This is a genomic window from Variovorax boronicumulans, from assembly GCF_029892485.1.
GTDB lineage: Bacteria > Pseudomonadota > Gammaproteobacteria > Burkholderiales > Burkholderiaceae_C > Variovorax > Variovorax boronicumulans_B.
In genome coordinates this window covers 221,344-333,791 of sequence record NZ_JARXVG010000004.1, presented here as the reverse complement: position 1 = coordinate 333,791, position 112,448 = coordinate 221,344, and the positions used below count along the sequence as shown (strand labels likewise).

Annotated in this window: 104 protein-coding genes and 2 pseudogenes (2 of these 106 only partly in view); 46 read left to right on the top strand and 60 right to left on the bottom strand. The window is 66.7% G+C overall.

Features of this window, described 5'->3' with window-relative positions; all coding sequences use genetic code 11:
• The 3 genes in view from M2282_RS12025 to M2282_RS12015 are tightly spaced (at most 19 nt apart) and all read left to right on the top strand, a layout consistent with a single transcriptional unit that may run on beyond the window.
• A protein-coding gene (locus tag M2282_RS12025) for a pilus assembly PilX family protein (RefSeq protein ID WP_280809013.1) crosses the window boundary here: on the top strand, positions 1–396 show its 3' portion. The gene continues 174 nt to the left of window position 1, outside the view; 396 of the gene's 570 nt are visible here — the last part of the coding sequence; its start codon lies beyond the left edge, outside the window; it ends in the stop codon at positions 394–396.
• Complete coding sequence (locus tag M2282_RS12020; protein WP_280809012.1) at positions 393–5,066, top strand: pilus assembly protein; 4,674 nt, start codon at positions 393–395, stop codon at positions 5,064–5,066. Before M2282_RS12025 ends, M2282_RS12020 begins: the two co-directional genes overlap by 4 nt.
• A 19-nt stretch (positions 5,067–5,085) precedes the next feature.
• Positions 5,086–5,517, top strand: coding sequence for a type IV pilin protein (locus tag M2282_RS12015; RefSeq protein ID WP_280809011.1), 432 nt, complete (start codon positions 5,086–5,088; stop codon positions 5,515–5,517).
• Positions 5,518–6,989: 1,472 nt separating this feature from the next.
• Here the strand turns inward: M2282_RS12015 and M2282_RS12010 are convergent.
• From M2282_RS12010 to sucC, 8 genes and pseudogenes are all read right to left on the bottom strand, one after another.
• Positions 6,990–7,122, bottom strand: a pseudogene (locus M2282_RS12010) (pilin); the annotation flags it as partial.
• 207 nt (positions 7,123–7,329) lie between these two features.
• Positions 7,330–8,133, bottom strand: coding sequence for a 3',5'-cyclic-nucleotide phosphodiesterase (locus M2282_RS12005; protein ID WP_280809010.1), 804 nt, complete (start codon positions 8,131–8,133; stop codon positions 7,330–7,332).
• A 29-nt stretch (positions 8,134–8,162) separates the two neighbouring features.
• Positions 8,163–10,412: a CHASE2 domain-containing protein gene (locus M2282_RS12000; RefSeq protein ID WP_280809009.1), complete on the bottom strand. Its 2,250-nt coding sequence runs from the start codon at positions 10,410–10,412 to the stop codon at positions 8,163–8,165.
• Positions 10,413–10,460: 48 nt separating this feature from the next.
• Positions 10,461–11,129 (bottom strand): FHA domain-containing protein, encoded by a 669-nt coding sequence (locus M2282_RS11995; protein ID WP_280809008.1) that lies wholly within the window; start codon positions 11,127–11,129, stop codon positions 10,461–10,463.
• 66 nt (positions 11,130–11,195) lie between these two features.
• Entirely contained in the window at positions 11,196–12,008 is an 813-nt protein-coding gene (locus M2282_RS11990; protein ID WP_280809007.1) for a Stp1/IreP family PP2C-type Ser/Thr phosphatase, read from the bottom strand.
• A 28-nt stretch (positions 12,009–12,036) separates the two neighbouring features.
• On the bottom strand, positions 12,037–12,720 hold the full coding sequence (locus tag M2282_RS11985) for a TerC family protein (RefSeq protein ID WP_280809006.1): 684 nt from the start codon (positions 12,718–12,720) through the stop codon (positions 12,037–12,039).
• A 120-nt stretch (positions 12,721–12,840) separates the two neighbouring features.
• Positions 12,841–13,734, bottom strand: coding sequence for a succinate--CoA ligase subunit alpha (gene sucD, locus M2282_RS11980; protein ID WP_013544258.1), 894 nt, complete (start codon positions 13,732–13,734; stop codon positions 12,841–12,843).
• 10 nt (positions 13,735–13,744) lie between these two features.
• The gene (sucC, locus tag M2282_RS11975; protein ID WP_280809005.1) at positions 13,745–14,911 is read right to left on the bottom strand and encodes an ADP-forming succinate--CoA ligase subunit beta; all 1,167 of its coding nucleotides are present in this window, start codon (positions 14,909–14,911) and stop codon (positions 13,745–13,747) included.
• 206 nt (positions 14,912–15,117) lie between these two features.
• Between sucC and argC the strand changes: the two genes are divergently transcribed.
• A complete protein-coding gene (gene argC / locus M2282_RS11970; RefSeq protein WP_280809004.1) occupies positions 15,118–16,041 on the top strand; it encodes an N-acetyl-gamma-glutamyl-phosphate reductase in 924 nt (307 codons plus the stop codon).
• Between the two features lie 21 nt (positions 16,042–16,062).
• Here argC and M2282_RS11965 read toward each other — a convergent pair whose 3' ends face one another.
• Positions 16,063–16,791: a hypothetical protein gene (locus M2282_RS11965; protein ID WP_280809003.1), complete on the bottom strand. Its 729-nt coding sequence runs from the start codon at positions 16,789–16,791 to the stop codon at positions 16,063–16,065.
• Between the two features lie 111 nt (positions 16,792–16,902).
• On the opposite strand from M2282_RS11965, the gene yiaA reads away from it, so the two are divergent.
• A complete protein-coding gene (gene yiaA, locus M2282_RS11960) occupies positions 16,903–17,343 on the top strand; it encodes an inner membrane protein YiaA (protein ID WP_280809002.1) in 441 nt (146 codons plus the stop codon).
• 10 nt (positions 17,344–17,353) lie between these two features.
• Here yiaA and M2282_RS11955 read toward each other — a convergent pair whose 3' ends face one another.
• The 3 genes from M2282_RS11955 to recA are packed head-to-tail and all read right to left on the bottom strand — an operon-like array spanning position 17,354 to position 19,370.
• Positions 17,354–17,773 carry an SRPBCC family protein gene (locus M2282_RS11955; protein ID WP_280809001.1) on the bottom strand — a complete coding sequence of 140 codons (420 nt, stop codon included), beginning with the start codon at positions 17,771–17,773 and terminating at the stop codon, positions 17,354–17,356.
• Positions 17,754–18,215: a recombination regulator RecX gene (gene recX, locus M2282_RS11950; protein ID WP_280809000.1), complete on the bottom strand. Its 462-nt coding sequence runs from the start codon at positions 18,213–18,215 to the stop codon at positions 17,754–17,756. Before recX ends, M2282_RS11955 begins: the two co-directional genes overlap by 20 nt.
• 45 nt (positions 18,216–18,260) lie before the next feature.
• Positions 18,261–19,370 carry a recombinase RecA gene (gene recA / locus M2282_RS11945; protein WP_042577340.1) on the bottom strand — a complete coding sequence of 370 codons (1,110 nt, stop codon included), beginning with the start codon at positions 19,368–19,370 and terminating at the stop codon, positions 18,261–18,263.
• 147 nt (positions 19,371–19,517) lie between these two features.
• Here recA and M2282_RS11940 point away from each other — a divergent pair, with 147 nt between their 5' ends.
• Positions 19,518–20,003 carry a MarR family winged helix-turn-helix transcriptional regulator gene (locus M2282_RS11940; protein ID WP_280808999.1) on the top strand — a complete coding sequence of 162 codons (486 nt, stop codon included), beginning with the start codon at positions 19,518–19,520 and terminating at the stop codon, positions 20,001–20,003.
• A gap of 64 nt (positions 20,004–20,067) precedes the next feature.
• Positions 20,068–20,742 carry a response regulator transcription factor gene (locus M2282_RS11935; RefSeq protein WP_013544267.1) on the top strand — a complete coding sequence of 225 codons (675 nt, stop codon included), beginning with the start codon at positions 20,068–20,070 and terminating at the stop codon, positions 20,740–20,742.
• Positions 20,743–20,765: 23 nt separating this feature from the next.
• Here the strand turns inward: M2282_RS11935 and M2282_RS11930 are convergent, their stop codons facing one another.
• Positions 20,766–21,722 (bottom strand): hypothetical protein, encoded by a 957-nt coding sequence (locus M2282_RS11930; RefSeq protein ID WP_280808998.1) that lies wholly within the window; start codon positions 21,720–21,722, stop codon positions 20,766–20,768.
• Positions 21,723–21,870: 148 nt separating this feature from the next.
• Here M2282_RS11930 and M2282_RS11925 point away from each other — a divergent pair, with 148 nt between their 5' ends.
• Positions 21,871–23,313 (top strand): sensor histidine kinase, encoded by a 1,443-nt coding sequence (locus tag M2282_RS11925; RefSeq protein WP_280808997.1) that lies wholly within the window; start codon positions 21,871–21,873, stop codon positions 23,311–23,313.
• Positions 23,314–23,328: 15 nt separating this feature from the next.
• Here the strand turns inward: M2282_RS11925 and M2282_RS11920 are convergent, their stop codons facing one another.
• Genes M2282_RS11920 through M2282_RS11910 form a run of 3 tightly spaced genes read right to left on the bottom strand, consistent with a single transcriptional unit; the run spans position 23,329 to position 24,979 of the window.
• Positions 23,329–23,526, bottom strand: coding sequence for a sporulation protein (locus tag M2282_RS11920; protein WP_280808996.1), 198 nt, complete (start codon positions 23,524–23,526; stop codon positions 23,329–23,331).
• 8 nt (positions 23,527–23,534) lie between these two features.
• Entirely contained in the window at positions 23,535–24,350 is an 816-nt protein-coding gene (locus M2282_RS11915) for a biotin--[acetyl-CoA-carboxylase] ligase (protein ID WP_280808995.1), read from the bottom strand.
• A gap of 2 nt (positions 24,351–24,352) precedes the next feature.
• Positions 24,353–24,979 (bottom strand): SET domain-containing protein, encoded by a 627-nt coding sequence (locus M2282_RS11910; RefSeq protein WP_280808994.1) that lies wholly within the window; start codon positions 24,977–24,979, stop codon positions 24,353–24,355.
• A gap of 181 nt (positions 24,980–25,160) precedes the next feature.
• Between M2282_RS11910 and M2282_RS11905 the strand changes: the two genes are divergently transcribed.
• From M2282_RS11905 to M2282_RS11895, 3 genes are all read left to right on the top strand, one after another.
• The gene (locus M2282_RS11905) at positions 25,161–28,127 is read left to right on the top strand and encodes a DNA topoisomerase III (protein WP_280808993.1); all 2,967 of its coding nucleotides are present in this window, start codon (positions 25,161–25,163) and stop codon (positions 28,125–28,127) included.
• A gap of 5 nt (positions 28,128–28,132) precedes the next feature.
• A complete protein-coding gene (locus M2282_RS11900; RefSeq protein WP_432422898.1) occupies positions 28,133–29,113 on the top strand; it encodes a tripartite tricarboxylate transporter substrate binding protein in 981 nt (326 codons plus the stop codon).
• Between the two features lie 87 nt (positions 29,114–29,200).
• Positions 29,201–29,383: a hypothetical protein gene (locus M2282_RS11895; protein WP_280808992.1), complete on the top strand. Its 183-nt coding sequence runs from the start codon at positions 29,201–29,203 to the stop codon at positions 29,381–29,383.
• Between the two features lie 4 nt (positions 29,384–29,387).
• Here the strand turns inward: M2282_RS11895 and M2282_RS11890 are convergent, their stop codons facing one another.
• Positions 29,388–30,269, bottom strand: a complete 882-nt coding sequence (locus M2282_RS11890) for a gamma-glutamyl-gamma-aminobutyrate hydrolase family protein (RefSeq protein WP_280808991.1) — start codon at positions 30,267–30,269, stop codon at positions 29,388–29,390.
• Between the two features lie 136 nt (positions 30,270–30,405).
• On the opposite strand from M2282_RS11890, the gene M2282_RS11885 reads away from it, so the two are divergent.
• Entirely contained in the window at positions 30,406–31,461 is a 1,056-nt protein-coding gene (locus tag M2282_RS11885) for a sugar phosphate isomerase/epimerase family protein (RefSeq protein WP_280808990.1), read from the top strand.
• A gap of 7 nt (positions 31,462–31,468) precedes the next feature.
• Here the strand turns inward: M2282_RS11885 and M2282_RS11880 are convergent, their stop codons facing one another.
• Together M2282_RS11880 and M2282_RS11875 are read right to left on the bottom strand one after the other, a co-directional pair.
• Complete coding sequence (locus M2282_RS11880; protein ID WP_280808989.1) at positions 31,469–32,551, bottom strand: catalase family protein; 1,083 nt, start codon at positions 32,549–32,551, stop codon at positions 31,469–31,471.
• Positions 32,552–32,654: 103 nt separating this feature from the next.
• Positions 32,655–34,112, bottom strand: coding sequence for a PLP-dependent aminotransferase family protein (locus M2282_RS11875; protein ID WP_280808988.1), 1,458 nt, complete (start codon positions 34,110–34,112; stop codon positions 32,655–32,657).
• 82 nt (positions 34,113–34,194) lie between these two features.
• Here M2282_RS11875 and M2282_RS11870 point away from each other — a divergent pair, with 82 nt between their 5' ends.
• The 4 genes from M2282_RS11870 to dbpA all read left to right on the top strand — a co-directional run bounded on the left by M2282_RS11870 (position 34,195) and on the right by dbpA (position 37,947).
• A complete protein-coding gene (locus M2282_RS11870) occupies positions 34,195–35,442 on the top strand; it encodes an MFS transporter (protein ID WP_280808987.1) in 1,248 nt (415 codons plus the stop codon).
• A 389-nt stretch (positions 35,443–35,831) separates the two neighbouring features.
• Positions 35,832–36,083, top strand: a complete 252-nt coding sequence (locus tag M2282_RS11865; RefSeq protein ID WP_280809184.1) for a hypothetical protein — start codon at positions 35,832–35,834, stop codon at positions 36,081–36,083.
• A 60-nt stretch (positions 36,084–36,143) separates the two neighbouring features.
• Positions 36,144–36,410: a translation initiation factor IF-1 gene (infA, locus tag M2282_RS11860; RefSeq protein ID WP_093128941.1), complete on the top strand. Its 267-nt coding sequence runs from the start codon at positions 36,144–36,146 to the stop codon at positions 36,408–36,410.
• 85 nt (positions 36,411–36,495) lie between these two features.
• Positions 36,496–37,947, top strand: coding sequence for an ATP-dependent RNA helicase DbpA (dbpA, locus tag M2282_RS11855; protein WP_280808986.1), 1,452 nt, complete (start codon positions 36,496–36,498; stop codon positions 37,945–37,947).
• On the opposite strand, the gene M2282_RS11850 is transcribed toward dbpA, so the two are convergent.
• The gene (locus M2282_RS11850; RefSeq protein ID WP_280808985.1) at positions 37,913–39,397 is read right to left on the bottom strand and encodes an MATE family efflux transporter; all 1,485 of its coding nucleotides are present in this window, start codon (positions 39,395–39,397) and stop codon (positions 37,913–37,915) included. The two genes, dbpA and M2282_RS11850, sit on opposite strands and share 35 nt — an antisense overlap.
• A 59-nt stretch (positions 39,398–39,456) precedes the next feature.
• Between M2282_RS11850 and M2282_RS11845 the strand changes: the two genes are divergently transcribed.
• The 4 genes and pseudogenes from M2282_RS11845 to M2282_RS11830 form a co-directional block, all read left to right on the top strand.
• Positions 39,457–39,627 carry a hypothetical protein gene (locus M2282_RS11845; RefSeq protein ID WP_280808984.1) on the top strand — a complete coding sequence of 57 codons (171 nt, stop codon included), beginning with the start codon at positions 39,457–39,459 and terminating at the stop codon, positions 39,625–39,627.
• 93 nt (positions 39,628–39,720) lie between these two features.
• A complete protein-coding gene (locus M2282_RS11840) occupies positions 39,721–40,041 on the top strand; it encodes a hypothetical protein (RefSeq protein WP_280808983.1) in 321 nt (106 codons plus the stop codon).
• Positions 40,042–40,058: 17 nt separating this feature from the next.
• Positions 40,059–41,093 (top strand): MerR family transcriptional regulator, encoded by a 1,035-nt coding sequence (locus M2282_RS11835; RefSeq protein WP_280808982.1) that lies wholly within the window; start codon positions 40,059–40,061, stop codon positions 41,091–41,093.
• A gap of 35 nt (positions 41,094–41,128) precedes the next feature.
• Positions 41,129–42,163, top strand: a pseudogene (locus M2282_RS11830) (acyltransferase family protein); the annotation flags it as partial.
• A 124-nt stretch (positions 42,164–42,287) separates the two neighbouring features.
• Here M2282_RS11830 and M2282_RS11825 read toward each other — a convergent pair.
• The 13 genes from M2282_RS11825 to M2282_RS11765 form a co-directional block, all read right to left on the bottom strand.
• Complete coding sequence (locus M2282_RS11825; protein WP_280808981.1) at positions 42,288–43,220, bottom strand: fatty acid desaturase family protein; 933 nt, start codon at positions 43,218–43,220, stop codon at positions 42,288–42,290.
• 71 nt (positions 43,221–43,291) lie between these two features.
• Positions 43,292–43,960, bottom strand: coding sequence for a GntR family transcriptional regulator (locus tag M2282_RS11820; RefSeq protein WP_280808980.1), 669 nt, complete (start codon positions 43,958–43,960; stop codon positions 43,292–43,294).
• A gap of 20 nt (positions 43,961–43,980) precedes the next feature.
• Positions 43,981–45,249, bottom strand: coding sequence for an FAD/NAD(P)-binding oxidoreductase (locus tag M2282_RS11815; protein ID WP_280808979.1), 1,269 nt, complete (start codon positions 45,247–45,249; stop codon positions 43,981–43,983).
• Entirely contained in the window at positions 45,246–45,494 is a 249-nt protein-coding gene (locus tag M2282_RS11810) for a (2Fe-2S)-binding protein (RefSeq protein WP_280808978.1), read from the bottom strand. Before M2282_RS11810 ends, M2282_RS11815 begins: the two co-directional genes overlap by 4 nt.
• Before the next feature lie 73 nt (positions 45,495–45,567).
• Positions 45,568–46,671: an NAD(P)/FAD-dependent oxidoreductase gene (locus M2282_RS11805; RefSeq protein ID WP_280808977.1), complete on the bottom strand. Its 1,104-nt coding sequence runs from the start codon at positions 46,669–46,671 to the stop codon at positions 45,568–45,570.
• 8 nt (positions 46,672–46,679) lie between these two features.
• Entirely contained in the window at positions 46,680–47,615 is a 936-nt protein-coding gene (locus M2282_RS11800; protein ID WP_280808976.1) for a 4-hydroxyproline epimerase, read from the bottom strand.
• 11 nt (positions 47,616–47,626) lie between these two features.
• Entirely contained in the window at positions 47,627–48,769 is a 1,143-nt protein-coding gene (locus tag M2282_RS11795) for a branched-chain amino acid ABC transporter substrate-binding protein (RefSeq protein ID WP_280808975.1), read from the bottom strand.
• Between the two features lie 39 nt (positions 48,770–48,808).
• Positions 48,809–49,723 (bottom strand): dihydrodipicolinate synthase family protein, encoded by a 915-nt coding sequence (locus M2282_RS11790; RefSeq protein WP_280808974.1) that lies wholly within the window; start codon positions 49,721–49,723, stop codon positions 48,809–48,811.
• A 172-nt stretch (positions 49,724–49,895) separates the two neighbouring features.
• Positions 49,896–50,870, bottom strand: a complete 975-nt coding sequence (locus tag M2282_RS11785; protein ID WP_280808973.1) for a tripartite tricarboxylate transporter substrate-binding protein — start codon at positions 50,868–50,870, stop codon at positions 49,896–49,898.
• Between the two features lie 38 nt (positions 50,871–50,908).
• Positions 50,909–52,114: a M20 aminoacylase family protein gene (locus M2282_RS11780; RefSeq protein WP_280808972.1), complete on the bottom strand. Its 1,206-nt coding sequence runs from the start codon at positions 52,112–52,114 to the stop codon at positions 50,909–50,911.
• Positions 52,115–52,208: 94 nt separating this feature from the next.
• Positions 52,209–53,069: a pirin family protein gene (locus M2282_RS11775; RefSeq protein ID WP_280808971.1), complete on the bottom strand. Its 861-nt coding sequence runs from the start codon at positions 53,067–53,069 to the stop codon at positions 52,209–52,211.
• The gene (locus M2282_RS11770; RefSeq protein WP_280808970.1) at positions 53,066–53,653 is read right to left on the bottom strand and encodes an NADPH-dependent FMN reductase; all 588 of its coding nucleotides are present in this window, start codon (positions 53,651–53,653) and stop codon (positions 53,066–53,068) included. The genes M2282_RS11775 and M2282_RS11770 overlap by 4 nt, the downstream gene beginning before the upstream one ends.
• A 36-nt stretch (positions 53,654–53,689) precedes the next feature.
• On the bottom strand, positions 53,690–54,076 hold the full coding sequence (locus M2282_RS11765) for a DoxX family protein (RefSeq protein WP_280808969.1): 387 nt from the start codon (positions 54,074–54,076) through the stop codon (positions 53,690–53,692).
• 84 nt (positions 54,077–54,160) lie between these two features.
• Here M2282_RS11765 and M2282_RS11760 point away from each other — a divergent pair, with 84 nt between their 5' ends.
• The 3 genes from M2282_RS11760 to M2282_RS11750 are packed head-to-tail and all read left to right on the top strand — an operon-like array spanning position 54,161 to position 56,456.
• Positions 54,161–55,090: a LysR family transcriptional regulator gene (locus tag M2282_RS11760; protein WP_280808968.1), complete on the top strand. Its 930-nt coding sequence runs from the start codon at positions 54,161–54,163 to the stop codon at positions 55,088–55,090.
• Positions 55,091–55,127: 37 nt separating this feature from the next.
• Positions 55,128–55,604 carry an FKBP-type peptidyl-prolyl cis-trans isomerase gene (locus M2282_RS11755; protein WP_280808967.1) on the top strand — a complete coding sequence of 159 codons (477 nt, stop codon included), beginning with the start codon at positions 55,128–55,130 and terminating at the stop codon, positions 55,602–55,604.
• 15 nt (positions 55,605–55,619) lie between these two features.
• Positions 55,620–56,456: a DUF6216 family protein gene (locus M2282_RS11750; RefSeq protein WP_280808966.1), complete on the top strand. Its 837-nt coding sequence runs from the start codon at positions 55,620–55,622 to the stop codon at positions 56,454–56,456.
• Here the strand turns inward: M2282_RS11750 and M2282_RS11745 are convergent.
• Positions 56,453–58,063, bottom strand: a complete 1,611-nt coding sequence (locus M2282_RS11745) for a CYTH and CHAD domain-containing protein (RefSeq protein WP_280808965.1) — start codon at positions 58,061–58,063, stop codon at positions 56,453–56,455. The two genes, M2282_RS11750 and M2282_RS11745, sit on opposite strands and share 4 nt — an antisense overlap.
• A 173-nt stretch (positions 58,064–58,236) precedes the next feature.
• Between M2282_RS11745 and M2282_RS11740 the strand changes: the two genes are divergently transcribed.
• Entirely contained in the window at positions 58,237–58,659 is a 423-nt protein-coding gene (locus tag M2282_RS11740) for a VOC family protein (protein ID WP_280808964.1), read from the top strand.
• 154 nt (positions 58,660–58,813) lie between these two features.
• Positions 58,814–59,878: a pirin family protein gene (locus M2282_RS11735; protein WP_280808963.1), complete on the top strand. Its 1,065-nt coding sequence runs from the start codon at positions 58,814–58,816 to the stop codon at positions 59,876–59,878.
• A 114-nt stretch (positions 59,879–59,992) separates the two neighbouring features.
• Here the strand turns inward: M2282_RS11735 and M2282_RS11730 are convergent, their stop codons facing one another.
• The 3 genes from M2282_RS11730 to M2282_RS11720 all read right to left on the bottom strand — a co-directional run bounded on the left by M2282_RS11730 (position 59,993) and on the right by M2282_RS11720 (position 62,560).
• Positions 59,993–60,283 carry a YciI family protein gene (locus M2282_RS11730; RefSeq protein WP_280808962.1) on the bottom strand — a complete coding sequence of 97 codons (291 nt, stop codon included), beginning with the start codon at positions 60,281–60,283 and terminating at the stop codon, positions 59,993–59,995.
• Between the two features lie 102 nt (positions 60,284–60,385).
• Complete coding sequence (locus M2282_RS11725) at positions 60,386–61,396, bottom strand: tripartite tricarboxylate transporter substrate binding protein (protein WP_280808961.1); 1,011 nt, start codon at positions 61,394–61,396, stop codon at positions 60,386–60,388.
• 72 nt (positions 61,397–61,468) lie between these two features.
• A complete protein-coding gene (locus tag M2282_RS11720) occupies positions 61,469–62,560 on the bottom strand; it encodes a tartrate dehydrogenase (RefSeq protein WP_280808960.1) in 1,092 nt (363 codons plus the stop codon).
• 114 nt (positions 62,561–62,674) lie between these two features.
• Here M2282_RS11720 and M2282_RS11715 point away from each other — a divergent pair, with 114 nt between their 5' ends.
• The 3 genes from M2282_RS11715 (at position 62,675) to M2282_RS11705 (ending at position 65,087) form a co-directional block, all read left to right on the top strand.
• A complete protein-coding gene (locus M2282_RS11715) occupies positions 62,675–63,595 on the top strand; it encodes a LysR family transcriptional regulator (protein ID WP_280808959.1) in 921 nt (306 codons plus the stop codon).
• Positions 63,596–63,681: 86 nt separating this feature from the next.
• Positions 63,682–64,749 (top strand): M4 family metallopeptidase, encoded by a 1,068-nt coding sequence (locus tag M2282_RS11710; RefSeq protein WP_280808958.1) that lies wholly within the window; start codon positions 63,682–63,684, stop codon positions 64,747–64,749.
• The gene (locus M2282_RS11705) at positions 64,746–65,087 is read left to right on the top strand and encodes a protealysin inhibitor emfourin (RefSeq protein ID WP_280808957.1); all 342 of its coding nucleotides are present in this window, start codon (positions 64,746–64,748) and stop codon (positions 65,085–65,087) included. Before M2282_RS11710 ends, M2282_RS11705 begins: the two co-directional genes overlap by 4 nt.
• Here the strand turns inward: M2282_RS11705 and M2282_RS11700 are convergent, their stop codons facing one another.
• Positions 65,088–66,413, bottom strand: a complete 1,326-nt coding sequence (locus M2282_RS11700; RefSeq protein WP_280808956.1) for an Nramp family divalent metal transporter — start codon at positions 66,411–66,413, stop codon at positions 65,088–65,090. It abuts the gene before it with no gap.
• 107 nt (positions 66,414–66,520) lie between these two features.
• Here M2282_RS11700 and M2282_RS11695 point away from each other — a divergent pair, with 107 nt between their 5' ends.
• From M2282_RS11695 to M2282_RS11680, 4 genes are all read left to right on the top strand, one after another.
• Complete coding sequence (locus M2282_RS11695; protein WP_280808955.1) at positions 66,521–66,829, top strand: putative quinol monooxygenase; 309 nt, start codon at positions 66,521–66,523, stop codon at positions 66,827–66,829.
• 87 nt (positions 66,830–66,916) lie between these two features.
• Complete coding sequence (locus tag M2282_RS11690) at positions 66,917–67,513, top strand: hypothetical protein (protein WP_280808954.1); 597 nt, start codon at positions 66,917–66,919, stop codon at positions 67,511–67,513.
• A 15-nt stretch (positions 67,514–67,528) separates the two neighbouring features.
• Positions 67,529–68,125, top strand: a complete 597-nt coding sequence (locus tag M2282_RS11685) for a hypothetical protein (RefSeq protein ID WP_280808953.1) — start codon at positions 67,529–67,531, stop codon at positions 68,123–68,125.
• Between the two features lie 33 nt (positions 68,126–68,158).
• Positions 68,159–68,761 (top strand): hypothetical protein, encoded by a 603-nt coding sequence (locus M2282_RS11680; protein ID WP_280808952.1) that lies wholly within the window; start codon positions 68,159–68,161, stop codon positions 68,759–68,761.
• Between the two features lie 44 nt (positions 68,762–68,805).
• Here the strand turns inward: M2282_RS11680 and gap are convergent, their stop codons facing one another.
• Both gap and M2282_RS11670 read right to left on the bottom strand, forming a co-directional pair.
• Entirely contained in the window at positions 68,806–69,807 is a 1,002-nt protein-coding gene (gap, locus tag M2282_RS11675; RefSeq protein WP_257863071.1) for a type I glyceraldehyde-3-phosphate dehydrogenase, read from the bottom strand.
• 60 nt (positions 69,808–69,867) lie between these two features.
• Positions 69,868–71,982, bottom strand: coding sequence for a transketolase family protein (locus M2282_RS11670; protein WP_280808951.1), 2,115 nt, complete (start codon positions 71,980–71,982; stop codon positions 69,868–69,870).
• A gap of 145 nt (positions 71,983–72,127) precedes the next feature.
• On the opposite strand from M2282_RS11670, the gene speD reads away from it, so the two are divergent.
• The 3 genes from speD to M2282_RS11655 are packed head-to-tail and all read left to right on the top strand — an operon-like array spanning position 72,128 to position 74,639.
• Entirely contained in the window at positions 72,128–72,508 is a 381-nt protein-coding gene (gene speD / locus M2282_RS11665) for an adenosylmethionine decarboxylase (protein ID WP_280808950.1), read from the top strand.
• Positions 72,509–72,531: 23 nt separating this feature from the next.
• On the top strand, positions 72,532–73,245 hold the full coding sequence (locus M2282_RS11660) for a nucleotidyltransferase family protein (protein WP_280809183.1): 714 nt from the start codon (positions 72,532–72,534) through the stop codon (positions 73,243–73,245).
• Positions 73,242–74,639: an aminopeptidase P N-terminal domain-containing protein gene (locus M2282_RS11655; RefSeq protein WP_280808949.1), complete on the top strand. Its 1,398-nt coding sequence runs from the start codon at positions 73,242–73,244 to the stop codon at positions 74,637–74,639. Before M2282_RS11660 ends, M2282_RS11655 begins: the two co-directional genes overlap by 4 nt.
• Positions 74,640–74,691: 52 nt before the next feature.
• On the opposite strand, the gene M2282_RS11650 is transcribed toward M2282_RS11655, so the two are convergent.
• The 14 genes from M2282_RS11650 to M2282_RS11585 form a co-directional block, all read right to left on the bottom strand.
• Complete coding sequence (locus M2282_RS11650; protein WP_280808948.1) at positions 74,692–75,276, bottom strand: zeta toxin family protein; 585 nt, start codon at positions 75,274–75,276, stop codon at positions 74,692–74,694.
• A 12-nt stretch (positions 75,277–75,288) separates the two neighbouring features.
• Positions 75,289–75,654: a TA system antitoxin ParD family protein gene (locus M2282_RS11645; RefSeq protein ID WP_280808947.1), complete on the bottom strand. Its 366-nt coding sequence runs from the start codon at positions 75,652–75,654 to the stop codon at positions 75,289–75,291.
• Positions 75,655–75,713: 59 nt separating this feature from the next.
• Entirely contained in the window at positions 75,714–77,075 is a 1,362-nt protein-coding gene (locus tag M2282_RS11640; RefSeq protein WP_280808946.1) for an esterase-like activity of phytase family protein, read from the bottom strand.
• Positions 77,076–77,150: 75 nt separating this feature from the next.
• Positions 77,151–79,526 (bottom strand): penicillin-binding protein 1C, encoded by a 2,376-nt coding sequence (gene pbpC, locus M2282_RS11635; RefSeq protein WP_432422893.1) that lies wholly within the window; start codon positions 79,524–79,526, stop codon positions 77,151–77,153.
• A gap of 70 nt (positions 79,527–79,596) precedes the next feature.
• Positions 79,597–85,608, bottom strand: a complete 6,012-nt coding sequence (locus M2282_RS11630) for an alpha-2-macroglobulin (RefSeq protein ID WP_280808944.1) — start codon at positions 85,606–85,608, stop codon at positions 79,597–79,599.
• A 120-nt stretch (positions 85,609–85,728) separates the two neighbouring features.
• The gene (locus tag M2282_RS11625) at positions 85,729–86,205 is read right to left on the bottom strand and encodes a DUF2269 family protein (RefSeq protein WP_280808943.1); all 477 of its coding nucleotides are present in this window, start codon (positions 86,203–86,205) and stop codon (positions 85,729–85,731) included.
• Positions 86,202–86,579, bottom strand: coding sequence for a DoxX-like family protein (locus M2282_RS11620; protein ID WP_280808942.1), 378 nt, complete (start codon positions 86,577–86,579; stop codon positions 86,202–86,204). The genes M2282_RS11625 and M2282_RS11620 overlap by 4 nt, the downstream gene beginning before the upstream one ends.
• Positions 86,576–87,082: a hypothetical protein gene (locus tag M2282_RS11615; RefSeq protein ID WP_280808941.1), complete on the bottom strand. Its 507-nt coding sequence runs from the start codon at positions 87,080–87,082 to the stop codon at positions 86,576–86,578. The genes M2282_RS11620 and M2282_RS11615 overlap by 4 nt, the downstream gene beginning before the upstream one ends.
• On the bottom strand, positions 87,063–88,202 hold the full coding sequence (locus tag M2282_RS11610) for a saccharopine dehydrogenase family protein (protein WP_280808940.1): 1,140 nt from the start codon (positions 88,200–88,202) through the stop codon (positions 87,063–87,065). The genes M2282_RS11615 and M2282_RS11610 overlap by 20 nt, the downstream gene beginning before the upstream one ends.
• Positions 88,199–89,830 carry an FAD-dependent oxidoreductase gene (locus M2282_RS11605; protein WP_280808939.1) on the bottom strand — a complete coding sequence of 544 codons (1,632 nt, stop codon included), beginning with the start codon at positions 89,828–89,830 and terminating at the stop codon, positions 88,199–88,201. The genes M2282_RS11610 and M2282_RS11605 overlap by 4 nt, the downstream gene beginning before the upstream one ends.
• Positions 89,831–89,840: 10 nt before the next feature.
• Positions 89,841–91,382: a polyamine aminopropyltransferase gene (locus tag M2282_RS11600; RefSeq protein ID WP_280808938.1), complete on the bottom strand. Its 1,542-nt coding sequence runs from the start codon at positions 91,380–91,382 to the stop codon at positions 89,841–89,843.
• A 14-nt stretch (positions 91,383–91,396) separates the two neighbouring features.
• A complete protein-coding gene (locus M2282_RS11595) occupies positions 91,397–91,615 on the bottom strand; it encodes a DUF350 domain-containing protein (protein WP_013544332.1) in 219 nt (72 codons plus the stop codon).
• Between the two features lie 45 nt (positions 91,616–91,660).
• Complete coding sequence (locus M2282_RS11590; protein WP_280808937.1) at positions 91,661–93,148, bottom strand: DUF4178 domain-containing protein; 1,488 nt, start codon at positions 93,146–93,148, stop codon at positions 91,661–91,663.
• 103 nt (positions 93,149–93,251) lie between these two features.
• Positions 93,252–94,310: an SPFH domain-containing protein gene (locus M2282_RS11585; protein ID WP_042577279.1), complete on the bottom strand. Its 1,059-nt coding sequence runs from the start codon at positions 94,308–94,310 to the stop codon at positions 93,252–93,254.
• Between the two features lie 171 nt (positions 94,311–94,481).
• Between M2282_RS11585 and M2282_RS11580 the strand changes: the two genes are divergently transcribed.
• From M2282_RS11580 to M2282_RS11565, 4 genes are all read left to right on the top strand, one after another.
• Positions 94,482–96,830 carry an NADP-dependent malic enzyme gene (locus tag M2282_RS11580; RefSeq protein WP_280808936.1) on the top strand — a complete coding sequence of 783 codons (2,349 nt, stop codon included), beginning with the start codon at positions 94,482–94,484 and terminating at the stop codon, positions 96,828–96,830.
• 182 nt (positions 96,831–97,012) lie between these two features.
• Positions 97,013–97,426, top strand: a complete 414-nt coding sequence (locus M2282_RS11575; RefSeq protein WP_176661157.1) for a ribonuclease domain-containing protein — start codon at positions 97,013–97,015, stop codon at positions 97,424–97,426.
• A gap of 50 nt (positions 97,427–97,476) precedes the next feature.
• Entirely contained in the window at positions 97,477–97,902 is a 426-nt protein-coding gene (locus M2282_RS11570; protein ID WP_086011111.1) for a barstar family protein, read from the top strand.
• A 77-nt stretch (positions 97,903–97,979) separates the two neighbouring features.
• Entirely contained in the window at positions 97,980–98,126 is a 147-nt protein-coding gene (locus M2282_RS11565; protein ID WP_280808935.1) for a hypothetical protein, read from the top strand.
• A gap of 49 nt (positions 98,127–98,175) precedes the next feature.
• Here M2282_RS11565 and rsmA read toward each other — a convergent pair whose 3' ends face one another.
• Genes rsmA through M2282_RS11550 form a run of 3 tightly spaced genes read right to left on the bottom strand, consistent with a single transcriptional unit; the run spans position 98,176 to position 102,950 of the window.
• Complete coding sequence (gene rsmA / locus M2282_RS11560) at positions 98,176–98,940, bottom strand: 16S rRNA (adenine(1518)-N(6)/adenine(1519)-N(6))-dimethyltransferase RsmA (protein ID WP_280808934.1); 765 nt, start codon at positions 98,938–98,940, stop codon at positions 98,176–98,178.
• On the bottom strand, positions 98,940–100,349 hold the full coding sequence (locus M2282_RS11555; protein WP_280808933.1) for a peptidylprolyl isomerase: 1,410 nt from the start codon (positions 100,347–100,349) through the stop codon (positions 98,940–98,942). The genes rsmA and M2282_RS11555 overlap by 1 nt, the downstream gene beginning before the upstream one ends.
• Positions 100,350–100,370: 21 nt before the next feature.
• Positions 100,371–102,950: an LPS-assembly protein LptD gene (locus tag M2282_RS11550; RefSeq protein WP_280808932.1), complete on the bottom strand. Its 2,580-nt coding sequence runs from the start codon at positions 102,948–102,950 to the stop codon at positions 100,371–100,373.
• Positions 102,951–103,186: 236 nt separating this feature from the next.
• Here M2282_RS11550 and M2282_RS11545 point away from each other — a divergent pair, with 236 nt between their 5' ends.
• The 5 genes from M2282_RS11545 to M2282_RS11525 all read left to right on the top strand — a co-directional run bounded on the left by M2282_RS11545 (position 103,187) and on the right by M2282_RS11525 (position 108,300).
• Entirely contained in the window at positions 103,187–104,284 is a 1,098-nt protein-coding gene (locus M2282_RS11545; RefSeq protein WP_280808931.1) for an aminoglycoside phosphotransferase family protein, read from the top strand.
• A 9-nt stretch (positions 104,285–104,293) separates the two neighbouring features.
• Complete coding sequence (locus tag M2282_RS11540) at positions 104,294–105,040, top strand: 16S rRNA (uracil(1498)-N(3))-methyltransferase (RefSeq protein WP_280808930.1); 747 nt, start codon at positions 104,294–104,296, stop codon at positions 105,038–105,040.
• A 92-nt stretch (positions 105,041–105,132) separates the two neighbouring features.
• Positions 105,133–106,479 carry a M20/M25/M40 family metallo-hydrolase gene (locus M2282_RS11535; RefSeq protein WP_280808929.1) on the top strand — a complete coding sequence of 449 codons (1,347 nt, stop codon included), beginning with the start codon at positions 105,133–105,135 and terminating at the stop codon, positions 106,477–106,479.
• Between the two features lie 99 nt (positions 106,480–106,578).
• Entirely contained in the window at positions 106,579–107,040 is a 462-nt protein-coding gene (locus tag M2282_RS11530) for a YidB family protein (RefSeq protein ID WP_280808927.1), read from the top strand.
• Between the two features lie 90 nt (positions 107,041–107,130).
• Positions 107,131–108,300 carry an MFS transporter gene (locus M2282_RS11525; RefSeq protein ID WP_280808926.1) on the top strand — a complete coding sequence of 390 codons (1,170 nt, stop codon included), beginning with the start codon at positions 107,131–107,133 and terminating at the stop codon, positions 108,298–108,300.
• 10 nt (positions 108,301–108,310) lie between these two features.
• Here the strand turns inward: M2282_RS11525 and M2282_RS11520 are convergent, their stop codons facing one another.
• Positions 108,311–109,165: an alpha/beta hydrolase gene (locus M2282_RS11520; RefSeq protein WP_280808925.1), complete on the bottom strand. Its 855-nt coding sequence runs from the start codon at positions 109,163–109,165 to the stop codon at positions 108,311–108,313.
• 73 nt (positions 109,166–109,238) lie between these two features.
• Positions 109,239–110,750 carry a M20 family metallopeptidase gene (locus M2282_RS11515; RefSeq protein WP_280808924.1) on the bottom strand — a complete coding sequence of 504 codons (1,512 nt, stop codon included), beginning with the start codon at positions 110,748–110,750 and terminating at the stop codon, positions 109,239–109,241.
• A 90-nt stretch (positions 110,751–110,840) separates the two neighbouring features.
• On the opposite strand from M2282_RS11515, the gene M2282_RS11510 reads away from it, so the two are divergent.
• On the top strand, positions 110,841–111,635 hold the full coding sequence (locus M2282_RS11510) for a DUF72 domain-containing protein (protein WP_280808923.1): 795 nt from the start codon (positions 110,841–110,843) through the stop codon (positions 111,633–111,635).
• Here the strand turns inward: M2282_RS11510 and M2282_RS11505 are convergent.
• A complete protein-coding gene (locus tag M2282_RS11505) occupies positions 111,632–112,153 on the bottom strand; it encodes a bactofilin family protein (RefSeq protein ID WP_280808922.1) in 522 nt (173 codons plus the stop codon). The two genes, M2282_RS11510 and M2282_RS11505, sit on opposite strands and share 4 nt — an antisense overlap.
• A gap of 133 nt (positions 112,154–112,286) precedes the next feature.
• Here M2282_RS11505 and M2282_RS11500 point away from each other — a divergent pair, with 133 nt between their 5' ends.
• Positions 112,287–112,448, top strand: partial view of an ion transporter gene (locus M2282_RS11500; protein WP_280808921.1) — the beginning only. Its footprint extends 765 nt past the window's final position; 162 of the gene's 927 nt are visible here — the first part of the coding sequence; its start codon is at positions 112,287–112,289; its stop codon lies beyond the right edge, outside the window.

Below are 112,448 nucleotides of genomic sequence, written 5' to 3'. Positions count from 1 at the left end.
TTGGCATTTCAAGCGGCCGAGTCTGCGCTGCGTGATGCCGAGAAAGACATCGCCGGCGCATGCGCAGCTGCCAATTGCCGCACGACGCCCATTTCGCCGGAAACCGCCGACATCTTCACGGCGGCTTGCAACGACGGCCTTTGCTTGCCCAACGATACGGCGCCCGTATGGGAACAAAAGACAAACTGGTTGACCACTGCCGGCAGCGGCAAGGCGGTGGTTTACGGCACCTACACGGGCGCGGCTGCTTTGCCTGTCGTCTCGCAACAACCCCGATATCTCATCGAGTATTTCAAGCTCGGCGAGGCCTTTGTGTTCCGCGTATCCGCTGTCGGATATGGCGCCAAAGACAGCACCCAAGTCATGCTCCAAACTTCTGTGAAAGCGTTGAAATGATCTATTGCCACATTCAACGGCTCCACCGCATTTTCGCGGCGATCCTTCTCCTGGCGATTGCCGTGTTCGCAATGCCGGCGGCCGCGGTCAATTTCACGCCGCTCCCGCCCTATCTGACAGAGACCAAAGGATCGCCGATGGTGATGCTCAATCTGTCTCGAGACCATCAGCTCTTCTATAAGGCTTACAACGAGTTCTCCGATCTCGATGGCGACGGCGTGGTCGAGACGCAGTACAAGCATTCGTACAACTACTACGGGTACTTCGACAACCAGCGCTGCTACCTGTACTCCACCGCCAACAACCGCTATGAGTCTGCACGCAAAGTCGGCACCGACAGGTATTGCGGGCAAGCTGGGGAGTGGAGCGGCAACTTCCTGAACTGGGCGACCATGACGCGCATGGACGTGGTCCGTCGAATTCTCTACGGCGGCTATCGCAGCACCGACGGCAATGCGACCACGGGCACGACCGTGCTGGAACGCGCGCACCTGCCGACCGACGCACACGCATTCGCCAAGTACTACGCCGGCTCCGACATCGCGAAGCTGACCCCCTTCAACGAAGCCGAAATCACTATCTGCAACGCAACCTTCAGAAACGGCACGAACCAGTATTCACACAATGCGCCCGGCTTGCCTCTCATGCAGGTCGCCAGGGGCAACTACTCGCTGTGGAATGCAAACGAGCGGTGGCAGTGCTATTGGTCAGGTCCGGCGAAGACCGACACGCTGAACAACGCCAAAGACGGCATCGCCAACGGCAATCAAGCGGCAGTGACCGGCATCAATGCACAAGGTGGCAACCCCAGTCGCAATAATCAAGGACTCGGGACCGGCATCGAAAAGGGCACCTATGTCGTGCGCGTCGAGGTCTGCAACCCCGGCACGGGCGGCGCCGCATCGTTAACCACCGACGAGTCGAGTCGGTGCAAGCTCTATCCCTCCGGAAAGTACAAGCCGATCGGGCTTCTCCAAAAATATGGCGAGCGCAACGAAGCTGCATTTGGGTTGCTGACCGGCAGCTTCGACAAGAACATTTCGGGTGGGGTTCTACGCAAGAACATCTCGACATTCAGCAACGAAGTCGATCCCCTTACGGGCCAGTTCGTCACCTCGGCCACGGGCAACGGCATCGTGAAGAACCTGAACGCCATGAGGATCTACGGTTACGACTACAGCGACGGGACTTATACGGGGCTCGATCAGTGCAATTTCGAGACCATTGGCTTGACGGAGGGAAAGTGCACGAGCTGGGGTAACCCGATTGGCGAGATGTATCTCGAATCTCTTCGGTATCTCGCGGGCAAGACAACGCCGACGACTGCTTTCGCAACGCCGGATGCCAAAGGCCTGGCGCTGGGCATGACCGTTGAAACATGGATCGACCCTTTTAACGACACGACAGTGGCCACCTTTGGCGAACGCACGTGCAGGCGCTCCAGCATCATCAACTTCAATGCCAGCGTGACGTCGTACGATTCCGACCAGTGGACCAACGACATTGCCGGAATGGACGTAACCGCTCTCACCGATCGCATCGGCAGCGCGGAAGGCCTCTATGCCACGGGAACCAAGTGGACGATCGGCCGCACGGCTACCGACACCAATAATTTCTGCAGCGACAAGACACTCACCGCCCTGTCCGGCGCGGCGGGCATATGCCCCGAAGCGCCTACGGGCTACGGCGGCTTCAAGATTGCGGGGGCGGCGCTCTATGCTCACACGAACAGGATCAGAACGGATATCGCCGCACCTGCCAACAACACACGGGCGTTCAGGGTCAACACCTACGGCGTGGCCCTGGCCACCTCAACGCCCCGTATCAGCATTCCGGTTCCCGGCGCGGCGGGCAAGTTTGTTGTCATCCAGCCCGCTATGCGGCTTTTCAAGGAGACGGGCGGCGGCGGCGCGTTGGTGGATTTCCGAGTCGTGAATCAAACCGCGACCAGCGGCAAGTTCGTGGTCCAGTGGGAAGACTCGGAACAAGGCGGCGACTATGACCAGGATTTGTGGGGCACCCTGGAGTACACCGTCGATACTGCGAACAAGAGAATCAGCGTCACTACATTTGCGGCATCGCAGTCCACCGGTGGGGCGATTGGCTTCGGGTACGCCATCACCGGAACCGCCGGCAAGGACGGCGTACACATTCACTCGGGTATCAATAACGCGACGTTCACAGACCCTGTAAGCATTGGTGGCATCGTCACGCCGGCGACCAAGGTCAATGCCAGTGGCGGCTGCAACGCCTGCACGGTCGGAGACCCAAAAACCACGGCCGTCTACACCATGAGCGGCGTGTCTGGCGCTCAGTTGCGCGATCCACTCTGGTATGCCGCAAAGTACGGTGGCTTCGACACGGCACAAGTGCCGTCGTACAGTCCCGGAGCGGTGTTGCCGGCCGCCGCCTGGGATTCGAAGAAGACCGACGGCTCCCTCGGCGCCGACGGCGTGCCCGACAACTTCTTCTACGCGGTCGATCCAGGCGAACTCGAGCAGTCGCTCAACGATATCTTCGCAGCCGTGCTGACGGCCGGCGGCGCGGCGCCAACGGCCTCGGCCGCTTCGCGAACGCAAGCGGGGGGCTACATCTACGCGAGTACCAACAGCATCAAGCCCAAGGCCGTCGGCAGCGCCGTCGATGCGGACGGCAGCGGGCAGCTGCTGCGCTACAGCTTCAACACGGATGGCAGCCTGAAGGGCAACGAGGATTGGAGAGCAGGTGACTTCCTGAACGCGGACAGCGCCGGCACCGGTTGGCGCGACACGCGCAAGATCCTGTCCCTGTCGGATACCGCTCCGATCGCCTTTGCCTGGGATTCTCTGTCGAACAGGCAAAAAAATGCGTTGATGCAAAACCCGGCCAACCCATCCATCGACACCGCGGCAATCGGTGCCAACCGGTTGGCCTGGCTGCGAGGGGACAACAGCAACGAAACAGTCACGGGTATCAATGCTTTGCGTATCCGGCCTGGCAGCAAGCTGGGGGCCATCATCAGCTCCACGCCGTGGTACATCAGTGCGCCGGCGGCGGGCTATACGAACGCGCAGTACGGCGGCGGATATGGGGCGTTTCGCACAGGCATCAAGGCAGCGAACGGTGGCACTGACCGCGCCACGCTTTTTGTCGGCGCCAATGACGGCATGCTGCATGCCTTCGACGGGAACACCGGACACGAACTGTTCGCCTACGTGCCGCGTGCGATGTACACGACGGCCGGCGCGCCGCCCTACTCCAAGCTTTCAGCCATCTCCGCCAAGGACTTCAACTTGGGAGACAGTGCGAACAAGCTCACGGTGGACGGCAGCGTGATGACAGCGGACGTCAAGGTCGGCGGCACATGGTCGACCTACCTCTTCGGCGCCTTCGGACGAGGCGCGCGTGGCATCTACGCGTTGAACGTGACCAAGCCGAACACGGTGTCCGAAGCGTCTCCGGCAGACGTGGTGAAGTGGGAATTCACCGAAGCGGCCGACACCGACATGGGCTACATCACCGGAAGGACCAACACCCGTTCCAACGGCCAGCCCTTCCAGACCGGGTACATGGCCAACGGCAAATGGGCTGCCATCTACGGCAACGGCTACAACAGCACCAGTGGCAGAGCTGCACTGTTCATCGTATTTGCGGATGGCCCGACATCGCCCAGCTCGACCACCTGGACTCCAAACACCCAGTACGTCAAGATCCTCACGCCCCTGGTGGCAGGCGATGGCGCGGACAACGGAATGGCCTCGCCGACGGCGGTCGACACCAACAACGACGGTGTCATCGATCGTATTTATGCCGGCGATTTGAAGGGCAACGTCTGGAAATTCGATGTTTCGAATCCAAACCCAGCCGAATGGAAGATTGCCAATACCCTGAACGGAACCGCGGTGCCTCTTTTCAAGGCGACGACGGTTGTTGCGTCGGGCACTACGTCGACCACGGTTCCGCAGCCGATTACCACACCCATCGTGCCGTTCGCGCACCCGCTGGGCGGCTATCAACTGTTCTTTGCCACGGGCAAAGCGCTGGAGAGCAACGATTACCCGATGTCGGTAGTGCGTACCAACACCATGTACGGCATCTACGACAAGCCCGGCACGACGTCGACGCTGACAACAGGCAAGACACATCTGGTCCAGCAGACCGTCACTTTCGCCGACGGCTACAGGTTCATCACGAACAATGCTGTCGACTACAACGGTGCCGATCTGGGTTGGTATGCCGATCTCCCAGTCAGTTCGGAAGGCGTCGTCTTCAATCCGTTTTTCGAGGATTCGGCTCGCGTGAACGTACGTTCTCTGGCACCTGCGGCGACCTCCGACGGCTGCCGTTTCGATGGAACTTCATTCGATATGACACTCAACCCCATAACGGGCACAGCCATCGTCGGTGCTTTCCCCAATTCCACCGTCGTGACCAATGGCGCGATCGGCGTGAGCAATCTGAACTACTTCGAAGGCACGGGTGGCGGCAAGCTCCCGGTGCCGGCATCCCAGGTACCCGCCGACCCCGGCAACGGCGGGACGGACCCTTCAGCAACGCCTTTGATGTGCCAAGGACAGTGCGTGTTCCGTACCAATATTGCGGGAGGCGACGGAAAACCGAAGATTCTGCAGACCTGCGGCGCTTGCAATAGCGGTCGTTTGACCTGGCGCGAAATCTTTAGAAACCGTTGAGATCGCCATGATTAAAAGTATGAAAAAACCCTCGGTGCGACCTCGCGGTTTTACGCTGATCGAATTGATGATCACGGTGGCTGTGATTGCCCTCCTCGCTGCAATCGCGCTGCCTTCTTACGGGGAATACGTTCGCCGATCACAGCGCGCGGAAGCTCGCGTTGAAATACTCAGGGCGGAAGGCTGGCTGGAGCGTTTTTATACCGAGAACAACCGCTATGCCAACAACGCTGCCAACAACGCGAACACGACGGCTGCCTCTATGTTCACGCAGGTGCCGAATACGGGTTCGGCGCGCTACAACATCGTGTTCACAGTGACGGCGACCACGTACCTCGTTGAGGCCGTACCGACGGGATCGTTAAGCGGAGACGTCTGCGGGACATATCAGAAAACCAATATCGCCGCATTGACATCCACAGCTAACAATCCCGCCAAGTGCATGAAGTAAACGTTGTTGCCAAACGCTGGATTGCTGCAATGATCACAGTGCAGAAAGTTTTTCTTTAACTGCATTTCTAAGTTGTTCGTCAAATATGAAGAAAAGATAGAGGCTGCCAAGCCGGTCAGCCTTCTTCGGAACTTTTTGAACGAATGCTCAGGAAGTTATCTTGAGTAGGTGCAAAGATTCGAGTGCATATGGTGCACCGAATCGAATTGGTGCCGGCAAACCGTGGCGACCATCACTCTCTTCGTGGAATTAGAGATTAACCATGAAGCTTGGGTGATTTGGCGAAGCTAGCTCTTCACGTCGCGCGATGACCGCATAAAGCACCGCGCGCCAATTGGCATGCCTTGTATACAGTGATCAATATCCACTTCTGCGTGGTTTACAAGGATGTTGGCCAGCGTAGCTCACCATGCCTATACTTTCCCGTTAACGGCGCTATGACAATACCTTTGACGCCCATGTTTAATAGGTGACGGCCGACGGCAATTCGATGCAGATCACACCCTCTTGCCATACTGCTGAGCTACGCGCACATTAAGCACGTCTGCACTGACCTGCAAGCTCAGAATTAACCAATGAGGTTGAACGGTACATTCAGACCTCGTGCGCGAGTGAGCGCCGTATTCATCCCCTCATTTCAAGGCATCGCACGCGCGCATACAGCCCTGAAGTCTATCGGCACGACCTCCATTAGCCACGTGCCACGCCTCCTCGCTGCTTAATACTTGTCTTGGCTGCTGTGTTGAGAAGTTTATAAGGGCTTGAAGCGCCGCTTCATCGGCACCGACTGAAGCAGTCGCGCACACCAAGGTGATCATCATTCGTCAATGAATCGATTTGTCTCGTGATGCCGTACGGTGCGTATTATTTCTGGAGATTGCTGGACCGAAAAATAGGTCAACTCGGCATTCTTTAATTCGAGGCCGTCGAAAATTTTCAAACTCTATCTATACTCTCCAGGTTTGGAGTCCGCACATATCTCGCGACACGACACGACACGACCCGTGCATAAATCCGGTATGGCGCAGCCAAGAAGTATCGCGGTAAATAACAAAAAAGCCGCCCGAAGGCGGCTTTACTAGTGCGCGTTTTAGGCGCAATCAATATTTATCGACCCGTCGTCTTCACGTAATTGCCCAGAGTGTCGGTAGCGGTTGCAATGCATTCAATATTGCCACTCGTGTTGATCTTGCAGTCGGCGTTATAGACCAACGACTTCGCTTCGGCTGTGCCAGTGAAAGCGATGTTCACCTTACCGGGAGTTGGAGTTGCGCCCGCAGTCGCAGCCGTCCCGACCAAAGCTACCCCAGCGGCAGTTGAATACTTGGGCTGCGGCAGCTGGGTACCAGCGAATCCATACTTCTGCAGTTCTGCCAACGAGTCGCAAAGAGTACCGTCGCCAGCCGAGTCGTCCATACATGCCTTGATGGCGGACTTGACGCCCTCAACTTCAGTGATGTTGACCGCCCACTTCGACTTCACGATGTAGTCCTGATAAGCAGGCAGAGCCACAGCAGCCAAGATACCAATGATCGCCACAACGATCATCAATTCGATAAGGGTAAAGCCGGCCTGTGCGCGGCGGGCGATCTTGCGAACGTTCATGATGAGAAAACTCCAGGTTGGTTAGTGAGCCCGGGAACCAGCCCGGAGCGCAGTACCTTCCGCAGCATCCGTGCCACCCGGTTTCCCCGCCCGTGGTGACCGAAAGCGTCAATTTTGTTCACGTTTGCGTTACACCATGTGACACAACTTGCTTCCAGACGCTACAAGCGGTGACAAATTTGTCATGCCGCCCTGCCTGACGCAGGGTCAGAAAGTCAGGATCCCATCTGCCTTCAGCCAGCGGATATCCCGCTGCGCCAACCCCGCCACCTGGCGCCCCGCCAGCGCCTCGATCTGGCTCATGATCTCTTCGGTTTCGGCCGGCTTGGTGTGGGTGATGTAGATCGGGTAGTGCTTGCCCGGATCGATGTGCGACAACTCATCGGCCAGCACCTCGGGAGACAGGTGCAGGCTGCGCTCCGCCAGGGCCTGCTCGCGGCTGCTGAATGCCGTTTCGATGACCAGCATGGCCACGTCGAGCGCGTTGACGCGGTCCCAGAAGGGCGCGTTGCGCTCGGTGTCGCCGCTGAAGACCCAGTGGGCGCCGCCGGTGGCGCGGCGCACGGCAAAGCCGCACGCCGGTACGGTGTGGACGGCCGGCAGCACCTCGATGAGCTTGGGCGCGCTGGTGCCCAGTTGCAGCATCTGCCCGACCGAGATGTCATGAAAGCTCACGAACGGCGCTTCGGGGCTGGGAATGCTCTCGAAATCGGGCCAGATGACGTTGTTGAACACATGCGCCCGCAGCGCCTCGATGGTGGCGCGCAGCGCATGCACGCGCAGCGGCCGGGTGCGGCGGCTGCCGACGGCGTCGAGCATCAAGGGGAGTGCGGCAATGTGGTCGAGATGGCTGTGCGTGAGCACGACATCGTCGATCTGCGCCATTTCGTCGAGCGTGAGGTCGCCGACACCGGTGCCCGCATCGACGAGCAGGTCCGTGTCGACCAGGAAAGAGGTCGTGCGGCAGTCTTTGGCAATGGCGCCTGAGCAACCCAGCACGCGAACCTGCATTGTGAGAGACCCCTCGTCTGTGTCTGTCGTCATTTGGTATCGAACCGGGTTGCGCCGTCCCAGCCCGGGTCTTGCGGCCGCAACGCCATCGAGGCTAATCGCTGGGCGTAGAGCTGGTAAAGGACTTTTTTCGCGTCGGCCGCGAGCAGGGGGGCGAGCAGGTTCCGGCCGGTGGCCCAGTCCTGGCGGCGGTAGGCCGCGAGCACCTGGGCCCAGCGCTGGAGCTGCCCGGTTCGCTGCGCCGCAATGGCGGCTTCGGTGCTGAGCGGCGTGAAGACGGCCACGGCCTGCGCCCTGCCCTTGACGAGCACGCTGTCGAGCTCCTGCCAGTTGCAGTCGGGCGCGAGGTCGCGCGTGGTGCCGCTGGCGACGATCTCGACGCCGTAGTGCGCGCTCAGGCCTTCGAGCCGCGATGCGAGATTGACCGCGTCGCCGACCACGGTATAGCTGCGCCGCGCGGCCGAGCCCATGTCGCCGACGCTCATCACGCCGCTGTTGATGCCGATGCCCACGCTGATCTCGGGGCGTCCGCTCGCGCGGTGGATGCGGTTGATGTCGCGCACGGCGTCGGCCATGTCGAGCGCCGCGCGCACGGCGAGCGCTGCGTGCTCGCGCGTGTCGATCGGCGCGCCCCAGAAGGCCATGACGCAATCGCCCATGTACTTGTCGACGGTCCCGCGGTGCGCGCTGATGACGTCGGTGAGCCGGCTGAAAACCGTGTTCAGGAAGGCCTGCAGTTCGGCCGGCGCCATCTGCTCGGACATGCGGGTGAAGTCGCGCATGTCGCAGAACAGGACGGTCATCTCCTTGCTCTCGGCGCGCATGCTGTAGCGGCCGGGGCGCACGAGCATTTCGTCGACGAGCTGCGGCGGCACGTAGGTGCCGAAGATGCGCACCAGCCCGCGCCGCGCGCGCGATTCGACGAAGTAGCCCCAGCTCATGTTGAGCACGAAGGCCAGCGCCGTCATGACGAGCGCCGAGGCGAGCGGCAGCACGAGGCTGTGGCTCGCGCAGAGCCAGATGTTCAGGCCGGTCAGCGCCGCGGCCGTTCCTACGCCCAGCAACACGGCGCGCGAAGCCGACAGCAGCGACAGCCCGATTGCCAGTGCGAGCCCGGCGACCAGCACCGTCAGCACCTCGTAGCCGGGCGCGTAGTCCGGCACGGCAATCAGGCGGTTGTCGAGGAGGCCCGAGACGATATTGGCGTGCAGCTCGACACCCGGAAACGCTGCGCCGGCGGGGGTCGCGCGCAGGTCCTGCAGGCCCGGTGCCGTGGCGCCCATGAGCACGATCTTGCCCTTGAGTTCGCCGGGCGCGAGCCGGCCGTCGAGCACGTCGGCGGCGGCCACATAGCGGAACGAGCCGCCATGGGGACCGCCGGGTCCGCGAAACGGGACCTGCATGCTGGCGGTCTGGTCGACCGGAACGCGCAGGCGCCCGACGGCCAGCGATTCGAGCCGCGGCGCGGCGCCGGCCGATGCGAAGACCGGCTGCACCGGCGGTGACCCATTGGCCAGCCGGTAGACGGCGAGGCCCAGCGATTCGTAGTAGCCGGGCCGGGCCTGTTCGCCCTCGTAGCGCGCGATGAGCGGCACGCTGCGGATGGCGCCGTCGACGGACTCGCCGACCAGCGTGTTCAGGAAACCCGCGACCGGCGCGGCCTGCGCCAGCACGGGCAGGCTGGCGCCGAAACCGTTCCATGCCGTGGCATAGGTACCGCCGGCAGGAAAGGCGTCGGCCGGCAGCAGCGGCACCGCCGGCAATTGCCCTTTGGTGCTCGGCGCCAGCGTCTGGGTGAAGTAGTAGCCGAGCGCGATCTGCCGGCCGCGCAGGGCCTCGGCGAGGGTCGCGTCGTGATCGAGCGTGGGCGCGAGCCGTTCGACTTCGGCAGCGAGTCCCGTCATGTAGCGCAACGGCCCGCTTGCGATCTGGCGCAGCCTCGCGAGTCCGGAACTCCGGTCGGGCTCGAGGAACATGACGTCGAATCCGAGCACGGCCACCTGCTGGCGGTTCAGGAGCTCGGTGGTGAGGCGGGCGATCGTGTCGCGCGGCCAGGGCCACTGTCCCTGGCGCGCGAGGCTCGCGTCGTCGACATCGACGATCACGACGCGAGTGTCCAACGTGCGCGGCATGGTGGCGCGCAGGCGGATGTCGTAGATCAGGCGGTCGAGGCGCTCGACGACCGACAGCTGCCAGATGCCGCTGGCATGCGCCAGTGCCAGCAGGACCGGCAGCAGCGTGATGGCAATGCGCGGCCAATGCTGCCGCAGCGCGTTCATGGCGTCTCGTTCAGCCGGCCTGCGCCGCGCCGGAAAAGGAGAAAAAGCTCAGACCCGGACGAACTGCATGCGCGTGGCGCCGCCCAGCTCGAGCACATCGCGCTCCTGCAGGGCGACGGCATCGGTGCCGAGCACCGCGCCGTTGAGCGTGACGTCGCCCACGACGCTTGCCGCCACATAGCCCTGCCGGCGGCGCGTGACCACCGCGACGGCCACACCGGGCTTGCCGATGGTGGTGACCACTTTCTGCAGCGGCACGTCCTGGAGGTCCTGGCCATCCTGGCCGTTGCGGCCACCGGAGAGCACGCGAAGCATCGGGATGCCGAGCTCGATGAGCGCGCCGGATTCGGTAGGCGCCGAAGACAGCGGAATGGAGGTGGAAAACTCGCCCGGCGCGCTGTGCGGCGAGGCCGGACCGGCAGGCAGGGTGCTGCGGGCGCGAAAGTGGATCCGGCAGCCGCCGACCTCGATGACGTCGTTGTCCTGGAGCATCTGCTTCTGGACGGCCAGCGCATTGACGTAGGTGCCGTTGGTGCTGTTGAGATCTTCAATTTGGACTTCGCCGCCGCTCATGTGCAGCACCGCATGCTCGCCGCTGACCGCCAGGTTGTCGATCACGATGTCGTTGTAGGCGCGCCGTCCGAGCGTCGTGCGGTCCTTGGCGATCGCCACTTGCCCGATGACGACGCCATCGACCGAAATGATCATTTTCGGCATTGCCGACTCCCCCAGTGCAGAACTGTATCGAGCGCAGGCGCGGCGGCGATGGGCCGTCCCAGCCTGCTACCTGGCCATGCGGGACGTGTCGCCAACGTCCGCTTTGGCCAGAACAACCGAAATGTTGTCCCGGCCGCCATTGTCGTTTGCAATTGCAACCAAAAGTTGCACTTTTTTCTGAAGGCCGACATCGTGTCCTAAAAGCGTGAAAAGCTGCGCATCGGTAATCATCTCGCTCAGCCCGTCGGAGCAAAGCATATAGAGATCGCCGGGTCTTGCGCTGTGTTCATGCATCTCCAGCAAGACTTGGGCCTCCACGCCGACCGCCCGGGTCACGAGGTTCCGGGTGGGCGAATTCAGGGCTTCTTCGGCGGTGATGGCGCCGGCGTCGAGCTGCTGCTGGCGCAGCGAATGGTCGCGCGTGAGCAGTTCCAGCTTGTTGTTGCGCACGCGGTAGCAGCGCGAGTCGCCGATGTGGCCGACCAGCACGCGCTGCGGCTGGAAAGCCGCCAGCACCAGCGTCGTTCCCATGCCCTGCAGTTCCTCGCGGGTCCTGCCGGCATGGAGGATCGACGCATTCGCCTCGTCCGCCGCGGCCTGCAGGGCCCGGCGCACCACGCGCGCCGGCGCCTGGTGCCCGGCCGCCTGGGCAAACCACCGGCCGAAACTGCCGTGCACCAGCGAGACGGCCATGGCGCTCGCCACCTCGCCGCCCTTGTAGCCGCCCATGCCGTCGGCCAGCACGGCCAGCCCGAGCGCGGGATCGACGTGCACGGCATCCTCGTTGTGGGCGCGCACGCGCCCGACATCCGTCAGCGCGGCGAACTCCCAGCACAGCGCCGGCCGGCTGGAGAAAAGGGAAGCGCCGACGCTCGCCATGGTCTGCAGGCGTCGACCGAGCGAACGCTCAGTGTGCGGCGGCGTGGGCGCGCCGCTGCATCAGGCGGCCCAAGGCCACGACGAGCACCGCGCCGGCTGCCGCCGCCGCGTAGTGCAACCAGGGGTTGGCCACCAGCACGTCGCGCAGCGCGACGTCGCTCACGATGGTCTCGCCGCCGACCCAGCCGATGAGCGCGGCACCCAGCATGACGATGATCGGGAAGCGCTCCATGAGCTTGATCATGAGCGTGCTGCCGAAAATGACCAGGGGAATGCTGATCGCCAGGCCCAGGATCAACAGGACCATGCTGCCCTGCGCGGCCGCGGCAACGGCGATCACGTTGTCCAGGCTCATCACCAGGTCGGCCAGGAGGATGGTGCGCACCGCGACCATCATGCTGCCGTATTCCTTGGATTCGCCGCCGCCGTCGTCTTCCTCGCTCAGCAGTTGCAGGCCGATCCAGAGCAGCAGCAGGCCGCCGACGATCTGCAGGTAAGGCAGCGCCAGCAGCTTGGCCGCCACCACCGTCAGCACGATCCGCAGCACCACGGCCGCGCCCGAGCCGAACAGCACGGCCTTTTTCTGCTGCGCGGGCGGCAACGAGCGCGCCGCCATGGCGATCACCACGGCGTTATCGCCCGAAAGAATGATGTTGATCCAGATGATCTTGACCAGACCGATCCAGAAATCTGTGCTTTGAAGGAGTTCCATGTCTCTGATCCCACTGTGTTTTATTTGAAAAGAGCGCCCGCAATCCGGTGCGGGCGCTCTTTTGCTTCTGCGTGGTCCTTGCGTGACCCAGCTCTTCGGCCGGTGTCGTAGCGCCGCCTCTTACAGCTTGGCCTTGAGCAGCTTGGCCAGTTCCGAGAAGTTGCGCGTCACGGTGAAGCCGCACTCTTCCATGATGGCGAGCTTGGCGTCGGCCGTGTCGGCACCGCCCGAGATCAGCGCGCCGGCGTGGCCCATGCGCTTGCCGGGAGGGGCGGTGACACCGGCGATGAAGCCGACGACCGGCTTCTTCATGTGTTCCTTGCACCAGCGGGCTGCGTCGGCTTCGTCGGGGCCGCCGATTTCGCCGATCATGATCACGGCGTCGGTGTCCGGATCGTCGTTGAAGGCCTTCATCACGTCGATGTGCTTCAGGCCGTTGATCGGGTCGCCGCCGATGCCGACCGCCGACGATTGGCCGAGGCCGATTTCCGTCAGTTGAGCCACGGCTTCGTACGTCAGGGTGCCCGAGCGCGAGACCACGCCGATGCGGCCCTTGCGGTGGATGTGGCCGGGCATGATGCCGATCTTGATTTCGTCGGGCGTGATGAGGCCGGGGCAGTTCGGGCCCAGCAGCAAGGTCTTCTTGCCGCCGGCCGCTTCCTTGGCCTTCATCTTGTTGCGCACTTCGAGCATGTCGCGAACGGGGATGCCTTCGGTGATGCAGATCGCCAGGTCCAGGTCGGCTTCGACGGCTTCCCAGATGGCGGCCGCGGCGCCTGCCGGCGGCACGTAGATCACCGACACGGTGGCGCCGGTTTGCGAAGCGGCTTCCTTCACCGAACCGAAGATCGGGATGTTGAAGATCGACTCGCCGGCCTTCTTCGGGTTCACGCCGGCCACGAAGGCGTTCTTGCCGTTCGCGTATTCCTGGCACTTCTCGGTGTGGAACTGACCGGTCTTGCCGGTGATGCCTTGCGTGATGACTTTGGTGTCTTTGTTGATATAGATCGACATGACTTTTTCCTTAGGCCTTCTTGACTGCTGCGACGACCTTCTGGGCCGCGTCCGCCATGGTGTCGGCGCTGATGATCGGCAGGCCCGAATCGGCCAGCAGCTTCTTGCCTTCGACTTCGTTGGTGCCCTTCATGCGAACGACCAGCGGCACTTGCAGGTTCACGGCCTTGCAGGCTGCGATCACGCCGGTGGCGATGGTGTCGCACTTCATGATGCCGCCGAAGATGTTCACGAGGATGGCTTCCACGTTCTTGTTCTTCAGCATGATCTTGAAGGCTTCGGTGACCTTCTCGGGGGTGGCGCCGCCGCCCACGTCCAGGAAGTTGGCCGGCTCGCCGCCGAACAGCTTGATGGTGTCCATGGTGGCCATGGCCAGGCCGGCACCGTTCACCAGGCAGCCGATGTTGCCGTCCAGCGAGATGTAGGCCAGGTCGAACTTGGAAGCCTCGACTTCGGCTGCGTCTTCTTCGTCGAGGTCGCGCAGGGCCACGATGTCGGGGTGGCGGAACAGCGCGTTGCTGTCGAAGTTGAACTTGGCGTCCAGCGCCATGACGTTGCCCTTGCTGTCACGGTTGAGCGGGTTGATCTCGACCAGCGAGGCGTCCGTCTCCATGTAGCAGGTGTAGAGCTTCTTGAGGATGTCGACGGTCTGGGCGACCGAGTCGGCCGGCATGCCGATGCCGTCGGCGATTTCCTTGGCTTGCGCGTCGGTCAGGCCGTCCTTGGGATCGGCGTAGACCGTGATGATCTTCTCGGGGGTGGAGTGGGCCACTTCCTCGATGTCCATGCCGCCTTCGCTCGAAGCGATGAAGGCCACCTTCTGGGTGGCGCGGTCGGTCACGGCGGAAACGTAGTATTCCTTGTTGATGTCGGCGCCATCTTCGATGTAGAGGCGGCGCACCTTCTGGCCTTCGGGGCCGGTCTGGTGGGTCTTGAGCTGCATGCCTAGGATTTCGCCGGCCAGCTTCTTGACGTCTTCGATCGACTTGGCGACCTTGACGCCGCCGCCCTTGCCGCGGCCACCCGCGTGGATCTGGGCCTTGACGACCCAGACCGGGCCTCCAAGTTTCTGGGCGGCCTCGACCGCCTCCTGGACCGTATAAGCCGGAATGCCGCGCGGCACCGGCACGCCGAACTTGGCAAGGATTTCCTTGCCTTGGTACTCGTGAATCTTCATGAGGGATGTCTCTCGGAAGGAGGAGGTTGAGAACGGGAGATCTGGGGTCTGAGGCTTCTTTGGCTCTGTTGCTCGCGGGCGACGGCAGCCTGACGGCTGGGGGCGGCGAACAACCGCGGACTGTATCATGGTGCGCCGCACCAATACTCGACGTGCGGTTGCGGTCAATACGTACTTTCTTCTAGTCCCTCTACGCACACTCCGATATGGCCAAGGTTTTCATCGACGGCGAAGCCGGCACCACCGGCCTTCAGATTCGCGAACGGCTGCAGACGATGCCGCAGATCGAGCTCGTGAGCATCGCGCCCGAGCTGCGAAAAGACGTGAACGCCAAGCGCGAGCTGATGGCCGGCGTCGATCTCGTGGTGCTCTGCCTGCACGACGACGCGGCCCGCGAATCGGTCGCGCTGATCGACCAACTCCCGGGCAAGAAACCCAAGATCATCGACGCCTCCACCGCGCACCGCGTGGCGCCGGGCTGGGTGTTCGGCTTTCCCGAACTGGTCGAAGGCCACTGGCAGGCCGTGGCCGCGGCCGACCGTGTCGGCAACCCCGGCTGCTACGCCACCGGCGCGATCGCCATCGTGCGTCCGCTGGTCGACGCTGGCATCCTGCCAGTCGATTTCCCGGTGTCGCTGCCCTCGGTGAGCGGCTATTCGGGCGGCGGCCGCGCCATGATCGAAGAGTACGAGAGCGGCAAGGCGCCGCTGTTCGAAACCTACGCGCTGGGCCTCAAGCACAAGCACATCCCCGAAATCATGGCGTACACCGGCCTCACGCGCCGGCCGGTCTTCATTCCTTCGGTGGGCAATTTCAAACAGGGCATGCTGGTTCAGTTGCCGCTGCATCTCGACCTCCTGCCCGGCAAGCCGAAGTCCAGCGACCTGCAGGACGCGCTCGCCGCGCACTACGCGCGCAGCAACACGCCCGAGCAGTTCGTGAAGGTGCTGCCGCCCACCGACGACGGCAAGCTCGACGCCCTGGCGCTCAACAACACCAACCAGCTCGAGATCCGCGTGTTCCCGAATGAAGATCACCGCCATGCCGTGGTGATCGCGCGCCTGGACAACCTCGGCAAGGGCGCCAGCGGCGCCGCGGTGCAGAACCTGAAGCTGATGCTGGCGCTCTGAGCGCCACGCACCTTTTCTTTCCTACCTGACGAGCCAGAGGCCCACGCCCAGCAGAACGGCGTGCGCGCCCAGCGCGATGTAGAGCGGCTTGCGCGACGGCGTCGACATCTCCTGCAGCGTCTCGTTGATCCGGCGCGTGAGCAGCGCGCGAAGTGCAGGGTCTTGCGCAACGCCCTCCCCGGCCACCGGCTCGCCATGCTCGGCGCGGCTTTGCTGCCACTCGGCCAGCATGTCGCTGAGCGGCAGGCGGTTCAGCACGAACGCCACCACCGACCGCACCGCCCTGCCCTCGCCCAGCACCGGCGCGAGCTGCTTGGTCAGCGCATCGACCGACAGCCAGTCGGCCGCGCGCTGCAGCGTGCCATGCGTGCGCGGCATCGCCTCGATGCGACCCGCGATCGCACCGGCCAACCGCTGCGACACGGCCTCGCCGCGCGCCGCCACCAGATGCTGCATCGCCTTGGCGCGCCCCTGGTGCACGCCAAGCATCGTGTAGACGACAACGAACAGGAGCAGCAGCACCGCGATCAGCACCGCTGGCGAAGTGACGAGCGCCACGATGGCGCCGGCGCCGCCCGCCCGTGCCGCCGGATTGCCCGGCCCGTTCAGCTGGCTCAGGTAGAAAAAGAAGACGCCCCCACCGAGCACGATGCCGAGCAGCCCGCCCTTGATGACCGAGCCGGCGAAGGAAAGCCCGGCCTTGGCACCGGTGCGGACGAGGGACGGTTGGCTGACGGGTTCAGATGACATGGAAAGCTCCTCCGGGTTTTTTTCACGCCGCCTCGTGCGAGGCCGGTCGCCGCAGATCATGCCATCGCCGTCCAACACCATAATCCCGCCACATCACAACGAGGAGGATCCATGGCAGCAGTCAAGTTTCAGAAACCGACCGGCGCATTCGTCGCCGCATCCTGGGCCGCGCTGATCATCGGCGCCATCGTCTACCTGATCGGGCTGTGGAACGCCTCGATGCAGCTCAACGAGAAGGGCTACTACTTCACGATCCTCATGTACGGCCTGTTCTCCGCCGTCTCGCTGCAGAAGACCGTGCGCGACCGCATCGAGGGCATGACCGTGACCGGCATCTACTACGGCCTGTGCTGGATCTCGCTGCTGCTGTCGGTCGCCCTGCTCTCGGTCGGCCTCTTCAACGCCACGCTGGCGGCCAGCGAAAAAGGCTTCTACGCCATGGCCTTCCTGCTGAGCCTGTTCGGCGCGGTGGCGGTGCAGAAGAACGTGCGCGACATCGCGGCGCACAAGAGCGAGACGCCGGCAGTCGACGAAACGCCCGAAGCCGGTTGATAGCGCCGGTTCAGTCCGCTTCGAGCAAGCGCTGCAACGACTGCAGGTCGCGCGCGATCCACGCGGCATCGCGCTCGAAGGCCGCATCGTCCATGTGCGGTTGGCGCAGCAGCGTGAACTGCAGTTCGCAGGCATCTGGCGCAACGCCGATCACGCGAAACGGCAGGTAGACCTCGGGAGCGACCCAGTGGTCGAGCACGCCGAAGTCGTTGACGGGCGCAAAGCGCATGCGGGCGTCACCGCTCTCGGGCGTGCGCACGATCCAGCGGTCGCCCTGAGGCACCAGCGCGCTCTTGGCGAGACCGCTGGCCCAGTCGGGCAGCCGCGCCGGATCGGCGGCAACCTTGTAGGCACGGCGCCAATCGCAGGCCACGCGTTGCGTGACGACGCGCGACTGCACGCCGTGCGCTTCATTCGTCTGTTGCTTCATCGAAATCGCTCCTGAGCACCTTGGACACGACGGCGCCCGAGAAACCGCGCGCCATCAGGAATCGCATCTGCTTCGCCCGCTCCTTCGCATCGGCGGGCGGTGCATCGAAGCGGCGGCGCCACAGCGCGGTGGCGCGCTCGACCTCGGTGTCCTGCAGGCTGGCCACCGCCTCGGCGATGGCTTCGGGCGCAATGCCCTTGGCCTGCAGTTCCTGCCGCACCCGCAGCGCGCCCGATCGTGCGGCGCGCTGGTTCAGCACCGAGGCCACGACGCGCGGCTCGCTGATGAAGTCCTTGGCGACGAGCTCGTCGAGCGCCTTCGCCAGCGTGCCGGGCTCTTCTTCATGCTTCGCCAGCTTGCGCTCCAGTTCCGCACGCGAATGCTCGCGCTGGCTCAGGAGCCGCAACGCGCGGCCTTTGAGGGAGGGGGCGCCGAAAGCCATCCGGAGGATCGCTCGCGCGGCCCGCGAAAGGCCGCGCTGTCGAACTTACTCTGCCGCCTTGTCGGCCTTGGGCGCCTTGGCGGGCTTCTCGGCCTTCTCGGGCTCCGAACCTGCATCGGCAGCCAGCAGCGGAATGCCCAGCGACTCGCGCACCTTGTTCTCGATCTCGCGCGACAGCTCGGGGTTCTCGCGCAGGAACTCTCGGGCGTTGTCGCGGCCCTGGCCGATCTTCTCGCCGTTGTAGGCGTACCAGGCGCCCGACTTGTCGACGATCTTGGCCGTGACCCCCATGTCGATGACCTCGCCTTCGCGGCTGATGCCCTCGCCGAACAGGATGTCGAACTCCGCCGTCTTGAACGGGGGCGAGACCTTGTTCTTCACCACCTTCACCTTGGTTTCGTTGCCGATGGCCTCGTCGCCCTTCTTGATGGTGCCGATGCGGCGGATGTCCAGGCGCACCGAGGCGTAGAACTTCAGCGCATTGCCGCCGGTGGTGGTTTCGGGCGAGCCGAACATCACGCCGATCTTCATGCGGATCTGGTTGATGAAGATGACCATGCAGTTGGTCTTCTTGATCGTGGCGGTGAGCTTGCGCAGCGCCTGGCTCATCAGGCGGGCCTGCAGGCCGGGCAGCGAGTCGCCCATTTCGCCTTCGATTTCGGCCTTGGGCGTGAGCGCGGCAACCGAGTCGATGACGATCAGGTCGACAGCGCCCGAGCGCACCAGCGAGTCGACGATTTCAAGCGCCTGTTCACCGGTGTCGGGCTGGCTGATCAGCAGGTCGGACAGGTTCACGCCGAGCTTCTGGGCGTATTGCACGTCGAGCGCATGCTCGGCGTCGACAAAAGCGCAGGTGCCGGCCTGCTTCTGCATGGCGGCGATGACCTGCAGCGTGAGCGTGGTCTTGCCCGACGATTCCGGGCCGTAGATCTCGATCACCCGGCCGCGCGGCAGGCCGCCGACGCCCAGGGCGATGTCGAGGCCGAGCGAACCGGTGGAGACCACCTGGATGTCTTCCAGCGCCTCGCCTTCGCCCAGCCGCATGATCGTGCCCTTGCCGAACTGCTTTTCGATCTGGGCCAGCGCGGCCTGGAGGGCCTTGGCCTTTTCACTGTTGGCGACCGAGATGCTTGCGCCCTTGACGACTGCGTCCATGTGGAAATCTCCTTGAAAATCAACGGTTTGTGTCTGGTTTAAATCCATCTGCTTTTAATCACAGGCTGGATGCTTGAACAGTAGTGTAGGGGCTCATGGATTTGAGTAAACCCATTTTTTGGTCAGTTTGCTTTACCATTTGGCGCCATGTCCGAAGCCGCTTTTCCGACCGATCCCGACGCCTGGCGGCAAACCCACCTGGGCCGCCTCCTGGGCCATGCGATGCGCCGCTTTGACGAGCGCGTGCTGGAGCTGATGGCGCATGACGTCGATGTGCCGCTGGCCCTGTCGAACCTCGCCGCGCGTGCCCAGGTGAGCGCCGCGCACATCCACATCACCCGGCATCTCGCACGCGAGGGTTCGCGCCTGACCGAACTGGCCGAGCGCGCCGGCATGACCAAGCAGGCGATGGGCGCGCTGGTGGACCAGTGCGAGGCCTGGGGGCTGGTCACGCGCGGCCCCGATCCGCTCGACGCGCGGGCGCGGCGCGTGCTCTTCACGGCCGACGGACTCGCGTGGCTGGACGCCTTCCGCAGCGCGGTGACGCAGGCCGAGCGCGAGTTCCGCAGCAGCGTCGGCAACGACATCGCCACCGTGGTAACCATCGGTCTCGAAGCCTACGCGGCCGCGTAGACTCCGCCGCAGAGACAAATGTGAACGGCGCCGGCGCGGCGCCCGAACCGGCCGGAGGTGGCTCATGCGAATACTGATTGCCGAAGACGACCAAGTGCTCGCCGATGCCCTGCTGCGCAGCCTGCGCACCTCGGGCGCGGCCGTCGACCATGTGGCCAACGGCTCGCAGGCCGACACCGCGCTCATGACCCACAGCGAGTTCGACCTGCTGATCCTCGACCTGGGCCTGCCCAGCCTGCACGGCATCGAGATCCTGAAGCGCCTGCGCGCCCGCGGCTCGCAGTTGCCCGTGCTGGTGCTCACCGCGGCCGACAGCGTGGAAGAACGCGTCAAGGGCCTGGACCACGGCGCCGACGACTACATGGCCAAGCCCTTCAGCCTGCAGGAGCTCGAAGCGCGCGTGCGCGCCCTCACCCGCCGCGGCATGGGCGCCACCAGCAACGCGATCCGCCACGGCCCGCTGGTCTACGACCAGGCCGGCCGGGTGGCGACCATCGACGGCAAGATGATCGAGCTCTCGGCGCGCGAACTCGGCCTGCTCGAGGTGCTGCTGCAACGCGCCGGTCGGCTGGTGAGCAAGGACCAGCTGGTCGACCGCCTGTGCGAATGGGGGGAAGAGGTGAGCCTGAACGCGATCGAGGTCTACATCCACCGCCTGCGCAAGAAGATCGAGAAGGGGCCGGTGCGCATCGCGACGGTTCGCGGACTGGGTTACTGCCTCGAGAAGATCCCCGGCTGAAACGCAGTCCTGCGGTTGCCGCTCTACGGCTGCTTGCGCAAACCGGCCGACAGGGTGGCGCCGTTGGTCGTCCTGACCAGGAAGAAGATGCTCCGGAAGTAGCCATTGCTGTCGAAGGTGCCCGCGGGCACCAGGACGATGGCGGCCGGCCCCAGGTAAGGCCGATCCGTCTTGAGCTTGCAGGCGTCCTTGCCATCGGTGCTGGCATCGGCCGCGCTCAGCTTGAAGCCGTACATGTTCTTGGACGTGCCGGGCTGCGCCTGCGCGAGAACGCCCGAGATGCTGCAGTTGCCGACTTGCACGCCGGCTGTCTTGCCCGTGAACGCCCCCGTGGCATCGACTTCGATCGACAGGCCAACGCCAAAGTTGCTGTCCGGGTTCGCCCACTTTCCGACCACGCTGTCCTGCGAAACCGCCAGCGCGTTCTCCGTCGCATAGGTCAGGGGGCCGAACGCCGAAGGTTCGCGCTTGCCGTAGACATAGGTCCCCTTCATCGTCTTCTTGGGCGTGAAGGTGCCCGAACCCGTCACGGGCGAGGCGTCGATGAAATAGTAGGCCGTGTCCGGATTGAAGGACCAGTCCAGGCCCGTGACCTTGATCGATCCCCACAGCGTGCCGATGTGGTCCTTGCTGGCGATCGCACCGTCGGCACCGACAAGGGCGAGATCGAGCAGCGAGACGTAGATGCCTTCGCTGTCGTTGCCCACGGCGGCGGTCGAACCGGCCTGCGGCGCGCTCAACGACGGCAGGGGCTCGCTGCCCGGCACCGGGTCGCGATTCGGCGGGGTCGATGGCGCGCTGGGTGGCGCAGGTGCGGGCGCGGTTGCCGCCGGTGCCGCCGGTGCGACCGGCGGCAAAGGAAACCCGACACCACCGCCACCGCCACCGCCACCGCATCCGGTGACTGCGACGCCCGCGGCCAGCACGGTCGCGGCGATCCACAATGGCTGCGCGCAGCCCTTCAATGACTTGGTCTTCATGACTCTCCCTGAGATGCTTTATGGAATTGCAGAAACTGCGCGCAGAGACTACAACCGGGCACCCATGCAACCGCCGCAGCGCGGCTTGCAACAGCCGCACTAAGTCACGCTCGCCAGCAATTTCTCGCGCCCATCAGGAACCTGTCCCTTGAAGCTTTTCCAGCGCGCCCAGCGCTCCCTGTTCGGCGAGATCCTCGACTGGATGCTCACGCCGCTCCTGCTGCTGGTGCCGGTGAGCATCGGCGTGACGTGGCTGGTGGCGCAGGGCATCGCCAACGCGCCCTTCGACCGCGCGCTCGAGCACAACGTGAAGGCGCTGGCCGAACTGGTGACTGTGAAGGACGGGCAGACGCAGTTCGTGCTCTCGCAGCCTGCGCGCGAGATTCTTCGCGCCGACAACGCCGGCCACGTGTACTACCAGCTGCTCGACGGGCACGGCACTCTGCTGAGCGGCGAACGCGAAATACAGCGCCCCAATGTGGACGACCCGCCCGGTCCCGGCACCGTGCTGCTGAGCAACAGCGAAGTGCACGGCAACCCGGTGCGCGTGGCCTCCATCTGGCTCGCGAGCGGCACCGACGAGGTTCCGCCCACGCTGCTGCAGCTGGCCGAGACGCGCGAGAAGCAGTCGGTGCTCGCGCTCGAGATCATCAAGGGCGTGTTGCTGCCGCAGTTCGCGATCCTGCCGCTCGCGGTGCTGCTGATCTGGCTAGCGCTGGTGCGCGGCATCAAGCCGCTGTCGGTGGTGGAGGCGCGCATCCGCGAACGGCGTCCCGGCGACCTGAGCCCGCTCGACGAATCGTCGGTGCCGCTCGAAGTGGTGCCGCTGGTGTCGTCGGTCAACGAGCTCCTGAACAAGCTCAACGACTCCATCGACACGCAGAAGCGCTTTCTCGCCGACGCTGCCCACCAGCTCAAGACGCCGCTCGCGGGCCTGCGCATGCAGGCTGACCTGGCGCAGCGCGAGGGCGCGAATGCCGACGAACTCAAGCAGTCGCTCAAGCAGATCGGCCGCGCCAGCGTGCGTGCCACGCACACGGTGAACCAGCTGCTGTCGCTCGCGCGCGCCGAGGGCAACAGCGCCAACACGCACCGCCAGCCCTGCGACCTGGCGCGGCTCACGATCGAGGTGGTGCGCGAAGCGGTGCCGCGCGCGATCGAGAAGCGCATCGACATCGGCTACGACGGCGCGGAGGCCGGCGCGCCCGGCGTGGTGTTCGATGGCAACCCGACGCTCCTGAAGGAGCTGGTGCGCAACCTGGTCGACAACGCGCTCAACTACACGCCCTCGACGCCCGAGCGCCCCGGCGTGATCACCGCGCGCGTACTGGCCGACCCGTTTGGCCATGTGCTGCTGCTGCAGGTGGAAGACAACGGCCCGGGCATCGCCGAGTCCGACCGCGAACTGGTGTTCGAGCCCTTCTACCGCGTGCTCGGCAACGAAGCCGATGGCTCGGGGCTGGGCCTCCCAATCGTGCGGGAGATTGCGAACCAGCACCTCGCGCTGGTGAAGCTCGAGGATGCGCATCCGGGCAAGCATCCGCCGGGGGCGCGCTTCACGGTGCGCTTCGAGAGCGGGGCGCTCGCGTGAACGCGGGCGGCCCGATCAAGGCGCGGGCGCGCCGGCCTTGGCTTCCTTGCGGATCTGCACCCACTCGGGCTTGATCTGCCGCGCCATGCGCTGCGGCTCGCGCTCGTTGAGGTTCGCCGGCGCGAGGCCGAAGCCCACCAGGTCGCCGCGCGCCCACAGGAAGTAGCCGGCGTTGGCCAGCAGCAGGACGATCAATGCCAGGCGCAGTTTCATGGTGATGTTCAGAAGGCCATGCCGCGAGGGCGCACGCTCACTTCGTCGCTCGTGATGGCCTGAAGGCCCGCAGCCGTGCGCACCTGCAGCTCGCCGCCCCAGGCCACGCCTTCGCAGACGCCCGCGGTGCCGTCGCTGAGCACCACCTCGCGGCCGCGCAGCACGTCGCGCGCGGCAAAACGTTCGGCGAATTGCGCGAAACCCTGCGCCTCGAAGGCGAGCACGCTGCGCACCAGCGGCTCGGCCAGTTCGCGCAGCACTTCGGGCGCGGTCGCGTCGGGGCGCCACTGGCGCAGCCAGGCCGGCGGCGTGCGCATGCCGTCGGCTTCGCGCGCACCGATGTTGATGCCGATGCCGATCACCACGTAGCGCTGCGCACCGGGTGCGCCGGCGTGCGGCAATGCGGTTTCGATGAGGATGCCGACCAGCTTGCTGTCGTTCACCCAGATGTCGTTGGGCCACTTGAGGCCGATCCTGTGCGCGCCCGAAGGGTCCAGGCTTTCGGCCACGCTGACACCGACGGCGAGCGACAGGCCCGACCAGTCGGCCGGTGCGAGCGGCAGTCCGAGCGAGAACGTGAGCGAGGCCTGCTGTTCTTCCTGTTGCTGCGCGCTCTGCCAGGGGCGGCCGAGACGGCCACGGCCTGCGGTCTGGCGCTCGGCCACCAGCAACACCGGCTCGGTGCGGCCGGCGCGCGCACGGCGCATCAGTTCGGTGTTGGTTGAATCGATTTCGGCCACGGCCTCGACCGCGAACCCCGGCAGCAGCGGCGCGACCGATGCGGCGATCCGGTCTTCGAACCAGGCGGCCGTGGTGTTGCTCATGCTCAGTCCTTCTTGGACTTCTTCTTGCCGGCTTTTTTCTCGGCCTTCTTTTCGGATTTCGCTTCCGATTTCCTGTCGGCCTTCTTCGCCTCTTTTTTCTCGGCCTTTTTCTTTTCGGCCTTCTTTTTCGCCTTCTTCTTCTTTTTCTTCTCTTCGTCCTCATCCTTGGGTGTCAGCAGCGTGCCGCGGCACTGCTCGGAGCCGCACCAGCAAGGAAATTCGGACAAAAGCTTCGGCGTGTACGGCTCGTCGATGATCAATCCGTAGTCGTAATTGAGCTCTTCTCCTGCAGCGATGTTGCGCAGCGCCTTGATATAAACGCGCCCATCGACTTCGTCGGCCTCGCAGTTCGGCTCGCACGAGTGGTTGATCCAGCGGGCGTCGTTGCCCTTGACGTTGCCGTCGATCACGCGGCCATCGTCGATGTGGAAATAGAAGGTGTGGTTCGGCTGGGCCGGGTCGTGCGGATGGCGGCGCAGCGCCTCTTTCCAGTTGATGACCTCGCCCTTGTATTCGATCAGCGTTTCGCCTTCGGCCAGGTCGTCCACCGCGAACACGCCGTTGCCATGGACATCCGAGCGCCGCATCTGGATGCGGCGGCCGGCAAGTTTTGGGGATTTGGAAGGCATCGCCGAAGTCTGTTAGTTTGAATATGCACACATGCGCGTGTGCGCGTGCGCACACGCGGGAAGCCGCAGATTGTATGTGGCCCCCACGCTCCCGCACTGCGTGTCGTCGCTGCCCCCCGAGGGGGCCGCAGGCCGCCTTGAGGCGGCTCGGCGCCGGCCTGAACTTTTTTAGGAATTGTTGATGAAGACGTTGGTAATCGCAGAAAAGCCGTCGGTGGCACAGGACATCGTCCGCGCCCTCACGCCGGTGGCCGGCAAATTCGACAAACATGACGAGCATTTCGAGAACGACACCTATGTCGTGACCAGCGCTGTCGGTCACCTGGTCGAAATCCAGGCGCCCGAGGAGTTCGACGTCAAGCGGGGCAAGTGGAGCTTTGCCAACCTCCCCGTGATCCCGCCGCACTTCGACCTGAAGCCAGTCGACAAGACGAAGACGCGCCTGAACGCCGTAGTCAAGCAGGCCAAGCGCAAGGACGTGACGCAGCTCATCAACGCCTGCGACGCGGGCCGCGAGGGCGAGCTGATCTTCCGCCTGATCGAGCAATACGCCGGCGGCAAGAGCCCGCTGGGCAAGCCGGTCAAGCGCCTGTGGCTGCAGTCGATGACGCCGCAGGCGATTCGCGACGGCTTCGATGCGCTGCGCACCGAAAAGCAGATGCAGGGCCTGGCCGACGCCGCGCGTTCGCGCTCCGAGGCCGACTGGCTGGTGGGCATCAACGGCACGCGCGCCATGACGGCATTCAATTCGCGCGACGGCGGCTTCTTCCTCACGACCGTGGGCCGCGTGCAGACGCCGACACTTTCCGTCGTCGTGGAGCGCGAGGAGCAGATCCGCAAGTTCGTCTCGCGCGACTACTGGGAAATCCACGGCAGCTTCGCGGCCGAGGCGGGCAACTATCCGGGCAAGTGGTTCAACCCCGACTGGAAGAAGGCGAACGCGCCGCTCCTGGCCAGCGGCGAGCCCGATGCCGAGCAGCGCGCCGACCGCGTCTGGAACGAGCAGGAGGCCGTTGCCATCGCCAACGCCGCGCGCGGCAAGCCCGCCACGGTGACCGAAGAGAGCAAGCCCACCACGCAGGCCTCGCCCGCGCTGTTCGACCTGACCTCGCTGCAGCGCGAGGCCAACGGCCGCTTCGGCTTCAGCGCCAAGACCACGCTCGCGCTGGCCCAGAGCCTGTACGAGCGCCACAAGGCGTTGACCTACCCGCGTACCGATTCGCGCGCGCTGCCCGAAGACTATCTGCCGGTCGTCAAGCAGACCATGGAGATGCTGGCCGACAGCGGCATGAAGCACCTGGCGCCGTTCGCCAAACAAGCGGTCGACGGCAACTACGTCAAGCCCAACAAGCGCATCTTCGACAACGCCAAGGTGTCGGATCACTTCGCGATCATCCCGACGCTGCAGGCCCCCAGCGGCCTGAGCGAGGCGGAGCAGAAGCTCTATGACTTCGTGGTGCGGCGTTTCCTCTCGGTGTTCTTCCCGAGCGCCGAGCACCAGGTGACCACGCGCATCAGCACGGTGGAGCAGGGCGGCAAGAAGTACCCGTTCCGCACCGACGGCAAGGTGCTGGTCAAGCCGGGCTGGCTCGCGATCTACGGCAAGGAAGCGCAGGACGACGAGAAGGAAGACGACAAGGACGGCAAGCGCCTCGTGCCGGTGAAGCCGGGCGAGATCGTCCACACCGAGTCGGCCGACACCAAGGGCCTCAAGACACGCCCGCCCGCGCGCTATTCCGAAGCCACGCTGCTGGGCGCCATGGAAGGCGCCGGCAAGACCATCGACGACGACGAGCTGCGCGAAGCGATGCAGGAGAAGGGCCTGGGCACGCCAGCCACGCGCGCGGCCACCATCGAAGGGCTGATCGCCGAGAAGTACATGCTGCGCGAAGGCCGCGAGCTGATTCCGACGGCCAAGGCCTTCCAGCTCATGACGCTGCTGCGCGGCCTGGGCGTGGAAGAGCTCTCCAAGGCCGAACTCACCGGCGAGTGGGAATACAAGCTCGCGCAGATGGAAAAGGGCGCGCTGAGCCGCGACGCCTTCATGCGCGAGATCGCCGCCATGACGGAGCACATCGTCAAGAAGGCCAAGGAGTACGACCGCGACACCGTGCCCGGCGACTACGCCACGCTCGCAACGCCGTGCCCCAACTGCGGCGGCGTGGTGAAGGAAAACTACCGCCGCTACGGCTGCGTCGGCAAGAGCGGCACGGGCGAGGACGCCTGCGGCTTCTCGTTCGGCAAGTCGCCGGCCGGACGCACCTTCGAGGTGGCCGAGGCCGAGGCGCTCTTGCGCGACAAGCACATCGGCCCGCTGGAAGGCTTCCGCTCCAAGGCGGGCTGGCCCTTCACCGCCGAGATCATCCTCAAGTACGACGAGGAAGAATCGAAAAACTGGAAGCTGGAGTTCGACTTCGGCGACGACAAGAATGGCGACACCGGCGAGATCGTCGACTTCAGCGAGCAGGACACCGTGGGCCCATGCCCGGTGTGCGGCGCGCCGGTGTTCGAGCACGGCAGCAACTACGTCTGCGAAAAGTCGGTGCCGACCAACGCGCAGCCCACGCCCAGCTGCACCTTCAAGACCGGCAAGATCATCCTGCAGCAGCCGGTGGAGCGGGCGCAGATGGAAAAGCTGCTCGCCACCGGCAAGACCGACCTGCTCGACAAGTTCGTGAGCATGCGCACGCGCCGTGCCTTCAAGGCCTTCCTCACCTGGAACGCCGAAGAAGGCAAGGTGACCTTCGAATTCGCGCCGCGCGAAGGCGGCAGCAAATTCCCGCCGCGCAAGACCTTCGGCAAGCCGGCGGCCAAGACCGCGGCAGCGAAGAAGGTGGCTGCGAAGAAGACGCCTGCTGCCAAGAAGGCACCGGCCGCGAAGAAGGCCGCCGCGCCGCGCAAGCCCGGCGCGGGCCTGAAGCCCAGCGACTCGCTGGCCGCGGTGATCGGTGCCGAGCCGGTGGCGCGCACCGAGGTCATCAAGAAGCTGTGGGACTACATCAAGGCCAACGGCCTGCAGGACGCGACCAACAAGCGCGCGATCAATGCCGATGCGAAGCTGAAGCCCGTGTTCGGCAAGGACCAGGTGACGATGTTCGAACTCGCGGGCATCGTGGGCAAGCACCTCTCGGCGCCCGACGCGGCGTGATGAAGATGCAGCGCCGCCGCCTGGCCGCCGCGCTGACTGCAGCGATGCTGCTGGGCGGTGCAGGCCTCGCCCAGGCCGCCGCGTGGCCCGACAGGCCCGTCAAGCTGGTCGTTCCTTTCCCCCCGGGGCAGGCCACCGACATCTTCGCCCGCGCGCTCGCCGAACAGCTCGGCAAGCGGCTGGGCCAGCCGGTGATCGTCGACAACAAGGCCGGCGCGGGCAGCAACATCGGCACCGAATTCGTGGTGCGCGCGCCGCCCGACGGCTACACGCTGGTGGTGGCGGGCAGCGCGATGGCGGTGAACCAGACGCTCTATGCCAAGCCGGGCTTCGATCCGCGCAAGGACCTGGTAGGCATCTCGCTGATCGCGAAGGTGCCGCTGGTGTTTCTTGCCACGCCCGAGAGCGGCATCCGCACGCTGGCCGACCTCACGGCGCGCGCCAAGGCCGAGCCCGGACGCCTGAGCTACGCGAGCGCCGGCATCGGCGGCACGCAGCATCTGTCGGGCGAGATGTACAAGTCGGCGGCGCATGTGTTCATCACGCACATCCCGTACCGCGGCAGCGGACCGGCGCAGTCGGATTTCCTGGGCAACCAGGTGCCGCTGATGGTCGATTCGGTGACGGCCGCGCTGCCGCACATCAAGGCGGGCAAGGCGGTTGCGCTGGCGGTGACGTCGGCCACGCGCTCGTCGCAATTGCCCGAGGTGCCCACCGTGCGCGAAAGCGGCGTGGCGGGCACGAAGAATTTCGAGGCCGTCGGCTGGCTCGGCCTGATGGCGCCACGCGGCACGCCGCCCGACATCGTGGAACGGCTGAACCACGAGGTGACCGACATCCTGAAGACGGAGCAGATGGCGCGCTTCATCCGCGAGCGCGGCTCCGAACCCGCGCCCACGAGCGGGGCCGAGTTCGACCGTTTCGTGGCGAGCGAGATCGGCCTCTGGGGTGCGGCCGTCAAGGCCTCGGGCGCGAAGCCCGAGTAAGGGCCGTCCGCCGGCAGTGTTGTTACACGGCCGGGCGGGATGCCGGCCTATAGTGGTCCGCAGTTCCACCCATCTCTGGAGTCTTACGTGAAGTCATTCATTGCAGCCGTTCTTGTCCTCGCCATGAGCGCCGTGGTGGCGGGCTGCGCCGGCACCGGGTCCGCAGGCTCGGGCGGCAGCGCCGGTGCGTCATCGGGCAGCGGCGTCACCGTGTTCGGCACCATCGACGCCAGCGTCAGCGGCAGCTCGAACCGTTCGGACCGCCGCTGATCCTTCAGCGCCGCAGCAGCGCCTGGCGCAGCACCCGCGCCGCGCGGTCGCGGATCTTGCCAGGGCCCGAGCGCGGCGGCGTCTTCGGCGCGACCTTGGCGGTCGCGCAGGCCCACAGGAAGTCATGCAGGATCGGCGTGTCGTCGACCGTCTCGGTGCTGCCGTACTTGTGGAATTCGGGGTGCCATTGCGTTGCAGCGATGTAGCTGCGGCCGCGGTCGGGCAGGCGGCGGATGGCCTCGGGCACGCGGTCGGGCAGGCTCCAGGCCTCGATCTCGAAACCCGGTGCGAGCCCCTTGATGCCCTGGTGGTGGATGCTGTTGACGCGCGCCGTCTGCACCTGCGGATAGAGCTTCGAGAGGCGCGTGCCCTTGACGATCTCGATCTCGTGGAAATTCTGGTCGTAGGTCACCGGGTCGCGGTGGCGCAGCCCGCCTTCGTGCTGTTCCTCGATGTCCTGGTAGAGCGTGCCACCGAAGGCCACGTTGATGAGCTGCAGCCCGCGGCACACGCCGAAGACGGGCTTGCCGGCCTGCTCGAAAGCCTCGACCAGCGCGAGATCGTAGAGATCGCGGATCTGATCGCCGATCCATGCGTCCTTCAGCGGCACTTCGCCGTAGCTGCCGGGCCAGACGTCGGCGCCGCCGTGCATCACCACGCCGTCGAGCCATTCCGCGTAGTGCGAGAGCTTGGTGTCGCCGCGCGCGGTTTCGCCGGTGGGGCAGGGCACCATCACGACCATCGCGCCTGCGGACATGAGCCAGTGCGCGATCGATTGCTCGACGTATTGCAGCGTCTTGTTGGTGAAGAGCGAGCGGGCCGGGTCGGCGTGCGAGAAGCAGGCGGACAGGCCGATCTTGAGCCGGGCGGAAACGGGTTGCGTCATCGCGGGACTGTCAGCGCGAACTGATCGGGAGGTGCGGAAAGGAAAGTCCATTGTGGCTCGTTGGCCTCTCGCACGGGGTCGGACGACACGCCAAGTATGCTTTCAACGCCGCCACGACGCATAAGGAAGACAAGCCATGAAAACGATCAAGGGTCCCGCCATATTCCTGGCGCAGTTCGCCGGAGACACCGCCCCCTTCAACACGCTCGACGGCATTGCCGGATGGGCCGCCGGCCTCGGCTACAAGGGCGTGCAGATCCCGAGCTGGGATGCGCGCCTCTTCGATCTTCAGCGTGCGGCCGAGAGCAAGACCTACTGCGAGGAAGTGAAGGGCACGCTCGCACAGCACGGGCTGGAGATCACCGAGCTCTCGACGCACCTGCAGGGCCAGTTGGTCGCGGTGCACCCGGCCTACGACGCGGGCTTCGACGGCTTCGCGGCGCCCGAGGTGCGCGGGGACCCGGTGCGGCGCCAGCAGTGGGCGGTGGAGCAGCTGCACTTCGCGGCCAAGGCTTCGGCCAACCTCGGGCTCACGGCGCACGCGACCTTCTCGGGCGCGCTGGCATGGCCGTACCTCTACTCGTGGCCGCCGCGCCCGCCGGGGCTCATCGAGGAAGCCTTCGACGAACTCGCGCGCCGCTGGCGCCCGATCCTCGATGCCTTCGACGCCGCGGGCGTGGACGTGGGCTACGAGATCCACCCCGGTGAAGACCTGCACGACGGCGTGAGCTACGAGATGTTCCTGGAGCGCGTGGGCAATCATCCGCGCGCCTGCCTGCTGTACGACCCGAGCCACTTCATGCTGCAGCAGCTGGACTACCTCGCGTACATCGACCACTACCACGAGCGCATCAAGATCTTTCACGTGAAGGACGCCGAGTTCAACCCGACCGGCAAGCAAGGCGTGTACGGCGGCTTCCAGAGCTGGATCAACCGGGCAGGGCGCTTCCGTTCACTGGGCGACGGGCAAGTGGACTTCAAGGCCATCTTCTCGAAGATGGCGCAGTACGACTTCCCCGGCTGGGCGGTGCTCGAGTGGGAGTGCTGCATCAAGCATCCGGAAGACGGCGCGCGCGAGGGCGCTGCCTTCATCGCCGATCACATCATTCGCGTGGCCGACCGGGCCTTCGACGACTTCGCGGCGGGCGGCGTGGATGTGACGGCGAACCGGAAGATGCTCGGGCTGGGCTGATGCCCGCTCAGCGGTCCAGCGGGCAGCCGTTGCGTTCGCTGCGGTAGTTCGACGACGCGGCATACGCGGCCTTGCGCGCACGCATCACATTGCCGAGCGGCCGGTGCGCGGCCAGCGTATGCCAGGGATTGAAGGACATGCCGTCGTCGATCTCGCGTGACAGCGCGTCGCTCCAGCCGGCCTGCGGGCCGGTGGCGATGCGCGCCACGGGCACGAACGGGCTCAGCTCCTGCGGCCATTCGACCGAGGCGTCTTCGACCGGCATGCGCTCCAGGTCCACGCACAGCTGCACGCGCAGTTCCCATTCGGCGGGTTGCTGGCGCACGACGGCCATGACCGCTTCGCGCGTGCCGTCGGGCTTGTCGTTCAGGTCGATGGGCTGCCCCTCCAGCGCCACCAGGTTGGGGGAGACCGGCGCCAGTTGCAGCTTCGCGATGTAGTTGCCGTAGCGGATCGGCACTTGCGTGAAGAAGGTGGAGCCCAGCGGATGGGTCTCGGGGTGGCCACCCAGTGCGATCAGCGTGCCGCTCTGGCCGCCGACCGCCTCGACGGCCTTTTCCACACCCTGCAGCACGCTCGAGAGCACGCGCTTGGCGTTGGGCGCCTTGTCAGTGGTGCCGGCGAGCAGCTTCAGGCTTTTCAGGAACCCCTTCGCGTCCGGCGCGGGGAACACCGGGCCGTCGACGAACAGGAAATCCTGCGTGGTGTGGGCCTCCGAGCCTTCCACGCGCTCACCCTCGACGTCCATCACCTTGAGCGCCATGCCGCGCGGCAACGAGACGCGGTCGTCCAGCATCTCGGCGGGCGGCGTGGAGATGCGCATCACGACCGCATGGCGACCGGGCTTGGCGAAAAGGCCCTGCGCCAGCGGCTCGGGCAGGCCGTCGAGCACGCGCAGTTCGCCGCGCAGCAGGCCGTGGCTCTTGGCGTGCACGCTGCGCATCGCATGGCCGGTGTGGTCGGCCATGGTTCTGGACATGGCGAGCAACGTGCCGACGAGTTCGGCCTGGGTCTGGCGCTCGTCGTCGGCCACGGTCTCCACGGACGGGTCGAAGCGCACGGGGGCGGTGGAAGGCGTGGCGGTGTTCATTGGGGGATCTTCTTTCTTCGACTTGGCGACAGCTTCACGATCCGGCGCACCTGACCAGCGCCTTGTAGGAGCGCAGCGCCAATGCGTGCGCGAAGGGCAGCGCTCAGAGCAGCGCGGCGAGGCGACGGATCGCGCCGTCGATCTGCGATTCGTCGATCAGCCCGTAGCCGAAGGCGAGGCCGTTCGGCGCATCGGGGGCCAGCGGGTCGAGCGCGAAGCGCGAGAGCGGCGGCAGCGCGATGCCGGCCGCGGCGGCGCGTTCGACCACGGCGTGGTCGCGCGTGCCGGTGCGCAGCCAGGCCGACAGGTGCAGGCCCGCATCGGAAGGAATCACCTCAAGCCGTTCCCCGGCGTGCTTTGCCAGCGCCTCGAGCAGCGCGGCGCGGCGCGCGCCGTAGATCTTGCGCATCTTGCGGATGTGGCGCGCGAGGTGCCCTTCGGCGATGAAGGCGGCGAGCGCCTCCTGCCCGAGCACCGGGCCGTGCCAATCGGCCAGCTCGCGCGCGCGCACCAGCGCGGCGCGCGCCCACGGCGGCGCGACCACAAAGCCCAGCCGCAACGCAGGAAACAGGCTCTTCGAAAAGGTGCCGACGTAGCAGACCGACTCGGCGCGGTCGAGCGTCTGCAGCGCATCGAGCGGGCGGCCCGCAAAGCGGAATTCGCTGTCGTAGTCGTCCTCGATGACGACCGCATTGCGCGCCCGCGCGAAGGCCAGCAATGCCGCGCGCCGCTGCGGCGACATCGCGACGCCGGTGGGGAACTGGTGCGAGGGTGTCACGCAGATCACGCGCACCTCGGGCGGCAGGCGGTCGACGCACAGGCCTTCCGCATCGGTCGGTACGGTGACCACCTTGGCGCCTGCAGCCGTCAGCGCTTCACGCAGCGACGGATAGAAAAGCTGCTCGACCGCGACCACCGTGCGCCCCGGCACGACGAGGATGCGCGCGAGCAGCCCGAAGGCCTGCTGCGCGCCGGCGGTGACGACGATGTCGTCGGCGGTGCAGCCGACTGCGCGGGTGAACGACACGTGCTTCGCGATCGCCTCGCGCAGCGCGGCCTGGCCTTGCGGCTCGGCATAGTCGGCCGGCTCGCGCGCAATGCGGCGCAGCGCGCGGTCGGACAGGCGGCGCCAGATGTCGAACGGGAAGGCGCCGGTGTCGGGCAGGCCGACGCGGAAATCGTCGCGCGCGCGCTGCGGCTGCAGCGTGGGCGCGAGGTCGGCGCCGGGCACGTTCAGTGGCACCAGCCGCGGATCGCGGCGGGCGGATGCGCCTTTGGAGGCACGGCCGCGGCGCGACTGCGGCAGCGTGTCGGCCACATAGGTGCCGGCGCCGGGGCGCGCCAGCAGGTAGCCCTCGCTCAACAGCAGGTCGTAGGCCGCGAGCATGGTGTTGCGCGAGACGCCCAGCCGCCCGGCGAGCGCGCGCGTGGCGGGCAGGCGTGCGCCGGGCTGCAGCCGGCCGTCGAGGATGGCGTCGCGCAGTTGCCGGTGCACCTCGCGCAGCAGCTCGCGCGAGCCGGTGCCCGGCAGGCGGATGGCGAGTTCGAAAAGTGGCTCCATGAAGTTCGCCGATTGTGGTTCTTTTGAAGAGCCAATCACAAGCCTATTCTGGAGGCCTCAGAACGCTCACCGGAGTCTCTTCATGAACACCGAACCTCTAGTCACCCCGCCCACACAGCCGACCGAACGCCTGCCCATCGGCCTCGCGTGGCTCGCGCTCGGCGCCTTCGCCATCGGCACCGAAAGCTTCATGGTTGCCGGCCTGCTGCCGGTGCTGGCGGCCGACCTGCAGGTGAGCGCCACCCGCGCCGGGCAGTTGGTGCTGCTGTTCGCGCTGAGCTATGCGATCGGCTCGCCGGTGATGGCCGCGCTGTTCGCACGCTTCGGACGGCGGCCGCTGCTGATCGCCAGCCTCGCGGCGTTCTCGGGCATCACGCTGGCCGCTTCGATGGCGCAGGGCTTCGCGCAGCTGGCGCTCGCGCGGGTCGCACTCGGGCTGGTGGCCGGCGTGTTCCTGCCGACGGCAAGCGCGGTGGCGGCGTCGATGGTGTCGCCCGCGCTGCGCGGCCGGGCGCTCGCCATCGTGACGGGCGGCGGCACGGTGGCGGTGGCACTCGGCGTGCCGCTGGGCGCGTGGATCGCCGGCTGGGGCGGCTGGCGCACGGCCTACCTGCTGATCGCCGCGGTGGCGGCGCTGGCCACCTGGGGCCTGGCCGTCGGCCTGCCGCGCGGGCTGGCCGCGGCGCCGGCCACCGTCGCACGCACACCGTCTTTCTCGGTGACCCGCGAGCCCGGCGTGCTGCCGGCGCTGCTGACCACCATGCTGTGGGCGACGGGCGGCTTCAGCTTCTATACCTACATCGCGCTGTTCCTCTCGGGCACGCTGGGTTTCGGCGCCGAGGGCGTGAGCGCGGTGTTCTTCGCCATCGGGATCGCGGCCGCCGTCGGCACCGCGGCCGGCGGCTGGGCGACCGACCGCTTCGGCGCCGACCGCATGGCACAGGGCTTCGCGCTGATGCTGGTCGTGATCCTGGGCGGGCTGTCGTTCTCGGCGCAGATGCTGTCGCGCGAACTGGCGCTGCCGCTCATCGTGGGGCTGTCGGCGCTCTGGGGTTTTGCAGGCTGGGGCTTCGGCCCGGCACAGGCGGTGCGGCTGATTCGCCTGGCACCGGACCGCGCGCCGATGACGCTGTCGCTCAACGCCTCGGCGGTCTATCTGGGCATCGCGGCGGGATCGGGGCTGGGCGGCGTGGTGATCGATCTGGTCGGAGTGAGCGCGGTGGGCTGGGCAGGCGCGGCTTGCCAGCTCGCTGGGCTGGGCCTGATGTTGCGTGCTGCCCACAGGTCGCGGACTGCGCTTTCGTCGCCGACATCACCGCTGGCTGCCTGATTGCGCCGGGCTTCGCTATATTTTCAATAGCAGATTTCGCAGGGAAGGCCATTCCTCGCGGGCCCATCCAGGGCCCGCTTGCTTTCATGGCGAGCAACTGTCATGCCCGTCAAGCTATAATGGCGGGTTCGTTTCGATACCACGACGAAGCCCTTCGTCATATTGCCGGCTGACCTGCACTGTCCCTTGGATTTTCCAGGCCCCCACACTTTCAGCCGGCTCCCCAGTGTGTTGGAGCGCCAGACCGGGCGCCCATGATTGCCACCACTGCCTTCGTTCTTGTTGAAGCGAATAGCGCGTCCGCCGCGCCGTTCCGGCCGGCCCACGCCCGTTTTCAATCATTTTTCAGGCACTTCGCGTCCAACATTCGCGCGCTGTGCCAAGGCTTCATGGACATCATTCAACACAGTATCGCGGTGGGCAAGTACCTTGTTTCCCCGCTCATTCGACATCAGGACGACGGCAACTTCGCCGCTTCCGTCTCGATCCGCTCCGGCCGCGGCAGCGGCATGCACGACCGCGTGATGCGTTTCACGCCGCGCTTTGCGAGCCACGCGGCCGCCGTCGGCTATGCCATCGACCAGGGCCTGGGCTGGGTGCGCGAGCGCAACGCGCCTCTCGCCATGCCGTGCGCAGGCTGAAACAATCACGCCCATCTTCACATCCAACACACATCGAACGAGATTCAGAGGTAACCAAGCATGCCCAAGGAAGAACTGATCGAAATGAACGGCGCAGTGACCGAAGTCCTGCCCGACTCGCGCTACCGCGTCACGCTGGACAACGGCCATCAACTGATCGCCTACAGCGGCGGCAAGATGCGCAAGCACCACATCCGCATCCTGGCGGGTGACAAGGTGTCGCTCGAACTCTCGCCCTACGACCTGACCAAGGGTCGCATCACCTTCCGCCACCTGGAACGTCGCGGCCCGCCGCCGACCGGCGGCAACAACTCTCCCCGCCGCTGATCCGCGACGGACAAGAGGCCTTGCGGCACCCCGCGAAGGGTGCCGGCAAGGCCTTTGTTTTTCCCGGGTCCCGGCTGCTGAAACGATGACCACGACCAATCCCACAGCCGAAGGCCCCCAGGCCCAGGTTTCGACCGAAAACGGCTTTGCCACCCTGGCGCTCTCGCCCCAGATGCTGGCCAACCTCACCCAGCTGGGCTACACGCAGATGACGGCCATCCAGGCCGCCGCCCTGCCGCCCGCTTTGCTCGGCAAGGACCTGATCGCCCAGGCCAAGACCGGCAGCGGCAAGACCGCCGCCTTCGCGCTCGCGCTGCTCGCCAACCTCAACGCACGCCGCTTCGCCATCCAGGCGATGGTGCTGTGCCCGACGCGCGAGCTGGCCGACCAGGTCACGACCGAGATCCGGCGCCTGGCGCGCGCGGAAGAAAACATCAAGGTGGTCACGCTCTGCGGCGGCGTCGCGCTGCGCGGACAAATTGCCAGCCTGGAGCACGGCGCGCACATCGTCGTGGGCACGCCGGGCCGCATCATGGACCACCTGGACCGCGGCAACCTCGACCTCTCGGCGCTCAACACGCTGGTGCTGGACGAAGCCGACCGCATGCTGGACATGGGCTTCTTCGAGGACATCGTGAAGGTCGCGCGCCAGTGCCCTTCGGCCCGCCAGACGCTGCTGTTCTCGGCCACGTACCCCGAAGGCATCGCCAAGCTCGCGCAGCAGTTCATGAAGAGCCCGCAGCAGATCACGGTGCAGGCGCAGCATGAAGGCAGCAAGATCCGCCAGCGCTGGTACCAGGTGAAGGACAGCGAGCGGCTGCACACCGTGAGCCTGCTGCTCGACCATTTCCGCCCCGTCAGCACGCTGGCCTTCTGCAACACCAAGCAGCAGTGCCGCGACCTCGTCGAGGTGCTGCAGGCGCAGGGCTTCAGCGCGCTGGCCCTGTTCGGCGAGCTGGAGCAGCGCGAGCGCGACCAGGTGCTGGTGCAGTTCGCCAACCGCAGCTGCTCGGTGCTGGTGGCAACCGACGTGGCGGCGCGCGGCCTCGATATTTCGCACCTCGAAGCGGTGATCAACGTCGATGTGACGCCCGATTCCGAAATCCACATCCACCGCGTCGGCCGCACCGGCCGCGTGGGCCAGTCGGGCGATGCCGAAGGCCTCGCGCTGAACCTGGCGAGCATGAACGAGATGGGCAGCGTCGGAAAGATCGAGCAGCTGCAGGGCCGCGAATCCGAATGGCACGAACTGGCCGAACTCACGCCCGGCAAGGGCGCGCCGCTGCAGCCGCCGATGGCCACGCTGCAGATCGTCGGCGGACGCAAGGAAAAGATCCGCGCCGGCGACGTGCTGGGCGCGCTCACCGGCGACTGCGGCTACACCAAGGACCAGGTCGGCAAGATCAACGTCAACGAGTTCTCGACGTACGTGGCTGTGGACCGCGCCATCGCTGCAGAGGCGGCGCACAAGCTCGGCAGCGGCCGGGTCAAGGGCAAGTCGGTCAAGGTGCGGCTGCTGACGCTGCAGGACCAGTAACGGCCACCGGCTGCGGCGTCGCGAGCGCCGCAGCGTCGCCATGCGCCGAGGTCGGCGCCACCGGTGCATCGAGCACCGGGGCAGGCGCCTTCATCGACGGCTCCTGCCGCGCCAGTTTGGCCGCCAGCCGGAACGCCACCACCACCGCAAGCAACCCGAAGATCGACGAGCCCACGGCCTGCCCGATCAGCACGCCGGCCGCGCCGTGGTGCGAGCCCCACCAGGCGAACGGAATCGTGCCCAGCGTGGCGCGTCCCCAGTTGAAAAAGGTCGACAGCAACGGATGCCCGAGGTTGTTGAACGACGCATTCGCCACGAACAACCCGCCCGAAAAGAAAAAGCTCGCCGCGAGCCAGGTGCAGAAGAGCGCGATGAGCTCGGCCGCCTGCCCCTCGGCCGAGAACGCGCGGATCAGCACGCCCTGTCCCAACGCCAGCACCAGCCAGGCGACGGCCACCGAGGCCACCATGAAGAGCAGGCTGTCGCGCAGTCCCTCCTGCACGCGGCGGTACTGGCCGGCGCCGAGGTTCTGCGCCAGGATCGGTCCGACCGCACCGCTCAACGCGTAGACGAGCCCGAAGGCCACCGGGCTCAGCCGGTCGATGGTCGCCGCGCCCGCAACAGCAGACGGACCGAACTGCGCGATCGCATGCGTGACGAAGGCAGCTCCTACGGGCGTCGCGAGGTTCGTCAACACCGCCGGCCCCGCAACGCTCGCGAGGGCACGCGCATCGCCCGCCAGTTGCGCTGCCTCGAAGCGCCCGAGCATCCGGTGCTTCACCATCACGCCATGCAGCCCGATGGCCGCGAGCACCATGCGCGAGACCACTGCGCTGATCGCCGCGCCGTCGAGTCCCAGACCGAAACCGAAGATCAATATCGGATCGAGCACCGCCGTCACGAAGGCCCCCGCGAGAGTGACCGTCATCGAGCGGCGCGCATCGCCGACGGAGCGCAGCAGCGCCGAGCACGCCATGCCGAGGCCCAGGAGCGGCAGCGTGTGCACTGTCACCGCGAGGTAGCGCTGCGCGAGCCGCGCCGTCTCGCCCTCGGCGCCGAGCGCATGCAGGGCAGGGTGCAGGAAGAAGGCCGTGCCGCTGCCCGCTACCACCGACACGGCCGCCATCAGCACGAGGCTCGAGGTGGCGATGCGCCGCGCATCGGCCGCGCGGCCGGCCCCCACCGTGCGCGACACCACCGCTGCGATGCCGATGGTCAACCCGATGCACAGCGACGCATGAAAGAACCCCACCACGCCCGCGAAACCGACCGCCGCCGCCGTCTCTTTCTCTCCGAGCAGCGAGATGTAGAAGAGGTTGATCAGGTCGACCGCGAACACCGCGATCAACCCGATGGCACCGGTGCCGGCCATCACGCAAACATGGCGCAGCAGCGAGCCCGAAACGAAGCGCGGACGCTCGACGGCACCCGCCGTTTCGGTTATTGGCATATGAAATCCTCGATGTGGCCTAATTGCGGGTTCGAACATTACTTTTACCCGAGCTTTTCATGCCCAAGACATTCCGTACCGAAGCCGAACGCGTTGCCACCCCGAAGCCGACGCCGCTGCCCGGCTACGCTCTGCCCAGGACCGGCGGTGGCCAGAAGGTCAGCCTGGAACGCGGCACCGCAACGCGCAGCAAGAAGAACCCTGGCAAGCGCGCCAAGAAGGGCGGCTGATCCCGCCACCGATGGCTCCCTGGAGCCACGACGAACGCGCCTCAGGGCGCGTTTTGTCATTGGGCCAGCTATAAAGCCGCGAACAAAGCTGCCATGTCCGACGACAACCAGATCTTCATCCCGCCCTCGTTCTTCGCGGTCTACAGCGATGCGCGCCAGCGCCTTCGCGAACCGATCGGCGTGGTGCGCGAGCGCTACGAGATCTGCGAGGACCTGGCCAGCCACCTCGTGAACCATGCGCAGATCCAGCACCACACCGAGGTGCCGGTCGAGAGCGAGATCCTGCGGCGCATCCACGCGGGGCTGGCGACGCCGGAATCCGGCGTGTCGGCCGCCGAGGCCGAATGGATCGTGCAGCGGCTGGCCGAGCTGCTGGGCTGGCAAGGCCCCGAGCCGGCGCCTGCCGACGACTGAAGCAGGGGGGGCGCACGGTGCTGCTCAAAGTCGGCGAACTCGCCAAACACACCGGCCTCACGGTGCGCACGCTGCACCACTACGACGCCATCGGGCTGCTCGCTCCCTCGGCCCGCTCGGACGCCGGCTACCGGCTCTACAACGCCGCCGACATCGGCCGGCTGCACGCCATCCAGGCGCTGCGGCTGCTGGGCCTGCCGCTGGCGGAAATCGGCGGGCTGCTCGGTGCCGAAAGCGGAGCGTTGCCCACGATCATCCAGCGCCAGATCGCGTCGCTCGACCAGCAGATCGCAGAGGCCTCGGTCCTGCGCGAGCGGCTCGCCCTGCTCGAAGAGCGCCTCGCCGAAGGCGCCCAGCCCGACATGAAAGACTGGCTCGCCACGCTCGAGCAGATGACCGCCTACGGCCGGTACTTCAGCCCCGCCGAAATCAAGTCGCTCATGGCCAACTGGAACGCCGTGGCCGACCAATGGCCACCGCTCGTCGCCGAGGTGGCCGCGCTGATGGCGCGCGGCGTGCCTTCCGATGCGCTCGAGGTGCAACCGCCCGCCTTCCGCTGGATGAACCTCATGGGCCAGTGGATGGACGGCAACTACGACCTCGTCACGCGCTGGGGCGAGATGTACCGCCGCGAGCCGGTGGCGCGGCGCGACGACGGGCCGCCGGCCGAACTGATCGACTACATCGGCGAAGCCATCGGCGTGCGCATGGCCGCGCTGCTGCGCCACCTGGACACCGAAGACTTCGCGCGCCTGGGCAAGCCACCCGAAGACGAATGGCGCCGCCTGGGCGAAGAGCTCGCCGCGCTTCAGGCCCGCAACGTGCCGCCCGAAGATGAGGCGGTGCAGGCCATCGCGCTCGCCTGGGTGCGGCTTTTCGATGCCTTCACCGACCACGACCCGGCATTGGCCGCGCGGCTGATGAAGGCCATGGCCACGGAGCCGGTGCTGCAGGCCGCCGCCGTGGTCGGCCCCGCGGTGCGCGACTACCTGCTGCAGGCCATCGCCGTGCTTCAGCAAAAAAATCCGAAGCCGGGCCCCGCCACCGCTTGACCCTGACGTTGCGTGAGGCCCAACAGTCGGCCCCCATGAACAACGCCCACACCCCCCAACGGCTCCACGCGCTCGACAACCTCCGCGCCCTGATGATGTGGCTCGGCATCGTGCTGCATGTGGCCATCAACCACCTCACCGTCGACTCGCCGCTGCCCTGGCGCGACCCGAAGACCTCGCCGGCGGCCGACCTGCTGCTGCTCTTCATCCACAGCTTCCGGATGCCGGTGTTTTTCGTGTTGGCCGGCTTCTTCGTCGCGCTACTGGTCGAGCGGCGCGGCGGGGGCGGCATGCTGAAGAACCGCAGCCTGCGGCTCGCGCTGCCCTTCGCAGTGTTCTGGCCGCCGCTTTTCGTGCTGACCACGGTGCTGGCGATGGTCTACATCCACCTGACCGTGCGCGGCGTGCCGGGCATCGATACCGCGCTCACGCCCGCGCGGCAGCCCGGCGGCTCGCCCTTCAACACGATGCACCTGTGGTTCCTCTACCAGCTGTTCTGGTTCAGCGTGCTGGCGTGGGCCGGCGTGCGGCTGCAGCGCTTCGTGCCGATGCGGCTGCGCGATGCCGTCGCCCGCGGCTTTGCGGTGCTGGCAGAACGCCGCTGGGGCTTCGTGGTGCTCGCGCTGCCGCTGGCGGTGACGGGCGCTTTTCATCCTTCCGGCATGGTGATGGAAAGCGGCTCGTTCCTGCCGCCGTTCTCCGAGTGGGTGCAGCGCGGCCTGTTCTTCGTGTTCGGCTGGTACCTGCATCGCGATCAGGATCGCTTGCTCTCGCGCTTCGCCGCACGCTGCAAGGGCCACGCGCTTGCGGGGTTGGCCTTTTTCATCGCGACGATCGTGCTGCTGGGCGCGCTGCACAATCCCGGCCCGCACCGCCTGCCGCACCCCGAGTTCTGGATCGCCTTCGCCTACAACGCGACCTCGTGGCTCTGGAGCCTGGCGCTGATCGGCGGTTTCGTGCGCTACCTGCCGCGGCAGAACGCGGTGCTGGCGTACCTCTCGCAAAGCTCGTACTGGGTGTACCTGGTGCACATGCTGGGCACCATCGGCTTCGGCATCCTGCTGTTCAACGCGCCCTTCGGCGCGATCGCGAAGATGGGGCTCAACATCGCAGCCACCTCGCTCGTGGCGCTTGCGAGCTATCAGCTGCTGGTGCGCTATACGCCCATCGGCACGTTGCTGAACGGCCGGCGAGTCACGCGGACGCAGCAGCAGTCGCCTGCCTCAGCAGGTGGAGGTAGCCAGGCTGCACTTCCATCCGATCGGCGATGCCCCGGCGCAGCAGCAGGCGGTGCGCCTTCGGCAGCGCCCAGCAGGGCAGGTTGGTGAACATGTGGTGTTCGCAGTGGTAGTTGACCCAGTAGGGCGCGATGAAGATGCGCTCGATCAGGTTGGCATGCGTGGTGCGCGCCTGGCGCAGCGGGTCGGCCTCGTTCTGCGCGACCAGCGCATGCTCGGCGATGTTGCGCACGCGGCTCACGAGCGGCAGCCAGGTCGCCATCGGCAGCAGCCACATCAGCACCCACGCCCACCAGTAACCGGCCAACGCAAAGGCCAGCAGGCCGAGGCCGTTGCCGATGAGGAAGCGCTTGTCTTTCGCGATCTCGCGGCCGAGCACCTTCAGCACCGATTCACCCGGCGCACGCCGGCGGATGCCCTCGGCGATGTGCCCGAAGCGCTGCTTGTAGAAGGTCTGCCCGCTCAGGTCGCGCACGACCTTGCGCCACATCGATTCGCGCGTGATCGGGAAGGGCGCCGACAGCACGAGGTCCGGGTCTTCGGTCTGCTGCACGAAACGGTGGTGCTGCAGGTGGTACGGCCGGTAGTCGCGCAGCGTGGACGAGCACAGCCAGTGGCCCACCAAGTCGTTGACCTTGCGATTGCGGTGCAGGCCCGCATGCGCCGCGTCGTGCATGAGGATGAAGAGCCCCAGCTGCCGCGCGCCGACGATGGGCACCATGAGCGGAATGGTCCACGGCCACACGATGCCCGCGAGCATCGCGGCGCCGATCACGCCCCAGCAATGCGCCACCAGCCACAGGCCCTTCCATGACGAACGGCTGGTGAGCGACTGCCACTCTTCGGGCGTGAAGAAGTCTTCGGGTTGGGCGCGGGGTGCGGCTGCCATCGGCCCAGTATGCGCTGGGGTCCGCGGCAAATCACGCGTAGTTCCCCGATGTGGGGATGCAGTCCTTCGACCTATTTGTCGATGATCTTGCGCGCGAAAAGCTCGAGGTAATCCATGAGGCGTTCGGCACCTGCGACCGCCGCGGCTTCGTCGCCCGTCGCGATGCCCTGCGCGAGTTCGAGGTGCGCGTTCGCGCCTTCGACGATCTCGCCCTCGTGCTGGTACGCGTACCAGAAGCGTCGGCACTGCACGATCGGCGGAATCACAGCCTTCACCGCCGAATCGTTGTGGCTCGCCTGGTGGTTGACGAGGTCGAGCGCGTGGTCGGCGCGCATGTAGTCGGTGAGGTCGCCGCGGCCCGCGGCCTCGACCATTTCCTCGGCGCAGCGCACGATCTCCTTGCGCTGCAGCGCGGTGGCTCGGCGCGCCGAGCAGGCTGCGATCACGCGTTCGAGCACGCGCCGGGTCTGGATCACGTCGAGGTGGTCGGCCAGGTCGATGGCCGACACCAGCAAACCGCGGCGCGGCTGCTGCACGATGAGGCCGATCGACACCATGCGCATCAGCGCCTCGCGCACCGGCGTGCGGCCCAGGCCGGTGCGCTCGGCGAGGTCGGCCTCGACGATCTGGCTGCCGGGCTGCAGCTGCATGGTGGACAGCAGCGTCTCGATGGCGTCGTAGGCCACGTCGGCGGCGCGGCGCTTGGGCGGGGGGCGGGGAGTGGTCTTCGGGGGGGCCATGGTGGTCTTGGGATGCGGCCTCATTGTCGGGTCTCACCCCCGCCGGCCAGCGTCGCGATGCGCACCGGCGACAGCGGCGGCCGCGGCGCGGGCGGCGTCCAGCCGAAGAGAAACTGCGCCGCATCGCCGCACACGCGGCCCTGGCAGGCGCCCATGCCGCAGCGGCGGTGGAGCTTGGCGTCGGTCCAGCCGGTGCAATTCGCGAGCGCGGAGAAGGGCACGTCTTCGCAGCGGCACACGAGGGTGTCGGGCTGGGGCATCTGCCGGATCTCCGGGGCCAGTGCGAAGCTGCGATGCAGTTGCGCGGCGAAGGCATCCCAGCGCGCGCGCTCGCTTTCATGTTGTTTCGCGGCGCGCTCGTTGCCGACGGCGGCGTAGCCGGCGATGGAACCTTGCGCGAGCGCGCGTTCGCTGCCGCCGAAGCCGGTGCATTCGCCGGCGGCGTAGATGTCGGGCAAGCTGGTGAGCTGCCGCGCGTCGACGGCCAGTGCCTGCGCACCTTCGGCCGCGAGGGCGCAGCCGAGCAGGCGCCCGAGCTGCACGTTGGGCGTGAGGCCGAAGCCGCAAGCTACGCGGTCGCAGGCGATTTCCACTTCGCGGCCGCCTTGAAGAAGCCGGACCGATTCGACCTGCATATCGCCTTGCACCGACACGATGCGCGACGAGGTGCGGTACTGCGGATCGGCCAACGTCACCGACTGCGCGGCCTTGCCCGGCCAGCGCCAGAGGTTCGCGGCAAAGCCCGCGACGGCGATGAGCGTGGCCTGCTCCGCGATGCGCACGACCTTCGCGCCCGCCGCGCGTGCAGTCGAAGCAGCGGCGAGCAACAGCGGGCCGCTGCCCGCGATCACGATGCGCTCGCCTTCGACGGGCAGGCCGGCCTTGATGAGGGCCTGCAGGCCGCCCGCGCCCGTCACGCCGGGCAGTGTCCAGCCCGGAAAGGGCAGCAGCAGCTCGCGCGCGCCCGTGCAAAGGATCAGCTTCTTCCACCGCATGCGCCAGCCGCGTTCGGCGTCTTCGAGCAGCAGTTCGTTGGGCGCGGGCGCGGCGATCACGCGCGTGCCGCTGCAGACGCGGATGTTGGCGTGGCGCGCGAGCGCATCGCGCCATTTGCGCGCAGTCGCGGGCAGCGATGCGCCGGGGCCGTCGCGCCAGATCTGCCCGCCGGGCATGGGGTTGTCGTCGATCACGACGATGGACGCGCCGCTCGGCGCGGCAGCGACTGCCGCCGCCATGCCGGCAGGGCCCGCGCCGACGATCAGCACATCGCAGTGTTCGAGCGCGGTCATTCCGAGGTCTCCACGCGCATGCCTTCGCCGCAGACTGTCTGGCAGGCGAGCCTGCGCCGACCGTCGATCAACACGCGGCATTCCTGGCACACGCCCATGCCGCAGAACGGCGCACGCGGCTGGCCCGCGACGGAGATGCGCGCAACGCCCATACCGCCGGCCACGTGCAATGCGGCGGCGACCGAGCTGCCCGCCTTCACGCGCACGAGGTTGCCGTCGATGTGCAGCAAGGTGTGACTGCTCATTGGGGCACCCTTGGCGCTGCGCGCCTTCCCGCCAGGCGGGAGCGAGCTTGCTTGGGGCGGCCCGGCGCGGCGCTCATGCCAACTCCAGCAGGCCACGCGGCGCATAAGGCGCCGCATCGAATTCAGGTTCGGTGCCGGTCATCAGCGCCGCGAGCAGATGCGCGCTGCCCGGCGCGGTGGTCACGCCCAGGCCTTCGTGGCCGACGGCGAGCCAGAGCTTCTCGCGCCACGGGTGCTTGCCCAGCAACGGCAGGCCATCGGGCGAAGCGGCGCGCATGCCGGTCCACGAGCGCACCGCATTGAGGTTCGCGAGCCCCGGCAGGTAGTCCAGGGTGCGCTGCAGCATGCGCGCGAGCATCGGCGCTTCGACTGCGGGGTCGGTGGTGTCGAACTGGCGCGAGGAGCCGATCAGCAATTGCCCCGTCGGACGCGGTTGCACGTTGAACGCCACCGAATCGCCGTCGCTGTGGTGCGCGCTGGTCACGTAGCCGAGCTCGACGAGCTGGTGATGCACCGTGCCCGGGTAGCGGTCGGTGATCAGCAGGTGGCCCTTCTTCGGGCGAATGGGGAGCTCGGGGCAAAGCGTCGTCGCCTCGATGCCGTTGGCCAGCACGATCTGCGGTGCGGTGCGGCGAGTGCCGTCTGCGAGGCGCAGCGTGCCGTCGTCTTCGATCGCCTCTACCTTCGCGTGCTCGATGCGGATTGCATCGCCGCCTTGTGCGAGCAGCCAGCGTGCGGCGTTCGGTGCATAGAGGATGCCGTCGCCCGGCACTTCGAGCGCACCCGCGAGGCCTGTGCGCAACGCGGGCTCTGCGCGTGCCAACGCGGCTGCGTCGAGCAGGCGGCTGTCGATGCCGTCCGCGCGCAGCCTTTGCTGCTTGCGTTCGGCCTCCGCCATTTCTTCTTCGTTCGCGGCGATCCAGAGCGTGCCGCAAGCGCTGTAGGCGCAGTCTTCGGACATGTGCGGCGCGAGGGCGCGCCATCGCGCCGTCGAATCGCGGCTCAAGGCGAGCTCGGCCGGGTTGTCGTCCATCACCACGAGGTGGCCCATGCCGGCGCCGGTGGCACCGCCAATGCGTGCATCGAGCACCAGCACCTTGCAGCCGGCCTGGGCCAGCGCATGCGCGCAGGCGGCACCGACGATGCCGGCGCCGATGACGATGACGTCTGCGTCCATGCCGGTTGCTAGAGCCGGATGCCCCATCCGAACGGATCGTTGTCGTCGACCAGCAGCGTGGCTTCTGCGCTGATGTGCGCGCGCCCGCGCAGGGTCGGGATGACCTTGTCGCCATCCATCGCGTAGCTGGCTTCGAAGCGGCTGCCGATCACGCTGGCCTGCGTCCACGTCTCGCCCGGCGCGAGCTTGCCGTCGGCAGCGAGGCAGGCGATCTTTGCGCTGGTTCCGGTGCCGCAGGGCGAGCGGTCGTAGGCGTTGCCGGGGCAGAGCACGAAGTTGCGGCTGTCCGCACCCTCATCGTCATTCGCGAAGAGCTCGATGTGATCGATCTCCGCCCCGTCCGCGCCCGTGATGCCCTGTGCTGCGAGCGCCTTACGCAAGGCGGCCGTGTAGTCGGTCAGCGCGGCAAGGTTGTCGCTCGCCACGCGCTGGCCGTGTTCGCTCACCAGGAAGAACCAGTTGCCGCCGTACGCCACGTCACCGCGCACGGTGCCATGACCCGGCAGCTCGACCGCCACCTGGTGCAGGTGCCGGTACGCCGGCACGTTGCGCACGCTCACCGCGCCGTCGGCATGCAGCGTCGTCGTGACCGTGCCCACGGGCGTCTCGATGCGGTGCTCGCCCACGCCGATGCGCCCCATGTGCGCCAGGCTCGCAACCAGCCCGATGGTGCCGTGGCCGCACATGCCCAGGTATCCGGCGTTGTTGAAGAAGATCACGCCCGCGGCGGCGTCGGGCGACACCGGCTCGCACAGCAGCGCGCCGACCACCACGTCGCTGCCGCGCGGCTCGAGCACGGTGGCCGCGCGCCATTTGTCGTGCTGATCGGCCAGCAGTGCACGGCGTTCGGCCATGCTGCCGCCACCCAGGTCGGGGAACCCGCCGATCACAAGGCGCGTGGGCTCGCCGCCCGTGTGCGAGTCGACGATCTGGATGCGTTGCATGGGCTGTCCGTTCAGTAGCTGGCGATAGGGACGGGGGCCGCGTTCTTGAAGGTGAACACCGTGATCGGCGCCTGTTTCATGTTGCCCTTGTCGTCATACGAATAGGTCGCAGCCACGCCCTTGTAGGTGTCCTTGTAGAGCTGTGCGCCCACCTTGTCGGGGTCGATCGAGTTGGCCTTCTTCATCGATTCGCCGATGAACAGCACCTGGTCGTAGTACGAGGCGGCGTAGGCATCGGCATCGGCGTTGAAGCGCTTCTTGAACTTCTCCTTGAACGCGGGGCCGCTCTGCGCCTTCTCGAGGATGGAGCCGCCCTGCGCGCAGTACACCAGGTCGTTGACCGCATCGCCGCCGAGCTTGCCGGTGGCGGGGCTGCAGACGGTGTCGCCGCCCAGCAGCTTGCCGGGCACGGCCAGCTGCTTCATCTGCCGTGCCATCGGCGCGGCTTGCGGTGCATAGCCGCCGAAGAAGATCGCCTCGGGCGCCTTGGCCTTCATGTTGGTGAGGATGGCGGTGAAGTCCACGGCCTTGTCGGTGGTGAATTCCTTGCCGACCACGGTGAGGCCCTGCTTCAGCGCTTCCTTGGTGAACTCTTCCGCGAGGCCCTGGCCGAAGGCGGTGCGGTCGTCGATCACGCCGACCTTCTTCACCTTCAGTTCCTTGGCTGCGTACACGGCCATGCTGGAGCCGATCTGGTTGTCGCTCGCGATGATGCGGTAGAGGTTCTTGTAGCCGCCTTGCGTGACCTTCGGGTTGGTGCCCACGGTCGAGACCATGGTGCCGCCGTCGCTGTAGACGCGCGAGGCTGGAATGGCCACGCCCGAGCAGTACGGGCCCATGACGAACTTGACGCCGTCGTCCACGAACTTCTGCGCCACGCTCACGCCGGTCTTGGCGTCGCACTGGTCGTCTTCGGAGACCAGCTCGAACTTCAGCGTCTTGCCGCCGACGCTGAGCTTCTTGGCGTTGAGCTCCTCGATGGCCAGGCGCACGCCGTTTTCATTGTCCTTGCCCGCGAACGCGTTGGGACCCGAAAGGGGACCGCTGTGGCCGATCTTGACGACCTGCTCCTGCGCACTGGCCTGGCCTGCGATGGCGAGTGCCACGAGCCCGACGCCGCCGATGAATGGAACCATGCTTGCTTTTGTCTTCATGCTTCTTCCTAGGTTGGGACAATGAAAAAAGGGCGGTTATTACACAACCGACTGGTACTGCGCCGGCCGCGTGGCAAGCGCCTTCTTCACGATGTTCTCGATGAAGGCGCGCTCCTCGCCGATGAGCGGCAGACGTGGGCGGCGCATGTGCTCGGTGCCCACGCCGACCAGCAGGTCGATGAGCTTGAGGTTCTGCACAAGCTTGGTCGACACGTCCAGGTGCAGCATCGGCGTCATCCACTGGTAGAGCTTCAGCGCTTCGGCGAACTTGCCGGCCTTCATCAGGTCATAGAGCGCCACGGTCTCGCGCGGGAAGGCGCAGCCCACGCCCGCCAGCAGGCCGTCGCAGCCGAGCGCCAGGCCTTCGTAGGCGAGGTCGTCCACGCCCAGGAACAGCTGGTAGCGGTCGCCCACCGTGTTGCGCAGGTCGGTGATGCGGCGGATGTTATCGGTGCTCTCCTTGATCGCGGCGATCCATTCGCAATCGGCCAGCTCGACCATGTGCTCGGGCTTCAAGTCCACGCGGTAGGCCACCGGGTTGTTGTAGACCATGATGGGTTTCAGCGCTGCGTTGGCGATGGTGCGCACGTTGAGCATCGCCTCGCGCGCGTCGGCCACGTAGATCACCGAAGGCATCACCATGAAGCCGGCCACGCCGAGCTTGTTGGCGCCGTCCACGTAGCGCAGCGCCTCGCGGGTGCTGGTCTCCGACACGTTGGCCAGCACCGGGATGCGGCCGTCGGCGGCTTCGAGGGCGATTTTGGCGACCTGGAGTTTTTCTTCCAGCGTCAGCGTGCTGGCTTCGCCGAGCGAGCCGCAGGTGACCAAGCCGTGGATGCCGTTGCGGATCTGGAAATCGATGTGGCGCGCAGTGCCCTCGGCATCGATGCTTTCGTCGGCGTGGAACTTGGTGGTGATGGCGGGGAAGATGCCTTGCCAGCGGGGATTGCTCACGGGTTGCTCCTAGGGAATGACGGTGGGAAAGATCCGCACTTTAAATATATTAAGGATATATCGTCAAGATACCTGCGATGAATTGACCCGCTTGTTTCATCGGTGTTTGCCCTGCCATCGAAAGGAATACCGGTGCGACAGACCGGCGTTCCGGCGCCGGCCCCGCCGAGGGTCAGTCGATCTTCGCGCCCGACGCCTTCACCACCGCCCCCATCGCATCCCAATCCGCGCGCAACAGCTTCTGGAACTCTTCGGCACTCTGGCTGCGCGGCTCCACGCCCAGGCGCTTGAAGCGCTCCTGGATCGCCGGGTCGGCCAGCACCTTGTTGGCCGCGGCATTGATGCGCTCGACCTCCGCCTTCGGTGTGCCGGCCGGCGCCAGCAGCCCGATCCACGAATCGAAGGCGTAACCTGGCAGGCCGCTCTCGGCCACGGTCGGCAGCTTCGGCAGGAAGGGGCTGCGCGTCTGTCCGGTGGAGGCGAGCAGCTTCATGCGCGCATCGTCCTGGAAGCCCATCACGCCGATGCTCGAGGAGATGACGGCCTGCACCCGGCCCGCGAGCACTTCGTTGACGGCTTCGCCGGTCGACTTGGTCGGGATGTGCGTCATCTGCAGGCCGGCCTTCGCGAGGAACGACGCCATCGCCAGGTGCGTGGCGCTGCCGTTGCCTGCCGAGGCGTAGTTGTACTTGCCCGGGTTGGCCTTGACCTCCTTGATGAAGTCGGCCGTGGTCGACACGTTCATGCCGCTCGCCACCGCCAGCACGTAGCCCGCGTTGCCCACGTTCGCCACGCCGACGAAATCCTTCAGCGGGTCGTAGGTCAGCTTGTTGTAGAGAAAGCCCGCGATGTTGTGGCTCGCGGCCGCCAGCACCAGCGTGTTGCCGTCGGCCGGCGCGCGCGCCACGATGGCCGCGCCCACGGTGCCGCCCGCGCCCGCTCGGTTCTCCACGATGGCGCTGCCGTTGAGCGCCGCGCCCAACTCGTTGTTGAAGGCGCGCGCCACCGTGTCCTGCACAGCGCCGGTGCCGAAGGGCACGATGATGTGGATCACGCGCTGCTGTGCATGGGCAGCGCCGAAGCTGCAGAGGGCCATGGCGGCGGCAGCTGCAGCCAGCGAACGGCGGGTGAACAGGGTGGAAGTCATCGGGGTGGCCGCTTTCGTCATCGACAGGGAAAGAAAACTCAGGTGCCCGACGGCAGCCAGCGCTGCACCAGCTTCACGAAGTAGCTGGCACCGATCGGGATGATCTCGTCGTTGAAATCGAACGAGGTGTTGTGAATGATGCAAGGGCCGGGCCCGTGGCCATCGAGCCGGTGGTCGCCGTCGCCATTGCCCAGGAACGCATAGCAGCCGGGCCGCGCGAGCAGCATGTGCGCGAAGTCCTCGGCGCCCATCACGGCGGGGAAGTCGTCGGTGACCATGTCGTCGCCCACCACCTCGCGCATCACGCCGGCGGCAAACCGCGCCTCGGCCGGATGGTTCACCGTCGGCGGCGAGGAGCGGTTGAAGTACACCTCGGCCGTGCAGCCATGCGCCGCCGCCACGCCCGCCGCCACTTCGCGCAGCCGCGCCTCGATCTTGTCGATGGCCTCGATGGAGAAGGTGCGGATCGTGCCGCCGACCGTCGCCACATCGGGAATCACGTTCGGCGCATCCGATCCCTGCAGCTGCGTGACCGCCAGCAGCGCGCGCTCGGTGCTCGGAATGGTGCGCGCCACGATGGTCTGCAGCTGCTGCGCGAGCGTGACCACCGCGGCCACCGGATCGATGCCGGTGTGCGGCATCGAGGCGTGCGTGCCGCGCCCGTGCACGGTGATCTTGTATGTATTGCTCGACGCCATCAGCGCGCCTTCGTTGAGCGCGAAGCGGCCCACGTCGCCGACCGGAAAGTTGTGCAGCCCGAAGACCGCGTCGCACGGAAAGCGCTCGAAGAGGCCCTCGTCGATCATCTTCTTGGCGCCGGCCTTGCCCATCTCCTCGGCGGGCTGGAAGATGAAATGCACGGTGCCGTCGAAATCACCGGGCCCCTGCTGCGACAGGTGCCAGGCGGCGGCCAGCAGCATCGTCGTGTGGCCGTCGTGGCCGCAGGCGTGCATGCGGCCGGGGTTGGTGGACTTGTGGGCGAAGTCGTTGGCCTCGTGGAGCGGGAGTGCGTCCATGTCGGCGCGCAGGCCGATAGTGCGCTTGCCGGTGCCCTTGCGCAGCACACCGACCAGGCCGGTGCCCGCAATGCCGCGGTGCACCTCGATGCCCCATTCGGTGAGCAGGTTGGCGACCTTCTCGGAGGTGCGGTGTTCTTCGAAGCCCAGTTCGGGATGGGCGTGGATGTCGCGTCGGATGTCGACGAAGCGGGCGGCGTTGCTGGCGAAGGCGTCAACGATGTTCATGGCGGGTGGGGGCTGCAGGGAGTCGTTCGAAGCGAACGATTCTGGCGCAGCCGCCCGCCGGGCGCACGCTGGTTTGCTCCGGGTGACCGGAGGATCAGCCCAGCCGGCCTTCCTGCCGCAGCTTGGCGCCGATGCGCCGGATCTCGGCCTCGCCCTGCTCCAGCGTCGTGCGGCTCGTGTGCACCGAGTAGTGGCCCATCACCAGGTCGTGCGGATGCTTCACCGCCGAGCCGAGCACGAACGACGTGTCGCCACGGGCCGTGAAATCGATGGCCTCGCCGGACTCCTCGAACACCGCGAGTTCGCCGGCAGCGATGGGGCCGCCGGTGCTGTCGCCCGCGTCGAGCCCGCCGCCATCGACCGCGACCCAGCCGACCGTGTGGCCGGCAGGCGGCGTGTAGCGCCAGTGCTCGCCGTCCTTCAGTTGCACGGCCAGATAGTTCATCGAGGCTGGCGCCGGGATGGCGCTCTGCGCCGCGCCATGGCGCCCGAGCAGCACGCGGGCCGGGCCCTCCTGCGGCACCTGCGAGGGCGTGAAGTAGGTGCTTTGCGCTGGCGCGTTTTCTTCCGAAGCCGGCAGGGCCACCCAGAGCTGGAACCCGCGCATGCGCTTGACGCCCGGCACGGGTCCGCCCGTGTGCCACACGCCGTTGCCGGCGCGCATCCACTCGACGCCACCGCCGTGCAGCACGCCCTGCTCGCCGGTCGAGTCTTCATACAGCGTGTCGCCTTCGATCAGCCAGGTCAGCGTGGCGATGCCCGAGTGCGGATGCATGCCGAAGCCCTTGTGGCCGCCATCGGTGTCGAGCTTGAACAGGTCCAGGAACACGAAGGGTTTCAGGAACTCGCCCAGGTCGCCCGGGCTCATGAGGCGCGTGATCGGCCCCTGTTGCGAGCCGCGCGTGCGGTAGACGATGGCGCGGGCCTTCGTCGCGACTTCAACTGCGGTGGTCATGCGGCCTCCCTTGCTGTCTTCAGCGCTTTGGTCCACCACGCGAGGTCGTCCAGCATGCCGTTGGCCGCCTGCGCGAGGTGCGGGAAGTCATCGAAGGTCTTGCCCTGCTGCCAGATGCCCAGGAACTCGACCATGCCGATGTGCACGGCGTTGCGCACCGGCGCCATCTGCATCTCGACCGCGACCAGTCGCAGCTGCTCCACCGCGCGCGCCGCGCCCACGCCGCCGTAGCCCACGAAGCCGATCGGCTTGCGGATGAACTCCTTGTAGGCCCAGTCGATCGCGTTCTTCAGTACCGCGCTCGGGCCGTGGTTGTATTCGGGCGTGACGATGACGAGGCCGTCGAAAGTGGCCAGCTTGGCCTGCCAGCGCTGCGCGGCTTCGTTCTTCACCGGACCCCAGGCGGGCGCACCGGCTTCGTTGAAGAAGGGCAGCGGATGGTCGCGCAGGTCGACCAGCTCGAAGGCGAGGTCGGTGCGCTGCTTCGCGAGCTCGTGGATCCACTGCGCGGGCTTCTCGCCGAAGCGGCCTTCGCGGGTCGAGCCGATGACGATGCCGATGAGCGGCTTTTGCTGTGAGGTCATGGGGTACTTGCTCCTGAATGGGGTGGAGAAGAGGGATCAGGCCGTCGCCGCAGACAGCCGCGACATGGGCCGCAGCCGCCACGCCACGAAGGCCGAGAGCAGCATGAGAACGATCGCCGGCACGGGGTTGCCGCCGATCAGCACGAGGTGGGTGGCCGCGCCGCAAGCCATGGTCACGGCCAGCAGCAGGGCGCCTAAGAAGCCTGTGGCCGGCACGAGCAGCAGCAGCGCGCCGCCAACCTCGACCACGCCGGTCACATAGCGGAACCACTGCCCGAAGCCGATGGCATCGAACACCTGGACCATTTGCGGCACGCCGGCCAGCTTGGCGGCGCCGGCCGCGCCGAAAGCCAGCGCCAGGAGGATGCGAACGCCCCAGACGATGCGGCGCTGGAGGGGAGAAAGAGAGGATGAAGTAGTCATGGGCACAAGGTTAGGGTCGCACCCATTGATCGACTAGACGGTAGAGTCGGATTGCACTCGTCCACGAATCGAAGGAATAACCCCATGCTCGACCTCAATCACATCGCCATGTTCGTGCAGGTGGTGCGCCACGGCAGCTTTGCCGAAGCCGGCCGCCGGCTCGGCCTGCCGCCCAACACGGTGAGCCGGCGCATCCAGGAGCTGGAGGCGCAACTGGGCACGCGGCTGATGCAGCGCTCGACCCGCAAGCTGACCCTCACGAGCGCCGGCCAGGCCTTTCACGAACGCTGCGCGGGGTCGGTGGACGGGCTGGTCGAGGCCGGACAGGCGCTGATCACCGGCAGCCAGGAACCGAGCGGGCTGGTGCGTGTGGCGGCGACGGCGGATTTCTTCGATTTCTTTCCGATGGCGTGGGTGGCGGACTTTCTGGCGGCGAATCCGCTGGTGCGCGTCGACTTCGTGCTGAGCGATGCGAAGGCCGACCTGATCGGCGATCAGATCGACGTGGCGTTCCGCGGCGGGGACCTGCCGGATTCAGGCTACGTCGGCCGCAAGTTGTTGGGGCCGCGCACGGACGGGATGGTGGCGAGCCCCGCGTACATCGCCGCGCGCGGAGCGCCGGCGACGCTGCAGGACTTGGCGGATCACGACTGCGTGACGGCGGCGCACCCCAGCGGGCGGGCGACATGGCGGGTGACCGGGCCGGAGGGGGTGGATGAGGAAGTGCAGGTCAGCGGGCGCTTCAGCGGAAATACGGCGCAGGCACTGCGCAAGGCTGCGATTGCTGGCCTGGGCATCGCACTGCTGCCGCCGTCGATGGGGCGGCTGGATGTGGAGGCGGGGCGGCTGGTGCCGGTGCTGCCGCAGTACCAGCGCACGGGGCACGGGTTGAGCGTGCTGTATCCGAGCCGGAAGCACCTGCCGCTGGCGGTTTCGGCGTTCATCGGGATGGTGTTGGAGAAACTGAGTGCGGTCGAGACGCTGCCGGATGCGTTTCGGGCGGGGAAAGCCTAGCTTCGACGGTGAATCGATTTCCACAGAAAATGCCCCGATGAAAATCGAAAAAGACACCGTCGTCACCATCAAGTACAAAGTCTCCGACGCCCAGGGCAAGCTGATCGAAGCCAGCCCCGAGCCGATGGCCTACCTGCATGGCGGCTACGAGAACACGCTGCCCAAGATCGAGGAAGCGCTCGACGGCAAGGAAAAGGGTTTTCAGACCGTGCTGAACCTCTCCCCAGAAGACGCCTTCGGCCAGCGCGACGAGGCGCTGGTGCGCACCATCCCCAAGACCGAATTTCCGCCGGGCGTGAAGGTGGGCGGACAGCTCCAGGGCCGGCTCGACGACGGCACCGAGCACGTCTTCACCGTGACCAAGATCAAGGGCCCAGTCGTGCTGCTCGACGGCAACCATCCCTGGGCCGGCAAGGCGCTGAAGTTCAGCCTCCAGGTGACGGACGTTCGCGCGGCGCTGCCGGTGGAGATCGAGCACCGGCATGTGCATGGTGCGCACGGGCACCATCACTGACCTGCAGCCCAGGTCATGGATTTCCCGAACGCCTCCAACATCTCCAGCGTTTTCGGCGTCGTCGCCCCGGTGCTTATCGGGGTGGCCTTCCTCTGGGTGGTGTTGAGAACGGAGTCGAGGCATGTACTGATCAGCCGCCTGTGGCAGCTGGTCCACGGGAAGCAGGAAATTTCAGACCCGCAGGTTCGCGCGTTCGTTGACGAACAAACAAGCCTGATTTCCTTCCGCATGTTTGCAGGCGTCCCTGTTGCCAGCCTGGAGGAAGCGCATCAGCTGATCGAATGGACGAAGCGGAACGGGGTGCAGATGCGCACGCTGAGCGTGTGTGGCGAACTCTTCGATACGGCGCTTCGCCAGGTCAAGGTTCACAAGCTGCCGTCCCGTTTTTCGCAGGGTTGGAGACTTTTCGGTTTTTTCACTTCCGTGCTGATCGGCTGCCTCAGCGTGATAGGTGTCTTCTCCTCTCAGTCGCTTCTTTCGCTCAAAAGCACGGAGCGGTACTTCTGGGCCAGTCCGACGGAGGTAAAGCCACTCTGGCCGCTCAGAGCAGCGGCGCTTGACATCACGCACTGCTCGCAAACTGTCAGCGCGAACGCCTCTCGAACGACGTTCAGCGAACAGGAAGTCGGCATTCTTTGCGATGTCCTGAAATCGGCGACCGCGCCTGAATTCATGAAGAAGACGCTGAGTGATCAACGCTGGTCGCTGATACTGCTGATCGCTTTCGCCCTGTGGTTCTCATGGCTCGGCCTGTTTGCATGGGCCGCCGGATTCGCCGCTCACAACCTGGCAAAGCGCCGCATCGATCCATCGCTCCCCGGATCTCAATTGAGCTTGGATCTGAGCAGCTAGCTGCCCTTCTTCCAGAACCGCGGCGCCTCTTCGATCCCGCCCAGCGTCTTGCGGCATGCCTTCGCATGGACCGCATGCCGCGCACTGAACCATCCCACTGCAAACCACGCGCGCCCATCGCGCGCCGTGGCTTCGCGGTAGAGCGCGAGCGCGACGGCTTCGTCGTTGAACTCGCCCAGTGCGTCCTGCGCGGGGCGCAGGTGCTTCAGGTAGCGCTCGGCGGCTGACGACGACTTCCCCTCCGCATCGAACAGCGGCGCGACGAACTCGGCGAGGTAGCGCAGGCGCTTGAGCCGCTTGCGCACGCGGTGCTGGTCTTCGGTGGGCAGGGATTCGAAGCGCTTTCCGTCGCGCACAGCCTGCTTGTGCAGATGCTGCAGGCGCTTGCGCAGGGTGCGGCGGGCGTCGCCGGCATTCATCATCGGCGCCGGGGCGGACGGGGTTGCGGCGGCGTCTTCGGCATCGGACTTCGGCGCGGGCGCTGCGGGCGTCGCCGCGGTGAATCCGATCAGCGAAACCAGCGCCGACTGGAACGCCGGCGCACGCACCACATCGCCGGGCGACCGCACATCGGCCGTCGCGTCGTCATCGCCCGCCAGCGGATCGAACACCGGCGCGCCGGCTTCACGCAGTTGCGGCTGCGCCAGCTTCACCACCTGTTCGCGGTCGCGCAGCTCGCCGAGCGCGCGGAAGGCCTCGATCAGCGGCGGCTCCCATCCGGCCGCGTCGAAAGGACCGGGACTCGCATCGAGCCCCGCCAGTTCCCGCAGCGCGGTGCGCAGGCGCCGGAGGCCGATGCGCAGTTGATGGATCTGTTCTTCGTCGGTGCTGCCCGCTGCGATCTCGCTGGCGTTGGGCAGCATCTGCGCGAGGCACGACGCGACCACGGCTTGCTGAATCGCGCGGCCGTCGAGCTTGTCCTGGCCTTCGGGAAAGCGCGGCGTTTCGGCCTTCACGGCCGGCACGACTTCGACCTTCGCCAGCAGCCGCGCGCCGCGCTCGGCCTTGGACACGGTGCTGAACCACAGCCCGTGCTGCTGCGACCACCGGCGCGCAAGCGACACGAGCCCCTGCACCTCGCCGCGCTTGAGTTCGAGTTCCAGCTCGCACACGGGCGATTCGCATTCGTCGGGCGTGCCCGCGTAAGCCACGACCTTGCCGACATCGAGCGCCATCTCCACGACCGCGCCGCCGGCCCCCGTGACACGCACATCGCGCGTGAGCCGCACGATGTCGGTGGACTGCCGCTCGACCAGCGGCGCGCCGCTCGCGGCCAGCACCTTCGCGAGCCGGTCGCCCACGGGCGTGCCCTGGTGGCGTTGCGGGTCGATGGCTGGCGATGCGCCGCCCGTGGCGCCGAGATCGACGTTGTGCTCCAGCCGGTGCAGCGCGTTGTCGCCCGTCGCCTTGACGGTCTGCACCCAGCGCCGTCCCTCCTTGCGCAGACGCAGCACGATGCCCTGGCCGGCGAGCGCCTGGTCGGCGGTGTCGAAATAGCGGGCCTGCAGGCGGGTGCGCACCACGGTGCCGCGCCGCAATGCGGCCTCGACGGCCTTCAGCCGGTCGCCGGGGATCTGAAACTTGAACTCGATTTCCATGGCGGCCATGATGCCCCGCCTTTTTTCAGCCCTGCGCAATAACCCGGTCCTGAAAGGCGATCAGACATGGTTCGCAAAATAATGTGGACGCCGTCCATTTTCTTTGTTATCTTTTGTGGACGGCGTACACAAGATGCCGGCAAACATCCGATTCACCTCCTTCACCGACACAGAAAGACACCATGGCCAACAAGCAGATCTTCGTGAACCTCCCCGTCAAGAACCTCGAGAAGACCAAGGCGTTCTTCGCCGCGCTGGGCTACACCTTCAACGAGAAGTTCACCGACGCCAATGCCGCATGCATGGTCATCCAGGAAGGCAGCATCCACGCGATGCTGCTGGTCGAGGACTTCTTCAAGACCTTCACGAGCAAGAGCATCACCGACACCGGCACGAGCACCGAGGTGCTGCTGTGCCTCTCGTGCGAGAGCCGCGCCGAGGTCGACGCGATGGTCGCCAAGGCCGTCGCCGCGGGCGGGACGGTGCCGCGCGAGCCGCAGGACTACGGCTTCATGTACGGCCACGGTTTCCAGGACATCGACGGCCACCTCTGGGAGCTGATGTACATGGACCCGAACGCCGAAGTGACGCACCAGAACCCCTGATGCCGCGGCGCTGAAGGCAAGAGCGATGCCCATCGTTCCATACGCGCTCTTCACTGTTGCGCCAAAGCCCCCTACGGGAAGGCGACGGCGCCCCGATATTCCTTCCACTGGCACGGCATCATCGGCCGAGCCCCCCATGGAAAGGAATATCGGCATGTCCGACAACAACGACAGCAAGAGCCCCATCGTCCAGGTCAACCCGCTCGGCTTCCCCTGGCAGACGATCGACCCGTTCCTCTTTTGCGTCTATCACGACGACGCCTACCCCAAGGCCAACGGCCGCATGGGCCCCGAGGCCTCGCTGGCCGGCCGCCAGATCGGCCAGGACTTCAGCCGCAAGGACGGCTGGAGCATGTACCACGGCGACACGGTGCCGGGCTTTCCCTCGCACCCGCACCGCGGCTTCGAGACGGTGACCATCGTGCGCAAGGGCCTGGTCGACCATTCCGATTCGCTGGGCGCCACCGCGCGCTTCGGCGGCGGCGACGTGCAGTGGCTCACGGCCGGCAAGGGCATCGTGCACTCCGAGATGTTCCCGCTGCTGGACGCGGGCGCGCCCAATCCGCTGGAGCTGTTCCAGATCTGGCTCAACCTGCCGGCGAAGAACAAGATGGCCGAGCCGCACTTCACGATGTTCTGGTCGGACGCGATTCCGCGCTTCGCTTCGGACGACGCGAAGGGCGGCCGCACCGAGGTGGCCGTCATCGCGGGCCGGCTCGGCGATACCGCCAACGGGCAGGACCCGATCCAGCCGCTCGCGCCGCCGCCCGCTTCGTGGGCCGCAGAGGACGACGCCGACGTGGCGATCTGGACGATCAAGATGACGCCAGGCGCGCAGTGGACGCTGCCGCCCGCCACGGGCGAAGGCACGCGGCGGATGCTCTATTTCTTCAAGGGCGCGGCCGCGCAGATCGGCGGCGAGCGCATCGAAGGGCCGGCCGCGGTCGAACTGCGCGCGGACGCGGCCGTCGAGCTGGTCAACGGCGACGAAGAGAGCGAGTTCCTCGTGCTGCAGGGCCGCCCGATCGCCGAGCCGGTGGCCCAATACGGCCCCTTCGTGATGAACACGCAGGCCGAGATCAGCCAGACCATGGCCGACTACCGGCGCACGCAGTTCGGCGGCTGGCCCTGGGGCGATTCGGCACCGGTGCACGCCGCTCATGCCGCGCGCTTTGCGCGGCATCCGGGTGGGCGCGAAGAAATGCCGGCAGCGAAATAAGAGCGGGTCTTTTCGCGAAACACCGAGGAACCGGCTTTGCCGGGCCTCAGGTGTTGCCCCCGGCAGGGGGTTGGAGAAGCGACACGAAGTGCGCGCAGCCTGGGGGCGAGCCGATCAGAACGTCTTGAGTGCCTCGATGCTGGGCGCGGTCATGCTGGGCACGAATTCCGTGATGTCCACGCGCGCCACGCCGCCCTGCACGAACGGGTCGCGCGCCAGCACCGCTTCCAGCGCCGCGCGGTCGCCCGAGCGCGTCAGGATCACCCCTCCCGTGCGCGGCACCTGCCGGCCCGAGGCCACGAACAGGCCGCTCTCGTAGTGCTTCTTGAGCCACACCATGTGCGGATCCATCAGCGCATCGACTTCTTCGAGAGGGCGGATGTAGGTGAGGGTAACGATGAACATGAGGCAGGAGGATCGCTGTGAATACGGAAGCTCCGATCCTATGGCCTCGGCAGGGTACCCAGCGCACCAGTGTGTGCGCGCGCGTAACGGCGCGACCTCGCCCTATTCGATGGCGACGCCGCCTTCCTTCACCAACTTCGCGAATCTGGCGGTTTCCTCCCGGATCTGCCGCGCCATGTCTTCCTGCGAGCCGCCCAGGGGCTCCGCGCCGATGGCCTGCATGCGCAGGGCGAAGTCGGGCGACTTGATGATCTTGACCATCTCGGCGTTGAGCCGCGCCACGATGTCCTTGGGCGTCGCGGCCGGCGCGAGCACGCCGAACCAGGTGCCGATATCGAAGCCCTTGAGGCCCGCCTCCTCCAGCGTGGGCACGTCGGGCAACACCGACGAGCGGCGCGCCGTGGTCACGGCCAGCGCCCGCAGCTTGCCGCCCTTGATGTGCTGCAGCACCGGCGTGATGGTGTCGAAGGACATCGCCACCTGCCCGCCAAGCAGGTCGGTGGTGAGCGGTCCGCTGCCCTTGTAGGGCACGTGCAGCAGCGTGGTGCCGGTGCTGGCCTGGAACTGCGTGCCGATCAGGTGCTGCGCGGTGCCGTTGCCGTTCGAGCCGTAGGCCAGCTTGTCGGGCGTGGCCTTGGCGAGCGCGATCAGCTCGGCCACGTTCTTCGCGGGCGTGTGGGCCGGGTTGATGACGAGCACGTTGGGCACCATCGCCACGACGGTGATGGGCGCCAGGTCTTTCTGGAAGTCGTAGGGCAGCTTCTTGTAGACGCTGGTGGCGATGGTGTGGTGCACCGCACCCATCAGCAGCGTGTAGCCATCGGGTTTGGCCTTCGCGACGTAGTCGGCGCCGAGCGTGGCACCGGCGCCGGGCTTGCTCTCCACCACCACCGGCTGGCCGAGCGACTGCGAGAGCTTGTCGGCCAGCGCACGTGCCAGCACGTCGGTGGTGCCACCGGCCGGGAACGGCACGACGAGGCTGATCGGCCGCGTGGGCCATGCGGCCGGTTGCGCGAAGGCCAGTGCGGCGACGCCGAGGCCGAGCGCCATCGCGCCAGCCTGAAGCATCGTGCGACGGCGACGCGCACGCTTGTTGAAAGTGAAAGCTGTCATGGTCTTGTCTCCGGCTCGTTGTGGTCGTGATGTCCGCGCGCATCGAGGCGCGCTGTGACTGCGGTGAAGGAATCAGGCCGCGAGGCGTTGCCGCGCGCCGGCGATGTGTTCGCACACGGCGCGCGTCACCTGCTCGGTGGTCGCGCTGCCGCCGAGGTCGCGCGTGTGCAGCGAAGCGTTGGCGGTCACGTGCTCGACCGCCTCCATCACCCGGCGCGCCGCCTCCGCTTCGCCGAGGTGCTCGAGCAGCATCACGACCGACCAGAAGGTGCCGACCGGGTTGGCCAGCCCCTTGCCCATGATGTCGAAGGCCGAACCGTGGATGGGTTCGAACATCGACGGGTAGCGGCGCTCCGGATCGATGTTGCCGGTGGGCGCGATGCCCAGGCTGCCGGCGAGCGCGGCGGCGAGGTCGCTGAGGATGTCGGCGTGCAGGTTGGTTGCGACGATGGTGTCGAGCGAGGCGGGCCGGTTGACCATGCGTGCGGTGCAGGCGTCGACCAGTTCCTTGTCCCAGGTCACGTCGGGAAATTCCTTGGAGATCTGCAGCGCGATCTCGTCCCACATCACCATCGCGTGGCGCTGCGCGTTGCTCTTGGTGACCACGGTGAGCAGCTTGCGCGGCCGCGAGCGGGCCAGCTTGAAGGCGAACCGCATGATGCGTTCGACGCCCGCGCGGGTCATCATGCTCACGTCGGTCGCGGCTTCGATCGGATGGCCCTGGTGCACGCGGCCGCCGACGCCGGCGTATTCGCCCTCGGAGTTCTCGCGCACGATCACCCAATCGAGCTGCCCCGGCGCACAGCGCTTGAGCGGACCGTCGATGCCCGGCAGGATGCGCGTGGGCCGCACGTTGGCGTACTGGTCGAAACCCTGGCAGATCTTCAGGCGCAGGCCCCAGAGCGTGATGTGGTCGGGAATGTGCGGATCGCCCGCGGAGCCGAAGAGGATGGCGTCCTTTCCGCGGAGGGCCTCGAGGCCGTCGGCCGGCATCATCTCGCCGTGCGCGCGGTACCAGTCGCCGCCCCAGCCGAAGTCTTCGAAGGCGAAGTGCAACGCGCCGCCGGAGGCCGCGGCCAGCGCCTCCATCACTTCGCGTCCGGCCGGGATCACTTCCTTGCCGATGCCGTCGCCGGGAATGGTGGCAATGGTGTAGCTGCTCATCGTCGTCTTTCAATGGAATGCTTCTGGAAGCCGCCACTGTAGGATTCGAAGCGCCGAACGATTCACGCCCGAAGTGAATCCATCCTTAACCTCAGATCAACAATCGGATCGCCCATGGTTTCTCCGATCCAACCGGCCGAACTCGGCTTCTTCTCGACCCTTGCGGCCTGCGGCAGCCTGAGCGCTGCGGCACGCGAACTGGGCATCAGCACGCCGGCCGTGAGCAAGCGGCTCGCGCAGATGGAGGCGCGCATCGGCGTCACGCTGGTGAACCGCACCACGCGGCGCATGAGCCTCACGCCCGAGGGCGAGCTCTATGTGGAACATGCGCGCGGCATCCTCGGCGCGATCGACGACATGGCGCAGCTGCTGGGCGAGGCGAAGGCCGAGCCGCGCGGCCTGTTGCGCGTGAACGCGACGCTGGGCTTCGGGCGCAGCCACGTCGCGGCGCTGATCTCGAAGTTCGCGCGCAAGCATCCGGAAGTCGAGGTTCAGCTGCAGTTGTCGGTGAATCCGCCACCGCTTACCGACGATGCCTTCGACGTCTGCATCCGCTTCGGCGCGCCGCCCGAATCGCGCGTGATCGCGCGGCGCATCGCGTCGAACCGGCGCCTGTTGTGCGCCTCGCCCGCGTACCTTGCGCGCGCCGGCCATCCCAAGGTGCCCAACGACCTCACGCGCCACCGCTGCATCGGCATCCGCCAGGGCGACGAGGCTTATGGCGTGTGGCGCCTGAGCTCGGGCCGCGGCGCCGCGCAGCACACCGAGGCTATCAAGACGCGCGGCGCGCTCAGCACCAACGACGGCGAGATCGCGGTCAACTGGGCGCTCGACGGCCACGGCATCCTGATGCGCGCCGAGTGGGACATCGCGCGGTACCTGCGCAGCGGCCGGCTGGTGCAGGTGCTGGCCAACTACCGCACGCCCGATGCCGACATCTACGCGGTGTACCCCCAACGTCATCAGCTGTCGGCGCGCGTGAGAGCTTTCGTTGACTTCATGGCGGCCGCGCTTGAAAACGGCAGCATCCGGTGACATCTGCAGAGAGACCGCCGCGACCCGAATCGGCGGCTTTCTGCTACCGTATTTTTCATCGCTGATTGCCCACCGGAGAACCGCTCATGCCGCTTCGCCCGCCACCGATCCTGCCGCCCGGCTTCGTACCGCCGTACCTGCTGGACCGGCTCGCGGCGCACGCCGATGCGCCGGTCAGCGCACGCGCGGCCAACACGCTGATGATCGATCGCGAGCACCGCGGGCTGCGCGAATTCCTCGCGCCCAAGGTGTCGTCGGCGCCTGCACCGCAGTACGCGAAGCACAGCTCGCCCGAACGCAAGATCCATGACGCCGGCAACACCACGCAACTGCCCGGCAAGCTGATCCGCGCAGAGGGCCAGCCCGCCAGCAAGGACGTGGCGGTCGACGAAGCCTACGACGCCCTGGGCGCGACCTGGCGCCTGTACCGCGACATCTACGAGCGCGACTCCATCGACGGAGCGGGCATGCCGCTCTCGGGCAGCGTGCACTACGGCAACGACTACGACAACGCTTTCTGGAACGGCACGCAGATGGTGTTCGGCGATGGCGACGGCGAGGTGTTCAACCGCTTCACCATCGCCGTGGACATCATCGGCCACGAACTCACGCACGGCGTGATCGACCACGAGTCGGGATTGGTCTACCAGGGCCAGTCGGGCGCGCTCAACGAATCGATCTGCGACGTGTTCGGCGCGCTCGTGAAGCAGCATGTGCTCAAGCAGACGGCGCAACAGGCCGACTGGCTGGTGGGCGCGGGACTCTTCAAGGACGCGGTGAAGGCGCGCGCCCTGCGCTCGATGGCCCAGCCCGGCACCGCGTACGACGACCCGGTGCTCGGCAAGGACCCGCAACCGGCGCACATGAATGACATCGTCGTCACGCGGCAGGACAATGGCGGTGTGCACATCAACTCCGGCATTCCCAATCGCGCCTTCCATCTCGCCGCCACCGCCATCGAAGGCCCGGCGTGGGAGACGGCCGGGCGCATCTGGTACGACACCGTGTGCGACCGCCGGTTGAAGCAGGACGCCGATTTCGCCGCCTTCGCCGAACTGACCGCGAGCGCCGCGGCCAAGCGCTTTGGCGCCGGCAGCGCGGCGCACAAGGCGGTCATTGCCGCATGGAACACCGTGGGAGTCACCGCATCATGATTCACCTGCCGCCCCTGAACGACGCCACCATCGTGCGCGTGACGCGCGAAGGCGGCATCGCCTACCTGCCGGGTCTCGCCCGGCCGCGCAGCTTCCAGCTGGGCGACTGCACCGATGAGCTGCGCCAGCAGATCGACGACGCACTGCAAAGCGCCGCGCCGCACGCCGAAGAAAGCAGTGCGGCCTCGCCGGGCGGCGACCAGCGCATCTACCGCGTGGAGGTGGTGATGGAGAGCACAGCCACTGCGAGTTCGGTCAGCTTCGACGTGCCCGAGACCGACGCGCCCGCGGCGCTGGTGCATCTCTGGAAAGATGCCGGGAAGCGCCGCAAGAGCTGATCAACCGCCGGCGATCACCGAACCGATCAGCCACACGTTGGCCGCGCTGATCACACCGAACAGACCCCAGGCCAGCAGCTTCACCACCGGACCGTTGGCGAAACCGCCCATCATGTCGCGGCTGCTCGTGAAGCGGATCAAGGGCCACATCGCAAACGGCAGCTGGAAGCTCAGCACCACCTGGCTCAGCACCAGCATCTTCCCCACGCCGCCATCGCCGAACCACCAGACGCCGAGGAACGCCGGGCCCAGCGCGAGTGCGCGTGTGAGCAGGCGGCGCTGCCAGCACGGGATCTTCAGGTCGAGAAAACCTTCCATGATGATCTGGCCCGCGATGGTGCCGGTGAAGGTCGAGCTCTGGCCCGAGGCGAGCAGCGCGATGCCGAACAGCGTGGCCGCGAACGCGCTGCCGACGATGGGCTCGATGAGCCGGTAGGCATCGTCGATCTCGGTCACGTCCTGGTGGCCGGTTGCGTGGAAGGCGCTGGCCGCGAGCACCATGATGGCCGCGTTGACCAGCAGCGCGAGCGACAGCGACACCACCGCATCGAGCGTGCAGAAGCGCACCGCCTCGCGCCGCGCCGCATCGGTGTCGGCGATGAGCCGCGTCTGCACGATGGATGAATGCAGGTACAGGTTGTGCGGCATCACGGTCGCGCCAACCACGCCGATGGCAAGGTACAGCGCGCCCGGCTGCTGCAGCCGCTCGAAGCTGGGCGCAAAGCCCATCGCCACGCCCAACCAGTTGGGCTGCGACATCGCGAGCTCGACGATGAAGCAGCCCGCGATGGTGCCGACCAGCCCGAGCACGATGGCCTCCACCCGCCGGAAGCCCGCGCCCTGCAAGCCCAGCACGAGCAGCGTGTCGAAGGCCGTGATGGCGATGCCGACCGGAATCGACACGCCGAACAGCAGGTGCAGTGCGAGCGCGCTGCCCAGCACCTCGGCGAGGTCGCAGGCCACGATCGCCAGCTCGGCACCGAGCCAGAGGAAGCGGTTCACGCGCGGCGAATAGTGTTCGCGGCAGGCGCGCGCCAGGTCCTTCTGCGCGACCAGCCCGAGCCGCACGCACAGCGTCTGCAAGAGCATCGCCGCCAGGCTCGCGAGCAGCACCACGAAGAGCAGGCCGTAGCCGAAGCGCGAGCCCGCCTCGATGTCGGTCGCCCAGTTGCCCGGGTCCATGTAGCCCACCGACACCAGGAGGCCCGGGCCCGCATAGCGCAGGAGCTTCTTGCCGAAGGGCAGGTCCTGCGGGACCGCCACGCTGCCCTTGACTTCGGAGGGGCAGAAGGGCGCGGTGGCCGTGCGGGGCAGGGGAAAGAACATGCGCGCGATGATAGGGTGGCGCGCGGGTCTCGTGCGAGACCCGCGCCGGGGCGGCGGACCTCTTAGATTCGACGCTTCCCAACCCAACAACACACCGGAGCATTCCAATGATTCACGTAGTCGCTGTCATCACCGCCAAGCCGGGCCAACGCGCCAAACTGCTCGAAGCCTTCGCCGCCAACCGCGAGGCCGTGCTGGCCGAAGAGGGCTGCATCGAGTACGGCGCCACGGTCGATGCGCAGGGCGTTCCCACCTCGAAGGCGAGCTTCGGCCCCGACACTTTCGTGGTGATCGAGAAGTGGGAAACGCTGGCGCACCTGCAGGCTCACGGCGTCGCACCGCACATGAAAGCCCATGGCGAGAAGACCAGGGAGCTGGTCGAGGCCAAGCTGATCCACGTGCTCGAACCGGTCTGAGGTTCTTCCCTTAGCGGCCTTCGCGCGGGGCGCGGGGCGTGCTACCTTCGCGCCGGGGAGCAGACAACTCGGACGAGGACTCAAGACATGGTGATCTTCACCGGACCGCATGGTTTGCGCTTGCACGCCGTCGCCGCAAGGCTAGGCGCATTCGCCGTGGTGCTGCTGGCCACAGGCTGCGCACAGCTGAGCGCGCCGCCCTATGCCGCCGACTATGAAGCGCTCGACCGGCTCGAGGCGAACAACCCCGGCAAGGTGGCGGTTGCCAAGGTGCAGCCGACCGACCCGAACGACAAGATCAACACGCTGAGCCTGCGCCGCGCGAAGCTGGTGTCGCCCAGCGGCACCTTTGCCCAGTACCTCGAAGACGCGCTGATGCGCGACCTGAGCGAGATCTCCGTCTACGACCCGAAGGCGCCGACACGCATCACAGCGCGGATCGTCGTCAATGAACTGGACCTCGGCGTGATCAATGGCACCGGCCGCATGGACGTGGAACTCACCGTCACGCGCGATGCGGCGCAGAAACTGCGCAAGACCTACCGCGGCGAGATCGCCTTCGATTCGAGCTACGCGAACATCGTGGCCGTGCCCGCCGGGCAGGCGGCGTATCCGCGGCTGGTGCGTGCGCTGCTGCGGCAGGTGTATGCGGACCCGCAATTCGTCGCGGCCATTGCGCCGTAGGTCTGGAGACGCACCATGGCATTTCTGTCTTTCCCGCATCCCCGGCTGGCCGCGGCGCTGGCCACGGCCATCGTGCTGGCCGGCTGCTCCCATCCGATCACGATGATCACCGAGACAGCGCCACCGCGCTCCGTCGCCCATCTGATCCCGAAGAAGGTCGCCTACGTGATGACCGATGCGCAGCGCGACCTGCAGGTGACCACTGCCGGCGGCAGCGGCGACCGGGTGAGCTACTACCCGTACCGCGACTTGGAGAAGTCGATTCGCGACGCACTGCGCGGGGTGTACCGCAACGTGATTGTCGTGCGCACCGCCGGCGATGCGAAGGCGAATGAAGTAGCGGGCGTGTCGCTGGTGTTCACGCCGCAGATCAAGACGGATTCGAGTTCGTCGTCATGGGTCACCTGGCCGCCGACCTCGTTCACGGCCGAGGTGCTGTGCGTGGTGAGCAACGCCGCCGGGGTCGAAGTGACCCGCGTGCGTGCAACCGGTAGCGGTGCGGCGGAGTTCGGCGAGTTCAATGGCGACTACGGGCTGGCAGCGCGGCGCGCGGCCAGGCAGCTGACTTCGCAGCTCAGCAGCGAGATTCGGAAGAACGAGAAGCTGCAGTGATCGGGCCGTTGCACTTGCCTGATCATTGCGGCCATGCATGAAATCGAAACCATCTGGGACGACGCCGAAACCCGCGCGCTGCCCTTGGCGCGCGCGTTGGCTCGCATGGAGCTGGCGTTCGGAAACTGGGACCTGACCAACACGCCCGGCGATGCGCTCGAAGCCGCGATTCATTCGGCCTGGTTCAGCGTTGTCGCATCGGCGCGCGAAGCCGAGGTGTCGCTCGATCCACCATTCATTGCATCGTTGCACGCGCTGATCGCCAGCCCCATCGGAGCGCCCGGCGAGGGGATCTTCCGCGAAGGGGTGTCGCCGTTGGACTGGGCGACGTTCAAGAGCGCACTCGACGACACCGCGCTGGAATACGGCTTGGCCGGCAACACGGAAGCCTGGGTGCTTGCCCAGTTGTACTGGGGCACGCATCTGGACTCGCTCATGCTGTCCGTGGCCTGGCTGCTCAGCGGTGGAATCCGCCTGCAAGCGGGAATGCGGATGCTCGTGCCGGACGCGAGGCACGATGCGGCATTGAAACAACGTTTGGCATGGGCCGGCCCCGGCTCCCATGACGCGGAGAGCCTGCGTGGGCTCTTCGGGTCTTACCAATCGGAGCAGGAACTGGACTCCTCAACGCCATGAAAAAACGCGCCCTCAGGCGCGTTTTTCGTTGAAGCCGCGAAGTCTTACTTCGACACGACCTTCACCATCTCCAGGCACTTGTTCGAGTAGCCCCATTCGTTGTCGTACCAGCTCACGAGCTTCACGAAGGTGCTGTCCAGGGCGATGCCGGCTTCGGCGTCGAAGATCGAGGTGCGCGGGTCGCCGCGGAAATCGGTGGCCACCACCTTGTCTTCGGTGTAGCCCAGCACGCCCTTGAGCGCGCCTTCGCTCTGTGCCTTCATTTCGGCGCAGATTTCCTTGTACGTGGCTTCCTTCTCGAGCTCGACGACGAGGTCGACCACCGACACGTCGGAGGTCGGCACGCGGAAGCTCATGCCGGTGAGCTTCTTGTTGAGCTCGGGGATCACCACGCCCACGGCCTTGGCTGCGCCAGTGCTCGAAGGAATGATGTTTTCCAGGATGCCGCGGCCGCCGCGCCAGTCCTTGTTGCTCGGGCCGTCCACGGTCTTCTGCGTGGCGGTGGCGGCGTGCACGGTGGTCATCAGGCCGCGCTTGATGCCCCACTTGTCGTGCAGCACCTTGGCCAGCGGGGCCAGGCAGTTGGTGGTGCAGCTGGCGTTGCTGATGATGGCTTCGCCGGCGTACTTCTTGTCGTTCACGCCGTAGACGAACATGGGGGTGTCGTCCTTCGACGGGGCCGAAAGAATGACCTTCTTGGCGCCCGCGTCGATGTGCTTCTGCGCCGTTTCCTTCGTGAGGAAGAGGCCGGTCGATTCGAGCACGATGTCGGCGCCGACTTCGTTCCACTTGAGCTGCGACGGGTCGCGCTCTTGCGTGAGGCGGATCTTCTTGCCGTTGACGATCAGCGTGTTGCCTTCGACCGTGACTTCACCCTTGAAGCGACCATGCACCGAGTCGTACTGGAGCATGTAGGCGAGGTAGTCGGGCTCGAGCAAGTCGTTGATGGCAACGATCTCGATGTCGTTCTTGAAGTTCTGCACCGCTGCGCGCAGCACGTTGCGACCGATGCGGCCGAAGCCGTTGATACCGAGTTTGATAGCCATCTGACTTGCTCCTAAGGTTGAAAAATTGGTGATCGGACGGGAAGAAGCGCCAAGGGACGATCAGTCCCGCAGCGCCGCTTCCACGGTGGCGGCGAGGTTTTCCGCCGTGAACCCGAAATGCTTGAACAGCTCCGGCGCCGGTGCCGATTCGCCGTACGTGTCGATGCCCACGACGGCCGCGCAGCCGTACTTCCACCAGCCGCCGGTGCAGCCCATCTCGACGGCGATGCGCGGAATCTTCTTGGGCAGCACGGCCTTCTTGTAGGCGACGTCCTGGCGGTCGAAGGTGGTGGTCGAAGGCATTGAGACCACGCGCACGGCGATCTTCTTGTCGGCCAGGAGCTTCTGGGCAGCCAGCGCGAGCGGCACCTCGGAGCCGGTGGCGATGATGACCGCCGCGGTCTTCTTGCTCTTGAGGCCCACGGTCTCGGGCTCGGACAGCACGTACGCACCGCGGCTGATGTCACCCAGTTCCTTCTTCGGCGCGTAGGCGATGTTCTGGCGGCTCAGCAGCAGCGCGGTCGGGCGCGACTGGTTCTGCAGCGCCACGGCCCAGGCCACGGCCGTTTCGGCGGTGTCGCCCGGACGCCAGACGTCCAGGTTCGGAATCAGGCGCAGCGAGGCGGCGTGCTCGATCGACTGGTGCGTCGGGCCGTCTTCGCCGAGGCCGATGGAGTCGTGCGTGAACACATGGATCACGCGGCGCTTCATCAGCGCAGCCATGCGGATGGCGTTGCGGCTGTAGTCGCTGAAGGTCAGGAAGGTGCCGCCATAGGGGATGTAGCCGCCATGCAGCGCCACGCCGTTCATGATGGCCGCCATGCCGAACTCGCGCACGCCGTAGTTGATGTGGCGGCCGATGGTGCCGTGCGGCACTTCGGCCGGGGCTTCGGGCTTGGCTTCGTCTTCGGCGCCTTGCTTGGCTTCTACAGCCGGCACGTTCATGACCACGGCACCGGTCTTCGCATCGAAGCGCAGCGCCGCGGTGCTCTTGGTGTTGGTGAGGTTCGAGCCGGTCAGGTCGGCGCTGCCGCCGAGCATTTCGGGCAGCGCGGCCGTGAAGGCTTCCAGCGCGAGCTGGCTGGCCTTGCGGCTGGCGACGGTCTCGCCCTTGGTGTGGGCGGCGACCACGGTGTCGAAGGCGACCTGGTGGAAGTTCTTGGGCAGCTCGCCCTTCATGCGGCGGGTGAACTCGGCGGCCAGGTCGGGGAAGGCCGCGGCATAGGCGGCGAACTTCTCGTTCCAGGCGGCTTCGGTCCTGGCGCCAGCGTCCTTGTGGTCCCAGTCGGCGTACACCTCGGCCGGAATCTCGAAGGGCGCGTAGTGCCAGTCGATCGCATCGCGGGTGAGCTTGATTTCTTCGGCGCCCAGCGCCTCGCCGTGCGCCTTGGCGGTGCCGGCGCGGTTCGGGCTGCCCTTGCCGATGGTCGTCTTGCAGATGATCAGCGTGGGCTTCGATTCTTCCTTCTTCGCCTTGGCGATGGCCTTGGACACGTCTTTCGCGTCGTTGCCGTCGATCGGGCCGATCACGTTCCAGCCGTAGGCCTTGAAGCGTTCTTCGGTGTTGTCGATGAACCAGGGCTTGACCTGGCCGTCGATGCTGATGCCGTTGTCGTCGTACAGCGCGATCAGCTTGTTCAGGTGCCAGGCGCCGGCGAGGGCGCAGGCTTCGTGGCTGATGCCTTCCATCATGCAACCGTCGCCGAGGAACGCGTAGGTGTGGTGGTCGACGATGTCGTGGTTCACCTTGCCGACCTGGCGGTTGAACTCCGCGGCGAGCAGCTTTTCGGCAAGCGCGAAGCCGACCGCGTTGGTGATGCCCTGGCCCAGCGGGCCGGTGGTGGTTTCCACGCCGGGGGTCACGTCGATCTCGGGGTGGCCGGCGGTCTTGCTGTGCAGCTGGCGGAAGTGCTTGAGCTCTTCCATCGGCAGGTTGTAGCCCGTGAGGTGCAGCACCGCGTACAGCAGCATCGAGGCGTGGCCGTTGGAGAGCACGAAGCGGTCGCGGTCGAACCAGTGCGGGTTGGCCGGGTTGTAGCGCAGGTGATCGCCCCAGAGCGCGACGGCCATGTCGGCCATGCCCATCGGTGCACCGGGATGCCCGGAATTTGCTTGTTGGACGGCATCCATAGCCAGAGCGCGGATTGCGTTGGCCATCAGGGCGTGGTTTGCCATGTGCGGTGGACTTTCTGGGGGAAAAGGGAAGGTTGGGGTCGGGAGAACCCGTGATTTTACCGGGCGAGCCCTGGCCGGCCTCGATACGGCCTGAACACCCTTGTGATGCTCTTGTGCGGCGGGCCGGCTGCTAGAGTTGCCACCCATGCAAGGGCTGCACCTCACCGCCGATCTCCACGACTGCCAATGCGGTCTCCAATGGCTCACCGACGGCCCTGCGCTGGGCGCGGTCTGCATCAAGGCGGTGACAGCCGCGGGGCTGCAGGCGGTGGGCAAGATCGTCCATTCCTTTCCGGCCACGCCGCAAGGGCCGGGCGGCGTGACGGCCACGGTGCTGCTGGCCGAATCGCACCTGTGCATCCACACCTGGCCCGAGCAGCGCGGCGTGACGCTCGACGTGTACGTCTGCAATTTCGGCGGCGACCATTCGGCCAAGGCGCATGCGCTGATGGCGTGCCTGGTGTCGCTGTTCCAGCCGGCCCACAGCGAACGCAACGAGCTGCAGCGCGGCCGCATAGCAGCGTGAGCAGGACGATTTCCGTCCGGGCGATGATCCTGGCCGCCGGCCGCGGCGAGCGCATGCGCCCGCTGACCGACGCCATGCCCAAGCCCCTGCTCGAAGTGCGCGGCAAGCCGCTCATGCAGTGGCCGATGGAAGCACTGGCCGACGGCGGCTTCGCCGATCTGGTGGTCAACACGGACTGGCTGGGCGCGCAGATTTCTTCCCGCTTCGGCGCAAGCCCCTTGCTGGACGGGCATGGCACGCTATCGATTTCATACTCCGACGAGGGCCGCGACTTCGGCGGCGCGCTGGAGACGGCCGGCGGCATCGTGCGCGCACTGCCTCTTCTGGGCGAGGTGTTCTGGGTCGCGGCTGGCGACGTCTTCGCGCCCGATTTCCGCTTCACGCAGGCTTCGGTAGACCGCTTCCTGGCCAGCGGCAAGCTCGCGCACCTGTGGCTGGTGCCGAACCCGGCGCACAACCTCAAGGGCGACTTCGGCCTCTCCGCCGAAGGCTTGGCGCTCAATACAGCCGCCCAGAAGCACACCTTCTCGACCATCGGCCTCTACCGCGCCGCCCTGTTCGCCCCGCCTTACTGCAACGTCCCGCCCGGCAACCCGTCCGGCGTCAAGGTCCCATTGGCCCCGATCCTGCGGGCCGCGATGGACAATGAACTGGTGAGCGCCGAGCTCTACACCCGCCCCTGGACCGATGTGGGAACCCCCGAACGGCTTGCCCAACTGAACACCACGCCAAGATGACCTCCGCAGACACCACCACGATCTACGCCGAGCGCCGCGCGCGCCTCGCCTCGCAACTGGGCAAGGACGGCATCGCCATCATCCCGACCGCTCCCGAGCGCCCGCGCAACCGCGACACCGACTTCCTCTACCGCCACGACAGCTACTTCTATTACCTGACCGGCTTCACCGAGCCGAACGCCTGGCTGGTGCTGGCCGGCGACGGCCGCGCCACGCTGTTCTGCGCGCCCAAGGACCTGGAACGCGAGATCTGGGACGGCTATCGCCTCGGCCCCGAGGCCGCGCCCGCGGCGCTCGGTGTCGACGAGGCCTTCTCGGCCGCCGACCTCGACGCGAAGCTCCCCAAGCTGCTGGAGAACCGCTCGACCGTGTGGTTTCCGTTCGCGATCCACAAGGGCCTGGAGACCCGCATCGACGGCTGGCTGCAATCGGTGCGCGCGCGCGTGCGCTATGGCGCGCTGTGCCCCGAGGAGCAGCGCGACCTGTGCGGCCCGCTCGACGAGATGCGCCTGATCAAAGACGCGCACGAGCAGGACATCATGCGGCGCGCCGCACAGATCAGCGCCCGCGCCCACGTGCGCGCGATGCAGCTGTCGTCCCGCATGCTGCGCGAAGGCAAGGACGTGCGCGAATACCACCTGGACGCCGAGCTGCTGCACGAATTCCGCTTCGGCGGCTCGCAGTACCCGGCGTACTACTCCATCGTCGCGGCCGGCGCCAACGCCTGCGTGCTGCATTACCGCGCCGACGCCGCGCCGCTGCGCAAAGGCGAGCTGGTACTGATCGACGCGGGCTGCGAGCTCGACGGCTACGCGAGCGACATCACCCGCACCTTCCCGGCCGACGGCAAGTTCACCGGCCCGCAGCGCGCGCTGTACGACCTCGTGCTCGCGAGCCAGGACGCATCGGCCGCCGCCACCAAGGCCGGCAACCGCTTCACCGACCCGCACGACGCCGCGGTGCGGGTGCTGGCGCAGGGCATGCTCGACTTCGGCCTGCTCGATGCCAACAAGGTCGGCAGCGTGGACGACGTGATCGACTCGCGCGCCTACTTCCAGTTCTACATGCACCGCACCGGCCACTGGCTGGGCATGGACGTGCACGACTGCGGCAGCTACGTGGAGCCCACCCAGGTGGGCGAAGTGAGCGAGCGAAAAGATCCGCTGTCGAACGAGGTCATCAAGAACCGCCCGAGCCGCATCCTGCAGCCCGGCATGGTGCTGACGCTGGAGCCCGGCATCTACGTGCGGCCGGCCGACGGCGTGCCTGAGCAGTTCCACAACATCGGCATCCGCATCGAGGACGATGCGATCGTCACGGCGACGGGTTGCGAGCTGATTTCGCGCGGCGTGCCGGTGAAGGCGGATGAGATCGAGGCGTTGATGCGCGGCTGATCGCCGTCCGCGGGCGGCGTACCAGGCCAGTGACGACCAGCTCAAGCGACCGCTAGGCGCCCAAGACCTTCAACACCCAGGCCGGCTGCCGCGCCGCGTGCCTCTGTACCTGCCCACCGATAACCGATGCAACCAGTTGCGGGCCGCCCAGTTCGACATCGGCGCCGTCGAACAACATCGCAAGCTGCACCTGCCGCACCGCCAGCCGCAAGTGCTCAACGGTGCGCGGGTAGCGCGCCAGGATCCTGTCCGCCGGAACGTTGTGGCCGCCTTCGCTCACGCGTTGCTGGACGCGCGTGAGCAGCCGGCGCGGCTCGTCGACGCACACCACGTACAGCACCACCTCGAAGCCGCGCGCCTGCGCATCGGCAATGAGCTGCAGCTTGGAGGGATGCGAGAACACCGTCTCGCTCACGAACGAGCGCTGTTCCTCAAGGCAGGCCTCGCGCGCGCCATCGGCCCAGGCACGGGCGGCCTCGGAGCGCTTGAGCGCATTGCGGATGTGGCCGAGATGCTCGCGCTCGTGGACATCGGCATTGATGAACGGCAGCTGCGGATAGCGCGGCTGGATCAGGTAGCGGTACAGCGTCGACTTGCCGGCCCCGTTGGGTCCGGCAATCAGATGAAACACCGGCATGCGAGATGAGGTTCAGGCCGCCTTGCGCGACCGGGGGGCCGGGGCGGCCCTGGCACGGTTCTCGGCCACGGCGGCCTGGGCACGCTGGGCCAGCACGCCCGACTGCGCCAGCGCGAGCACATGGTCATGCAGCGCCCCGAGCTCGGGCGACAGGGCGGTGGGCGCCGGCTCGGTCATGTAGAGAGGCGATTCCTCGCGCGCAATCAGCGCCTGGCTGTCCTGCACGGTCAGGCCTGCGCGTTCGAGCGCACGGCCCAGCGTTGCCCAGTATTCGATCTGGCTCGCGACAGAGCGGCGCATGGGCTGGGCCGCATCGCGCGCCTTGTCCACGAGCGATGCGGGCAGCTTGACGGAAGCGAAGGCAGTGGGTGTTGCCATGGAATTTCTCCTGATTGGCGCATTTTGCGCCAATCGGGAAAACCGGGCCACCCGTGCGCCTACTTCGCCTGCAGCAGCGCGGCGGCTTCGAGCAGCACCAGCTCGTTGTCGTCCGCCTTGTTCGGCTCGCGGCTGCTCGAGAAGGGCAGATTGTTGTCGTTGCCGACCACGATGTGCGTGGCATCGACCACGTCGACGTTCTCGATGGTGAAGAACGGGAATTTCAGGACGCCGTCGTTCAGCGGCTTGCGCGCGAGCTTGTCCGGGTCGGCGATGTTCAGCAGGTCGATGTAGCCGATCTTGCGCACCGCGCCGCCGACATTCGCATCGCTCAGCTCGACCTTGTAGACGCGCTTGAACTTCGCGATGTCGTGGAAGCAGTCGGTGCGCTTCTGGCCTTCGGGGCAGGCCTTGTCGCTCGTGCCTTCGCCGTTGTCGCGCTCGATGATCAAACCGGTGGTGCCGTCGATCATGTTGAAGTCGCCGATGGCGTTGCCGTTGACTTCGAGCAGGTACTTCCAGTGGCGGCCCGTCCATTTCTCGGTGACCACGTCGAACTCCAGCACGCGCAGGGCTTCCTTGCCGTCGACGCGTTCGTAGTCCTTGGCGTCGGCATTCCACACCGGGCCTTCGAGCAGCGCGTAGAGCTTGCTGCCGTCCTTCGACGAGGCCATGCCTTCGAATCCCTTGGAGCGCTTGATCTGGAAGTCGACCCCTCCGTTTGGCAAGCCCGGCACGCCCGGCGTGGTGACGGCTGGGTGATCGGGCGAGCGCACGGCCTTGCCGTCCACCTGCGTGTCGAACACCGCGAGCACCTTGCCCTTCAGGTCGGCCTTGATCAGGAAGGGGCCGAACTCCTCGCCGATCCACAGCGCGCCGCCAGCGAACTGGAAACTCTCGGGGTCGAAGTCCGAGCCCGTCAGGTAGCGCTGCTTCGTGCCTTCGTGAACGATGCGGAATGGCACCTTCTTGTCGGGATCGTGCAGGAAGATCGTGTTCAGGCGATGGAACTTGCCGCTCTTGAAGTCCACCTTGTAGTGGTTCAGGTAGAGCATGAAGTCGGGCGAGTTGGCCTTCGCGCCAGCGCCGTTGTCGGTGAGGATCCAGAACGAGCCGTCGTCCATCTTCTTGATGCCCGAGTGGCCCTGAAGCGGTTGGCCCTTGAAGGGCACCGAGACACCGGTGCCGCGGCCACCCGAAAGGCCTTCGACCGTGCCCAGCGCCTCGACGCGCTTGCCCGAGGTGAACTTGCCGCTGGTCTGCAGGTCGGCTGGCGCATCCTTGGGCGCGGCGACGAAGCTTTGCGCGGGCAGCACGGCGTGGCCGGCGAGCGTGGCGGGGAAGGCGGTCTGTGCGGCCGCGCTGCCGCAGGCGAGCGCGGTGGCGAGGGCGATGAAGGAGAGGGAGGCGAGACGCGTCATGGGCAGAAGAAAGGTTTCAGTCGAAACGCGAGACCATGCCGATTGCACGTGACGGCGCCGTGACATCCACCGGGCTCAAGGTGCGATGTCGACCGTCACTTCGCGCGACTCGGCGCGGCCTTGGTCATCGACCGCACGCAGCACGTAGCGCCGGCCCGAGTCCGCCATGTCGGGCATCCAGGTGATGCCTTCGCCGGGCGCGGCGCGGCCGATCAATGCGTCATCGGCAAACCAGTAGATCGTCTGCGTGCCCGCAGCCGCTTCGGCGCGCAGCACGAGAGGCTCGGGCTTCTTCACGCGCAGCGTGTGCCGCACGCCGCGCAGGGGCGAGGTGATGAGCGGCGCCGTTTCCGAGGCCTCGCCCTTCTCGCAGCCATCGGTCGGCAGGCTTGCGCGCGGCAAGCCGGCCTGGCGGAACAGCCGGCGCATGTCGCTGCCCCATTGCTCGACCACCTGCTGCCGCGCATTGGGCTGCGGCCCGCACACCACCTTGCCGGTCGTCTCGTCGACCCACACGGCGCGGTGCAGGTTGCTGACCTGGATCGGCGACTTGCCGGCGATGAACCATGTCGTGGTGCGCACCGGGCACAGCGCATCGGGCAGCCCGCCTGTCGCCGTGCACACCTCGACCTGCCGCAGGTCAGCCGGCTGCCGCGTCGCGATCTCGCCGAGGTCCAGCCGCTCGGCGCGCAGCGCATCGACCATGCGCAGGAACAACGGTGCGGCCGCATCCACGCCCACGAGCGCGGGGTTGCTCGTGCCGTCGAAATTGCCGACCCACACCACGAGCACATGGCGGCCGAATACGCCTGCAGTCCACGCATCGCGGAAGCCCCATGACGTACCCGTCTTCCATGCGATGGCGGGGCGCGCCGGCAGTGTGGTGTCGGGACGCGGCGTGTGGCGCAGCATGTCGAGCGTGATGAACGACGCCTCTTCGCTCAAGAGGCGCAGCGGCTGCACCGGTCGCTCGTCGGGCGCGGGCTGGGTGTAGCGCAGCGGCTGCGAGATGCCGCCGTTCGCCAGCGTGGCGTAGAGGCCCGCGAGTTCCTCGGGCGTGACCTCGCCGCCGCCCAGCACCAGCGCGAGGCCGTAGTGCGATTCGCTCTGCAGCTTCTGCACGCCCCCGAGCCGCATGAAGTCGTAGAGCCCGGGCTTGGAGAGCTTCGCGGCCACGGACACCGCCGGGATGTTGCGGCTGCGAATCAGCGCCTCCTGCGCGGAGAGCGGGCCGGCGAAGCGATGGTCGAAGTTCTCTGGCGTGTAGGGACCGAAGGACGTCGGCGCGTCCTTCAGCATCGTCTTCGGATGCAGCAGCCCCTGGTCGAGCGCGAGCGCATAGATGAAGGGCTTGAGCGTGGACCCCGGCGACCGCTTGGCCTGCGTGCCGTTGACCTGCCCCGCGATCGCGTCGTTGTGCCAGTCGGCCGAGCCGATCAGCGCGCGCACCTGCATGGTCGAGGCGTCGAGCAGCAGCGCGCTCGCGTTGGTCATGCCCACGTCGGCGTGCGTGCGCAGGTACTGGCCCATCACGCGTTCGAGCGTGGCCTGCATGCGCAGGTCGATGGTGGTGCGCACTTCCTGCACACCGCGCTCCTGCGCGAGCAGCATGTCGGTGGCGTGCGGCGCAAGAAAGGGGAGGCTGCCGCGCGACTGCGCCGAGAGCGCGAGCTGTGCATCGGGCGCATGCTGCTTCGCGGTGGGATCGCGCTCGGCCCACAGCGCCCACAGGCGTTCGCGCGCCGATTGCAGCTCGGCATTGCGGCCGCGCTCGGCAATGCGCTTGACGGGGTTCTGCGGAATCACCGCAAGCGTCAGCGCCTCGGGCAGGCTGAGCTTGGCGGCGTCCTTGCGGAAGTAGATGAGGCTCGCGGCCTGCACACCTTCGATGTTGCCGCCGTAGGGCGCGGTGTTGAGGTAGGCCTCGAGGATCTCGCGCTTGCCGAAGCGCGCTTCGAGCCAGAGCGCCGCGCCGATCTGCGCGATCTTGCCCATGGCGGTGCGGCTGTCGATGCCGTAGACGCGCCGCGCGAGCTGCATCGTGAGCGTCGAGCCGCCCTGCCTGCGCTCGCCGCTGGCGATGCGCCACGCGCTGCGTGCGAGCGCGGCGGGGTTGACGCCGGGATGCGCGTAGAAGCGGCGGTCTTCGTACAGCAGCACGGCATCGACCAGCGTTGGCGAGATGCGGTCGAGCGGCACCCAGAGGCGGTATTGCTCATCGCTTGCAAGCGTGAGGCGCAGCAGTTCACCGCTCTGCGCGTACACGGCGCGCGAGCTGCCGACGGTTTCGCTGAGCGGGGCGTGGGGCCAGAGGCGCAGCACGGCGAGCAGCAGCGCGATCAACGCGAAAGCCACAAGCGTTCGCCGCGCGCGCCCTCTCTTGCTCCCTCTCCCGCTTGCGGGAGAGGGTTGGGGTGAGGGCTGCGGCGATGGATCGAGCACAGTGGTCATGGAAGCGCTGCCCCCTCACCCTGGCCCTCTCCCGCAGGCGGGAGAGGGGACAAGGCAGAGGCCGCGTTGATCAATTGCCCACCACCTGGAAGCGCGCACCCGCCGAGCGCGAATACACACGCCGGTCGTACATCGCTTCGCCATACGCGGCCGGCACCACGAAGTCGCCCACGTTGGTCGCGCGCGCCTTGTAGGTCACTTCGAGCAGGTTCTTGTCGACCGCACCGTAGAACACCACGCGGTCTTCGCGGATGTCGGCGTACTGCACCTTCCACGAGCCACCGCCGCCCAAACGCTTCTTCCAGATCGGCGCATCGGCGTTGGCTTCCTCGTCGTCGCCCACGGCCTGCAGCACCGGCTCCAGGCCACCTGGCAGCAGGTCGACCAGCGCCACGTCGTTGAGCTGTGCGCGCTCCAGGCTGCGCACGCGCACCCGCACCGTGACCTCTTCGCCGAGCTTGGCCTTGGTGATCGGGTTGCCCTTGGCATCGAGCACTTCATGGAAGATCTCGAGGCCCTGGTTCACCGGCGTCGTGGGCACATTGCGCTCGAAGCCCTGTTCGGCCCAGCTGTAGTACAGGTTGAAGTCGCTGTCGTTCGACAGCTTGAGCTTCGCCGTACCGGCGGGCACCGCGGCGCGCGTGATCGGGTTCACCGAGCCCAGCGCGAGTGCCGCGGCCTGGCCTTGCGCGTTGACGGTCTGCGCCGTCAGCTTGCCCTCGGCGTTCTGCGCCACCGCTTCGAAATACGCATCGACCGCCAGCAGCATCGAAGCCGACGACAGGCTGTTGTACCAACCGTCGCGCACCATCGCGCCCATGCCTTCCCACACCTCGGGCTTCAGCGCCTTCAGGCGCGAAGGGAAGTGGCGGCCCACCAGGTGCAGCGTCATGCTGTCGTGCACCAGCGGGTCGTAATAAGCGCCCCACACGTTGCGGCGCTGCTTCTTCTCGGTACGCGCGAGCAGGTCGGACCACACGGGGTTGAGCAGCTCATTCGCCACCTGCTCCTGCTTCACGAGCTGGTAGCTCGCGGCGAGGTACACGGCGCCGAGGTCGTCGCTCCAGCCTTGCGTCTGCTTGCTGCGCCAGGCTTCGCGCAGGTTGGCCAGTGCGGCCGGCGCGATGATGCCCTGGCGCGTGAGCAGGTAGGCCGCCTGCGTGCGCTGGCGCCAGCCGTCCAGCGAGGTGTCGCCGCTGCCGAGCCAGCCCTGCAGATAGGTGTTGGCCTTCTGCAGCAGGTCCTGCGGCACGGGCAGCTTGTGGTCCTTGGCCTCGACCAGCAGGTGCACCGCATAGAGCGTGGCAAAGGCATCGGTGCCCGCGCCGGGCCACAGCGAGAAGCCGCCGTCGGCCGTCTGCCGTGCGCGCAGCTGCACCAGGTAGCGCTCGAAGGTCTTGCGCGCCTCGGGCATCGGGCCCTGCTCGGGCGTGCGGCCACGCGCCATTTCCTTCACCAGTTCGGGCCGGCCCGACAGCAGCACGGCCGGGAAGGTCTGGCTCGTGATCTGCTCGGTGCAGCCGTGCGGATAGACCTCCAGGTACTGCATGAGGCCAGTCGCGAAGGCCCATGGCGCGGCCGATACCGCCACCTCGCTCTTGCGGAGGTTCGGATACAGGTCGGCCTTGCTGCTCAGTTCGCCCGCGCGCTGGAAGCTGCCGGCCTGCACCAGCGTCACGAACGGCGATGCCGGCCGCACGCTCACTTCGGTCGACAGGCGCGCGCTGAAGGTCTTGTGCGTCGAGGTGAACACCAGCGCCGAAGAACCCAGCACCGCCTGCTCGCCCGGCTTGGCGCGCACGTTGAACTTGGTGCTCGCTTCGCCGCGCTCGTTGACCTTGAGCGTCTGCGTCGCATCGCCCACCACTTCCAGCCCACCCGAGGCGGTGAGCGTGAGCGCAATGGGCACGTCCTTGCCCGAACCCACGATGTTGTTCGCGAGACCCACGCCCACTTCGACGGTGTCGCCGGGCGCCATCGCGAGCGGCGCGTTCGGCAGGATCACCATGTCGCCGCGCACCACGGTGCGGGTGCTCTTGGCGGCGGTGGTCTCGTCGTTCACCGCGACAGCCATCACGCGCAGGCTGCCGTTGAAGCTCTCGGGCACGGTGTAGCTGAACTCGCGGCTGCCGTTCACATCGACAAGGCCTGACCAGTAGGCCACCGGCTTGTCGCGCTTGCGCTTGAACGGGTTCAGATGCTTGCCGAGTTCGCCCTCGCCGTCACCACCGGGCGCTGCGCCCTGCATGAGCTTCTTGAATTCCGGCAGGATCAGGTCGAGCGTCTGCAAGGTGCCCACTTCGAGCGCGCGCTTCTGGAAGAAGTGCTTGAGCGGATCGGGCGTCTTGTAGCGCGCCACCTGCAGGATGCCTTCGTCCACCGCGAACAGCACGGCGCGCGTGGGCTTGTCGCTGGTGAGCTTCATCTTCACCGTCTGGCCGGGCTTCACGAGCTCGCTGCTGGTGAGCTGCAGGTTCGCGGTGCGCTTGGCCAGGCTGGTGGCGAAGGGAATGACGCCGTACGACAGCGGGCTCATGTAGACCTCGTCCGAGGCCGGGTCGCGCACGAAGTGCACGTTGATGTAGCCAGTGCCCTCGAAGTCCTTGGGCAGCGTGATCTTCTGCACCGAGGCGGTCTTGTCGGTCTTGAACCACGCGTGGGCATACACCTTGTCGCGCTCGATGGTGATGAGGCCGGCGCCGACGTACGGCGCGCGGATGCTCACCTCGATCTCCTGGCCCGGCTCGTAGTCCTTGCGGTCGAGCGTGAGCTGCAGTTCGGCGTTGCGGTCCAGCGAGCGCGAGACGTTGGCGTTGCCCGCGACGCTGTACTCGACGCGGTTCAGTTCCAGCCCGCCGGCATTGCGCACCACGTAGGCAAAGTTGCCGGGCGTGGAAGTGTTCAGCGCGATGGCATTGCCGGCCGCGACGATGGCCAGCGGCTTCTCGTCGATCACGATTTCCTTCTTGCGCGATTCATAGCGGTAGAGGCCGTTGTCCTGCTTCACGAGCACCGACAGCACCTTGCGCTCCACGCGCTCGATCTTCAGATCGTCCACGGCCGTCTTCCTGGCCTGCGGGTCGATCGCGATCACGGTGGCGTTGCGCGCGGCGCCCTTGCTCACGTAGCTGGTGTCGCCATCGACCTTCACGCCCACGAGGTAGGGCATGTCGCTCACCAGCGTCTGGGCTTCGGCCGAGACGCTGCGCCCGCCCTCGGGCTCGAAGGCCTTGGCAAGCACATGCACCTGGTAGGTGGCGGCATCGAAGCGCGAGAGGCGCAAGTCGAACTCGGCCTTGCCTTCGGCGCTGGTCTGCACGCTGCCCAGGTCGTCGACCTGCTTTTCGGTGGCGCGCTGCGGATCGAAGAAGGCGTAGTCGGCGAACGCGCGGAACACCGGGAAGGCCGGGCTCAGCGTGAGCGTGCCTTCGACCTTGCGGTCGGGTGCTGGCGTGCCGAAGAGGTTCTGCACGTCGATGAGCGCCTTCAGGTCCTTGGGCTTGACCCAGCCCTCGGCCACTTCGCTGCTGAGCTTGGCGACGACCTTGGTGCGGTCGGGCAGGAACTCCTGCACCTTCACCGTGGTGCTGCCGATGAGCAGGCCCTGCACCTCCGGGTTGCCGGGCGAAGATTCGCGCGGCAGGTAAAGGTTGACGGTGTAGTTGCCGGTGGGCGAGGTGTCCTGCGTGGTGTGGGCGATTTCCGCCGCACCGCCGGGGCCGAGCTTGAGTTTTTCGCGGCGCACGCTGAGGCCGCGCGCATCGATGATCTCGGCTTCGAGCGGCAGGTCGCGCAGCGACGTGGCCCAGTTGCCGGCCTTGACCATCATCGCGATGTGCATGGTGTCGCCCGGGCGGTAGATGCCGCGGTCGCTGAACACATACGCCGTCATCTGGTTCGGCACGCCGGCCGCACGCAGGCCGCCGACGTCGAAGCGCGAGATGTCGAGCGTGCGGTCGGTGCGGTTGAAGGGCAGGAAGCTCAGGTCGCCGTCCTTGCGCACGACGAGCACCACGGGTGCCTTCTCGCGCTGGTAGCCGGCGAGGTTCGGCAGCTTGGCGGCGCCCGTCGCATCGGTGGATTGCGACGCGACGATCATGCCGTTGCGGCCCCACACCTCGACCAATGCGCCGGCGACCGGCTGGCCGTTGGCGATGCTCTGCACGAACACATCGCGCGTGCCGTCGAGCGACTTCTTGGCAACGATGCCCAGGTCGGTAACGAGCACCAGGCGCTGGTCCTTCTGGTCTTCGGGGTTGCCGCTCTCGGGGTCGCCCTCGGACTGCTGCTCTTCCTGCTGTTCTTCTTCGGGCTGCGCCTGTGCGGCCTCACCCTCGGCCGCCTCCGGCTTCTTCTTGGCCTTGGGATCGAAGCCCTGTACCTTGAGCAGGAACACGCCGCGGCGGTCCGCCACGTCGCTGCGCAGGTACTCGGCGAAGTCGACGGTTTCGTAGTGCGCCTTGCCGGCGGGGATGCTCAGCGGAATCTCCTTCTGGAAGCGGTCCACGAGGTTGTCCGACTGCAGGCCGCTGTTGAACTGCGGATGCGCGAAGTCGCCGTTGGTCTGCGTCACCAGGTGCTGCAGCTGCTGCGGCAGCAGGCGACCGATTTCCAGGCGGATGCCGGGCAGGTCGCGCACCAGGATCGGCAGCTTGCGTTCGCCCGAAAGCGCGAGCAGCGAGCCCTGGCTCATGATGGTGAGCTCGGGGGCGAAGGTCTTGAGCAGGCGCACGTCTTGCCGCGCTGCGCCGAGCTGGTAGCCGCCCGGTGTCTTCAGGCCCTTGGCCACGCGCACCAGCAGGTAGCGGCCGCCCTCGGCTTGCGGCAGACGGAAGCTGACCATCTCGGTCACTTCGCGCTCGCTGGCGATGGGCTGCAGGGTGATCTTCTTCGCGCGGCGCAGCACGGCGTCAGTGACCTTCGCTGGATCGGCGGACCAGTCGAACTTCTCGTCGGGGTCGCTCTTGGCTTCTTCGGTGACAGGCAAGAGCCAGGCCTGCACCACGCGCGCCATCTCGCGCTCGTGCACCGGCATCGATGCGGTGACGTGCATCACATGCTCGGGCTCGCCGTTCTCGCCCGTCACGATGGTCGGGTCGACGCTGGAGATATCGAGGCTGAAGAGGCCGGGGATGTCGACGGCGCGCGAGATGTCGTTGCGCTGCGCGGGTCCGCCCTTCTGCGCGACCGCGCCGGCCGCGAGGCTCAGCACGACGGGGCGCGTCTTCTCGGGAATGGGCAGCGGCTCCGACTGGAGCGTGGCGGTGAGGCGCAGCTTGTCGTAGCTGACGGTGAACTTCTCGCTCGCGCATTTGCCCACGCTGAAGATCGAAGTGCCGCAGGCCTGGTCATAGGTCAGCACCAGGCGCTTTTCGAATTCGGCCGTGTTGACCGGGTGCGAGAAGCGCACCTGGAAGAGGGCGCGCCGCACGTTGGCCTGCACCGGGTCCTGGTAGAACTCCGCGCCCGCGATGCGCGCATTGAACTCGGGCGAGGTGAACTCGTACTTGCGCTGCTCGATCTCGATGTGCGGCGCGAGCGCGTCCTTCGCGAGCTGCACCTTGTAGGGCTGGCCGACCGGCCAGTCCTGCGCGGGAAGGAATTCGAGCTTCTTCTGGCTGCTCCAGGTCCAGCGCCCGGCGATGGCGGGCTCGATGGTGACGCCGGTCGCTTCCTGCCCGATGCGCGCAATCGGCGCAACCGAGGCGGAGAAGTTGATGACGACGGGGTTCGGTCCCTTGTCGTTCTCGATCTGCGTGCGCGGCGGCGGCACGATCTGCGCGGTGGAAACGACGGGCTCGACGCGATCGGGCGTGAGGCCGTGCCACCACTTCAATACATGCGGGCTGGCGAACCAGCCGGCCAGCACCAGCAACGCCAGTATCACCAGCCAGGCCAGCCGCTGCTGCAGCCACTGCAGCCCGAACAGAAGAAAGGCGCCCGCGATGCGGAGCCACCCCGGGGGTCGCCAGGAACCGATGAGTCCGCGTGCGAGCGGACGCAGAAAACCGAGCGCACGGCTGAGGCCGGTGAAGAGCACGTCGCTGAGCGACGCGAGTTTTCGATTGGCAACTTGAAGCATGAAAGCTCCCCCGATGTTTTTGTTGGCGCCTGGCAGTCTCTGGTCGATCTGTGAAACCACGGCGCTGTGTGTGAAGTCTGCGTGAAAACTGCACAGGCCCGCGCACCGGCCTGGTTCGAATCAAAGGGAAAGGGCGGGCTTGTTCACCATCAACCAGAACACGACGGCCATGGCCACGAAAGCCGGGTAGCCGAGCCACTCCCAATAGCGTTGATAGCGCGCATACAGCGGCGGCAGCGGCATCGCGTCCTGCTGCGCCTGCCCGGCCATCGCCGCCATGCGGATCTGCAGCCACACCACCGGCAGCCAGCAGATTCCCGCGAACACGAAGAGCCCCAGCGACACCGCAAGCCACGGCGTCGAGAGCGGCCAGCCCGCCATGTGCGCCAGCGCGAAGCCCGTGACCGGCTGCAGGATGACCGTGGGCGTGGTGAACCACCAGTCCGCGCGCACCACCAGCCGGCTCACCACCGCCTGCGCCGGCACGCTGCCGCTGCGGTTGGCAAAGAACATGTAGAAGGCCGAGCCCAACCCCGTGCCGACCATCAGCACGCTGGAGACGACGTGCAGCCACTTGAGGACGAGGTAGGTGTTCATGGCGTGACGCGTCGGTACAGGTGCCAGAGGAGCGCGGCGATGGGCAGGTTCTTGAGCAGCGGGCCTAGCGGGTGAAGCCATAGCATGGGCTGGAGGAAGGTGGCCACCGCCGTCATGAGCAGCATCAGGCCAAGGGCCGCGAGATAGCTGGCACGGCCGGGCCGCAACCAGAGCGCCAAGCCGATGGCGAGGTCGGCCGCCGCACCGCCAACGACCAGCGACTGCACCAGCCACGGCGGCGATGCAATGCCCGCATCGGCGAGCACCTGGCGGCTCTGCCCGTTCAGCTCGACGATGCTGGCGAAAGCCGTGAAAAGCCAGACCGCGACAAGGCTCAGGCGCAGCAGGCGGTCGTCGTCGGCCGCGTTCGTCATGTCGCGCGGCTCCCATGTTGCACCCGCTGCCACTCAACGACCTCAGCCGCATGCTTGGCGAGAAAGTCACGCATGCGCCCGAAACGCCTCTGCGTCTGCCACGCGAAGACGTGCGCCACCACGGGCTCCAGCAACCAGCGCAACGCCCTCGGACCGGCTTCAATGGTGTAGACGTAGATCAGGACCGAGCGGCCAGGCTCCGTGTCGCGGTGCCGCATCGACGCGGCCCAGCGGCTGAAGGGAAAGGAACGACCGATCATCGAAGCCGCCGCCACATGCGGCCGGTCAAAAGTGACGAAGCGCGTGCGCATCGACAGGCCACGCAGCCAACCGCCGCCCGTGTTCTCGGTTTCCGCGCCCACGAAGGGGCAAGGCGCACCGCCCACCACGCGGGCGTTGCCAACCAGCGAGTCCCAGTGCGCACGCCAGACGTGATAGTGGAAGGCGTCGAAGACCACGTCGGCCGGTGCCGGCATGTCGAATTCAAAGCGCTGATGCGCCATGGCCTGTGCCGTTTCGGTTTTCGTCGATCACGTCCGTCACCATGCCCCAGCGCGCGAATTCAGGCTCGAATTCCGGCAGGGTGAGCAGCCCGGCGCAGGCGTGCGCGCCGACAGGGAGCGCATCACCGCGTGCCAACCGGCGTGCCAGCAGGATCGCGGCCATGCAGGGAATCTCGGGGCCGTGGTTGTCGTCCGCCGCGATGTGCCAGGCGCCGCGCGCTACAGCACCTTGCGCATCGATGCCTTCGACCCGCACCACCATGCCGCCGAGCGCAGTGCCGAGCGCATCGAACACGCCACCGGTGGAATGCAGCAACGGCGCCAGCTTCTGCGGCGCGCGCAGCAGGCTCACGCGACGCATGAACGCCATGAAGGCGAAGGCCTGCTGCGCCATGCCGACCTCGAGCGCCGCGCGGAACATGACCGATTGCACGCCCGCATAGCGCGCAGGAAAGAGTTCGAGATCGGGGATGTCGCACAAGGCGCCGCGGCGCGGCCGCATGCGCGCGAACTGCACCTTCACCGGATTCGCCCAGCCGGGCTGCTCGGTCCATCGGCCGTCCCGCCAGACACGGATCGGCGCACCGCAGTACGCGAGCACGCCCGCGAGCGTGGCTTCGCCGCGCGGCGCGCCTTGCGCGGGTGCGATGCAGATGTCGATGCTGCGGATGCCTTGCCAACCCGCCGCGAGATGGTCGACCACCGCCGACGAGAGCGCCGGTACGGTGCTGGCGCCCGTGACGGCAGTCCGACCCGCATCGCGGAAGGTAGCGTCCATCGCGGCGGGAAAGTCGCAGACGAAACGACGGCCATCCGCCAGGTCGATGTAGTGCGCGCCAGCCGCCGCCACGGCCTGCGGCGCGCGGTAGTCCTGGTTCTGGAACGGACCCGCGGTGTGGATGACGAGATCGATGCCCAGGTACTCCAGGCCCTGCGCGAGATCGGGCGACTGCGCATCGACGCGAACGCCGCGCACCCCGCCGCCCAGCGATTGCGCAAACGCCGTCGCTCGCTCCAGGTCGCGTCCGCCGACCAGCAGCTCGATGCCTTCATCCGCAGCCAGCGCACGGCAGATGCGCGCGCCGAAATTGCCGTAGCCGCCGAGCACCAGCGTCTTCATGCGAGGCTCGCCCCCGCGACGTGGCCGCGGGTGAATGCCTCCTCGAAGATCGAGTAACCCGACCAGTCGGCGTGCGCAAACGACAGGCGCCCCGCGACGACGCTGCCGCGGTGAACATCGTCCGGCGCGGTGCGTTGCGAACCGATCTCCGCCAGCAGCCCGGGCCGGGGGATCGACATCGCGTGGCCGTAGCGCGTGATCTCGATGCGCGTCGCGAGCGAGGGCAGGTCCGGGTGCGGCACCGACAGCTCGGCGAGCAGATCATCGCGCCAGCCGGTCCACGGGCGCTCCAGCAGCAGCTTGCGGCCATCGGCGTTGTCGTAGCTGCTCGGTCCCAGCGGGCGGTACCAGCTCAGCACGGTGCCGCGCGGTGTGGGGTCGAGCGTTTGATGGCGCGCATCCACATAGCCAAGGCCACGCGTCCCGTAGATCACGTTGTCCCAACTCGGCGCCGCGCCCATGCGGTCGGCCAGCGGGCCGCGCAGGTGCACATTGGCGACCAGCCAGGGCGCGTAGCGCACATGGGCGGCGGCGTGCTTGAGCACCTCGGGCGCGTTCTCGACCACGCGCGCGGCAATGAACACCGGCAGCGCGACGATGCAGCGCTCGGCCTGCCAGCGCACCAGCGATTTCGATGCGGCGTCCCACGCATCGACCTCGACCCCGCCACGCAACTCGGCGATGCGCGTGACGACCCGCCCCGTGCGCAAGCGCTCACCGAGCGGCGCGGCCAGCTGCTTGGTGAGCCAGCCGTTGCCTTCGGGCCAGGTGAGCACGCCATCGCGCTCGGGGTTCGCGTCGTTGGCGCTGCCGCTCGGATCGCCGGGCGCATGGAAACCGTGCCGGCTCGCGAAGTAATGAATGCCGGCCCAGGCCGAGACCTGTTCGATGCCCGCGCCGTAGTCGTCGCGGCAACAATAGTCGAGGTACCAGCGCAGTTGCACGTCGCTGAAGCCTTCGCTGTCGAGCCAGCGTGAAAAGGCGATGGCGTCGAGCGCCAGCAGTTCGGGCGTGACCGCGACCTTGAGCGTGGGAATGGCGAAGTGCGCCGCGTGCTGCAGCGCGTCGATGCGTTGCGCGAACTTGCGGTACTGCGCGAGCGTTTCGACACTCACCCCGTGCACGGGCAGCAGGCCGTCCTGCCACTCCCCATGGAAAAACAGCCGCTCCTGCGGGCTGTGGCAAAGGGTGCGCTCGTCGTATTCCCAGCGGCCCGCCACGCGCCGGCGAAGGCCCAGCTCCTCGAGCAGATCCTGCACCTCGCGCGCATCGTCGCCGGGCACCGGCAGGTAGTGCGCGCCGAGCGGACAGGCAATGCCGTTGACCGTGCCGCCGCGCGCATTGCCGCCGGCGGTGTCTTCGAGTTCGAGCAGGGTGAAGTCTTCAATGCCCGCAAGGCGCAGTGCACGTGCAGCGGCGAGGCCGGCGACGCCGCCGCCGGCGATCACCACGCGCGTGCGTTTGACGGTCGCCGGCGCCTGGCTCCTGAGCGCGCCATCGCGCATCGCATGGCCGCGCGCGACATCGATGCCGGTGAAGCCGCCTTCGATGGGCGGCGGCGCCTCGCATCCGGCCAGCGCCAGGGCGCCCGCCGCACCCGCCACGCCGAGGAAATCGCGCCGTTGCATGGTGTCGAAGCTAGTGCGCCATGACCTTGCCCCACTCCTGTTCGTAAGTGGTGACCAAGGTCTGGTTCGACAGGCGGTTCACCTCGGCGGGCACGCGCGCCATGTCGAGCGGAAAGTCGAACATCAGGGGCAGCGTCGAAGGTGAGAGGAAGCGCAGCCCCGAAGGCAGCGCATCGGGCATCCGGTAGGGCCGGCGGCTCGCGATGATGTAGCCCCATTCGCCGAAGCTCGGCACGTGCGCGTGGTAGGGCGTCGCGCGCAGGCCGACCGATTCGATGGTCGTCGCCACGGTCCAGTAGCTCTTGCGCGCCACCAGCGGCGAGGTGGTCTGGATCACGGCATAGCCGCTTGCAGACAGGCGCTTTTCGAGCAGCGAATAGAAGCTGTTGGTGTAGAGCTTGCCGATCGCGAAGTTGGTCGGATCGGGAAAGTCGACCACGATCACGTCGTACATGTCGCCGGGCTGCTGCAGCCACTGGAAGGCATCGGTGTTGACGATCTTCACATTGGGCGACGACAGCGAATGCCCGTTGAGCGCAGCCAGCGTTTCATGCTCGGTGAAGAGCTTGGTCATGTTCGGATCGAGCTCCACCAGCGTGACCGATTCGACCGAGGGGTACTTCAAGATCTCGCGCACCGCCATGCCGTCGCCGCCGCCGAGCACCGCGACCTTCTTGGGCGCGCCTTGCGCAGCCATCACCGGATGCACGAGCGCCTCGTGGTAGCGGTACTCGTCGCGCTCGGCGAACTGCAGGTTGCCGTTCAGGAACAGCCGGTGGCCGAGCTGCCCGCGCGTGACCACGATGCGCTGATAGGGCGAGGTGGCGCTGAAGACGATGCGGTCCTGATAGAACTTGTCTTCCGCCAGCGTGGTGATGTGATCGGCCCAGACGAACGCAGCGAGCAATGCGGCCAGCGCCAGGAAGCACGCCATCGCATGCGCGCCGATGCGCCGCAGCTCATGGCGAAAGAGCCACAGTGCCCACACCGCCACCGCAGCGTTCATGAAACCGAACAGCAGGCCGGTGCGGATCATGCCCAGCTGCGGCACGAGAATCAGCGGAAACGCCACCGACACCGCGAGCGCGCCCAGGTAGTCGAAGGTCAGCACCTGCGACACCAGGTTCTTGAGCACGATGTTGCGCTTGAGGATGCGCATGACCAGCGGGATCTCGAGCCCGACCAGCGTGCCGACGACCATCACCAGGCCGTACAGCAGCAGCCGGAATGCGCTCGGCACGTAGGCGTTGGCCAGGAACAGGATCGCCGGCAGCGCGCCCCCGATCAGCGCGACCAGCAGTTCGATGCGAAGGAAGTGCGCCGGCAGCTGGCGGTCGAAATAGCGCGAAAGCCAGGAGCCGACGCCCATCGCGAACAGGTAGGTGCCGATGATGGTGCTGAACTGCAGCACCGAATCGCCGAGCAGATAGGAGCTCAGCGCCGCCGCGCTCAGTTCGTAGACCAGCCCGCAGGCTGCGACCACGAACACGCTGGCGAGCAGGGCGATCTCGACGGGCTGCGGCCCGCGCGCATCGGCTGGACGCGCGGACACTGCCGCCTCCTCGTTCAATGGATTGCTGCTGCGACGATGATGCAGATGCCGAGGCTCATGGCCGCGACGACCAGGCCAAGTGCCACGTTCTGCTTCTCGACGATCTCGCCCCAGAGGTCATAGGGCGTGATCTTGTCGATGATCAGGAAGCACAGCCAGAAGATGATCACGCCGATCAGCGCGTACACGAGCGATCCGAGGACCACGCCCGGTTTCAGCCATTCAAATCCCATGGGGACCTCCAGTCGTAGTAATAAGAGACATCACGCGAATCTTCGTCATTTGTGCCCGCCACCGCTCGAAGAGCCGCCGTACGAGCCGCCAGAGCTGCGGTAACCGCTCGAGGAGCCGCCGCGCCCGCTGCAGGTGCTCAGGATGATCAGCAGGATGATGATGACGACGATGATCAGGATGATCGTGCCGCAGCCCATGCCCGAGGCGGCGCTCACCGGCAGCGCGTCGCCGCGCTTGAACATGTCCTTCTTGGCATCGAGCTTGAAGGCGGTCGCGACCACGCCGCTGTCCAGCTTGATGCCCGACGACCAGGTGAGCTCGTTGGCCGAGCGCTCCATCGACAGCAGCGCCGGGCCGCTGGCGAAGTCGCGGTTGAAGGTTTTTTGCCCGCGCTCGACCTGCCAGTAGAACTCGCCCGCCACGTAGGTGGTCTCGGCGTTGTAGGCGTACTGCTGCTGGTAGCGCTTGCTGAGGTAGGTGGCGGTGCTGCCGTTCTCGGCCATCACCGGCGCGCCGGTGGTCGGCTTGACCATGCTCCAGCCGTCTTCGGCGTCGACCAGGAAGCTGAAGCCGCGCTTCTTGTTGTAGAGCAGGTACTCGTCCCACCCGAAGTGCTCGTCGTCGCCGGGCTCCACGCCCATGCGGTGCTGGAAGCCCACCACCTGCCACTGCGCACCCTGCAATTGGCCCATGGTGCCCAGCGCGATGAGCGGGCGCACCGGCTCGTCCTGCGTTGCGTGCTTGAGCTCGCCGCCGATGCCCTGCGACAGGTCGATGATGCTGTTGCACGAGCGGCAGGTGATGCTCTTGCTGTCGGCCAGGTTGACGGTGACCGGCGAGCCGCAGTTCGGGCAGTTGAAGCTGCGGCCCTTTTCGTCCTTGGCCGATTCCTCGCGCAGGCCGCTGAGCTGCAGGTCTTCGAGCTGCACCGAGCGGCCGAGGTAGGCGCTGGGCTTGGCGGTGCCGTAGTCGATGCTGAGCACCAGCCCCTTGTCGTTGCGCAGCTCGACCATCGCGAAAGGCCGGCCGAGCTCGGGCAGGTGCGGCAGCTCGCCTTGCGCAGAAGTCAGCGCCACCTGCTCGTTCGAGGTGACGGTGTAGCTCTGGCCGGCGAAGGCGCTGGTGGCGCCCACGCGCAGGTCGACCGGCGGCGGCGCGGTGCGCTGCAGGTCGAAGGGCAGGGCGAAGACGTAGGCGCCGTTGTCCTCGCTGAGGATGGCGGTGCGCTCGTCGTCGAGCGCGGCGATCCACTCGGTCCAGCGGCCGCCCGGGTAGGTGTATTGCAGCCGGCCGATCAGCGTGAAAGGCTTGTCCTGGATGCGGCCGGTGGCGAACAGCTGCAGCGGGCTGAAGTCGTCGAACAGCTCCGCCATCTTGCCGGTGCGCGCGAGCGTCTCGCCCTGGCGCACGACGGTGCTCTGGCAGTAGGGACAGACCGCATGCGTCGATTGCGCCGAGCGGAATTCGACCGGTGCGCCGCAGCCGGGGCAGGGCGCGCGGTAGTAGCGTTGGTTGCCGGTTTCCTCAGCCATGGCACGCACGCCATAGCCCGGACGGCCACGTCTCATTCAAGCCAATGAGGCTTCTGACGCCCGTCGACCAGGCGTCAGGCGCTATCGGGAACATAGCGCGCGCTTAGACGAGCTTCTTGAGGAGGTCGGCCTTCTTGGCGTCGAACTCTTCTTGCGTGAGGATGCCCTTGGTCTTGAGCTCGCCGAGCTTCTCGAGCGTGGTCATCACGTCGGCCGGGCTTACCACGGCCACGGCGGGCTGGGAAGCTGCCGTGGTGGTGGCCGCAGCGGCTGCCGCCGCGTTCGGGCTCAGGCCCTGTGCGAGGTTCTGTGCCAGCACCTGGCCGAGCGCCACGCCGGCTCCGAGGCCCATGGCATCGCCCGCGATGCCGCCGCCGTTGGCCGCGCCTTCGGCGAACTTCGGAATCGCCTGCGCCGTCTGGTATTGCATGAACTTGCCCATGTCGTTGCCGACCATGCCCATGCCGATCTTCTGGTCGAGGATCTTCTGCAGCTCTTCGGGCAGCGAGACGTTCTGGACCGTGATGTTCTCGAGCTTGATGCCGATCTTCTCGAACTCGGGCACGAGCTGCGCGGCGAGCGCCTGCGCAAACTGGATCTGGTTGGCCGCGAGATCGAGGAAAGGCACGCCGCTGGAAGCGATGGCGTTGCTGATGTTCTGCAGCACCAGGCCGCGCAGCTGGCCGTCGAGGTCGGCCACGCTGTAGATGTCGCGCGTGCCGGAGATCTCGGTGTGGAACAGCTTGGCATCGCCGATGCGGAAGCTGTAGTTGCCGAAGGCCCGCAGGCGCACGGCGCCGAAGTCCTTGTCGCGGATCGTGATCGGCTGGGGCGTGCCCCACTTCTGGTCGACCTGCTGGCGGGTGCTGAAGAAGTAGACGTCGCTCTTGAAGGGGGACTCGAAGAGCTTGTCCCAGTTCTTCAGGTACGTGAGCACGGGCAGCGTCTGCGTCGTGAGCTTGTACATGCCGGGGCCGAACACGTCGGCCACCTTGCCTTCGTTGACGAACACGGCCACCTGGGATTCGCGAACGGTGAGCGAGGCGCCGTTCTGGATTTCCATCTCCGCCATCGGGAAGCGCCAGGCCAGCGTGCCATCGCCGGTCTCGGTCCACTGGATGATGTCGATGAACTGTTTCTTGATGAAATCCATCAGGGCCATGGTTGCTCCTCGTCTTCAGGTGTTATGTCCGGACCGAGCATATTGCCACATCGTCTTGACAACGCCCCGTGCTTTTGGTCATGGCTCGCACTGGCCATGCGGCGTATGGCCTCGCCGACCGAGGTCTACAATCGGCGCCCCCAGAAGAAGCGCCACCAGGAGCTACGGCACATGTCAGATTCGACCCCCTCGACCTCATCGACTCCCACGCCCGAAGACAAGCGCGCCGAGCTGCGCCGTGCCGCCCTCGAGTACCACGAGTTTCCCATCCCCGGCAAGATCGCCATCGCCGCGACCAAGCAGATGGTCAACCAGCGCGACCTGTCGCTGGCCTACTCGCCCGGCGTGGCGGCGCCCTGCGAGGAAATCGTCAAGGACCCGCTGAACGCCTTCAAGTACACCTCGCGAGGCAACCTCGTCGGCGTGATCAGCAACGGCACCGCGGTGCTCGGCCTGGGCGACATTGGCGCGCTGGCTTCCAAGCCGGTGATGGAAGGCAAGGGCGTCCTCTTCAAGAAGTTTGCCGGCGTCGACGTGTTCGACATCGAGATCGACGAGAAGGACCCGGCCAAGCTGGTGGAAATCATCGCTTCGCTGGAACCCACCTTCGGCGCCATCAACCTCGAAGACATCAAGGCCCCGGACTGCTTCTATGTGGAGCGCGAGCTGCGCAAGCGCATGAAGATCCCGGTGTTCCACGACGACCAGCACGGCACCGCCATCACCGTGGCGGCCGCCATGCTCAACGGCCTGAAGGTGGCCGGCAAGAACATCGCCGAGGTCAAGCTGGTCACCTCGGGCGCGGGCGCCGCGGCGCTGGCCTGCCTGAACCTGCTGCTCAAGGTGGGCCTCAAGCGCGAGAACGTGTTCGTCACCGACCTGGCCGGCGTGGTCTACGAAGGCCGCGAAGAGCTGATGGACGACGACAAGCGCCAGTACATGCAGAAGACCGAGCTGCGCAAGCTCGCGCAAGTGATCGTCGGCGCCGACGTGTTCCTGGGCCTGTCGGCCGGCGGCGTGCTCAAGCCCGAGATGGTCGCCAGCATGGCAGCCAAGCCGGTGATCTTCGCGCTGGCCAACCCGAACCCCGAGATCGCCCCCGAAGACGCGCATGCGGTGCGCCCCGACGTGATCATGGCCACGGGCCGCACCGACTACCCGAACCAGGTCAACAACGTCCTGTGCTTCCCGTACATCTTCCGCGGCGCGCTCGACTCCGGCGCGACCACGATCACCGACGAAATGGAAATCGCCGCGGTGCGGGCGATTGCCGACCTGGCGCAGGCCGAGCAGAGCGAGCGCGTTGCCGCCGCCTACGTCGGTGAAAAGCTGTCCTTCGGGCCCGAATACCTGATCCCGAAGCCCTTCGATCCGCGTCTCATGATGAAGATCGCGCCAGCGGTGGCCAAGGCGGCCGAGGAAAGCGGTGTGGCAACACGTCCGATCAAGGACATGGACGCCTACCGCGACAAGCTGCAGAACTTCGTCTATGCCTCGGGCACCACGATGAAGCCGATCTTCGAAGCCGCCCGCCGCGCCTCCAAGAAGCGCGTGGCGTACTGCGAAGGCGAGGAAGAGCGCGTGCTGCGCGCCGCGCAGATCGTGGTCGACGAAGGCATCGCCCGCCCGACGCTCATCGGCCGCCCCGCCATCATCGCGCAGCGCATCGAGAAGTTCGGCCTGCGCCTGAAGGAAGAGCTGGACTACGACATCGTCAACGTCGAGCAGGACCACCGCTACCGCGACTTCTGGCAGACCTACCACCGCATGACCGAGCGCAAGGGCCAGACGGTGCAGACCGCCAAGATCGAGATGCGCCGCCGCCTCACGCTGATCGGCGCGATGCTGCTGCACAAGGACGAGGTCGACGGCATGATCTGCGGCACCTGGGGCACCACGCTGATCCACCTGCACTACATCGACCAGGTGATCGGCAAGCGCCCCGGCGGCTGCGAAAGCACCCCGCAGGACGTGCCGGTTTACGCCTGCATGAACGGCCTCCTCTTGCCCGACCGCCAGGTGTTCCTGGTCGACACGCACGTCAACTACGACCCCTCGCCCGAGGAACTGGCCGAGATCACGACGATGGCGGCCGAGGAAATGATGCGCTTCGGCCTCAAGCCCAAGGCCGCTTTGCTGTCGCATTCCAACTTCGGCACCAGCAACGAGCCCAGCGCGATCAAGATGCGCAAGACGCTCGACCTGCTGCGCGTTCAGGCGCCCTGGCTCGAGGTCGACGGCGAAATGCACGGCGACGTGGCCCTGGACAGCAAGCAGCGCGCGGTCGTCATGCCGCACAGCGCGCTGGCCGGCGATGCCAATCTGTTGGTTTTTCCGAACATCGACGCCGCCAATATTTCTTACAACCTGCTCAAAACTGCAGCAGGCGGCAACATCGCCATTGGCCCGGTCCTGCTCGGTGCGGCCAAACCTGTGCACATTCTCACGGCCAGCGCGACTGTTCGGCGCATCGTGAACATGACAGCCTTGACAGTGGCTGACGCGAACGCCGAAAGATAGGCCGTTCAGAGAAAGTGGTCGCCAACTTAAAGCACCACTTTCGCCCCTGGCGACTGCTCAAACTTTGGGCAGTCGCTTGCTATTTTTGCCAGCGTGGTGCACACTCGCGGGCTTGAATTTGCGGGTTAACCCCAAGGTTAGGCGCAATTCGAACCCCCCGCTCTTTTCTCTTGTGGTGTCCCATGGCGGCTTACGCCTCGATCACGTCCTCTGTCTCAAAGTTTGCGCTCACCAGCCTGATGCTGTTGGCGTTGACGACCGGGGCCGAGGCTCGCGGATGGTTCGGCGCAGGAAAAACGTCCGCTGAGGAATCGATTGCACTGACCGATCTTCCGGTCCAGGGCCAGCGAACCTATCAGGCCATCTTGAACGGTGGCCCCTTCCGGTACGAAAAGGACGGCACTGTATTTGGCAATCGCGAGCGTCTCCTGCCGCCGGCACGGCGCGGCCACTACCGGGAGTACACGGTAACGACACCGGGCGCCCGCAACCGGGGTGCCCAGCGGATCGTCTGCGGCGGCGAGCAGCGCACCACACCCGAGGCCTGCTGGTACACGGCAGACCACTATGCAAGTTTCAGACGGATTGCGCCATGAGCGATGACAACGACCTGAGCGGCGCCCCGAAGCGCCCCGAAGAAATGATGATGACTATGGAAAGACCAGCGGAGATGACCTTATCCCTTCGTGCCGTACGCCCGAACATCGTGCAATCGATCCGCGCGTTCCGCGTGAACGACCTGCAGGACGCCGCCAACGCGGCCGGCCAGCACTTCCTGTACGCCAACCTGGGCAACGCCCAGACCAAGCAGGACGTGCTCGACCTGATCGCCCAGCAGTTCACCTTCCCGGCGCACTTCGGCAAGAACTTCGACGCGCTGTACGACTGCATGACCGACCCGTTGCATAAATCGGGCCCGCAGCCAGGTTTTGTCATCGTGCTCGAACAGATCCCGGCCAACGCCAAGTTCGACAAGGAAGCGCGCGAGCAGCTGCTCGACATCTTCCGGGACGCTTCGGATTACTGGGGCGACCGCAAGGTCCCCTTCCGGTGCTTCTATTCTTTTCTGTAGCCCGTTCTGCATCTACCAGCCAAGCAGAACGGGCGAACGAGGCTCAGCACAACGCTGAATCCCTCGATGGCATCGAAGTGAACCTCAACGCCGCCGCAACGGCCGCCGCCAGCACCGAGCCGGCCGGCGAAAAAATGCCGACCGACAAACTGGTCGACGTCTCGCCCCTGGCGCTGCGCATGAGCAGCCCCTTCAACGCGGGGTACTGGCTGGCCGCCGCGTAATTGCAGCAACCCGCCTGAATGAAAAAAGCCCGTCGTCGACGGGCTTTTTTCATGGGGGAACGGCTTGGGCCAGTGCGACGTATTCGGCCACCGGCACTTCCTCGGCGCGCCGTTGGGGATCGAACTCCCCCTCGAAGCCGTGCGTCTCCAGCCATTTGCCCAGCGTATGCCGCAGGATCTTGCGACGCTGGCTGAAGGCCACCTGCACGATCTCGCCCAGCCGCGCCGCATCGACCACCGGCGGCTGCGCCAGCGGCACCATCCGCACCACGGCGCTGTCCACGCGCGGCGGCGGATCGAAGCTCTCGGGCGGCACGAACAGCACGTTCTGCATGTCGTAGCGCCACTGCAGCATCACGCTCAAGCGGCTGTAGTCGGAGGTGGCGGGCCTGGCCACCATGCGGTCGATCACTTCCTTTTGCAGCATGAAGTGCTGGTCGGCGATCAGATGGGCAAAACCCAGCAGGTGGAACAGGATCGGTGTCGAGATGTTGTAGGGCAGGTTGCCCACCACGCGCAGCGGCTTCGGGGCAGCCTTGGCCGCCAGTGCGGCGAAGTCCACCTTCAGCACATCGGATTCGATGACTTCGAGCTGCGGATGGTCGCGCAGCCGCTTGGCCAGGTCGCGATCGAGCTCGATGACCGTCAGGCGCCCGAGCCGCTCGACCAGCGGCTGCGTCAGCGCCGCGAGCCCCGGGCCGATCTCGACCATCGCATCGCCGGGCTGCGGCGCGATCTCGTGCACGATCGCATCGATGATTCCGCCGTCGGACAGGAAATGCTGCCCGAACCGCTTCCTGGCGATGTGTGCCATCAGGACTGCGGCGGGTCGCGGTACTCGACGTAGGCGCGTGCGCGCACTTCCTGCACCCAGGTGGTGAAGGCTTCCTCGACGCGCTGTTCACGCAGCACGTTGCGCGCGGCTTCGCGCTGCTCAGACTGGCTCAGCTTGGCGTCGCGGCGGCCGACCACCTGGATCAGGTGCACGCCGAAACGCGAGACGATCGGGTCGCTGATCTGGCCCGGCGACAGCCGGTCCATGGCTTCCTCGAACTCCGGCACGAACTGGCCGGGACGCGACCAGCCGAGGTCGCCGCCGTCCTTGGCGCTGGCGTCCTGCGAGTTGTCGCGCGCGAGGCCGGCGAAGTCGGCGGTGCCGGACTGCACGCGGCGCTTGAATTCCGCAAGCTGGGCCACCGCCTGCGCCGTGGTGCGCTTGGGGTCGTTGAGCAGCAGGATGTGGCGCACCTGGGTCTGCGTCACGGTCGCGTCGAGCGAGCCGATCTGGGCCTTGGCCAGGACCTTGAGCACATGGAAACCGGCGCTGGAGCGGACCGGTCCGGCGATGCCATTCACCGCGGTCGATTGCACGGCGTCGACGAACAACGGCGGATAGCGGTCGGCGCTGCGCATGCCGATGGCGCCGCCGTTGGCCCGGTCGGGCGAATCGGAGTTCTCGCGCACCAGCTTGGCGAAGTCCTCACCCGAACGGGCGCGCTCGGCGAGGCCTTGCGCCTTCTTCTGGGCGGCGGCCACCTGGGCGTCGGTGGCGTTCTCGGGCAGTGCGACGAGCACCTGCGCGATGTTGAGGTTCTGCAGCGCCGCATTCTTGGTGGTCGAGTTGCGCTGGTCGCGCAGGTACTCGTCGGCCTCGGTGTCGCTGATCTTGACCTTCGACTCGACTTCGCGGTCGCGCAGGCGCGTGAGCAGCAGCTGGTCGCGCAGGTCGTTGCGGAAGTCCGCCAGCGCAATGCCTTCGGCCGCCACGCGGCGGCGCAATTCGACCAGGCTGATCTCGTTCTGGCGCGCCACGGTCTGCTCGGCCTGGTCGATCGCCACGTCGTCGACCTTGATGCCGTTTTCCTTCGCGAGCTGCAGCTGGGCGCGCTCCGAGATCAGGCGTTCGAGCACCAGGCGCGTGAGCTCGCCGCGCGGCACGCGTTCGGCGTCGGGGTTCTCCTTGAGCAGGCGCGTCACGCGCGACTGCACCTCGGTATTGGTGATCGGCTCGGAGTTGACCAGCGCAACGATGAACTCGGCCGATCGCTGCACGGGCGCCGCTGTCGGTGCGGCCGGGGCGCGCTGCACCGGCGGCGGCCCCAGGCGCGGACCGGCGCGCATGATGTCCGTGATGCCGCTGCCAGGACGAAAGCCCTGCGCACCCGACGTTGCAGCCATTGCCGCGAGGCAGCCCAGGGTGATGATGGAACGGATGTGTTTCATGGCGTTGCTCAGTCAGTCGTCTCAGTCGTAATTGGTGAAGCGGCTCGGCGCCTCGCCAGGTTGGCGCAGGGGTTCATAGCGCTGGATGTTCTGCCGCAGCGCCTGCATCGGGCTGGAGCCGATGCTGGAGAAGCCGACGAATTCGAGCTGGAACATGATGCGGGTGTTGGCCGTCACCTGGCCGGTGGTGATGCGCTGCAGCACCACGCGCCCGATCCAGCAGCAGCCGTCGTACTCGAAGCCGAGCACGCCGTCCGTGAGTTTCTTGTCCTGCAGGTCGTAGTTGAGACGGCCCACCGCATACCAGCGGCCGCCGCCCTGGCCCTTGCCCGGGCCCAGGTTCTTGCCCTTGTCGCCCCACAGGTCGTTGAGCGGCCACTGCCAGCCCACGTCGATCGACTTGTTGCCGTCGGTGGCGGTCGGGGTGCTGGGCGCCTGGTAGCGGAACGCGGCGCTGAGGTTGTGGTACGGCTCGGGGTTGTAGCGGGCGCTCAGGGCCGCCCGGGTCGACTTGCGGGTGTCGGGGTTGTACTGCACCACGGCGTCCGTGCTCCACTTCGGCGTCCAGTTGACCTGGCCGCCGACGAGGAAATCGCTCGCGCGGTCGGTCACGGGCACACCACCGGGAAGGGTGACCTTCTGGTCGCTGAAGCGCAGCCGCTGCGCGACGCCGAAACGCGCCGCCTCGACGCCTGTGGCGGGATCGATCAGGCGGGTGGTCACCCCGACCGTGAGCGCGTTCGTGTCCGAGATGCGGTCGCCGCCCGAGAACGCGTTCTCGGTGTAGATCGTCGCGAAGCTGAAGTCGTTGGCGGCCGAGTCGTAGTTCGGCAGCATGCTCTGGTTGCGGTACGGCGTGTAGACGTAGTAGGCGCGCGGCTCCAGGGTCTGGCGGAAGGCGCGGCCGAAGTAGCTGGCATCGCGCTCGAAGATCAGGCCGCTGTCCAGGCTGAAGGTCGGCACCGTGCGGTTGGACGACGTGCCGAAGAAGTACAGCGAATTCGCGTTGTAGGGCACGCCGTTGACGTACTGCACGCCGTTGAGCGTGAGCTTCGGAATATCCGACTGCGGCAGGTAGTAGTTGTATGCCGCCGTGTTCAACTGAACCTTCGGAATGACGAACGAACTCGGCGTGATGAACGGCCGGCTGATCGCGAGGTTCGCCATGGCGCGGTCCCCATCGGGCTGCGACTGCTGCACAGCGTCGAAGCCGGGTTGGCCGCTCAGGATCGTGTTGACCCGGAAGCGCGTGTAGTCGAGGTTCAGCGCAACGTCGAAGCCGTGCCAGTCGTACTTGTTGTAGTTGGCCGTGATCTGCGGCATGCGGTCGTACGAGGGCACGATCGGCGACAGGTTGTACTGCAGCGTCTGGTAGCGCAGGGTGCGCACCGAGCCGCTCCAGTCGTCCTTGCTCCAGTTGAGCGACGCCTCGTTGGGCAACTGGCGCTGCGCCAGCGTCGGCGTGCGTGTGAAGTCGCGCCAGTAGTCGTTGTCGCTGACGCGGTTGATGTTGATGTTGGCCGACAGCGAGTCCAGGCCGAGCGCCTTGGCGTCGAAGTCCTGGTGGTGGTTCGCCCAGATGCCCCAGCGCTTGCTGCTGCCGGGCGGCGCAGTCAGGTCCTTGGCCTGGATTTCTCCATTGGCCAGCTGCTGCAGCTGCGAGGCGCGCAATTCGTTGTAGCGCTGGCCCACCAGGCGGTCGGCGCCCATCAGGTCCAGGCGAATGCTGCCGGTGTATTCCTTCTCCATGTAGCGGAAGTCGCTGCCCAGGTTCAGGCCGCGCTTGCTCATGATCGTCGGCGTGATCGTGGCGTCGCGGTTGGGCGCGATGTTCCAGTAGTACGGCTGCGAGATCTCGATGCCGTTGGTGTTGTCCACGCCGATCGTGGGCGGCAGCAGACCGCTCTTGCGCGCGTTGGACAGCGGAAAGCTCACGCTCGGGATCGGCGGCGTGCTGATGCCCATGAAGCTCAGGCGCGCATTGGTGGCCACGCCCTCGTTCTCTTCGGTGTCGGTGGTGATCGTGGCCGCGGTCAGCAGCCACGCCGGCATCCAGCCCGGGAAGTCCTCGCGGCGGCAGGTGGTGTAGGTGGCGCGCCGAGCGATCGATACGTTGGCGTCGACGAAGTCGATGCGCTCCGCATCGCCGTGGCCGCCGTTCGCGAGGAACCGGTAGCGCACGTTGTTGAAGAAGCCCTCGAAGGTCTCGAGCTTGAGTTCCAGCTCGGGGCCTTCGTACACGTTGCCCGACTGGTTGACCCGCACGTTGCCCGTGGCCTTCATCTTGTCGTCGGGCTGGTAGTACTCGAGCCGGTCGGCGGTGATGGCAACCGGCCCGCGCCGCAGCGTCGCATTGCCTTCGACCACGGTCTCCAGGTCGGGGCGGCCGGACATGCGGTCGCCGGTGACGAGGCTGGGCAGCTGGCCGCGCTCGGTGGGCGGCACGATTTCGGTGAGCAGCGGGGTGCGCTTGAGCGTCAGCGGGCCGTCGAGGCCGCCGGCGGGCTGCGCGAAGGCGCCGTGCGCCTGGAGCAGCGCCAGCGACAGCATGGCCAGCTTCAGCGGCGGACTGGCGCGTCGCAGGGCAACACGTCGGCTCATCAAGCCTCCCGCCAGGCCGTTCCGAGGAAAGCCCGCGGCTCCCCCGAGGAGAGCAGCGAGCGCACAAGGTGCCAAGCGTGAGGGCGTTGGGTCGTAGGCATCGGTTCGGAACGAAAGATCGTCGGGGAGACGGCGCGGCAGGCCGGCGGGTTGCAGGGGCCGGCAGCAACCTTTGCCCGGTCGGTGGCCGACCGGAGGGGTTGCCGCGCCAGGCGGATTTGTAGAATCGATTATCCATGACAGCACCCCCGACCCCGGCCTCATCGGCCCCAAGCCCCGCCGAGGCCATCCTCTGGACAGATCCGCAACGCGCCGAAGGGTTCCGGGCCTGGCTGCAAGGCATCGCCGCCGCCCATCGCCTGCTGCCTGGCACCGTGCGGCTCGCCTCGGCCGATGCGAGCTTTCGCCGCTACTTCCGCGTCGACACCGCCATCCCCGGCACGCCGACGCGCATCGTGATGGACGCTCCGCCGGACAAGGAGAACAGCGACCCCTTTGTGCAGGTGGCCAGGCTCATGGCCGAAGCCGGCGTAACCGCCCCGCAGGTGCTCGAATGGGACCGCCCGAACGGCTTCCTGCTGCTGGACGACCTGGGCCGCCAGACCATGCTCGACGTGATCGACCCGGCCCAGCCGGATGCCAGCCGCCCGCTCTACGACCAGGCCATCGACGCATTGATCCGCTGGCAGCTGGCCTCCAGGCCCGGCGTGCTGCCCCCGTATGACCGGGCGCTGCTCGAACGCGAACTGGCGCTCTTTCCCGAGTGGTACATCGGCCGCCACCGCGGCGTGACCATCGAGGGCAAGCTGAAGGAGCGGCTGGAGCGCAGCTTCAAGCTGATCGTCGAGAGCAACCTGGCCTCGCCGAGCGTCTATGTGCACCGCGACTTCATGCCGCGCAACCTGATGGTCGGCAACGGCACCGCTCTGGGCGTGCTCGACTTCCAGGATGCCGTCTACGGCCCCATCACCTACGACATCGCCAGCCTGATGCGCGACGCCTTCCTCAGCTGGGACGAGGAATTCGTGCTCGACATCACCGTGCGCTACTGGCAGGCCGCGCGCAAGGCCGGGCTGCCGGTCGACGAGGATTTCGGCGCTTTCTATCGCGCCGTCGAATGGATGGGCCTGCAGCGCCACCTGAAGGTGGCCGGGATCTTCGCGCGCCTCACGCTGCGCGACGGCAAGCCCCGCTACCTGGCCGACACGCCGCGTTTCATCGCCTACATCCGCAGCACCGCGAGCCGCTACATGGAACTGACGCCGCTCCTGCGCGTGATCGACGAAGTCGAGGGCACCTCCGCGCTCACGGGCTTCGCCTACGGCCGGGTCTGATTTCATAGCATGCCCCGTTTCCATTGTTCTGTGCCCTTGAGCGCCGGCGCCGCTTTCGCGCTGCCGGCCGGTGCTGCGCGCCATGTGCAGGTGCTGCGGATGCAGCCGGGCGACGCGCTGACGCTGTTCGACGGCTCGGGCGGCGAGTACGAGGCCACGATCGAGCGCATGGGCCGCAGCGACGTTTCGGTGACGGTCGGCGCCCACAACACCGTCGAGCGCGAGGCGACGCGCGCGGTGCACCTGGCCGTCGGCATGCCGGCCAACGAGCGCATGGACTGGCTGGTCGAGAAGGCCACGGAGCTGGGCGTCGCGAGCATCCAGCCGCTGGCGACGGCGCACGGCGTGCTGCGTCTTTCGGGCGAACGCGCCGAGAAGAAACGCGCGCACTGGGAGGCCATCGCCATCGCGGCGTGCGAGCAGTGCGGCCGCAACCGCGTGCCGGTGATTCACCCGGTGCGGTCGTTCTCGGGCAACTCGGGATGGATCGACGGGCAGGACGCGAGCGGCGAGGCCGCCGCAGCGCGCCTCATCCTGAGCCTGGCGGAGGGCACGCAGGACGTGGCCTCGGCCATCGCGGCACACGCCGCCGGCAACCGCGATGTGCGCGTGCTGAGCGGCCCCGAAGGCGGACTCAGCGCCGCCGAGGAGCAGGAAGCCATCGCGCGCGGCTTCGCGCCCGTCACGCTCGGACTTCGCGTGCTGCGCGCCGAAACTGCCGCGCTCGCAGCCCTGGTGTCGCTCGGCGGCCCCTGAGAAGGGGGTGTTTTCCGCGACGCGCGCGCGGACGGGCTGCGGAAGAATGGGTACCTCACCCGTTCATCACGACAAAGAAGGACCTTCCGCCCATGTCCCGTTCGCTCCGTCTCGCCCCTCTGGTTCTTGCCGCGCTGTGTGTGGCGCACGCCGCCCATGCGCAGAGCAATGCCGTCGCGCCCACGCCGGCGCAGGTCAGCCCTGAAGTCGACAGGACCTACACCCAGCTGATGGCATCGCCCGCGATCCAGAAGCTGCTGGACGCGGTCAAGGCAGACCATGAGCGATCGGTCGAAGACCTGAAGATGCTCACCGAGATCGAAGCGCCGCCCTTCAAGGAGCAGAAGCGCGCCGAGGCCTTTCTCGCGCGCATGAAGGCCGTGGGCCTGTCCGACGCGAAGATCGACGCCGAAGGCAACGTGGTCGGCCTGCGCAAGGGCACAGGCCACGGCCCGAAGCTCTTGATCTCGGCCCACCTGGACACCGTGTTCCCCGCCGGCACCGACGTGAAGGTGAAGGAGCGCGACGGCCGCCTCCATGCGCCGGGCATAGCGGACGACACGCGGGGCCTCTCGGTGCTGCTGTCGTGGCTCAAGGTGCTCAACGACAACAAGATCCAGACGGTGGGCGACCTGCTGATCGTCGGCAATGTCGGCGAGGAAGAGCTCGGCAACCTGCGCGGCATCAAGGCGATCTTCCGCGACCACCTGGACATCGACGGCATGGTCGGACTGGAGCCCTCGCCGGAGGGGCATGTGCTGGTGCTCGGAACCGCCAGCCATCGCTACGAGGTCACCTTCAAGGGCCCGGGCGGTCACAGCTTCGGCGCGTTCGGCCAGGTGCCCAGCGCGATCCACGGCATGGGCCGCGCGATCGCCAAGATCGCCGAGGTGCGCACACCGAGCTTTCCCAAGACCACCTTCACCGTCGGCACCGTGGGCGGCGGCACCTCGGTCAACACCATCGCACCCGATGCGCGCATGGCCATCGACATCCGCTCGGACGACATGGCCTCGCTGCTGGAGACCGAGAAAAAAATCCTCGCTGCCATCGACGAAGCGGTGGTCGAGGAAAACAGGCGCTGGAACGTGACCACGCTGAGCGCGAGCCACAAGCTGATCGGCGACCGGCCGGGCGGGCGCACGCCCTCCGACTCGTTGATCGTCGAGGCGGCGACGCGCTCGAACACCGCCTTCGGCCAGAAGACGCTGCTGCGCGGCGGCAGCACCGATGCCAACGTGCCGATCTCGCTGGGCATCCCGGCGATCATCATCGGGGGCGGCGGCAAGTCTTCCGGTTCGCATGCGCTGAGCGAGTCGATCGACGTGACAGATGCGTGGAAAGGCGCGCAGAATTCGCTCGTGACCGTGCTCGGACTCGTCGGCGTGCAAGGGTTGACCCCCGCACTGCTGCCCAAACGCCCGGCACGTACCAAGTAATTTGTCACGTTGCAAGTTCGAAAGTGGGCGCTCCACTTACGGCTTGCGGTCCGTCACACGGAAAATGCGACGGTTCTGTCACACACCAAGGAAATGACCATGGGATTGCTCGATTCAGTGCTCGGCCAAGTGCTTGGAGGCGCTGCGCAACAGCAGCAACCACAAGGCGGAGGCATCGGGGGATTGGGAGATCTCGGCGGCCTCGCCGGCGCACTGGGTGGCCTGCTTGCCAACAACGGCGGCCAAGGCGGCCTGGGTGGCCTGGTCTCGAAGTTCGAGCAGGCCGGCATGGGCGATGTCATCGGCTCGTGGATCGGCAAGGGGGACAACCAGCCGGTGTCGGGCGACCAGCTGCAAAACGCACTGGGCGGAGACACCATCGCGAACATTGCGGCCAAGCTCGGCATCAATGCGCAAACGCTGCTGCCGATGCTCGCCACCATGCTGCCGGCGCTCATCGACCAGCTCACGCCCCATGGCAAGGTGCCGGACCAGGGTCTTGGCAACCATGACGATCTGCTGGGTTCGCTCAGTGGCTTGCTGCAAGGCAAGCAGTCCTGAACGAGGCCTGCCTCATCAGAATTCCGGCGCCCGCGAGGGCGCTTTTTTTTGGCTGGCGCCCAGGCGACGAATCCCGTAGAACCCCCGAGCATGAACCGCAACCTCTGGCTCCTGGCCATCTGTCAGGGCCTGTTCCTGACCAACAACGTCACCTTCATCGCCATCAACGGACTGGTGGGCCTCGGCATCGCGCCGCGCGGCTGGATGGCGACGCTGCCGGTGATGGGCTATGTGGTGGGCGGCGCGCTCACCACCGGGCTGGTGGCGCGTACGCAGCAGCGCTTCGGGCGGCGCGGATCGTTCCAGATCGGGCTGGCGGTGGCGCTGGCGTCCGCGCTGCTGTGCGCCTACGCGGCGATCTCGAAGAACTTCTGGCTGCTGTGTTTCGCCACCGTGGTGGCCGGCTACTACAACGCCAACGCCAATCTCTACCGTTTTGCAGCGGCCGAGCTCGCTGCGCCGGAGTGGCGCGAGAAGGCGGTGTCGCTGGTGATGGCCGGTGGCCTGATCGGCGCGGTGGCCGGGCCCAATCTCGCGTCCGCCACGCGCGGGGTCTTCGACGTGCCCTTCGCGGGCGCCTACATCGCGCTCGCGGCGGTGGCGCTGCTCTCGATGGCAGTGATGCGCTTCATCGACTTCCCCGCGCCCCTGACCCGGCAGCAGGCCCTCGGCGGTCGGCCGCTCTCCGAAATCGTACGGCAGCCCGTGTTCATCGTTGCCGCGGCAGCGGGCGCCTTGGGCTTCGGCGTGATGAACCTGCTGATGGCCGCCACGCCGATCGCGATGCAGATCTGCAGCCTGCCGTTTTCCGACGCCGCGCTGGTGCTCGAATGGCACGTGATCGGCATGTTCGCGCCCGGCTTCTTCACCGGCCACCTCATCCGCCGCTTCGGCGCGCTGCCGGTGATGGGCGTGGGCCTCGCGCTCAACCTCGGCTGCATCGCCGTCGCGCTGTCGGGGGTGGAACTGCAGCACTTCCTCGTGGCGCTGTGCCTGCTCGGCGTGGGCTGGAATTTCCTGTTCACCGGCAGTACAACGCTTTCGCTCACGGCTTACACCGCAGAGGAGCGCGACAGGGCCCAGGGTGCGCTCAATTTCTGCGTGTTCGCGACGCTGGCGCTGACCTCGTTCGCCTCGGGCGTGCTGGTCACGACCCAGGGCTGGCAGCTGCTGAACTACGGCTCGCTGGTGCCAGTGGTGCTGACTGGCGCGGCACTGCTGTGGCTCGCGCGGACGCGGCGGCGCTCGGCCGCTGCCTGAGGCTGTTCGATCAGTTGGACGGAAACCGCTTGTCGAGCCAGCGCTGCAGCGTGGCAAACACCGGTTCCGCGTCCAGCTCATTGAAGATCTCGTGGTACAGGGTCTCGAAGCACTGTGCTTCGACCATGCCGCTGGGCGCTGCGGCCGCTGCGAACGCACGGCTGGCGGCAGGCTTCACGAGCCGGTCGTCGCCCGCATAGATCAGCAGCGTGGGCACCGGCCAGCGCGCCGCCGCCTGCTGCACCGTGGCTCCTTCGTACGCGAGGAAACGCGCGAGCCGACTGCCGATACGGTCGTGCGTGAGCGGATCGTCGCGGTAGGCCTGCACGACGGCGCGGTCGTGCGAGAGGAAGTTGTCGTCGAGGCCGTTGCCCACGCGCAGATTCGGCGCAATGCGCGGCAGCACCGCGAGCAGCGCTTTCTGAAACCCGCTCAGGCCCGGATCGAGCCCCGGCGACGAGAGCACCAGGCCATCGACAGGCCGCACGCCGCGCGCCACCAGGCTGGTCGCGACCAGCCCGCCGAGGCTGTGCCCCAACAGCACGACCGGCACGCCGGGGTTCTCGCGGCGAGCGTCGTCGATCACCAGCGCGAGGTCGTCGACCAGCCGCAGTTCGCTCGGCAATCCGCCGCGCGCGCCGGTCGATTCGCCATGGCCAAAATGGTCGTGCGCCCAGACGGCGAAGCCCCATTCGTGCAGCCGCTTCGCGAGCCCGTGGTAGCGCCCCGCATGCTCGCCCAGCCCGTGCACCACGACCACCACGGCGCGCGGCGTTCCGGCCACGGGCAACCGGCGCAGGGCCAGCGTCTCGCCGTCGGGCGTGGAAAGTGGCATCCGTTGCGGCAGCGGCAGCGCTTCGCTCATTGGTGCACCCTTGGCGCTGCGCGCCTTCCCGCCAAGCGGGAGCGAGCTTGCTTGGGGCGGCCCGGCGCGGCGCTCAAGCCGCCGCCGGCTCCGCAGCAGCCGCGCGGTGCGCGACCGGCAGGGCCGCAATCACCTCGGCCACGGCGGCCGTCAGCTTCTTGGCATAGGGCACATGAAGGAACTCGTTGGGGCCGTGCGCGTTGCTCTTGGGGCCGAGCACGCCGCAGACCATCATCTGCGCCTTGGGGAAGCCGGCGCTCAGCATGTTCATCAACGGGATCGTGCCGCCCTGGCCGATGTAGCCGCAGGATGCGCCGAAGTGCGCCTGCGAGGCCTTGTTGAGCGCGTCCTCGAACCACGGCGTGATCGTGGGCGCGTTCCAGCCGGTGGCGCCGCCGCCGCTTTCGAAGGTGACGCGCGCCTGGTAGGGCGCGTTGTCTTCCAGCAGCGCCTTGAGCTTCTGTACCGACTCGGCCGCATCGACCAGCGGCGGCAGGCGCAGCGAAAGCTTGAACGCGGTGTAGGGGCGCAGCACGTTGCCCGCGTCCTTCAGCGCCGGAAAGCCTTCGGCGCCGGTGACCGACAGCGTGGGCTTCCAGGTGCGGTTGAGCAGCGCCTCCACCGGATCGGTGGTGGTTGGCAGCGCGAACATGGTCGAGCCGCCGCAGTCGTAGTGCGCCCACGGAAAGCGCTTGTAGACCTCGTCGCCGAGGATGGCGGCCGTGGCCTTGGCTTGCGCGAGGCGGTCGGCCGGCACTTCGCAGTGGAAGCTCGCGGGCAGCAGGCGACCGGTGGCACTGTCTTCGAGGCGGTCGAGCACCTGCCGCATGATGCGGAAGCTTGAGGGCACGAGGCCGGATGCGTCACCCGAGTGGATGCCTTCGGTCAGCACCTCGACCTTGAGCGTGCCGCTGGCCATACCGCGCAGCGAGGTGGTGAGCCACAGCTGGTCGTAGTTGCCGGCGCCGGAATCCAGGCAGATCACCAGTTCGACGTTGCCCAGGCGCGGACGCAGCGCGTCGACATACGGCAGCAGGTCGTAGGAACCGCTTTCCTCGCAGGTCTCGATCAGCCCGACGATGCGCGGATGCGCCACGCCCTGGGCCTTGAGCGCCTGCAGCGCGGCGACGCTCGCGTACACCGCGTAGCCGTCGTCGGCGCCGCCGCGGCCATAGAGCAGGCCGTTCTCGTACTTGGGCGTCCACGGGCCGAGGTCGTTGCGCCAGCCGGTGAATTCGGGTTGCTTGTCGAGGTGGCCGTACATCAGCACGGTCTCGCCCATGTCGGTGCCGGTGGCCGGCACTTCGAAGAACAGCACCGGCGTGCGGCCTTCGAGGCGAACGATCTCCAGCTTCAGGCCTTCGACCTTCTGGGCCTCGACCCAGGCGGCGGCGTTGCGCAGCACGGTCTCCAGATAGCCATGGGCCGACCAGTCCTTGTCGAAGCCGGGCGACTTGGCGGGAATGGCGATGTAGTCGGTGAGTTGCTTGACGATGTCGCCGTCCCACTGGGCGGTGACATCGGAGAGGGCGCGCGTCGCGTCGAGCGTGCCGGCAGGCATTTCGCGGTGCAGGGGGGCATTCATCGGTGGGTTCTCCGCGGGGACGAAAAATCGCATTTTGCGCCTCGGAGCGACCGCGCGTAGAGTGCGGGCGATCTCAACCCGGAGCGCAATGTGAGCAAGGCAACGACGACTCGGATCAAGGTGGATATCAAGGTCGGTATAGGCGGCTGGACCTACGAGCCCTGGCGCGACAACTTCTATCCCAAGGGGCTCGTGCAGGCCAGGGAGTTGAACTACGCGAGCCGCCACGTGAGCGCCATCGAGATCAACGGCACCTACTACAGCACCTTCAAGCCCGAGACCTTCCGCAAGTGGCACGACGACACGCCGGAAGACTTCATGTTCTCGATGAAGGCCTCGCGATTCACCACCAACCGCAAGGTGCTGGCGACCGCGGGCGAGTCGATCCAGCGCTTCATCGACAGCGGCGTGAGCGAGCTGGGCGACAAGCTCGGGCCGATCGTGTGGCAGTTCATGCCGACCAAGCAGTTCGATGCGGAAGACTTCGAGGCCTTCCTGGAACTGCTGCCGAAAAAGGAAGGCAGCCGCGTGCTGCGCCACGTGATGGACGTGCGGCATGAGAGCTTCATCACGCCCGCCTACAAGGCGCTCGCGAAGAAGCACAAGGTCTCGACCGTGTTCACCGACGCGGACAAGTTTCCGTCGTTCGAGGAGCCCGAGGGCGACGTCGCCTATGCGCGGCTCATGATGGCCGACGCGAAGCTCAAGACGGGGTATGGACCGAAGGCGCTCGACACCTGGGCAGAGAGGGCACAGGGCTGGACCGAATCGCCCAAGAAGCGCGACGTGTTCGTCTACTTCATCAATGGCGCAAAAGAAAGAGCACCGGCCGCGGCCGGTGCCTTGCTGGAGCGCCTGGGGTGGAAGCCCCCCGTGGAAGCTTAGGCCGCCGCTTGCAGCGACGGCTTGGCGCCGAAGCTGATCTCGCCGGAAAGCTGGCCGCCTTCCTCGATCACGATCTTGCCGTAGCGGATCTTGCCGGTGACCTTGCCGGTCGAGTGGATCACGAGCTTCTCGCGCACCGTGAGGTTGCCGTCGAAGATGCCGCGGATTTCCGCGATGTCGATCTCGGCCGAGCCCTTGAACTCGCCCTGTTCGGCGATCTGCATCAGGCGCGAGTCCATGGTGGCTTCGACCAGGCCTTCGACCACGAGCGTGTCGCAGTCGGTGATCTCCACGCCCTTCAACTTGATGTTCGGGCCGACGGTGAGCTTGCTGCCGCCTTCCTTCACGGCGGGTGCTGCCGCTGCGGCGGCAAGGCCGCCTTGCTGCGCGGTCAAAGAGGAGGGATTGACGGGCGTGCCCGACAGATTGGTGCCCGAACCGACCAGCGGTGCGGGGCGGGATGTCAACGAGTCGGTGTCACGATCGCGCTTGCCGAAGAAGGGGGACTGTGTAGCCAATGGGGAGCTCCTCAAGAAAGGGACTATCGTAAGAACGCACTTACGGCTTACCGCACTTCATTGCGCAAGAGGCGTAACCGGATAAAACCACACGCCTCGACAATGCGCTCCAGTAGACCCTAAACAACGGAAGATGACGACCCCCTTGCAAAGCACCGCCGCTTCCCCCGCCCCTTTGGTCGCTGACCTGGCCGCTGGCGACGCCCGCTTCGGCAAGCCCGACGGAGGCTGGCAGCGCGCGTTGTTCTCGGTGATCTTCGAGTCCGAATCTCGGCTGGGCCGTTTGTTCGACCTG

Bases quoted from the DNA above. Each gene is read 5' to 3' on its own strand.
- M2282_RS12020 (WP_280809012.1), top strand. From the start codon at position 393: ATGATCTATTGCCACATTCAACGGCTCCACCGCATTTTCGCGGCGATC.
- M2282_RS12015 (WP_280809011.1), top strand. From the start codon at position 5,086: ATGAAAAAACCCTCGGTGCGACCTCGCGGTTTTACGCTGATCGAATTG.
- M2282_RS12005 (WP_280809010.1), bottom strand. From the start codon at position 8,133: ATGCAGGTTCGCGTGCTGGGTTGCTCAGGCGCCATTGCCAAAGACTGC.
- M2282_RS12000 (WP_280809009.1), bottom strand. From the start codon at position 10,412: ATGAACGCGCTGCGGCAGCATTGGCCGCGCATTGCCATCACGCTGCTG.
- M2282_RS11995 (WP_280809008.1), bottom strand. From the start codon at position 11,129: ATGCCGAAAATGATCATTTCGGTCGATGGCGTCGTCATCGGGCAAGTG.
- M2282_RS11990 (WP_280809007.1), bottom strand. From the start codon at position 12,008: ATGGCGAGCGTCGGCGCTTCCCTTTTCTCCAGCCGGCCGGCGCTGTGC.
- M2282_RS11985 (WP_280809006.1), bottom strand. From the start codon at position 12,720: ATGGAACTCCTTCAAAGCACAGATTTCTGGATCGGTCTGGTCAAGATC.
- sucD (WP_013544258.1), bottom strand. From the start codon at position 13,734: ATGTCGATCTATATCAACAAAGACACCAAAGTCATCACGCAAGGCATC.
- sucC (WP_280809005.1), bottom strand. From the start codon at position 14,911: ATGAAGATTCACGAGTACCAAGGCAAGGAAATCCTTGCCAAGTTCGGC.
- argC (WP_280809004.1), top strand. From the start codon at position 15,118: ATGGCCAAGGTTTTCATCGACGGCGAAGCCGGCACCACCGGCCTTCAG.
- M2282_RS11965 (WP_280809003.1), bottom strand. From the start codon at position 16,791: ATGTCATCTGAACCCGTCAGCCAACCGTCCCTCGTCCGCACCGGTGCC.
- yiaA (WP_280809002.1), top strand. From the start codon at position 16,903: ATGGCAGCAGTCAAGTTTCAGAAACCGACCGGCGCATTCGTCGCCGCA.
- M2282_RS11955 (WP_280809001.1), bottom strand. From the start codon at position 17,773: ATGAAGCAACAGACGAATGAAGCGCACGGCGTGCAGTCGCGCGTCGTC.
- recX (WP_280809000.1), bottom strand. From the start codon at position 18,215: ATGGCTTTCGGCGCCCCCTCCCTCAAAGGCCGCGCGTTGCGGCTCCTG.
- recA (WP_042577340.1), bottom strand. From the start codon at position 19,370: ATGGACGCAGTCGTCAAGGGCGCAAGCATCTCGGTCGCCAACAGTGAA.
- M2282_RS11940 (WP_280808999.1), top strand. From the start codon at position 19,518: ATGTCCGAAGCCGCTTTTCCGACCGATCCCGACGCCTGGCGGCAAACC.
- M2282_RS11935 (WP_013544267.1), top strand. From the start codon at position 20,068: ATGCGAATACTGATTGCCGAAGACGACCAAGTGCTCGCCGATGCCCTG.
- M2282_RS11930 (WP_280808998.1), bottom strand. From the start codon at position 21,722: ATGAAGACCAAGTCATTGAAGGGCTGCGCGCAGCCATTGTGGATCGCC.
- M2282_RS11920 (WP_280808996.1), bottom strand. From the start codon at position 23,526: ATGAAACTGCGCCTGGCATTGATCGTCCTGCTGCTGGCCAACGCCGGC.
- M2282_RS11915 (WP_280808995.1), bottom strand. From the start codon at position 24,350: ATGAGCAACACCACGGCCGCCTGGTTCGAAGACCGGATCGCCGCATCG.
- M2282_RS11910 (WP_280808994.1), bottom strand. From the start codon at position 24,979: ATGCCTTCCAAATCCCCAAAACTTGCCGGCCGCCGCATCCAGATGCGG.
- M2282_RS11905 (WP_280808993.1), top strand. From the start codon at position 25,161: ATGAAGACGTTGGTAATCGCAGAAAAGCCGTCGGTGGCACAGGACATC.
- M2282_RS11900 (WP_432422898.1), top strand. From the start codon at position 28,133: ATGCAGCGCCGCCGCCTGGCCGCCGCGCTGACTGCAGCGATGCTGCTG.
- M2282_RS11890 (WP_280808991.1), bottom strand. From the start codon at position 30,269: ATGACGCAACCCGTTTCCGCCCGGCTCAAGATCGGCCTGTCCGCCTGC.
- M2282_RS11885 (WP_280808990.1), top strand. From the start codon at position 30,406: ATGAAAACGATCAAGGGTCCCGCCATATTCCTGGCGCAGTTCGCCGGA.
- M2282_RS11880 (WP_280808989.1), bottom strand. From the start codon at position 32,551: ATGAACACCGCCACGCCTTCCACCGCCCCCGTGCGCTTCGACCCGTCC.
- M2282_RS11875 (WP_280808988.1), bottom strand. From the start codon at position 34,112: ATGGAGCCACTTTTCGAACTCGCCATCCGCCTGCCGGGCACCGGCTCG.
- M2282_RS11870 (WP_280808987.1), top strand. From the start codon at position 34,195: ATGAACACCGAACCTCTAGTCACCCCGCCCACACAGCCGACCGAACGC.
- M2282_RS11865 (WP_280809184.1), top strand. From the start codon at position 35,832: ATGGACATCATTCAACACAGTATCGCGGTGGGCAAGTACCTTGTTTCC.
- infA (WP_093128941.1), top strand. From the start codon at position 36,144: ATGCCCAAGGAAGAACTGATCGAAATGAACGGCGCAGTGACCGAAGTC.
- dbpA (WP_280808986.1), top strand. From the start codon at position 36,496: ATGACCACGACCAATCCCACAGCCGAAGGCCCCCAGGCCCAGGTTTCG.
- M2282_RS11850 (WP_280808985.1), bottom strand. From the start codon at position 39,397: ATGCCAATAACCGAAACGGCGGGTGCCGTCGAGCGTCCGCGCTTCGTT.
- M2282_RS11845 (WP_280808984.1), top strand. From the start codon at position 39,457: ATGCCCAAGACATTCCGTACCGAAGCCGAACGCGTTGCCACCCCGAAG.
- M2282_RS11840 (WP_280808983.1), top strand. From the start codon at position 39,721: ATGTCCGACGACAACCAGATCTTCATCCCGCCCTCGTTCTTCGCGGTC.
- M2282_RS11825 (WP_280808981.1), bottom strand. From the start codon at position 43,220: ATGGCAGCCGCACCCCGCGCCCAACCCGAAGACTTCTTCACGCCCGAA.
- M2282_RS11820 (WP_280808980.1), bottom strand. From the start codon at position 43,960: ATGGCCCCCCCGAAGACCACTCCCCGCCCCCCGCCCAAGCGCCGCGCC.
- M2282_RS11815 (WP_280808979.1), bottom strand. From the start codon at position 45,249: ATGACCGCGCTCGAACACTGCGATGTGCTGATCGTCGGCGCGGGCCCT.
- M2282_RS11810 (WP_280808978.1), bottom strand. From the start codon at position 45,494: ATGAGCAGTCACACCTTGCTGCACATCGACGGCAACCTCGTGCGCGTG.
- M2282_RS11805 (WP_280808977.1), bottom strand. From the start codon at position 46,671: ATGGACGCAGACGTCATCGTCATCGGCGCCGGCATCGTCGGTGCCGCC.
- M2282_RS11800 (WP_280808976.1), bottom strand. From the start codon at position 47,615: ATGCAACGCATCCAGATCGTCGACTCGCACACGGGCGGCGAGCCCACG.
- M2282_RS11795 (WP_280808975.1), bottom strand. From the start codon at position 48,769: ATGAAGACAAAAGCAAGCATGGTTCCATTCATCGGCGGCGTCGGGCTC.
- M2282_RS11785 (WP_280808973.1), bottom strand. From the start codon at position 50,870: ATGACTTCCACCCTGTTCACCCGCCGTTCGCTGGCTGCAGCTGCCGCC.
- M2282_RS11780 (WP_280808972.1), bottom strand. From the start codon at position 52,114: ATGAACATCGTTGACGCCTTCGCCAGCAACGCCGCCCGCTTCGTCGAC.
- M2282_RS11775 (WP_280808971.1), bottom strand. From the start codon at position 53,069: ATGACCACCGCAGTTGAAGTCGCGACGAAGGCCCGCGCCATCGTCTAC.
- M2282_RS11770 (WP_280808970.1), bottom strand. From the start codon at position 53,653: ATGACCTCACAGCAAAAGCCGCTCATCGGCATCGTCATCGGCTCGACC.
- M2282_RS11765 (WP_280808969.1), bottom strand. From the start codon at position 54,076: ATGACTACTTCATCCTCTCTTTCTCCCCTCCAGCGCCGCATCGTCTGG.
- M2282_RS11760 (WP_280808968.1), top strand. From the start codon at position 54,161: ATGCTCGACCTCAATCACATCGCCATGTTCGTGCAGGTGGTGCGCCAC.
- M2282_RS11755 (WP_280808967.1), top strand. From the start codon at position 55,128: ATGAAAATCGAAAAAGACACCGTCGTCACCATCAAGTACAAAGTCTCC.
- M2282_RS11750 (WP_280808966.1), top strand. From the start codon at position 55,620: ATGGATTTCCCGAACGCCTCCAACATCTCCAGCGTTTTCGGCGTCGTC.
- M2282_RS11745 (WP_280808965.1), bottom strand. From the start codon at position 58,063: ATGGCCGCCATGGAAATCGAGTTCAAGTTTCAGATCCCCGGCGACCGG.
- M2282_RS11740 (WP_280808964.1), top strand. From the start codon at position 58,237: ATGGCCAACAAGCAGATCTTCGTGAACCTCCCCGTCAAGAACCTCGAG.
- M2282_RS11735 (WP_280808963.1), top strand. From the start codon at position 58,814: ATGTCCGACAACAACGACAGCAAGAGCCCCATCGTCCAGGTCAACCCG.
- M2282_RS11730 (WP_280808962.1), bottom strand. From the start codon at position 60,283: ATGTTCATCGTTACCCTCACCTACATCCGCCCTCTCGAAGAAGTCGAT.
- M2282_RS11725 (WP_280808961.1), bottom strand. From the start codon at position 61,396: ATGACAGCTTTCACTTTCAACAAGCGTGCGCGTCGCCGTCGCACGATG.
- M2282_RS11720 (WP_280808960.1), bottom strand. From the start codon at position 62,560: ATGAGCAGCTACACCATTGCCACCATTCCCGGCGACGGCATCGGCAAG.
- M2282_RS11715 (WP_280808959.1), top strand. From the start codon at position 62,675: ATGGTTTCTCCGATCCAACCGGCCGAACTCGGCTTCTTCTCGACCCTT.
- M2282_RS11710 (WP_280808958.1), top strand. From the start codon at position 63,682: ATGCCGCTTCGCCCGCCACCGATCCTGCCGCCCGGCTTCGTACCGCCG.
- M2282_RS11705 (WP_280808957.1), top strand. From the start codon at position 64,746: ATGATTCACCTGCCGCCCCTGAACGACGCCACCATCGTGCGCGTGACG.
- M2282_RS11700 (WP_280808956.1), bottom strand. From the start codon at position 66,413: ATGTTCTTTCCCCTGCCCCGCACGGCCACCGCGCCCTTCTGCCCCTCC.
- M2282_RS11695 (WP_280808955.1), top strand. From the start codon at position 66,521: ATGATTCACGTAGTCGCTGTCATCACCGCCAAGCCGGGCCAACGCGCC.
- M2282_RS11690 (WP_280808954.1), top strand. From the start codon at position 66,917: ATGGTGATCTTCACCGGACCGCATGGTTTGCGCTTGCACGCCGTCGCC.
- M2282_RS11685 (WP_280808953.1), top strand. From the start codon at position 67,529: ATGGCATTTCTGTCTTTCCCGCATCCCCGGCTGGCCGCGGCGCTGGCC.
- M2282_RS11680 (WP_280808952.1), top strand. From the start codon at position 68,159: ATGCATGAAATCGAAACCATCTGGGACGACGCCGAAACCCGCGCGCTG.
- gap (WP_257863071.1), bottom strand. From the start codon at position 69,807: ATGGCTATCAAACTCGGTATCAACGGCTTCGGCCGCATCGGTCGCAAC.
- M2282_RS11670 (WP_280808951.1), bottom strand. From the start codon at position 71,982: ATGGCAAACCACGCCCTGATGGCCAACGCAATCCGCGCTCTGGCTATG.
- speD (WP_280808950.1), top strand. From the start codon at position 72,128: ATGCAAGGGCTGCACCTCACCGCCGATCTCCACGACTGCCAATGCGGT.
- M2282_RS11660 (WP_280809183.1), top strand. From the start codon at position 72,532: ATGATCCTGGCCGCCGGCCGCGGCGAGCGCATGCGCCCGCTGACCGAC.
- M2282_RS11655 (WP_280808949.1), top strand. From the start codon at position 73,242: ATGACCTCCGCAGACACCACCACGATCTACGCCGAGCGCCGCGCGCGC.
- M2282_RS11650 (WP_280808948.1), bottom strand. From the start codon at position 75,276: ATGCCGGTGTTTCATCTGATTGCCGGACCCAACGGGGCCGGCAAGTCG.
- M2282_RS11645 (WP_280808947.1), bottom strand. From the start codon at position 75,654: ATGGCAACACCCACTGCCTTCGCTTCCGTCAAGCTGCCCGCATCGCTC.
- M2282_RS11640 (WP_280808946.1), bottom strand. From the start codon at position 77,075: ATGACGCGTCTCGCCTCCCTCTCCTTCATCGCCCTCGCCACCGCGCTC.
- pbpC (WP_432422893.1), bottom strand. From the start codon at position 79,526: ATGACCACTGTGCTCGATCCATCGCCGCAGCCCTCACCCCAACCCTCT.
- M2282_RS11630 (WP_280808944.1), bottom strand. From the start codon at position 85,608: ATGCTTCAAGTTGCCAATCGAAAACTCGCGTCGCTCAGCGACGTGCTC.
- M2282_RS11625 (WP_280808943.1), bottom strand. From the start codon at position 86,205: ATGAACACCTACCTCGTCCTCAAGTGGCTGCACGTCGTCTCCAGCGTG.
- M2282_RS11620 (WP_280808942.1), bottom strand. From the start codon at position 86,579: ATGACGAACGCGGCCGACGACGACCGCCTGCTGCGCCTGAGCCTTGTC.
- M2282_RS11615 (WP_280808941.1), bottom strand. From the start codon at position 87,082: ATGGCGCATCAGCGCTTTGAATTCGACATGCCGGCACCGGCCGACGTG.
- M2282_RS11610 (WP_280808940.1), bottom strand. From the start codon at position 88,202: ATGAAGACGCTGGTGCTCGGCGGCTACGGCAATTTCGGCGCGCGCATC.
- M2282_RS11605 (WP_280808939.1), bottom strand. From the start codon at position 89,830: ATGCAACGGCGCGATTTCCTCGGCGTGGCGGGTGCGGCGGGCGCCCTG.
- M2282_RS11595 (WP_013544332.1), bottom strand. From the start codon at position 91,615: ATGGGATTTGAATGGCTGAAACCGGGCGTGGTCCTCGGATCGCTCGTG.
- M2282_RS11590 (WP_280808937.1), bottom strand. From the start codon at position 93,148: ATGGCTGAGGAAACCGGCAACCAACGCTACTACCGCGCGCCCTGCCCC.
- M2282_RS11585 (WP_042577279.1), bottom strand. From the start codon at position 94,310: ATGGCCCTGATGGATTTCATCAAGAAACAGTTCATCGACATCATCCAG.
- M2282_RS11580 (WP_280808936.1), top strand. From the start codon at position 94,482: ATGTCAGATTCGACCCCCTCGACCTCATCGACTCCCACGCCCGAAGAC.
- M2282_RS11575 (WP_176661157.1), top strand. From the start codon at position 97,013: ATGGCGGCTTACGCCTCGATCACGTCCTCTGTCTCAAAGTTTGCGCTC.
- M2282_RS11570 (WP_086011111.1), top strand. From the start codon at position 97,477: ATGACTATGGAAAGACCAGCGGAGATGACCTTATCCCTTCGTGCCGTA.
- rsmA (WP_280808934.1), bottom strand. From the start codon at position 98,940: ATGGCACACATCGCCAGGAAGCGGTTCGGGCAGCATTTCCTGTCCGAC.
- M2282_RS11555 (WP_280808933.1), bottom strand. From the start codon at position 100,349: ATGAAACACATCCGTTCCATCATCACCCTGGGCTGCCTCGCGGCAATG.
- M2282_RS11550 (WP_280808932.1), bottom strand. From the start codon at position 102,950: ATGAGCCGACGTGTTGCCCTGCGACGCGCCAGTCCGCCGCTGAAGCTG.
- M2282_RS11545 (WP_280808931.1), top strand. From the start codon at position 103,187: ATGACAGCACCCCCGACCCCGGCCTCATCGGCCCCAAGCCCCGCCGAG.
- M2282_RS11540 (WP_280808930.1), top strand. From the start codon at position 104,294: ATGCCCCGTTTCCATTGTTCTGTGCCCTTGAGCGCCGGCGCCGCTTTC.
- M2282_RS11535 (WP_280808929.1), top strand. From the start codon at position 105,133: ATGTCCCGTTCGCTCCGTCTCGCCCCTCTGGTTCTTGCCGCGCTGTGT.
- M2282_RS11530 (WP_280808927.1), top strand. From the start codon at position 106,579: ATGGGATTGCTCGATTCAGTGCTCGGCCAAGTGCTTGGAGGCGCTGCG.
- M2282_RS11525 (WP_280808926.1), top strand. From the start codon at position 107,131: ATGAACCGCAACCTCTGGCTCCTGGCCATCTGTCAGGGCCTGTTCCTG.
- M2282_RS11520 (WP_280808925.1), bottom strand. From the start codon at position 109,165: ATGAGCGAAGCGCTGCCGCTGCCGCAACGGATGCCACTTTCCACGCCC.
- M2282_RS11515 (WP_280808924.1), bottom strand. From the start codon at position 110,750: ATGAATGCCCCCCTGCACCGCGAAATGCCTGCCGGCACGCTCGACGCG.